Below are 111,978 nucleotides of genomic sequence, written 5' to 3'. Positions count from 1 at the left end.
ACCCAGGGTCAAGGAGCCACGGTCGGCGGGCATGTAGGTGGCGTTGCCCATGATCCGGCCACAGCTTTCCCGATTGTTGGCGACGTCATCGTCGAGTACTTCATAGCGGGTCACGAGGCGGATTCGTGAAACGCCGTTTGCATCCACATAGCGCTCGATACGCGTTGTGCTTGGGCCGTTTTTCTTCGCGCCGCCCATGTAATAGTTCTTCGAACAGAACTCGTTACTGCCGATCATGTGGGTGAAGCTCAGGTTGGCGTAGACGCGGCCCATGTCGTAGTTGAGCTGGTACTCAAGCCCACGGAAACGCGTGGGGTTGGTGTTGTTGACGTAGGCCATGGTCCCGAGAAAACCACCCGATGTGGTTTCCGGAAGGCTGACGCTGGTGTTGAGAAAGGAGAAGTTTTCGATCTTGGTATCAAAGTAGGCCACCTTGATGCCCAAGCGATCATCACCGAACAACAGCCCTTCCTTAAATACGTTCACGCCTACTTCCCAGTCCTTCGACTCCTCTGGCTTGAGATAGGGGTTGGGGAACACGCGCTCACCCGAGCCGCCGCCATGGGGGCGGCCGGTCATGAAGGTTTCGGTCACTGCCGGCGGGCGCCAGCCTTTGCCCCAGCGCGTATAAAGCTGCAGCCAGTCCAGGCCAGGTTTGACGGCGATGCCGAAGGTGGGGGAGAACTGCCCCTCCTCGCGATCGACATCGTAGACTTCCACGACCCGCTTGGCCCCCACCAGGCTGCTGTAGAAGCGATCACGGCGGTACAGCGTCATGCCCGTTTCGCCTTCGAGCCGATAACGGTCGTAACGCAAACCGCCATCCAGGGTCAGCCAATCGCCATACTCGTATTGCAGGTTATTAAACAGGCTCGCGATGGTGCGTTTGCCGCCCGGCGTTCCACCCTCGGCGTAGGGCAGCAAAGCGAGGTCGTTGGTGGCTTCGACCTTGTTGGTGCGTGGCTTGAACTCGTCCTGGTACAGCTCCCCACCGTAGTTCCAGCTCACATGGCCCAACTGACCGAAATCAAAGCGCGAGGTGTTGTCGCCTTGTAGTCCCCAGGTGTCCGTCTGGAAGTGGTCAGTGTAGGTCCCCACGTAGTTTCCGGTGCCTACCGTCGCGCCGTTCGGCGCATTGGTGCGATCAAGCTGGGTGGTGACGTAGTACGCCTTGGCCTTCAGATCGATCAGTGGGTTATCCGGGGTATAGCTGTAGTCCAACGCAAAATTCTTGGCGTTGAGGTTGTTTTTGCTGACTCGTTGGTAAAACACACTCTGGTTATCGTCACTGGTGTAAGCCCAGGCATCGTTGCTGTCGCTGTCACTTTCCAGATAGCTCAGTTGCACGCGCTGGTCATTGGGCAAGTTAAGGCCCAGCTTGACGATCTGTGATCGGGTCACGCTGCCCATGTCACCGACTTCGCTGTTCAACCAATCATCGAACGCACCCGGCATGGCCTTGCGGGCGCGCAGGTTGGTGCCCAATTTCTGATCATTGTGGTTACCCGAGCGGTAATCGCCGAAATGCCGTTCGCTGTACCCCACCAACACATCGCCGCGCTCATCACCAAAGGCAAACACACCGCTGCCATTAAAATTGGTGCCATTGCCCAGCTCACCAATGCCGTGGCCAGCGCGGATGCGTCCGCCGTATTCCTTGCCGTCTTTCAAGAACTCACTGGCATCCAACGTCTTGAACGAGGCAATCCCGCCCAACACTGCTGCGCCGCCCTGCCCCGACTGACTGCCTTTGTCGATCTCGATACTGGAGATGAACTCCGGGTCGATCAGCAGGGTGCCGTTGCGTTGCTGGTGGCCGTTGACGTTGAAGTTCTGGCGCATGCCGTCGATGTTCATGTTCACGCGGCCGTAGTCTTGCACCCCGCGAATGTTCACCGACAAACCAGGATCGCGCTGGTTGACGGCGGTGTAGACGCCTGCGGTTTCTTCGAGCATGTCGGCGGCGTGACGGGGCGGGCGTTTATCGATCATGTCACGGCTGATCACCGCCACGGACTTTGGGGTCTGGTACACCCAATCACTGGCCTGGCCATTGGTGTTGGCAGTGATGGTGGTGGTGCCTACGGTCATGGCGCCCGCGTGATCATCGCTGACGCGGTTGAGGGTCACTTGGCGTTCACTGGTGAAGCGATACTCCACCGGCGCAGCGCCGAGCAAACGGCCCAGGCCTTCCTGCACGCTGAAGCTGCCTTTGAGCGCGGTGCTGTTCAAGCCTTGCAGGCGCTGGCTGTCAAACAACACTTGCAAACCGGCCTGGTCGGCGAACGCCAACACGGCACTGCCCAAGGATTGCGCAGGGATATCGAACGTCAGCACGACGGGCTGGGCCGCTCCCGCTTGAGGCTGCGCCGCGTACACGGGAGCCGCTGCGGCGAACAGGCCCAAGTGAATGGCCAAGGCTAACCGGCTACCGGTGATACGCCCCTTGGTGAGTGCTGACATTTCTGGTTTTCCCTGCGCTGATCGTATTTTTGTTTATGCGAATGCTTCTCACCTAGCAAGACGTACGAGGCGCAGGAAGTCAGTAAGACTTTTTAAAAGTTTTTCGTGCGGGGGGTTTTAAGCGGGCGGGAGCAGACCTCCCGCCAGGTCATTAATAGATCAGGCTGAGGCCTGCCAGGTCCAAGCGTTGCACCTGGAGCTCCTGAGTCAGGGTGCCGAGGGCCGTGTCGAGCATGTCTAAGCGGAACACGCCGCTGACTTCACGTTCACCCAGGTCGGAATGGGTCAACACCACCTGACCGGGACGGTAGCGGTTGAGCTGCTCAATCACTTTGGCCAAGGGCTGACGATCAAAAATCAACACGCCACGCCGCCAACTGGTGGCACGCTCTATATCAAATTGATCCAAGGGCTCGATGCCCTGCGCGGGGCTGTAGCGGGCGGCCTGGCCTTCCTTGAGCACGTGGTCGCTCGGGCCTTTTTTCGGTGTAGCGTGCAGGGAGACTTCGACGCTGTGCTGCAACACGCCGACCCAGCCCTGGCGGTCGTCCTCACGCTGCACCACAAACCGCGTGCCCAGCGCCCGCGTCTGCCCGCCGGCGCTCTGCACCACGAATGGCCGGGTTTCCTTACCCACCATCGGCGCCACGTCAAAAATCGCCGAGCCCTGGATCAGGCTGATGCGCCGCTGCACGCCGTCGTAGTCCAGCCGGATGGCGCTGGCGGAATCCAGTTCTACCGTGCTGCCATCGGCCAAGTGCACGGTGCGCACTTCGCCCTTCTGGGTCACGTAATCGGCCTGCATGCGCAGCCAGGCATCCGGCCCGCGCACCCAACCCACGCCGGCGACCACCACCACCAGCGCCACCGCTGCAGCACGTTGCCACGGCCTGCGTCGCGGGGTTCGGCGCAGCGGCAGCGTCGCCGCCGCCGGACGCTGACGGTGCACTGGCTCGTCCTTATGCACCTCGCCCAACGCTGCCCAGGTCTGCTCTGCAAAGCGCAGCGCCGCTTCATGTCGGCTGTCGCAGGCAATCCATTGGCGCAGCTCGGCCTGCTCCTGGTCGGTCAGGGCAGCGGCGTGCAGGCGCACCGCCCAATCGGCGGCGGCCTCGGTAATGCTGTGCTGTTGCGGACCCTGGCTATTCACGTGTGAATCTCGAATTTTTTCGTTATGTAACGCTGTGACGTCTGAGCGGAGGTTTTTCCGTAACTCACTCGTCGGATGGCGCCACCTGACCGTCCTGCAAGCGCTGCATGACATACGCCAACGCCTTGGCCAGGTGCTTTTGTACGGAGCTGTCTGATATATCCAAGTGCCGCGCAACCTGGGCATAAGTCATGCCCTCTATCCGATTCAGACGGAAGATCTGCTGGGTTCGTTCCGGCAACTCCGCCAATGCCTGCTTCAATGCCTGCCGCTGTTGCTGCGCCATTGCCTGAGCCTCCAACCCGGCCACTTCATCTTCAATCTCGGCCAGCGCCTCATTAGGCACGGAATCGGTCTTGCGCCGTGCTTCCTGGCGGATATGGTCGATCAGCAGATTGCTCGCCGTTCGATAGAGATAGCCCTGGGAATTGTCGATGCGCTCGCCGGGTGGTTTTTCCGCCAGGCGCAGGAAGCTCTCCTGAACCAGGTCGGCCGCCAACTGCGGGTCCCGTACCTTGCGAGCCAGATACCCGCGCAGGGTATCGGCGTGCTTGAGAAACAGGCCCTTGAGATCCACGTCCGACAAACCGACTCCCTGGAATGAAAAGGAAACAGGCGGGCATATTAAGCGTTATCGAGAATGATTTTCAATTGATATCTAATCCGATTCAGCTAGGGGCACACCTGATTAAAAGTTCGGTAATCGAACACATCCGCCGCCATCAATTGACCAAATTAACTAACCAGTACATTTTATCTGCACAACGAACAAGAACTGTGGAGATACCCCCCAATGCCGCCTATCGTGCTGGTGCTCAACGGCCCCAACCTCAACCTGCTCGGCACCCGCGAGCCCGCCACCTACGGCCATGAAACCCTGGCCGACGTCGCCGCCCTGTGCGGGCGCAGTGCCGATAAGCTCGGGCTGAAAATCGAATTTCGCCAGACCAATAACGAAGGCGAACTGCTGGACTGGATCCACGGCGCCCGTGGCCGTTGCGCCGGTATCGTGATCAATCCTGCGGCCTGGACGCACACCTCGGTGGCGATTCGTGACGCTTTGGTGGCCAGTGAAGTGCCGGTGATCGAAGTGCATTTATCCAACGTGCATGCCCGCGAAGCATTTCGTCATCACTCCTTTGTGTCGCCCATCGCCAAAGCGGTGCTCGCCGGTTTTGGCAGCCACGGCTACCACCTGGCCCTGGAACACTTCAGCCAATTGTTGAAGGGATCGGCTCAATGAAACCGCGCATCCTCGCCGGCCTGATCGGCGCCGGTATCCAGGCTTCCCGTACCCCCGCTCTGCATGAACAGGAAGGCGACGCCCAAGGTTTGCGTTACCTGTATCGCCTGATTGATCTGGAGCCGCTGCACCTGGACACCAACGCCCTGCCCGACCTCCTGCGCGCAGCCGAGCAGATGCACTTCACCGGACTGAACATTACCTACCCGTGCAAACAGGCCATCCTACCGCTGCTCGATGAACTGTCCGATGAAGCACGGGGTATCGGCGCGGTGAATACGGTGGTGTTCAAGGACGGCAAACGCATCGGCCACAACACCGATTGCCTGGGATTCGCCGAAGGTTTCCGGCGCAACCTTAATGATGTGCCACGTCAGCGCGTGGTGCAGATGGGCGCCGGTGGTGCGGGCGCGGCGGTGGCCCATGCGCTGTTGGCTGAGGGTGTGGAGCACTTGAGCATTTTCGACGTGGACGCCAGCCGCGCCCGCGACCTTGTGGATAACCTCGCCCAGCGCTTCGGCAGCGGTCGTGCGCAAGTGGGTCTTGATTTAGACAACGCGATGGCCGAGGCCGATGGTCTGGTCAACACCACGCCAATGGGCATGGCCAAACTGCCGGGTATGCCGGTGCCGGCGACTCTGTTGCGGGCGCAATTGTGGGTCGCGGAAATCGTGTATTTCCCGCTGGAAACCGAACTGCTGCGCAACGCCCGCGCCTTGGGTTGCCGCACGTTGGATGGCGGCAATATGGCGGTGTTTCAGGCGGTAAAGGCGTTTGAGTTGTTCAGTGGTCAAGCGGCGGATGCGCAGCGGATGTTGGCGCACTTCAAGAGCATGAATGCCTGAAATGTGGAGGGGGCAAGCCCCCTCCCACATTGGGTTAGGCGCTGTATTCAGGCCTGCAGGTAACGCAACACCGACTCGCAGATCATCTCGCGATGCCGCTGTTTAACCACTTCATCCGACAGCTCGATCTGAAAAAGCTCACTGAACGTATGGCGGTTGGACACGCGGTAAAAGCTGAATGAGTTGATCAGCAAGTGCACATCCAGCGGCTCCAGCCCTTCACGGAACACCCCCATCTCGGCGCCCCGGCGCAATGTCGCGCCCAGCCCTTCAAGGATCTTGCTGTTCATCGCCTTGATCGTGTCGGTGCGTTTCACGTACTCGGCATTGTGGATATTTTCGATGCTGACGATCCGCACAAAATCCACGTTCTGATCGTGGTGATCAAAGGTGAATTCCACCAGCCGCCGAATCGCCTCACGCGGCTCCAGCGCCGTAAGGTTCATGCGTGCTTCGGTGTTGCGGATATCGCCGTAGAGTTTCTCCAAAACCTCAACGTACAACTGCTCTTTACTGCCGAAGTAGTAATAGATCATGCGTTTGGAGGTGTGGATGCGCTCGGCAATGGCGTCCACGCGAGCGCCGGACAGGCCTTGTTGGACAAACTCCACAATGGCTTCCTGGAGGATGTTCTCGCGGGTCTTTTCCGGATTGTTCTTACGACTCTTGCGCGGTGCGTCTGGCACCTCGGGGAGTTCGGGACTTGAGGTCATGGTGCGCTCACGGCCATTTTTATTTTGCAGGCCGCGATTATGGGGCCCGGTGCTCCCCGAAGGAAGCACCCGACACCCTCTTATAAACGTGCCTGACGCACTGCACCGCTGCGGGATTTGGCCATCGCCGCCAGACGCACCGCCACGTTGGCCGCGCCGTAGCCGGCGTAACCGTTCTTGCGCTGGATGATCTCGAAGAAGAACCGCCCTTCAAACGGTTCGGTGTACACATGAAACAACTCACCGCCCTGGGCGTCGCGGTCGTACAACACGTTGTAGTACGCCAACTCGCTGAGGAACTCATCGTCAAAATCAAAGCGTGCAGCCAGGTCGTCGTAATAGTTGAGCGGGATATCCAACAGCGGCACGCCGGCCTCTTTCGCGCGGCGCACCTCGGCGAAAATGTCCGCGCAATCGAAGGCAATGTGGTGCACGCCCGAACCGCGATAGCTCGATAGCGCGTGGGAAATGGCAGTGTTGCGGTTTTCGGAGATGTTCAGCGGCAGGCGAATCGAGCTGCAACGGCTGCGCAATGCGCGGCTTTTCACCAGGCCGTAGGGGTCGGGCAACACCACTTCGTCATCAGCTTCAAAGTCCAGCAGGCTCTTATAGAACAACACCCAACTGTCGAGGCTGTCGGCCGGCAAGGCCATGGCCATGTGGTCGATACGCAGCAAACCACCGGCGTCGGTCGCAGCGGATTGCAGATTGAAATCGGTGTCGTACAAACCACCCTCGCTCTGGTCCACCAGGTAAATCAAGCTGCCGTCCGGCGCGCGCACGGCCGCCAACTCCAGCTCGTTAGGCCCGACCAGTCCGCGATAGGGTGGGCCTTTATAGGCGACCGCTCGCTCCAGAGCCTTGGCGCTGTCCTTGACCCGGATCGCCGTGGCGCACAACGACGGTCCATGGGCTTCGAAAAAGTTATGGGCGAAGGAATAGGGTTCGCAGTTGAGGATCAGGTTGATATCGCCCTGGCGCAGCAGGCTCACGCTCTTGGAGCGGTGCTGCCCGGCCTTGACGAAACCCAGGCGTTCCAGCCAGTTCGTCAGCTTGGCACCGAGGTTTTCATCGACCGCAAACTCAAGGAATTCAATGCCGTCGTATTCGCTGGCCGCCGGGGTTTCAAACAGGATATCGACCGGCGTGGCAGGCGCCTCTTCGGCCAGGCGCTGGCGGGTTTTCTCCTCCAGGTACAGCAGAGAACGCAGGCCATCGGCGGCATTGGCCCGAGTCGGCGCCGCACGGAAACCATCGTTGAAAATTTCCAGGGACAACGGCCCGGTGTAGCCGCTCTTGATGATCGGCGCCAAAAAGCCCGCCAGATCGAATTCGCCCTGACCGGGGAAGCAGCGGAAATGGCGGCTCCACTCCAGCACATCCATCGCCAGGATCGGCGCGTCGGCCATTTGCACAAAGAAGATCTTGTCGCCTGGGATCTCGGCGATGGCAGTTGGGTCGCCCTTGAGCGACAGGGTATGGAAGCTGTCGAGCAGCACGCCGAGGCTTGGGTGATCAACCTGACGCACCAGATTCCACACCTGTTGCCAGGTGTTCACGTGCTTGCCCCAGGCCAGTGCTTCATAACCGATGCGCAAGCCACGGCGCCCGGCATGTTCGGCCAGCAGGCTCAAGTCATCGAGGAGAATACGTTCATCGCCGACGCAATCGGCCGAGGCGTTGCTGCACACCAGCACCAGGTCCGTGCCCAGTTCCTGCATCAGGTCGAATTTGCGCTCGGCCCGTTCCAGGTTGCGCGCCAGACGGTCGCGTCGGCAGCCTTCAAAGTCGCGAAATGGCTGGAACAAGGTAATGGCGATGCCGAGGTCGGCGCACATCTGCCTAACTTCCCGTGGGCTGCCGTCGTAATACAACAGGTCGTTCTCGAAGATCTCAACCCCGTCAAACCCGGCGGCGGCGATGGCTTCAAGCTTTTCCGGCAGGGTGCCGCTCAAGGAAACAGTGGCAATGGAACGTTGCATAGCGCGACTCCCGGCATTTAAGGCTCGTCTTATTTACGGCAAATTATTGGCCGCTAAACTACTCACAGCAATTAAAATGTACGAACCGGTTAGTTTTTGGTGCGATTATCGAACACTAAGCCTCTTTGGCGAATTGACGATTTTTTAGCCGCTGCGCACCATCGATCCCGCACCAACGTTTAGAAAAGACCCAGAACACACCATAAAAATTTCAAAAAACGGGTACAACCACATGCCTTCGCAAAACTCCGCCCTGGCTTCGCGCCCCGGCACCCCGCACGCCGGCATCGGCGACAAGATCCGCGGCGCCATGGCCGTCGGTAAAACTCGCTGGGGCATGTTGGCCCTGGTGTTCTTCGCCACCACCCTCAACTACATCGACCGCGCTGCCTTGGGCGTGATGCAACCGATCCTCGCCAAAGAGATGAGCTGGACGGCGATGGACTACGCCAACATCAACTTCTGGTTCCAGGTGGGCTACGCGATTGGCTTTGTGTTGCAAGGCCGATTGATCGACAAGGTCGGCGTGAAACGCGTGTTCTTCTGCGCGGTGCTGCTGTGGAGCCTGGCCACCGGCGCCCACGGCCTGGCCACCTCGGCCGTCGGCTTTATGGTCTGTCGCTTTATCCTTGGGCTGACCGAAGCCGCCAACTACCCGGCCTGCGTCAAGACCACGCGCCTGTGGTTCCCCGCCGGTGAGCGCGCCGTGGCAACCGGGATTTTCAACGCCGGTACCAACGTTGGCGCGATGATGACGCCAATGCTGCTGCCGCTGATCCTGCATGTGTGGGGCTGGCAGGCTGCCTTCCTGTGCATGGCATCGCTGGGCGCGATCTGGCTGGTGTTCTGGGGGTTGAAGTACTACAACCCGGAAGATCATCCGAACGTTAAACAATCAGAATTGGATTACGTGCAACGGGAAGTCGAGCCGGAACAGCCTGGCGTGCCGTTCAGCCGTATCCTGCGTATGCGCGGCACTTGGGCCTTTGCGATTGCCTACGCACTGACCGCGCCGGTGTTCTGGTTTTACCTGTATTGGCTGCCGCCGTTCCTGAACCAGCAATACAACCTGGGCATCAACGTGACCCAGATGGGCATCCCATTGATCATCATCTACCTGACCGCCGACTTCGGCAGCGTGGGTGGAGGCATCCTGTCGTCATTCCTGATCGGCCGTGGGATGAACTCGATCAAGGCGCGGCTGTTGTCGATGCTGCTGTTTGCCTGCTGCATCGTCGGCGTGATCATGGCGGCCGGTTCCAGCCAATTGTGGGTCGCGGTATTTGCCATCTCCCTGGCCATCGGCGCGCATCAGGCCTGGACCGCCAACATCTGGAGCCTGGTGATGGACTACACGCCCAAGCACATGATGAGCACCGTGTTCGGCTTCGGCGGCATGTGCGCAGCCATCGGCGGCATGTTCATGACCCAGATCGTCGGCCATATCCTCACCGTGACCAACAACAACTACACCGTGTTGTTCACCCTGATCCCGGCGATGTACTTCATAGCGCTGACGTGGATGTACTTCATGGCGCCGCGCAAGATTCCTACCGTCGACGCCTGATTTACCGACGCCGCTGCTGCCAGGCAGCGGCCAACCCGCTCATGCAGATCACCCCGATACCCACCACCGTGGTCATATCGGGGGTATGGCTGAACACCAGCCAACCCAACAACCCCGCGAACACAATCTGGCAATAGCCGAACGGCGCCAGCAAGGCCGGCGCCGCAAAGCGGAACGCCTGGGTCAGCATCAAGTGCGCGGTCATCCCGCACGTGCCCAGCGCCAGCATCATCACCCCATGCCACAGCGTGGGGATCTGCCAGAAGAACGGCACCATCGCGCTCATCACCAGGGTATTGCACAACCCGGCGAAGAAATTGCTGGTGGTAGGCGTGTCGTACTGGCTGAGGATGCGTGTGAGCAACTGGTAGAAGCAGAAGAACAGCGCCGAGCACAGCGGCAGCAACACCGCCGGGGTGAAGAGTTCACCGCCGGGATGGATGATCACCAGCACGCCGACAAACCCGCAGATCACCGCCAGCCATTGGCCACGCGTGACGTGCTCACCCAGCAGCGGCACCGACAGCGCGGTCACCAGGATCGGCGCCAGGAAGTTCACCGCCGTGGCTTCCGCCAGCGGGATGTAATGCAGGGCCGAGGTAAAAAACAGGCTGGTGCCCAACAGGCACAACGCCCGCACCACCTGCATGCCTGGCCGTTTGCTGCGCAGCACGCGCAAGCCTGATTGCGGCAGGAAAATACCGGCCATCAACAAGGTGTGCACCAGGTAGCGCGCCCATACCACCATCACAATCGGGTAAAAACCGGCCAAGTATTTGGACAAGGCGTCGTGGCTGGAGAACAGGAACGTCGCCGCCACAATCAGCAAAATGCCTTTGAAGGGATGGTTGATGCCGGACAACGGGGTACTAAGGGTCATTGAATTCTCTTGCGTGGCGAGCGGAACGCTGAGCGCTGAACGAAGAAGCACTCAACCCGGTAATCTAGCAGCCGGGCCGAAGTCTGCCCAAAGAGCATAACCAAACACCGGGCGAACAGCGCACTAAATCACGGGAACCGAGTCCAACCCTGCACGTTCGCCCCCGTGCTGCACACTTTTTAACCAAGGCCTGCTGCTATGAAAAAAACCCTCTTTGTTCTGTCTACCCTTGCCCTGCTCAGCGCCTGCAACCAGGAGGCCAAGGAAACGCCCAAACCCGCGCCCGCCTCTGTGCAGGCCACCCTGGTGCCCGAGACCCCACCCACCGATAAATGGGTCGGCAAGTGGACCGGCGTCGAAGGCCTGAACCTGACTATCGCCAAGGACGACACCATCGGCCGTGGCCACTACGTTCTCACCATGCAATACGGCCTTGATGCGGACGATTCCGGCACCTTCAAGGGCGAAGCAGCTGAAGACGGTATCGCCTTCACCCGCCCGGACGGCCCGCAATTGCTGCGTGCCGGCGACGGCGAAGCCACTGGGCTGAAATGGCTGGCCGATAAAAAAGACTGCCTGATCGTCGCCACCGGAGAAGGGTATTGCCGCTAATACCGGCCATACTCAAACCACATTTTTGTAGGACCGTTCATCAAGAGGATTGCCCCCATGCTATGGAAAAAAGGCCGACGCAGCGACAACGTGGTGGATGCCCGCGAGGACAGTGGCGGCGGCGGTGGCGGCATGCGTTTTGGCGGTGGCAAGGGTTTGAGCCTGACGGCGATTGTGCTGATCGTCGGTATTGGCTGGCTGACCGGCCAGGACCCGATGCAGATCCTCGGCCAATTGACCGGCCAAATGGAACAGGCGCCGTCCGTCAGCACGCAGTCGCGCCAGGCGCCGCCGGCAAATGATGAACACGCCGATTTCGTCCGCGCAGTGCTCGGCGATACCGAAGACACCTGGGCTCAGGTGTTTCAGGAAAACGGCCTGACGTACAAGAACCCGAAACTGATCCTGTTCCGTGGCCGGGTCAATTCCGCCTGTGGTGGCGCCACCTCGGCCAGCGGTCCGTTCTATTGCCCGGCTGACCAGCAGGTCTACCTGGACCTGGATTTCTTCCGAGAAATGTCCCAACGCTTCCAGGCCTCCGGCGATTTCGCCCAGGCCTACGTGATCGCCCACGAAGTTGGGCACCATGTGCAGACGTTGCTCGGTATTTCCTCGAAGATCCAGAATGCGCGCCAACAGGGTCGGCAGATGCAAGGCGACGGCGGTCTACTGGTACGCCAGGAGCTGCAAGCCGACTGTTTTGCCGGCGTGTGGGCCAACCGTGCGCAAAAACGCCTGAACTGGCTGGAAGCCGGCGACATTGAAGAAGCCCTGAACGCAGCCAACGCCATCGGCGATGATCGCTTGCAGCAACAGGGTCAAGGGCGCGTGGTGCCGGACTCGTTTACCCACGGCACCTCGGCACAGCGGGTTCGCTGGTTCAAGACCGGTTTCGCCCAGGGCCAGATCACCCAATGCGACACCTTCACGGCCAAGAGTCTTTAAATGAATAAGCGATGGGGCTTGCTGCTGACTTTATTAGTGTCGTGTTCAACCCTGGCGGCTGAACACGGCGTCAAAGTCGTCAGCCCCAATCGTTTTCACCTGGACGCCGGCGACCTCAGCCTCGGCGTGAGCCAGGACTGGCGCCAGCCGCTGCCTAACGTCACCCGCGCCTTGATTCTTGTGCATGGTCGCCTACGCAATGCGCAGACCTACCTGCAAAGCGGTATCGATGCCGCCGAGCACGCAGGCGTTAGCGCGAATACGCTAGTCATCGCGCCGCAGTTTCTGAATGCGTCCGACATCAAGCGCAACCATCTGGACGGCCAAGTACTGCGCTGGAACGGCAACGACTGGATGGCCGGCGAGCCTTCCACCGGCCCAGGCCAAATCAGCTCCTACGGCGCCCTTGACCAGATCATCAAGCACCTGGGCAACCGCACACTGTTTCCGGCTTTAAAGGAAATCGTCGTCGCCGGCCATTCCGGCGGTGGCCAGGTAGTGCAGCGCTTCGCCCTCACCGGCCATGATCACCCAACCCTGAAAAACGAAGGCATCCGCCTGCGCTATGTGGTGGCCAACCCGTCGTCCTATGCCTACTTCAGCCGACAGCGACCGGTGCAGTTCGATACCGCCAGTTGCCCAGGCTTCAACGATTGGAAGTACGGCCTGCAACACCTGCCGGCCTACGCCAAAGGCCAAAGCGTCGAACAGTTGGAGCAGGCCTACGTGTCACGGGACATCACCTACCTGCTGGGCCAGCAAGACACTGACCCGAACCATCCTGCGTTGGATAAAAGCTGTGAGGCAGAGACACAGGGCGCCTATCGGCTGATGCGTGGGCATAACTATTTTGACTACCTCAAACACCGGCATCCGCAGTTGAGCCAGACGCTGGTTGAGGTGCCAGGGGTGGGGCATAACGGGGATGAAATGTTTACTTCGCCCGAAGGGCAGAAGGTGCTGTTCACTCAGTAATACCTGAAGAAACAGTCTCAACATGTGGGAGGGGGCTTGCCCCCGATAGCAGTGTGTCAGTCAGCAATTTTTTAACTGACAGACCGCGATCGGGGGCAAGCCCCCTCCCACATTTGATCTCTATTGCTTGGGTTAAATCATCCGGCGCAACGCAGCACAATCTTCAGCATGCCAATCCGCCAGCTCCGGCCACGGATTCTCCGGCAGGTTGACCAACACCGTCCTGGCCCCCGCCGCCCGGCCGCAGTCCAGGTCAAAACGGTAATCGCCGACCATCACCATCTCGCTCGGCGATACATCCCACGCCGCCGCCAATTTCAACAACCCACCCGGATCGGGCTTGGGTGGCGCATCGTCGCGCCCCAGCACATCGTCCACGGCAAAGCAGTCCGCCAGGCCAATCGCCTCCAGGGTGATATGCGCCAGCTCCCGCGCATTGCGAGTCAGGATGCCCAGGCGATAACCGCGCCCGGCCAATTCGCGTACCAATTGCACCGCGCCTTCAGCCGCAACAGAACCGAGTGCCAACTCGCGCTCATGCTCCAACAACCAGGCATGCTTGGCCGCCGCGATGTCCGCCGGCAATGCGCTGAGGTGAGTGAGGATGTCGTCCTCGGGGGGAATGTCCAACGCCACGCGAATCGCCGCGAAGTCATGCACGGCCACCGTGAGGGTGCCGTCCATGTCGAACACCCAGTGCTTAACCTCCCTCAGGCTCATGCCCAATCCTTGCGATGGCGAATCAAGCCTTCCTGGGTGACCGAGGCCACCAGTTGCCCGGCGCGGTTGTACACGCTGCCACGGGAGAACCCACGGGAATTGCCGGCCCACGGACTGTCCATGGCGTAGAGCAACCAGTCATCGGCACGCAGATCCGCGTGGAACCACAACGCGTGGTCGAGGCTGGCGACCTGCATGTCTTTCTGCCAAACGGTCTTGCCGTGGGGCAGCAACGAGGTGGTCAGCAGGCCAAAGTCCGAAGCGTAGGCCAGCAGGTATTTATGCAGCGCCGGTGTGTCGGCCAACGCGCCGTCGGCACGAAACCACACGTACTTGACCGGGTCGGACGGCTGCGGGTTGAACGGGTCTTTTTCGGTGACCGGTCGCACTTCAATCGGCTTCGGGCACAGCAGCTTGTCACGCATGTGCTCGGGGATCAGGTGCGCGCGCTGCTGGGTCAATTCCAGCTCCGACGGCAGGTTTTCCGGGCCGACCACCACGGGCATGGTGGTCTGGTGCTCGAAGCCTTCTTCGTCGTACTGGAACGACGTGGTGCAGGTGAAGATCGGGTGGCCCTTCTGAATCGCGGTCACGCGGCGCGTGCTGAAACTGCCGCCATCACGCACACGGTCAACCGAATAAACCACCGGCAACGCGGCATCGCCGGGGCGCAGGAAATAACCGTGCAGGGAATGCACGTGGCGCGCTTCTTCAACGGTCTGGCTGGCCGCCGACAGCGACTGGCCGAGCACCTGACCGCCGAACAGTTGGCGAAAACCCAGGTCCTGGCTGCGGCCGCGAAAGAGGTTTTCCTCGATCGGCTCCAGGGTCAGCAGGTCCACCAGATCTTCCAATACTTGGCTCATAGAGCAACTCCTACAATCTATGGGGCATTCCGGGCTGCTATCCGTGCAGCGTGTCCAACCATTGGGCGCGGGTGATGCGGTACAAAACATGTGGGCGCAGCGGGTCATCGGCTGCGACCTTGGGGTGTTCAAAATCTGCCAGGGGATCGTAATGCATACCTATGGCCTGCATGACTTTTTGTGATGGCAGATTGGCTTCGGTGGTGAAAGCAACGATTTCATCCAGCTGCAAACGGTCGAAACCACAGCGCAGTGCAGTCCACGCCGCCTCGCTGGCATAGCCCAGCCCCCAATGCTCGCGGGCCAGGCGCCAGCCAATTTCTACTGCTGGGGTAAAGTCCGCGTCAAAGCTGACATGCTGCAACCCGGTCAGGCCGATGAACTCACCGCTGTCCTTGCGCTGCAGCGCCCAGAGGCCAAAGCCATATTCAGCGAAGTGGCCGCGTATCCGCCCGATCAGTGCGGCGCTTTCCAGGTGGCTCAGCTTGGCCGGGAAATAACGCATCACGTGTGGGTCGGCGCACATGCTTGCGAAGGCCGTCAGGTCGCTGTCGCGCCATTGGCGCAGCACCAGGCGAGCACTTTCCAATTCGAGTATCGACTCCACGGGTCCCCTCCCCTTGCCATGTGCGTGAGTGTACAGCGCTGGTAAGATCCTTCGCAGGTTCCCGTCAGAAAATCCCATGCCTTTGCCATTGATCTACCACGATGACTACAGCCCCGAGTTCCCGGCGGACCACCGATTCCCCATGGACAAGTTCCGCCTGTTGCGCGACCACTTGGTGGCCACCGGCCTGACCGAAGACAGCCAACTGCTGCGCCCGCAGCTGTGCCCTGCCGACATCCTGGCCCTGGCCCACGAGCCTGGGTATATCGAACGCTACATGAGCGGCGAGTTGTCCCGCGAAGACCAGCGCCGCCTTGGCCTGCCCTGGAGCGAAGCCCTGGCCCGGCGCACCGTGCGCGCGGTCGGCGGCTCGATCCTGGCGGCGGAGCAAGCGCTTGAGCACGGTCTGGCCTGTCACCTGGCGGGCGGCACGCATCACGCGCATTACGATTACCCGGCGGGCTTTTGCATCTTTAATGACCTGGCGGTGATCAGCCATTACCTGCTGGCCAGCGGCCGGGTCAGCCGCGTGTTGATCTTCGACTGCGACGTGCATCAGGGCGATGGCACCGCGCGCATCCTCCACGACACGCCGGATGCCATCACCGTGTCGCTGCACTGCGAAAAGAACTTCCCGGCGCGCAAGGCCCAAAGCGATTGGGACATCCCACTGCCCATGGGCATGGGCGATGCCGATTACCTGCGCGTGGTCGATGACGCCCTCAACTACCTGCTGCCGCTCTACCAACCCGACCTGGTGCTGTACGACGCAGGCGTGGATGTGCATAAAGACGACGCCCTCGGGTACCTCAAGCTGACAGACGAAGGCGTGGCCGCCCGCGATGAGAGCGTCATGCGCCACTGTCTGGGCCGCGACATTCCGGTGATGGGCGTGATTGGCGGCGGCTACAGCAAAGACCGTCCAGCCTTGGCCCGTCGCCACGGCATCCTGCACCACAGTGCGCAACGGGTGTGGACGTCATCAGGTTGTCATTGAGTTGTGCGCTTACCCACAATGGCTGTGGAACGGCCTGTGGATAACTTGAGCGTAAGCGGCTGAAAGCCAGCAGGCATAGGACCTGTAGGAAAGTGTACGTTTTTTGATCAGGCAGCCTGGCTGACGTCGGGTAGAATGCTCGGCCTATTCACGCCACCGTAGCCCTACCCATGCCTCAGACCGCACCTCACCACGTCACTATTATCGGCGGCGGCCCTACAGGGCTGATGGCCGCCGAAGTCTTGAGCCAGGCCGGGGTGCGCGTAGATCTGTATGACGGCATGCCATCAGTGGGGCGAAAATTCCTGCTGGCGGGTGTGGGCGGCATGAACATCACCCACTCCGAGGCTTACCCGGCCTTCCTCTCGCGCTACGCCGAGCGCGCGCCGCAGATGGCGCCGTTGCTGCGTGGGTTTGGTGCCGAAGCGTTGTGCGAATGGATACATGGGTTGGGTATCGAGACCTTTGTCGGCACCTCCGGCCGAGTGTTTCCTACGGACATGAAAGCCGCCCCGCTGCTGCGCGCCTGGCTCAAGCGCCTGCGTGACCAAGGCGTGGTTATCCACACCCGGCATCGTTGGACCGGCTGGAATGCCGAGGGTGATTTACTTATCCACAGCCCTGAAGGCGAGAAAGCCGTGCGCAGCGATGCCGTGCTGCTGGCACTGGGCGGCGGCAGTTGGTCACGGCTGGGCTCAGATGGTGCGTGGCTCAAGCTGCTGGAGGACAAAGGCGTGCCTTACGTGGCACTGCAACCGAGCAACTGCGGCTTCGAAGTGTCGGCCTGGAGCGAATTGATGGTGAGCAAATTCGCCGGCGCTCCGTTGAAAAATGTCGCCATCGGTTTGGGTGACGACAAACCTCGGCTCGGCGAATGTGTGGTCACCGCCACCGGTATCGAGGGCAGCCTGATCTATGCGCTGTCGGCACCGATTCGTGAGGCGATCAACCGCGACGGCGCGGCCACCGTGCATATCGACTTGCTGCCGAGCAAGCCGCTGGACAAGGTGCAAGCTGCGCTGGCCAAACCGCGCGGTTCACGCTCGATGAGCAAGCATCTGCACAGTCAGTTGGGGCTGGACGGGGTCAAGGCGGCGTTGTTGCGTGAGTTGGCGCCAGCCGATCACTTCAATGATCCGGCGCAACTGGCGGTGGATATCAAGGCCCTGCCGTTGACGCTGGTGAAGACGCGGCCAATAGACGAGGCGATCAGTACGGCAGGCGGCGTGCCGTTTGAAGCGTTGGATGAGCGCTTGATGCTCAAGCAATTGCCTGGGGTGTTTTGTGCGGGGGAGATGCTGGACTGGGAAGCGCCGACCGGCGGGTATTTGCTGACGGGGTGTTTTGCCAGTGGCAGAGCGGCTGGGCGGGGGGTGTTGGAGTGGTTGAACGCTTGAGATTGCGGTGAGCTCAAGTCCGCTATCGGGAGCAAGCCCCCTCCCACATTTGAATTGTGAACACCTTCAAATGTGGGAGGGGGCTTGCTCCCGATGAGGCCATCAGCCACAGCGCAAAATCACTTCTTCTTACGCGGTCCGGTGTTGAAAACAGGCACCTTACGCACCGGCTTAATCGACGGTTCCGACGGCGCCACTTCACCACTGTCCACCCACTTACCCAGGTTGCGCTTACCACCGCCACCACCGGACGCCTTAGGCTTCTTCGGCTTTTTCGGCTTCTTCACCACTTGCCCACTGGCATCGGTGTCCGGCACGCGGTGCTCCGGCTCGAAGTCCTGCTCCATTTTGCGGGTCAAGGTCTGACGGGTCAGCATCTCGATGGCCGACAGCATGTTCACTTCATCGGCGCACACCAGGGAAATCGCCTCACCGGTGTTGCCCGCACGCCCGGTACGGCCGATACGGTGAATGTAATCTTCGGCCACGATCGGCAGGTCGAAGTTGACGACCATCGGCAGGTCTTCGATATCCAGGCCACGGGCCGCCACGTCGGTGGCCACCAGGATCTGCACTTCGCTGCTCTTGAAGCGATCCAGCGCACGCTGGCGCGTGGCTTGCGGTTTGTCGCCATGGATGCCATCGGCATTGATGCCCAGGCCCTGCAACTTATCCACCAGCGCATCCACGCCGTTACGGGTCTTGGCGAACACCAGCACCTGTTTCCAGCGGCCTTTGCGCATCAGGTGCACAAACAGCTCCGCCTTGCGCTTCTTGTCCACCGGCACCACCCATTGCTTAACGGTGTTGGCGGCGACGTTGCGCGGGCTGACTTCGATGCTCAGCGGGTCGTTGAGCATCTGCCCGGCCAGCGTGCGAATCTCATCGGAGAAGGTCGCGGAGAACAGCAGGGTCTGGCGCTTTTTCGGCAGCATGCGATAGATATTCGCCAGTTCCTCGGAGAAGCCCAAGTCGAGCATGCGGTCGGCTTCGTCCAGCACCAGGGTCTGCAGCTGATTAAGCTTCAGCGCGTTCTGGCGGAACAGGTCAATCAGGCGGCCAGGGGTGGCAACCAGGATGTCGACGCCCTTGCGCAGCTTCATCATCTGCGGGTTGATGCTCACGCCGCCATAGACCGCGTAGGTGGTCAGCGGCAGGTTTTGGGCATATTCGGCAACGCTGGTATGAACTTGCTCGGCCAGTTCGCGGGTCGGGCACAGAATCAGCGCGCGCGCCGAGTTGGCGGCGACTTTCGGCCCTTCCATGGTCAGCAGTTGCAGCAACGGCAAGGCAAAACCTGCGGTCTTGCCAGTGCCAGTCTGGGCCGCAGCCATGAGGTCACGACCGGCCAGCACCGCCGGAATGGCTTGCGCCTGCACCGGCGTCGGGGTCTGGTAGCCAAGCGTCTCAAGGGCGCGCAGCAAGGGTTCGATCAGGCCAAGTGTGGCGAAAGTCATGTAGTTACCGTAGGAAAATTCAGCGCAAGGTCGCAATTGCGCGGCAGTTTACCTTATTTCCGGCTTGGGCTTTCGCCACTGGGGCAGACTGATCAACAGCACGGCGCTGATAATCACCAGCATGGCCAAGCCCTCTTCCAGGCCGATGGATTCACCCACGAACACAATCCCCAGCAACACCGCCACCGCCGGGTTCACATAGGCATAGCTGGTGGCCGCCGCCGGGCGTACGTGCTTGAGCAGGTACATATAGGCGTTGAAGGCGATGATTGAGCCGAACACCGTCAGGTAGGCCAACGCCAGCCAACCCTCCAGCGGCGGCATGGCCTGCAGGTGCTCACCGGACAGCGCGCTGCCGATCAACAATGCCACGCCCGCCACCAGCATCTCCGCAGCGCTGGCCATGGCGCCCTGGGGCAGCGACAACTGCCGACTCCACACGGACCCGAATGCCCACGATGCCGCCGCGAACAACAACAAGGCGGCGCCCACCGGGCTCGATTGCAGAGTGCTGCCCATGTTGAGCATGGCGATGCCGACAATTCCCAGGATCACCCCGGCCCATTCCAGCCGCGTATTGCGCGCGCCCCAGAAATACCCGCACAGCAAGGTGAACAGCGGCACGGTCGCTACCGCCAGGGCAGCGACGCCAGACGACACGCCCGCATGTTCGGCCAACGTGACGCCGCCATTACCGAAGGTGAGCAGCAAAATGCCGATCATCCCGGCGGCCTTCCATTGTGGCCACGTCGGCGCTGGCACGCCGCGCCATCTGAGGTAGCCATACATCAGCGCCCCCGCCGTGCAGAATCGAATCCCCGCCAGCAACAACGGCGGCCAGTAGTCCACGCCGATACGGATCACCAAGTAGGTAGACCCCCAAATCACATACAAAGCAAAAAAAGCGGCGATCAACGGTAAGGGAAAGCGACGTGTGCCAGGCATTGGGCGGCTCGAAGGCAGATATAAGAGAGGCTTATTCTAAAAAAGCAGGTCGTTAAACATAAGTTACAAAACCTGTTTAAACCGCCCATACACTTTTCAAATCATGGTTATGAAGGCTATAACCCGTGCTTTCGAAAGCCACGTGCAATTGGAGCCTTATCATGGACAAATACGACCGCATGCTCCTCAGCGCCCTGCTCGAAGACGGCCGCGCCTCCTACGCGCAACTGGCCCGCAAGGTAAACCTTTCCGCCCCCGCCGTAGCCGAGCGCGTGGCCAAGCTGGAGGCCAGCGGGGTGATCACCGGATACCAGGCCAAGGTGGATTTTTCAAAGGTGGGCTTGCCGATTCAGTGCGTGATCGAACTGCGGCTGACTAACCATGGCAACCAGAAGGTTTATGACGCACTCGCCGAAATCCCCGAACTGACCGAATGCCATCGGGTGACAGGGGATCCGTGCGTGATCATGCAAGCGGCGGTAGGGTCGATGCCGGAGTTGGAGCGTTTGATCAATCGGCTGGCGAAGTTCGGGTTCAGCAAGACCTCAATCATCTTGTCGAGCGCGATAGAGCGGCGGGTGCCGTTGGGGCAGTTGGAAACCAATGGCAAAAATGGTGGCTGATCTACCGCCATCGGCAGCAAGCCCCCTCCCACAGTTTGATTTGTGAATACATTCAAAATGTGGGAGGGGGCTTGCTCCCGATGGCGTCAGTGGCCGCACTGCAAATTCGAGCGTTCAACAATCAAATCGACTATCTGCTGGATGGTAGTGATGTGATCCCAATCTTCCTGGGTCGCTTGCAAGTTGAATTGCCACTTGTTCTGCATGAAAAAGCAGGTCAAATCATCATCAATAATCGTGAAGTCATGGATGAAGTCCGTTTGCTCCGTGACCTGGCTTCGGTCGATGAAACCGATGATGTCGACGAAGAGCTGAATCACCTTTTCGCTGATCTCGGTTCTGGTCGCGCTACCTTCCGTTGCTTGTTTCATAGGCGCACTTACCGGCACTGACCAGATTAAAGACAGCCAACCCCCCAGCGACGAAAGGAATACCCCGTCCAATAATGCCAAACACCCGGACGGTGCCAAAATTTGCCTTTGCCACTCTGGCCGAGGTGGGTTGCCTGATCAATGTACGAGGGAAAAAGCACATCCCGGTGAGACTCAGCGGGCTAGTCGTTTTGCTGGCGCCGACACGGCCCCAGGTGCCCACGGCAATTTTGCTGACAGCTATGCCCTCAGCACCGGCCAGAACCGTCGCATCGGTCAAGCCGTGGTGTTGCTGTGCAGGTGTCCAGAGCTCGTCAAACGGGGTGCTCGGCACTGAGGAGTCAGCCTGAATGGGCTTGAGTAACTGGTACCTGGCGCCATGGGTCCAGCCTGGTGAATGAGGCAACACTATGACTGCCGGGCAGCTTGTCATCGCATTACCCAAATGAAACGCCATGCTTGAAGTTGAGCCGAAATCGATGCCGTCCCGTTGGAGTTCAAGCTGGCTTCGCATGATTGCTGTGTGAAGATCGCTTTCCTGCATAACGTAGTCCTTTTACGTAAATGACAGGCGGGATGTTAGGTTGCGGCGAAGAGCGATAGGTGGGAGAAGGAAAATCCAGAACGGTCTGACGAAACACTAGGGCTGAGCCTACTGACCATTCAGAAAGCAGATAAACGCCCTCAAGATGCCTCTCCCTTCATCCTGAACGACAACATGAGCCTCGAAGATGCCCTCGCCCAGGCGGCGGATTTGCTGCATTGCGCGGTGGGCACTGCGCACTCGTCGGGTGAGGCGATGGATGTGCAGCAGCGGGCGGTGATGCATTTGGTGCAGATGGCGAAGGGGTGGTGGATCGGGCGTTGGAGTGTGTGCAGCCTCGATGAACGACCGATAACCAATGTGGGAGGGGCGGTGCGACGGTTCGACTTGCTCCCGATAGCAGTGAATCAGTCAGCTTATGTGTGGCTGACCCGCCGCAATCGGGAGCAAGGCCCCTCCCTCATGTTGAACGGCGTTGTTCTGTCAGAACCCGCGATGCTTCTTCAAATGCTCATTGATCTTCGCCGCCGGCACTTTCTGCAAAGTGCACAGCAGGTCGTGGGACAGTTCGCGCAAGCCGTGGGTACGCCGCAGTTCCTGGGCCAGGTGCGCCGTGAGGTTGGCCGCCATTTCCGCATCCGCCAGCGCTCGGTGAGCCTGGCCGGTGTGGGGCAGTTTCGCGTAGGTGTTGAGGGTGCCGAGCTTGTGGTTTGGTGCCGATGGCATCAGACGACGTGCCAGCAACAGCGAGCAGGCGAATTTCTGCAAACGCGTCCGGCGAATCAACCCCAGCTCGTAATCCCAGAACTTCTGGTCGAACGCGGCGTTATGCGCCATCAAGGGCGTGGTTCCGACGAATTCGTTGACCTCATTCATCACCCGCTCGGCCGGCGGGGCGCTGCGCAGCATGGCGTTGCTGATGCCGGTGAGTTGTTCGATAAAGCCCGGTACGCGCACACCTGCGTTCATCAGGCTCTGGTAGCGGTCCACGATCTGGCCACGTTCGAGGATAACCACCGCGATTTCCGTGGCCCGGCAGTGGCTGCTCGGGGTGATGCCGGTGGTTTCAAAGTCGATGACCGCTATACGTTCCAAACCTGTTCCAACTCCGTCTAACAATTGATTGAGCCGCAGCGCTTATTTGAGCAGCAGCGCGCCTTCGATCGGCACATAGCGGCTGGCGGCGCGTATCAGTGAGTTGGCCGTCAGCCCTGGCACGCCATAGGCCACGGCTTCAACCCCATGCTTTTGAATGATGCGTTCGAGCAGCATGTCGAAGTCCCCGTCACCGGAGGCCAGTACCACTTCGTCGACGTGGTCGGCGGCGTCCATGATGTCGAGGGTGATGCCCACGTCCCAGTCGCCCTTGGCCGAGCCGTCACTGCGTTGGATGTACGGTTTGAGTTTTACCGTAAAACCCAGGTTGCGCAGGATCTGCTGGAATTGCTGCTGCTTGCTGTCGCCACGGTCGATGGCATAGGCGTACGCCTCGACGATCTGCCCGCGGGAGCTGATGTCTGCCCACAGGGCGGCGTAGTTGAAGTGGCAGCCATACGCCTGGCGGACGGTGTAGTAGAGGTTTTGTACATCGGCGAACACTGCAATTTTCTTCACCGCACTTCCTCATGACAGCCAGGCGCCTGGGCCCGGAAAGGGTGCCAGTATGCCAGCCGCGAGAAAGTTTCCGGAAAAAATCAGACCGGGACGCCGCAGCGCCCCGGACCGGGAGTGTCAGACGAAGGAGTCGTCGTCGCCAAAGGAGGAGGAATCGTCGGAATAATCGCTGTCGGCGAAGCTGTCCGAGTTATTGCCGCCCCAGTTGTCATTGCCGGCGAACTTCTGGTCGTCATTGCCCCAGTTGCCGTTGTCACTGGCGGGCGCTGGCTCTTCACGGATTATTTCTTCCACGACCTGCGGCTGTTGCGAGTTGTGGTTGAACAGGCTGCTGATGCCTTCTGCCAGCAACACACCACCGGCCACGCCAGCGGCGGTTTTCATCGCGCCACCGAGAAAGCCGCCGCCCCTCGGCGCGGCGGCGGGTGGTTGTTGTGGTTGTTGATAGTTTTGCTGCGGCGCGGACTGGCCGCCGAACGAAGGCCGCGCTGGCTCGCGCCAGCCACCGCCCGAATTGCCCGGAGCGCTCGACACCGGTTGCGCGTCACGGGAACCGCCGCCGCCAAAGATGCTCGACAGGAAACCACCGCTGCTCGCCGGGGCTGGTTGCGCAGACTTGGCCCGCTGCAACTCATCCTGCAATTGCTGGATCTGCTGCGCCTGTTGCTTATTCTGCGCGTCGAGACTCTTGAGCGCGTGTTCCTGCACCAGGATCGACTGCGTCATGTAGTACCCGGCGGCCGGTTGGCGAGTCATGTGCTCCTTGATCCGCGCTTCGGCCTGGGCGTCGCGGGGGGCTGAGTCCGTTTCGGCTTGCTGCAACCGTGAAAACAGTCCATCGATCAGGGTTTGCTCTTCGCTGTTCATGGCGACCTCGTTAGATTGCCGGTAGAAATTCTGGTCCCGCCTGTGATCAGGTCAGGTGCCTTCCAGTTATGGGGGTGTTACGAGTTGTTTCAATGGTCTTTACTCAAGGTTTACGTTTGTGACCCTCTGACCGTGATCGGTTAAAGTGTCGCCCTTGTTTCCAGGCCTGCGATGAACCTGATGAATCCGTTAGACGTATTGCGCGACTCCCTCCGTTTTACCCGCAGCAACCTGGGCGCGATCGTCCAGTTATGCCTGCCGCTGGTGATTCTCGAAGCCTTGCTGCAACAGATACTGGACCACACGCTGGGCGCGGATGCGTTTCCCGGTTACAGCGTAGTGGTGGGCTTATTGGTGTACCCGCTGTACACCGGCGCCTTGATTCTGTTCCTCGACGCGCGCACCCGTGGTGAGTCCCCGCGCACCAAAGATGTCTGGGCCATGTCGCTGGCTCTGTGGCCGCGCTTCGCCCTGCTGACGGCCATGAGCACCCTGTTGATCCTGCTGGGCCTGTCGCTGTATTTCCTGCCTGGCCTGTGGCTGATGGTGGTGCTGGCGTTTGCCGAGTACCTGCTGGTGCTGCGCGGCATGCCGGCGCTGGAGGCGATGAAGGAAAGTTTCCGTCTGACCCGTGGGCATTTCTGGCGGATCCTGGTGTGCCTGCTGTGCGTCATGACCCCGCTGTGGCTGCTTAAAGGCGCCAGCCTCGCGGCGTATCCCAACCCGGCGCCGCTGCTGGGGCTGTTGATGGACAGTGCCCACAGCTTCCTGCAGTTGTTCACCAGCGTGGTGCTGTTCCGTTTATTCATGCTGATCGGTGGCGATGCCGACGCGCGGTGATATGCTCCGTGCCATTCCTGAAACGCTATAAGCCGAGCCGATGACCCGTTTATTGCGCATCACCTTGCTGGGCCTGCTGATCATCGCAGGCGTGCTCACCGCCCTGATCTACAGCCTGACCTGGCGCCCCGCGCCTAAGGAAACCTTGCCGGTGAGCTGCGTTGCGCCCCGCGCGCCGACGCTGCTGCCAGGGCAGGCGCTCAAGGTTATGACGTGGAACGTGCAATACCTGGCCGGCAAGAACTACGTGTTCTGGTACGACACCCCCGACGGCAGCGGCCCGGACGACCGCCCCACCGTGGAAGACATGGCTGTGAGCCTGGATGAAGTGGCACGGGTGATTCGCGACGAACAGCCCGACATCCTGCTGTTGCAGGAACTCGACGAAAACGCCAAGCCCTCCCATTACCAGGACCAACTTGCCTTGTTGCAGGAGCGCCTGGTCGACCTCTATCCATGCAGCGCCCAGGCCTTCGACTGGAAGGCCGACTTTGTGCCTGACCTGCATATCTTCGGCAGCGTCGGCCGAAAACTCGCGACCCTCAGCCGCTACCAGATCGAACACGCCGAGCGCCTGCAATTGCCGGTGCCGGACGCCAACTTCATCAGTCGCCAATTCCAGCCCAAGCCAGCGTTGCTGTTGACCTACCTGCCACTGAGCGACGGCGGCCAACTGGCCGTCCTCAACACCCGCCTGGACGGCGACGCGCCGGGGCGCAGTGCCGTACAGGAGCAAGTGCAAGCCACCGTAAAGTTACTGGATAAATTCGAAGGCCGTGGCACGCCCTGGCTGATCGGCGGTGATTTCAACCTGCTGCCACTGGGGCAATTCCTGCGTTTGGATGCGGGTAAGCGCGGGCAGTATTCGCCGGACAGTGAGCTGCATCTGTTGTGGGATAAGTACCCGATGATCCCGAGCAACAGCCAATCCAGCGGGATTGATCGTGAGAAATGGCTGACGCATTTTCCCAATGACCCGAGCATCGATGGCCCGGATCGCACCCTGGATTACCTGTTCTACAGCCCGAGGATCAAGCGAGTGGAGGCCAAGGTGCGGCAGGAGGATACGTTGCGTATTTCCAACCATTTGCCGGTGATTGCGCGCTTCCTGCTGCCCGCTGCGCAATAACTGACACACAAAACTAATGTGGGAGGGGGCTTGCCCCCGATAGCGGTGCGTCAGTCAACTTATCGGTAACTGGCCCACAGTCATCGAGGGCAAGCCCCCTCCCACATTTGGATCTCTATCACGCTTACTTTCGGGGTTTGATCCGCGCGGTCGGCTCTGCGATCAACGGATCATCCGGCCAATAGTGCTTGGGATACCTGCCTTTCAAATTCTTCTTCACCTCAGCGTACGTACTGCGCCAGAAGTTCGCCAGATCCTGCGTCACCTGCACCGGCCGCCGCGCCGGGGACAATAGGTGCAACTTCACCACCTGACGCCCGCCCGCAATCCTTGGCGTATCCGCCAGCCCGAACAATTCCTGCAAGCGCACCGCCAGGATCGGCGGTTGTTCGCTGTAATCCAACCGCACCGATGACCCAGATGGCACCTTCACATGCTGCGGCGCCAGCTCGTCCAGGCGCTGGGGCAGCGGCCAGGGTAAGAGGTTGTGCAGGTAGCTGGAGATATCCAGGTTGGCGAAATGGCTCAGGCGCGAGACCTTGCCCAGGTAGGGCATCAGCCAGTGCTCCAGGTCGGCGAGCAAGGCGCTGTCGCTGATGTCGGGCCATTCGCTGGTTTTGCCGACGTCCAGTTGGCGCAGCAGCATGACGCGGGACTGCCATTGGCGCAGCTCGGGCGTCCACGGCAACAACTCCAGGCCTTTGCGCCGCACCAGATTGACCAGCGCCTGGCTGCGTGCGTTTTCGTCGAGACCGGTGAGAGGTTCGCGGCTGAGCACCAGTTCGCCGACTTTGCGCTGGCGCTCGGCACGCAGCACGCCTTCGCGTTCGTCCCAATCCAGCTGGTCGACGTTGCGCACTTGCTCGGCGAGTACCGAGTCGAACAGTGCCGGATCAAAATCCGCCGCCAAGTAGATGCGTTCTTCGCGCTGGCCCTGGCGGCTGCCAAGGTCGGCGATGACCAGCCAGGGTTGTTTCATCAGGCTGTCGGCTTCGGCGAACAGCGCCGCGCGGCCGTTGGCCAGGCGGTATTCGGCACCGCCGGGGCGACGTTGCTGGGCGACACGGTCCGGGTAGGCCAGCGCCAGCAACGCACCGAGCCAGCGCGGGTGATCGGGGTCGGGCACCGGTTGGGTCGCCTGGCCTCTTAAATAGCTGCGATATTGCCGCGCCAATTGCTTGGCCCGCTGCACACCGCCTTGGGTTCCGCGCGCCCGCTCTTCGCCGGACAGCAGGGCCAGACGACTGTGCAAATCCGCGCCGCCACCGCGCAAGATATCGCGCTCACCCAGCAAGGCGGCGACATCACAGGCAGTGGCCGCCAACCCCAGGTCCTGCCCGCGCAACAGCAAGTGGGCAATGCGCGGATGGGCCGGTAGCTCGGCCATTTTCTGGCCGTGGGCGGTGAGCGTGTCTTCGTTCAATGCACCGAGGCGTTGCAACAAATCCTGGGCCTGGGCATACGCGGCGGTCGGCGGTAGATCCAGCCACACCAGTTGCGTGGGCGTGACGCCCCAGCGCGCCAGCTGCAAGGCGAGGCCGGCGAGGTCGGCTGCAAGGATTTCCGCACTGCCATACGCGGCCAGCCCTTCATGCTGGTCTTCGGACCACAACCGATAACACACCCCCGGTTCCAAGCGCCCTGCCCGACCGGCGCGCTGGGTGGCGCTGGCGCGGGAGATACGCTGGGTGTCGAGGCGGGTCATGCCGCTGCCGGGGTCGAAACGCGGCACGCGCGCCAACCCGGCGTCGATCACCACGCGTACGCCGTTGATAGTCAGGCTGGTCTCGGCGATGTTGGTGGCCAGTACGACTTTGCGTTTACCAGCGGGTGCCGGGTCGATGGCGGCGCGTTGGGCATTCAGGTCCAGCTCACCATGCAGGGGGCACAACAGCACATCAGGGCGATCACCCAGCGCGTCGGCCAGTTGCTGGTGGACCCGCCGAATCTCGGCTTGCCCCGGCAGAAACACCAACACGCTGCCGGTCTCGTCATGCACGGCTTCGAGGATAGTTTGCACCACACGCGGCTCGATAAATTCACCGGCCTGGTACGGCCGGCCCCAGCGCATCTGCACCGGGAACATGCGTCCTTCACTGCGCAGTATCGGCGCGTCATCCAGCAGGCTGGCCAGGCGCTCGCCTTCAAGGGTCGCAGACATCAGCAGGATTTTCAGCGGTTGCTCGTCGCGAAACAACTCGCGGCCGTTGAGGCTCAAGGCCAGCGCCAGGTCGGCGTCGAGGCTGCGTTCGTGAAACTCGTCAAAGATCAGCAGGCCCACGCCGTCCAGCGCCGGGTCGTCCTGCAAGCGGCGCGTGAGGATGCCTTCGGTGACGACTTCGATGCGGGTGTTGGGGCCGACTTTGCTGTCGAGGCGGATGCGGTAGCCGACGGTTTCACCGACCTTTTCGCCTAGCTCGCTGGCCAGACGTTCGGCGGCGGCGCGAGCGGCCAAACGCCGGGGTTCGAGCATCAGGATGGTCTGCCCGGCCAGCCAGGGTTCATTCAATAGGGCCAAGGGCACACGGGTGGTTTTACCGGCGCCGGGTGGCGCTTCCAGCACGGCTTCATGGCGATTCGCCAAGGCGTCACGCAGGGCGGGTAAAACATCATCGATCGGCAACGAATTCATACTGGCTCCAAAGCAGAGCGGCGAGTATAACGGCGAACTGCCGGATGCCGACGATGGTCTCAATGGCAGTGCTATATAGTCCCCTATCAACCGTGTTCAGGAGAGTCTTCATGCGTATCGCTTCCCGTGTCATCGGCGGTGTCCTCGCCGTCACCCTGCTGAGCCAACTGACGGCCTGCGGTTCGATTTTCTACCCGGACCGTCGTGGCCAGATCGACGGCAAGATCGACCCGGCCATTGCCGTACTCGATGCCGTAGGCCTGTTGTTCTACGTGATCCCTGGCTTGATCGCGTTCGGCGTCGACTTCGCCACGGGCGCGATCTATTTCGAACCCGGCAAGACGGCCCAGGTCGCCCCGGAAAAACTCCAGGAAGCTATCGGCGCCGACGGCAAGGTCGACAACGCCAAGCTGCAAAGCATCATCCAGAAGGAAACCGGCCGCACCCTGCCGCTGGACGACCCACGCATGATCCAGTTCAAGGGCAGCGTGCAACAACTTGCGTCCCTGGGCCTGCAACCCGCCGCCTAAGGAACGTTTATGACCAGCAGTCCCGAACACGCCCGGCTGTTACGCCTGGCCACCCGCGCCTCGGTGGGCGTGGCCTGTGCGCTGATCGTCACAAAAGCCATCGCCTGGTGGCTCAGCGGCTCGGTGAGCATGCTCGCCGGGTTGACTGACTCACTGCTCGATGGCGTGACCTCGCTGCTGAACCTGCTGGCGGTCCATTACGCCCTGCGCCCAGCCGATGACGATCACCGTTACGGCCACGGCAAGGCGGAGTCGCTGGCGGGCATGGCCCAGGCGTTGTTTATCGGTGGCAGTGCGGTGCTGATCGCCTTGCAGGCCTACGAGCGTTTGCAGCATCCGGAACCGGTCGGCGCGCCGTGGCTGAGCATTGGGGTGATCGTGTTTTCCCTGGCGCTGACCGTGGCACTGCTGATGCTGCAACACCGAGTTGTGCGCGAAACCGGCTCCAATGCCGTGCGGGCGGACTCGTTGCACTATCGCTCGGACTTGCTGCTCAACGGCAGCATCCTCGTGGCGCTGGTGCTGGCGGGCATGGGTTTTCATCAGTTCGACGCTTGGTTCGGCCTGGGCATCGCCGCCTACATTTTGTGGAGCGCGATCCAGATCGCCAAGGAAAGCTTTGCGGTGTTGATGGACGAGGAACTGCCGCCGGACGTCAGCCAGCACATGCTGGAACTGGCGCGCGGCGTGCCGGGGGTGCTGGGTGCCCATGACTTGCGCACGCGCATCTCCGGCAACCATTGGTTTGTGCAGTTGCACCTGGAGCTGCCAGGGGAGTTGACGCTGTCAGTGGCCCACGGCATCAGCGACCAGGCCGCCGATGCCATTCACGCTGCCTACCCGCGCGCCGAAGTGCTGGTGCACGCCGACCCACGAGAAGTGGTCACGGGCGCCAAGGCCTAGTACTGCACCTGATACCCGCGACTGCTCAGGCAGTTGCCCTGGGCCTGGCGGTAGGTTTGCACCACCGCCGGGTCAGGGGCGTAGGTGGCCGCCTGCGGGTCGAAGCCGCTTTGTTGCACCGCCCAGCGATAACAGTCGTAACCGTCCTGCTGGACTTGCGCCGGTGACTGCCCGTTGGCGGGATAGGCCACCACGTCATAGCCATTGCCTTGCGGTGCTGGCTGTGGCGCTGGCACTTGCGCCGGCGGTTGCACCACCACGTATTGCTGGGTGCTTTGTTCGTAGGCGTAGTAAGCGCCAGCGGCAAGGAACAACAGCGAGCCACCGACCCAGACTTCGCGCGCATAGTCCGGCAAGTAATGCACCCGAATGCCATACGGCGGCGCCACGACTACATAGCGCGGGCCTTGAGGGCGGTACCAGTAGCCGCCGGAGAAGAAGTAATCCTGGCCACGGTACGGCACGCGGTAATTGCGGTCGGGGAAGCGGTCGACGATATAACCGGGACGATATTGCGGGCCAGGGCCCCAGCCGTTGCCATGCCCATCGGGACGGCCTGGCCAACGGTTATCGCCGGGATGGCCGTTGTTGTAACCGCCGCCGTTGTTGCCTGGACGTGAACCGGGACCACCGGCCTCCCAATGCTGGTTGCCGTCGTTACGACGCGGGATGTCACGGTAGTAACCCTGGCGTGGCTCCTGGGTCTGGCGCACGGTATCGGGGCGGCTCTGGATCGGCAGGCTATTCGCAGGCTGCGGTGCTGGCCGAGGCTGTTCGGCACCTTGCGGGCGACCTTGTCCCTGTCCGCCACCGTGCTGTTGTTGCTCGGCGCGATCAAAATGCGGGTTCTGTGGACGCGGCTGATTGTTTTCGGGCCGTGGTTGATTGTTCTGAGGCTGCGGGCGCGGCTGGTTATTTTGCGGGCGCGGCTGTTCGTTACCCTGCCGACCACGCTCCGCTCCTCTTTCATGCTGGCCGCCCGCTTCAGGGCGTTGCTCTTCAGCCATCACTTGCGTGCCGACGGTGACCACCAGCAAACCAACACCTGCCATACGCCAGATGCGCTTCATGCTATTCCTCACTGCGGATTAGGGCTTGAACATGAGACTGGAAAAGCCTCGCCCGGTTCTGAGACAGGTTATCAGTCACGAGAACAATTTTCTTAAGGCAAAAGAAAAGGGGTGACCCGTCGGCCACCCCTTGAGAACTTCGTCCATGCTCAACGCTTTTGACGTTGGCTCACCTCACGCCGTCTTGTGGACAGTGTGCAGCCTGGAGGCCGGCTCAACCCTGCTGGGGTGGCGGCCGCAGCAAGCCTGATTGGGCGAGCTGCTGTGGACTGTTGTCCAGGCGGTGATTCTGTTGATAAAGATACCCGCCAGCGCCCGACAGATGATTGCGAAGATTGCGTCAATAAACAGTGCTTGCGCAATTTTTAACCCTTCATGGATAATTCGCCGCAATAGTTACGACAAAGGCCAACCCAATGAGCAAGCTTGACCGATACGACCTGAGTATTTTGGCGGAATTGCAGCGCGACGCGAGGATCTCCAACCAGGAGTTGGCCGAGCGCATCGGCTTGTCGCCGTCGCCGTGCTCGCGCCGGGTCAAGCAGTTGGAGGACGACGGCTACATCTCCCGCCAGGTCGCTCTGCTCGACCGCAAGATGCTCGGCCTGAGCCTCACCGCCTATGTACTGATCGGTATGGACCGGCATACACCGGAGCGCTTCGAGAATTTCGAAGCAGCCATCCGCACCTTGCCCCAGGTGCTGGAGTGCAGTTTGGTGACGGGGATGGATGCTGACTATCAGTTGAAAGTGGTGGTGCCGGACATGGATCACTACCAGAAGCTGCTGCTGGGCCACCTCACTCGCATTGAAGGCGTGACCAGCGTCCGGTCGAGCTTTGTGCTGAACCAGGTGCTCAACAGCACCGAATTGCCGCTGACCCACCTGCGTACTTAAGATCGGTGAAGGTCAACTGTGGGAGGGGGCTTGCTCCCGATGACGGTGTGTCAGCCACAGATTAGCTGACTGACACACCGCCATCGGGAGCAAGCCCCCTCCCACATTTGGAACGCACTTCGATCCAAGTCAATGTCGCACCTGTGACGCTGCCGTATACTTGCCGCCTGCCCCGTCGGAAGCCCCCATGAATAACATCGACCCCGCACTCTTCGAAGAATGGATGATGACCGGCCTGGTCACTGTCCTGATCATTTTCATGGGCTTTATCGTCTGGGACCTGGCGAAGAAATCCAAGGCCGGGCGCTTTGGTTCGTTCATCCTGTTTTTCGTGCTGGGCCTGGGCGTGGCCGCGTTCATCATCAAGAGCGTGGTGATCGGCCTCATCGAGTCCGGCGCTTTATAAACGCGCGGGTACTTCCTTCCATTGGCCTTGGTCCAGGCCGTCGATGGTCCAATCGCCAATACGCACCCGTACCAGACGCAAGGTCGGCAGGCCCACGGCGGCGGTCATGCGTCGCACCTGGCGGTTACGCCCCTCTCGAATCACCAGTTCAAGCCAGTAAGTCGGTAGGTTTTTGCGAAAGCGTACCGGCGGGTTGCGTGGCCATAACTCAGGCTCATCCAAACGCCGGGCCTCGGCGGGCAAGGTTTTGCCGTCGTTGAGTTCTACTCCGTCGCGCAGGCGTTGCAGCAATGCTTCGGTGGGTTCGCCTTCCACCTGCACCCAGTACGTTTTCGCCAGTTTGTGCTTGGGATCGGCAATACGCGCCTGCAACTGACCATCGTTGGTCAGCAGCAACAGGCCTTCGCTGTCACGGTCCAGGCGGCCTGCCGGGTAAATGCCGGGGATGTCGATAAAGTCCTTGAGCGTCGCGCGCCCGCCTTCGTCGCTGAACTGGGTCAGCACATCGAAGGGTTTATTGAACAGGACCAACTTCGGCTCGGCAGGCGGCGCCTTGGCAACACAGCGCGCAGCAGAATACGGAGGTTTCACGCCAGGGCGGCGCGAATCGGGGCGAGTAGGACGGGACATGGCAAAAGGAACATCTAACGGTCAGGACCGACAATGCTAGTGGCCTGACCGCTAAATGACCATCCCAACCGCTTAGCGGAACGGCGGCTCGTCGAAGCTGCGCAGCTTGCGCGAGTGCAGCGAGTTGAGTTCGGTGCGCAACAGGTCCACCGCCTCGATGCCAATCTTCAAGTGCTGGCTGACCGCACGTTCGTAGAACGCGTTGGCCGAACCCGGCAATTTGATCTCACTGTGCAGCGGCTTGTCCGACACACACAACAACGTGCCGTACGGTACGCGCAAGCGGTAGCCCTGGGCGGCGATGGTGCCGCTTTCCATGTCCACCGCCACGGCGCGGGACAAGTTGATCAATGGCCGTTCCTGGGCCCAGCGCAGTTCCCAGTTGCGATCGTCGTAGGTCAGCACGGTGCCCGTGCGCAGACGCTTTTTCAGCTCTTCGCCTTTTTCGCCGGTGACGTTGGCGGCGGCTTGCTGCAAGGCCATCTGCACTTCGGCCAGGGCCGGGATTGGAATGTTCGGCGGCACCACGCGGTCGAGAATCCCGTCGCGGCGCATATAGGCGTGGGCCAGTACGTAGTCGCCAATGGTCTGGGATTGGCGCAGGCCGCCGCAGTGGCCAATCATCAGCCAGCAATGCGGACGCAGCACGGCCAGGTGGTCAGTGATGTTCTTGGCGTTGGACGGGCCGACGCCGATGTTCACCAGCGTTACGCCGTGACCATCGCTGGCCTGCAGGTGATAGGCCGGCATCTGATAGCGATGCCAGACCACGCCCGCGGCAATGGCCGATGCTTCGCCGTGGTCCATGCTCTTATCGATCACCACGTTGCCCGGCAGCACCATGCGGATAAAGCGCGGGTCGCTGCGCAGTTGCTCCAGGCCATGCAGGATGAACTGGTCGACATAACGGTGGTAGTTGGTGAGCAGGATCCATGGCTGCACATGGCGCCAGTCGCTGCCGGTGTAATGCACCAGGCGGCGCAGGGAGAAGTCCACACGCGCTGCATCGAACAGTGCCAGGGGCAGCGGGTCGGTGTTTTCCCAGTCGTAGAGGCCGTCGGCGATGCCATCGGTGGCGGCCGACAGATCGGTGCTGGGGAACACACGGGCCAGGGTGGCCGCGGTTACGCCGGAGCCGGCCAGTTCGTCGCCCTGCTCTACCACGTACGGGTACGGAATGTTCTGCTGGCTGACGCCCACTTCCACCGTCACGGTGAAGTCGTGCATCAGCGGCACCAATTGTTCCAGCAAATACTTACGAAACGCCGCCGGATGGGTGACGGTGACGCTGTAGGTCCCTGGTAGCTGGACCTTGGCATACGCCCGGGTAGTCTGTGGGACTTCGCCGTGGCAATGGTAGGTCAGGCGCAACTCTGGATAACGAAACAACGCGCGTTGTGCGGCGTCGGGTTCGACGCGGTCCTTGAGGTATTGCTTGAGGGCTTGATTGAGCGCGCCGGTAGCCCGCTCATGCAGGGCCGCCAGCCGATCCACGGCCTCTTCGGCGGTTTGAACGACAACAAAAGCTTCGGTCACGGTAAGCATCCTGTGTTCTGACTTGCAGGCCTTTATCTTGCCTGTATCCCTGTCAGACGCAAACCTTGAATTGGAGTGCCCTCCCAAGATGGCTGCAATCCCTGTGGGAGGGGGCTTGCTCCCGATAGCGGTGGGTCAGTTTATAGATAGGCTGACGGACACTCAGCCATCGGAAGCAAGCCCCCTCCCCCATTTGGACCGTGTCTATTCAGAGACATTGGGGCTTGAGCGCGCGACGATGGCCCCGACATCGACGCCACGCGGCAAGGTGCCGTAGACGCGGCCAGACGACTGGCCCAAACGGCTGGCGATAAACCCATCGCTGACCGCACCATGACCGGCCTCCAGCAATAACTTGGCCTGCAGTGCCACGGCGATGTCCTCAGTCAACTGCCGCGCGCGATACTGAATGTCCTGGGTGTCCATGAACGCCGACTTCAGTAGTTCGATGTGCCGCGCCAGCTGCTTATCGCCATGCCCGTCACCGAGTTCGACAAACAGCGCTTCCAGCACGCCGGGCTCTTTGGACAGAGCGCGCAGCACGTCCAGGCACTGCACATTGCCGGAACCTTCCCACGTCGAATTTACCGGTGCCTCACGGTACAAGCGCGGCAGGATGCTGTCCTCGACATACCCCGCGCCGCCCATGCACTCGGCGGCTTCATTGATCATCGCCGGGGCGCGCTTGCAGATCCAATATTTGCCCACCGCTGTCACCAGCCGGGCGAATTTGGCCTCCCGCTCATCACCCAGATTATCCAGGGCGCAGCCCATGCGCATGCTCAAGGCCAGCGAGGCTTCGCTTTCCAGTGCCAGGTCGGCCAGCACGTTTTGCATCAGCGGTTGCTCACTGAGTACACGGCCACCTACCAAGCGATGGGCGCAATGATGACTGGCCTGGGTCAACGCCTGGCGCATCAAGGCGCTGGAGCCGACCATGCAGTCAAAGCGGGTCATGGCGACCATCTCGATGATGGTCGGCACGCCACGGCCTTCTTCGCCGATCATCCAGGCCAGGGCACCGCGAAACTCCACTTCGCTGGAGGCGTTGGAGCAGTTACCGAGCTTGTTTTTAAGGCGCTGGATATAGAACTCGTTGCGCGTGTCATCCGGGCGGTGCCGAGGCAGTAGGAAACAGGTCAGGCCCTTGTCAGTCTGAGCCAGCGTCAGGAACGCATCGCACATCGGCGCCGAGCAGAACCACTTATGCCCCACCAGCTCATAAGCTTGCCCTGGACCGCCGGCCCCTACCGGATACGCGCGAGTGGTATTGGCCCGCACATCGGTGCCGCCCTGTTTTTCGGTCATGGCCATGCCGATGGTGGCGCCGGTCTTATGGGCGATACCGACATTGCGCGGGTCATATTCGGTGCTGAGGATTTTCGGCAACCACGTCTTCGCCAGGTCCGATTGCAGGCGCAGGGCAGGGACGCAGGCGAAGGTCATGGTCAGCGGGCAGCCAGTGCCGGCTTCGGCCTGGCTGTGGAGATAAGTCATCGCGGCCCGCGCCACATGAGCGCCGGACTGCGGGTGTGCCCACGGCAACGACGGCAGGCCGTGTTCGACGGCGATACGCATCAGTTCGTGGTAAGCAGGATGAAATTCCACCAGGTCGATGCGATGACCATAACGGTCATGGCTGTTGAACACGGGCTTGTTCTGGTTCGCCAGGAAACCGGCCGCCATCAACGGCCCACCGGCCAGCGCGCCATAGGCATCGAGGCGCGCTTGCGCCCAGCCGGCACCAAAGCGGCGCGACCACTCTTGCAACGGCAGATCGATGCGGAAAAGGTTGGTGCCATCCAGGGATGGGGGCTGGTTAGTGACGTCGTGGGTTTCGGCGAACGGGTGCAGGTTCATGACGGGGCCTCATGGAAAAAGCCCCGTTGAGTTGAGGCCTGAATTTCAGTTAAGCACCGTCACCCGCCTTAAAAAAGTGACATACCCGCCGAATGCCCGGCGCTTTCACCCTCTTGCGGACACAGCACCCGGCGCTCCAACACGGCCCGCAAGGCCTCAAAGCGCACAGGCTTGGCGAGGCGGTCGGACACACCGATGCCATGACAGTGCTCGCGCTCAGACACATTCAGCGACGTGCTCAAGGCAATCACCGGCAACTCTGCACAGCCCGGCAGTGCACGGATCTGACAGCACAATGAGAAGCCGCCCTCAGGTATATCCAACACCACCGCGTCGAAATTGCCCCTCTGCAAGGCCGCTAATGCGCTCGGGCCGCTGTCCACGTTTTTCACTCGGTAACCGAGTTTGAGCAACATGCCGCGCACCACCAGTTGGCCGATGCTGTTGTCATCCACCAGCAGCACCGCGCAATCCTGAGGCGCGCGCTGCCGATCCGCCGCCGGTTTTGCTTCAGGCGCCACCGGGCTGACTTCCACTTCCAGTTGAAAACGACTGCCCTTGCTTGGCTCGGAATGGTGCGTGAGGCGCCCGCCCAACAGCTCGATCAATTGCCGGCAGATAGCCAGGCCGATACCCATGCCGCCGTATTCACGAGTCATGGAGCCATCCAGCTGGAAAAACCGCTGGTACAGGGTGGCCTCGTCGAGGAAGGCGAAGCCAATACCGGTGTCGGTCACAATAAAGCTCAGGCGCAAGCCACCGTCGCTGTGGGGCACGCCCACCACCCGCAGGCGCACGGCGCCTTCGTGGGTGAATTTGAATGCGTTGTCCAGCAGGCAATCCAGGCACTGGACAAGTTTGTCCGCGTCGCCCACCACGCGGTCCGGCAGTTCATCGGCCACATCGATGGAAAACGCCAAGCCTTTGGCTTGGGCGCTGGCGCTGAATTGCTGGCGCAAGGTGTCGAGCACGCCGCGCAGGCTGAACACCTGAAGCTGTGCACTGAGGCGCCCGGCCTGCAGTTCGGTGAGGGTCAGAATGCCGTTGACCATGCGCATCATGTCCCGCGCCGAGCCGGCGGCGGTTTGCTGGTATTGCGCGAGGTCGTCGTCCAGTGGCACGGTTTGCATCAACTCAAGGGAGCCGATCACGCCGTTCATAGGGGTGCGCAGTTCGTGGGTCAGGGTGGCGAGGAACTCATCCTTGAGCCGGTTGCTGCGGGCGAGTTGCTGGTTGAGCACTTCGAGCTTCTGGCTGGCGTCGAGCAGAATCTGCGCCTGTTGCTCACGCATGGCATTGATGCGATCAGCCAACGCCAGGGACAACAGCGCCACTTCAATCGCCGAGCCGATCTGGCTGGCGTACATCGTAAGGAACACATTGGGCAGGTAGCCCAGCACCATCAGCGTATTCACCACTCCGCCCAGCAGGAAGGCCGACCAAGCAATGATGAAATAGCGCGCCACCCGCTGCCCGCAGTACCAGGCCTTGATGGCGGCGACAAAGATAGTCACGGTAAACACCAACGCCAAGCCGGTAGCCAGGCGCAGCGCCAGGGCGTAGCTGGTCATCAACGATAACAACATCACCACGGCACCGCAGGCCACCAACGCCAGCAGTAAGCGGTTGATCCAGCGACTGTGCTGCGCCGTATGCAGGAAGCTGCGCGCGAACAAGCTGCCAAACAACGCAGCCGCACCTATCAGGAACGGCGTCGCGGCATTCGCCCACCAGGGGTTGTTCGGCCAGAAATACTCCACTGCCGCGCCGTTGACCGACAACTGGTACATGCCGAACGAGGCGATATAGAAGATGTAATAGAGGTAGCTGGTGTCGCGCACGCTGAGGTAGATAAACAGGTTGTACACCAGCATCCCCAACAACACGCCGTAGATCAGGCCCAATACATACAAGCGCAGCGGCTGCTGTTCCAGGTAGGCGGTGCTGGACCAAAGGGTCAGCGGGGCCTGGATCGAGCCTTCGCTTTGCAGGCGCAGGTACACGGTTTTCGCCTCACCGGGGGTGAAATCGATCTTGAACAGGTAGTTGTTCTGGCGAATCTCACGGGCGGAAAACGGCAACGCATCCCCGGTGCGCCCGGCCAGGCGATAGTTGCCGGTGCTATCGGGCAGGTACAGGTCAAGGTGGTCCAGTGGCGGGTAGGCCAACTCCAGCAACCAAGTGCGTTGGGCCTCGGGGCTGTGGGGCAGGTAATGCAGGTTGACCTTGAGCCAGAACACCGAGCGTGAATAGCCGGCATTGAGGGTGTCTTTATCGTGGGGTTTGAATTGTCGGGCGGCGGAAGGCGCGCTGACATCGGCAATCGTGAGGGCATCGGTCGGGTCTTCGAGCACTTGCATGGCTCGGCCCAGTGCCAGGCTGCGGGTGTCCTGGTTGAACTCGATGGCGTTGGCGAGCATCGGCAGCCCGCACAACAATAAGATCAGCAAATAGCGCATAGAGCCCCAGCGTGGCCTGTCCGGTTATGTCAAAAGCCCCCATTCCTTTTGAGAAGACGTACACCGGCGATACAGTTAAGTTGTTTGGATCCACTTTAGCATAGCCGCTAAAGGCCATTGGACACCATTGAAATAATTTTCCTGAAGGCTCTAGGACAAGGCTTTCAGCACACTTTTGCGAGAAGAAAAGTGCCAAAAAAGCGTCGCCTCCTGGACAAAATTCAACCATCGGGCGACGGCCACGCCAAAAGCGTTTGGTGGTAAGCTCGCGCACCATGAATATCTACAGCTCTCGCCCTGTTGTCCTCTGTCTCTCCGGCCATGATCCCAGTGGTGGCGCCGGCTTGCAGGCAGATATCGAAGCCCTGCTCGCCCAAGGCTGCCATGCGGCTCCGGCCGTTACTGCCCTGACCGTGCAGAACACCGTCAATGTCAGCGATTTTCGCGTACTCGACCGCGAGTGGGTACTGGCCCAGGCCAATGCCGTGCTCGGCGATTCCGAAGTAGCGGCGGTCAAGTTGGGCATGCTCGGTTCCACCGCAATGGTCGACACCGTGGTCGAACTGCTGCAGGCGCATCCGCACCTGCCGGTGGTGTGCGACCCGGTGCTGCGTGCCGGCGGCGGCGGGAGCCTGGGCAAGGACGAAGTGGGCTACGCCATGCGCGAGCGGCTGCTGCCGTTGTCGCTGATTGCCACACCGAACCTGCCCGAAGCGCGCATTCTCGCCGAACTGCCCGAAGGCACCGCGGACGAATGCGCCGAAAAACTGCTGCCATTTATAAAGCATCTGTTGATCACCGGCGGACATGGCGACGAGCATGAAGTGCACAACCGCCTCTACAGCCGCGACGGCACGCACCAGACCTTTACCTGCCAGCGCCTGCCCGGCAGCTATCACGGTTCGGGCTGCACCCTGGCCAGCGCACTGGCCGGGCGGATCGCTCAGGGCGAAGGTCTGGTGAGCGCGGTGCAATCGGCGCTCAACTACACCTGGCGCACCCTGCGTGACGCTGAACAGCTCGGCCAGGGCCAGTTTGTACCGCGCCGGCTGCCGCTGGATTTCTGCTCGTAACTTTCTGCTCGAACATCAAGAGGCCTGCCCGATGAAACTACGTGGCCTTTACGCCATCACCGACAGCCAACTGTTGGCCGGCAAATTCCTCGCCTATGTGGAAGCGGCGTTGGACGGTGGCGTGACCCTGTTGCAGTACCGCGACAAAAGCAGCGACGAAGCCCGGCGCCTGCGTGAAGCCGAAAAGCTGCGTGAACTGTGCTCGCGCTACAAGACCCAACTGATCATCAACGATGACGCCGAGTTGGCCGCGCGCCTGGGCGTCGGCGTGCACCTGGGCCAGACCGACGGCCCACTGACACCGGCCCGTGCGCTGCTGGGCTCCAAAGCCATCATCGGCGCCACCTGCCACAGCCAGATTGAACTGGCCGAACAGGCCGCGCGCGAAGGCGCCAGTTACGTCGCCTTCGGTCGCTTCTTCAATTCCAATACCAAGCCTGGTGCGCCTGCCGCCACCCTTGAAATGCTGGCTGAGGCCCGCAAGCGCCTGCACCTGCCGATCTGCGTGATCGGGGGCGTCACCCTGGAAAACGCCGAGCCCTTGGTGGCCCACGGTGCCGACTTACTGGCCGTGGTCCACGGCCTGTTCGGTGCCGACAGCACCCAGGAAGTCACGCGCCGCGCCCGCGCTTTCAACGCCTTAATCAAATCCTGAATTCAGAGAGCCCCCACCATGTCTCGTTCCGAAACCCTGTTTGCCAATGCCCAGAAACACATCCCCGGCGGTGTGAACTCCCCCGTGCGTGCGTTCAAGAGCGTGGGCGGCACGCCGTTGTTCTTCAAGCATGCCGAAGGTGCCTACGTCACCGACGAAGATGATAAACGCTATGTAGATTACGTCGGTTCCTGGGGCCCGATGATCCTGGGCCACAGCCACCCGGACGTGCTGGATGCAGTGCGTAAACAGCTGGAGCACGGCTTGTCCTACGGCGCCCCTACCGCCATGGAAACCGAGATGGCTGACCTGGTGTGCTCAATCGTGCCGTCAATGGAAATGGTGCGCATGGTCAGCTCCGGCACCGAAGCCACTATGAGCGCGATTCGTCTGGCCCGTGGTTTCACCGGCCGCGACAGCATCATCAAGTTCGAAGGCTGCTACCACGGCCACTCCGACAGCCTGCTGGTAAAAGCCGGCTCCGGCCTTTTGACCCAAGGCGTGCCCAGCTCGGCCGGTGTGCCAGCGGCATTTGCAAAGCACACTCTGACGCTGCCGTTCAACGACATAGCCGCCGTCGAGCAGATGCTCAACGAAGTCGGCCAAGACGTGGCGTGCATCATTGTTGAGCCGGTGGCCGGCAACATGAACTGCGTACCACCTGCACCGGGTTTCCTCGAAGGCCTGCGCGAGCAGTGCGACAAGCATGGCGTGGTATTGATTTTCGATGAAGTGATGACCGGCTTCCGTGTCGCCCTTGGTGGTGCCCAGGCGCACTATGGCGTCACGCCTGACCTGAGCACCTTCGGCAAGATCATCGGCGGTGGCATGCCGGTAGGCTGCTTCGGCGGCAAACGCGAAATCATGCAGCACATCGCGCCACTGGGTCCGGTCTACCAGGCAGGCACGCTGTCGGGTAACCCGCTGGCTATGGCTGCCGGCCTGACCACGCTGCGTTTGATCAGCCGCCCGGGCTTTCACGCTGAGCTGACCGACTACACCACTCGCCTGCTGGACGGCCTGCAACAGCGCGCCGATGCGGCCGGCATCCCGTTTGTCACCACGCAGGCGGGGGGTATGTTCGGCCTGTACTTCAGCGGTGCGGACGATATCGTCACCTTTGATGACGTGATGGGCAGCGACGCCGACCTGTTCAAACGCTTCTTCCACTTGATGCTGGAAGGCGGCGTGTACCTGGCGCCGAGTGCCTTTGAAGCGGGCTTCACATCGATTGCCCATGGCGAAACCGAGTTGCAACTGACCCTGGACGCCGCTGAACGCGCATTCGCTGCCCTGAAATAAACGGTCGCAACATCTGGCGTCGCTGTGGGTGGCGCCAGATTTGCTACTTTGCTTACAGAGATTTCCTTATTTTTTCGAGAATTCACCTGCAATCCGGCAGATAACTTGCCCAAGCAGCAGAAAAACGAGTAAAGACTTTGTAAGCAGAGGCCTGCTTATTTCATAATGCGCGCTTATTGGATCCCGTGAGGGTCCGCGCGCCCCGTCAGAGGTAAGTCGATTCCCATGAAACGCACCGGCCGCACCCTGGTACTGGGCTGCCTGTTGCTCCTTCAGCCGCTGCTGGCAAATGCCCAAGCAGGCGGCAACTCGTTGTTAATCCCAGCGATGGGTCGTTGCACCCTCAATACCCAGCCAGACAGCCAGGCCGAATCCCTGAGCGCGTGCCAGAAACAGGCCGACGAAGGTGATGCGCAGGCGCAATATGAGTTGGGCGAGTACTACCACGACAGCAAAAATCCCGCCCTCGACCTCAACAAAGCCTTGAGCTACTTCGAGAAAGCCTCGTTGCAGGGCCACGCGCAGGCACAATTCCAGCTAGGCACCATGTTCTTCAAAGGCGAAGGCGTGCCGGCCAATAACGTTCAGGCGTATATCGTGCTGAAAATGGCCGCCGTCAACGGCGCCGAAGACGCGCTGGACACGGCCGACGAAGTCGCCGAGCACATGCAGCGCGATGAACTGGAAGTGGCTACCCAGGTGTTGGGCCAGATTTTCCGCAACTACTTGCAGGAACTGCAGAGTGCTGATGGGCGTTCGCCCTTCTCACCCCTGCCCTGACAGCCGCCTTACTTCTCAGGCATTGGCATCGGAAACGGCATGACATTGCTCACGCCCCGTGCCTCGCTGATCTTCGGCGTGCCCAGCCGCTCGACTTCATCGATACGCACAATTGAATGCATCGGCACAAAACTGCGCACCACGCCTTCGAACTGCGCCTTGAGCTTTTCTTCGCCCGGGTCGACGACCAATTGGGTGCGCTCGCCAAAGACGAACTCTTCCACTTCCAGGAAGCCCCACAGATCACTTTGATAGATCTGCTTGGCGTACATTTCGAACACCTGGCCCTGGTTGAGGAAAATCACCTTGTAGATTGGAGCTTCGCGTTTGGTCATGGTGGGCGGATAACACATCGGGGATATAAAAGAGGGCGCGAACTATAGCATGGCACCCGATGCACAACGCTAGGAACCAATGGGCATGCCCCCTATAATGCGCGGTTCTTTACCACCAGTTGACGATTCCCATGGCCAAGAAGCTTTATATCGAAACCCACGGTTGCCAGATGAACGAGTACGACAGCTCGCGCATGGTCGATCTGCTGGGCGAACACCAGGCCCTGGAAGTCACCGCCCGCGCCGAAGATGCCGACGTGATCCTGCTCAATACCTGCTCGATCCGCGAGCGTGCCCAGGACCGTGTGTACTCGCAGTTGGGCCGCTGGCGTGAATTGAAACTGGCCAATCCAGAGATGGTGATCGCCGTCGGCGGTTGCGTGGCCAGCCAGGAAGGCGCCGCGATCCGCGACCGCGCACCCTATGTCGACGTGGTCTTCGGCCCGCAAACCCTGCACCGCTTGCCGGAAATGATCGACGCGGCCCGTATCACCAAGCTGCCTCAGGTAGACGTCTCGTTCCCGGAAATCGAAAAATTCGACCATTTGCCTGAACCGCGTATCGACGGGCCAAGCGCCTATGTATCGGTGATGGAAGGCTGCAGCAAGTACTGCACCTTCTGCGTGGTGCCCTACACCCGTGGCGAAGAGGTCAGCCGGCCCTTTGACGACGTGCTGGCAGAGATCATCCACCTGGCCGAAAATGGCGTGCGCGAAGTGACCCTGTTGGGCCAAAACGTCAACGGCTATCGCGGCTTGACCGAGGACGGTCGCCTGGCGGACTTGGCAGAGTTGATCCGCGTAGTGGCAGCAGTGGACGGTATCGAGCGCATCCGTTACACCACTTCGCACCCGCTGGAGTTCTCCGACAGCCTGATCCAGGCCCACGCCGACGTGCCTGAGCTGGTTAAACACCTGCACTTGCCGGTGCAGTCGGGTTCGGATCGCATCTTGTCGGCAATGAAGCGCAACCACACCGCCCTGGAATACAAATCCAAATTGCGCAAATTGCGTGCAGCAGTGCCGGGCATCTGCATCAGCTCAGACTTTATCGTCGGCTTCCCAGGCGAGACCGAAAAAGACTTCCAGCAGACCATGAAGCTGATTGAAGACGTCGGTTTCGACTTCTCCTATTCGTTCGTCTACAGCCAACGCCCCGGCACACCCGCCGCCGATCTGGTGGACGAAACCCCGGAAGCGCTGAAAAAAGAGCGCTTGAACGCGCTACAACACCGACTTAACCAGCAGGGCTTCGAGATCAGCCGACAAATGGTCGGTTCAGTCCAGCGCATCCTGGTCACCGACTACTCGAAGAAAGATCCCGGCGAATTGCAGGGCCGCACCGAGAACAATCGGATCGTCAACTTCCGTTGCGACAATCCAACCCTGATCGGCCAATTTGCCGATGTGCACATCGATGCGGCGCAACCACACTCGCTGCGCGGCTCTCTGGTGCAATAAATTTGGGAGGGGGCTTGCCCCCTCCCACATAGGAGCCGTGCAACATTCCAATGACGTAAGTGCTTTCGTACCCGCGTCACTGGCGTTATCCTCTCTTTCACCTAAACAGCCAAAGGGCGGCTAAAAGCGACCTTGAACGCACCCACAGTAGAACCCCATCGTTTTATCCTTGAGCCCTTTGAGGCTCGCCGTTTCGCCAATCTGTGCGGACAGTTCGACGAGCACCTGCGCCTGATCGAACAACGCCTGGGCATCGAGATCCGCAATCGCGGCAATCAGTTCGAGCTTATTGGTGAAGCCCAGCCCACTAAATCTGCAGAAAATCTGCTGCGCCGTCTCTACCGCGAAACCAAGGGTAGCGAGCTGTCGCCAGAAACCGTGCACCTGTATTTGCAGGAGTCGGCTGTGGAAGACTTGGCCAACAACCCCGTCGCTGAAGCCAGCGTGGCATTGCGTACCAAAAAAGGCATGATTCGCCCAAAGGGCTTGAATCAGCAGAAGTACGTTAAGGCAATCCTCGGCAACGATATCAATTTCGGCATCGGCCCCGCCGGTACCGGCAAGACCTACCTCGCCGTGGCCTGTGCAGTGGATGCCCTTGAGCGCGAGCAAGTGCGCCGCATCCTGCTGGTGCGCCCGGCGGTCGAAGCGGGCGAAAAGCTCGGCTTCCTGCCCGGCGACCTCGCACAGAAGATCGACCCGTACCTGCGCCCACTCTACGACGCGCTGTACGAGATGCTTGGCTTTGAATACGTGGCCAAGCTGATCGAACGCCAGGTGATTGAAATTGCCCCGCTGGCCTACATGCGCGGCCGCACCTTGAGCAACAGTTTCATCATCCTCGACGAAAGCCAGAACACTACGGTCGAGCAGATGAAGATGTTCCTGACCCGCATCGGGTTCGGCTCGACGGCCATCATCACCGGCGACATTACCCAGGTTGACCTGCCCAAGGGCACCAAGTCGGGCTTGAGCCATGTGATTGAAGTGCTCAAGGACGTGCCGGGTATCAGTTTCACGCATTTCTCACCCAAGGACGTAGTGCGCCACCCGCTGGTGCAACGCATCGTCGAAGCCTACGAGCGCTTCGAACACCGCGACGACGGACTGTCAAAGGACGTTCGCCGCGATGCTTGAGCTTGACCTGCAACTGGCCACCGAGGCGCCCGCCCCCAGCGAAGAACAATTCCGCCAATGGTGCGCACTGGCCCTGCGCCAGCGCACTGCCGACTCGGAATTGACCATCCGTCTGGTGGACGAGCCCGAAGGCCGCGAGTTGAACCACACCTGGCGCCAGAAAGACTACGCGACCAACGTGCTGTCGTTCCCCGCCGACGTACCCGATGAGCTGCTGGATATCCCGTTGCTGGGCGATCTGGTGATCTGCGTCGAAGTGGTGGAGCGCGAGGCGAAGGAACAAGGTAAGACGCTGGAAGCCCATTGGGCTCATCTAGTCATCCACGGCTGCTTGCATCTCTTGGGTTACGACCATATAGACGATGACGAAGCCGAGGAAATGGAAACACTGGAACAAACGTTGCTTGCCGAACTGGGTCACCCTGATCCGTATGCAGACGACGAAACATAACTGACACAACAAAGGATTTAGAGTAATCGCTATGAGCGAAGACCGATCGAGCAACGGGCAAAAGTCATGGCTGGGTAAACTGACCCAGGCTTTTGCCCACGAGCCGAAAAACCGCCAGGAGCTGCTGGAGCTGCTGCGCGAGGCCCACCAGAACAAGTTGCTGGACAGCGAAGCGCTGGCCATCGTCGAAGGCGCCATCCAGGTCGCTGACCTGCAAGTACGGGACATCATGGTCCCGCGCTCGCAGATGATCAGCATCAAGGCGACCCAGACCCCGCGGGAATTCCTCCCGGCCGTGATCGACTCCGCGCACTCGCGCTACCCGGTGATCGGTGAAAGCCATGACGACGTCATGGGCGTCCTGCTGGCCAAGGACCTGCTGCCGCTGATCCTCAAGGAGAACGGCGACAGCTTCAACATCAAGGACCTGCTGCGTCCCGCCACCTTCGTACCCGAATCCAAGCGCCTGAATGTGCTGCTGCGCGAATTCCGCGCCAACCACAATCACATGGCCATTGTGATCGACGAATACGGCGGCGTGGCCGGCCTCGTGACCATCGAAGACGTGCTGGAACAGATCGTCGGCGACATCGAAGATGAGCACGACGTCGAAGAAGACAGCTACATCAAGCCGCTGCCGAGCGGTGACTTCCTGGTCAAGGCGCTGACGCCGATCGAGAATTTCAACGAGTTTTTCGACAGCGAATTCTCCGACGACGAGTTCGACACCGTTGGCGGCCTGGTAATGAGTGCGTTCGGGCATCTGCCCAAGCGTAACGAAACCACCGAGATCGGCGCGTATCGCTTCCGCATCCTGAATGCCGATAGCCGTCGTATCCACTTGATCCGCTTGACCCCTATTGCCCGTTAAGGACTGAAATGCGCCGCATGATCGCACCCGGCTGGCCCGGTAACTTGCTGGCCGTGGTGGCCGGCGCCATCACTACCCTGGCGCTGGCGCCGTTCGATCTGTGGCCGTTTGCACTGATCGCGGTCGGAGTGTTCTATGTCGGCCTGCGAGAGCTGACACCGCGTCAGGCCCTGGGCCGTGGTTGGTGTTTCGGTTTCGGCCTGTTTGGTGCTGGCACCAGCTGGATTTACTACAGCATCCACCACTTCGGCGGCGCTTCGGTGCTGCTGGCGGGGTTCCTGATGCTGTTGTTCACCGCCGCCATTGCCTGGTTCTTCGCCCTGCCAGCCTGGCTGTGGGCGCGCTGGTTGCGTCGCAATGAAGCACCGCTGGCAGATGCGCTGACGTTTGCCGCATTGTGGGTCGGCCAGGAAGCCTTTCGCGGCTGGTTCCTCACCGGATTCCCGTGGCTGTACTCCGGTTATAGCCAGCTCGACGGCCCCCTCACCGGCCTGGCGCCAGTGGGTGGCATGTGGCTGATTTCCTTTGCCCTGGCACTGACGGCGGCCCTGCTGTGCAACCTGCCGCGCCTGCTGGCCAGTAAACGCAATGGGTTTATCGGCGCAGGTCTGGTGTTGCTGGTCGCACCCTGGGCCATCGGCCTGGCGCTCAAGCATCACGCTTGGACGTCCCCGTCCGGCGCTCCGCTGACCGTAGCGGCCATCCAGGGTAACGTCGAACAAAGCATGAAGTGGGACCCCGAGCAGCTCAATGCGCAGCTCGCGCTGTACCGCGACATGAGTTTCAGCTCCAAGCCTGTCGACCTGCTGGTGTGGCCGGAAACGGCGGTGCCGGTGCTCAAGGAGTCCGTCGAGGGCTACCTGGGGATGATGGGCAAGTTTGCCGCCGACCGACACACCGCGCTGATCACCGGCGTGCCAATACGCCAGGAAGTGCACCACCAGAAGCGCTACTTCAATGGCATCACCGTGGTAGGCGAAGGCGACGGCACTTACCTGAAGCAGAAGCTCGTGCCGTTTGGCGAATACGTGCCGCTGCAGGACATGCTGCGCGGACTGATTGCCTTCTTCGACCTGCCGATGTCGGACTTCGCCCGCGGCCCCGCCGACCAGGCGATGTTGCAGGCGAAGGGCTATCAGATCGCGCCCTTCATTTGCTACGAAGTGGTCTACCCGGAATTCGCCGCCGGACTGTCGGCCCAGAGCGACCTGCTGCTGACCATCAGCAATGACACCTGGTTCGGCCGCTCCATCGGCCCGCTGCAGCACCTGCAAATGGCGCAGATGCGTGCGTTGGAGGCTGGGCGCTGGATGATCCGTGCGACCAATAATGGCGTGACTGGGTTGATCAACCCGTTTGGCCAGATCACTGCGCAGATCCCGCAATTCGAGCGCGGAATCCTCTATGGCGAAGTGGTGCCGATGCATAACCTGACGCCATACCTGCAATGGCGCTCGTGGCCGCTGATCATCGTGTGCCTGGGGTTGTTTGGTTGGGCGCTGCTGGCAGGCCGGATGTCAAAAACCGTCTAACAGCCAACGCGAATCAAAATGTGGGAGAGGACTTGCCCCCTCCTACATCTTGATCTGCATTTTAACCAGCAGGGTTATCGATAGAACAACCGATACCCCACCTGCCCTACCGCCTCGTTGATCAACTGCCCGCTCTGCCACACCGACTTGAACTCGGGCATCCATCCACCCAGCGGCCGGGCATTGTCCACGCCCAGAAACCCCACCGGCGCCGGCACCACGGTGAAGCCGGCCTTTTCAAAACTCCACACCGAACGCGGCATGTGCCAGGCCTGTGTCACGACCACCACACGCTTGATGCCCTCGGGCAATAGAATCTCGGCACTCATCTGTGCGTTTTCCCAGGTGGTACGGCTGCGCTCTTCCTTCCAGCGCACCGTAACGCCGAAATCATCCTGCATCGATACCGCCATCAGCTCAGCTTCGCTGGGCGGCGTGCCGTAGTGCAATCCCCCGGTGGTAAGCACCGGCAGGCCGGACGCCTTGGCCAGTCGGGCGGCATACCGCTGGCGCTCCAGGCCAATACCGGTAGGCTGATCAAAACCCCATGCCGGGTCGCCGCGCTCGCGCCCCGAACCCAGCACCACAATGGCGTCGGCGCGCTGGGCCAGGGTCGACCAGTCTTCACGCGCCAACGGAGGCTCGGTCTCCAGGGCCCGCGCGCCCCACTCCACGGCCACCGGCAAGCTGATCAACCACATGCCGCCAAACCCCAGGGCAAAGCAGCAGCCGGCCAAACGTGGGCGAGTGCGTCTAAACCACCAGGCAAGGGCCAGCAGCAGCAAGAGAATGCCGGGCGGCAGGAGCAGTTGTTTAATGAAATAACGAATAGGCATCGGGCATCTCCAAAGATGCCCGAAGCCTAAGGTGTAACGGGGTTTAGCGACAATCTCTACAGTGAAATAGCGCAATGGTGTTGTTCAGCGGGGGTCAACTACTTGTAGCGGGCGGACCGGAATGTTTCCGGGCCACGACCGGCCGGCAAGTCCTTGAGCCACACCACCTTGGCAGAGTGCGTAGGCTCTTGGACTGGCGGGGTTGCCACCCAAGGGGGCGCACTGCGTTTGTTGCGTTCCAGGTAAGCCTTGATCAGTTCCAACTCCGCGCGACTCAATCCACGCAGTTCCAACTCGACAGGCCGTTCATCACGCAATCGGCCCGCTGTCCTCGCTGCATCCAATGCACGACCCAATCGGTCGATCAGTCCCTCGTAGACGTCCGGTTTAGTTGCGATTCGCTGCGATTCAACCATCCCCTCACCTCATTGAAGAAAGACTTGCTCCCCACTGAACAGCGTAGCCCTCGTTGCTGCGCCTGCCCGGCGCCGCGACAGACGGCCTCGGCTACGCAATCAGGGTTTCCCTCGATAGAGTGGGGTCATGTATGCTACGGCGCTTCCTGTAACTCCACTTCCCGCAGGGTTTGGGCACGGACGCGCCGCTTTTTGGTGTCGAACAACCTGAACGTTGCACCGAAGAGGATTAGGCCACCCCTATCCAGTTCAAAAGTAGCCATGCACGAACAATATCAGCCCCGTGAAATAGAAAATGCCGCCCAAACCTTCTGGGACGAGCAAAAGTCCTTTGAAGTCAGTGAACAGCCAGGCAAGGAGACTTTCTATTGCCTATCGATGTTCCCTTACCCCAGCGGCAAGCTACACATGGGGCACGTGCGTAACTACACCATCGGCGACGTGATTTCCCGCTACCAGCGCATGCAAGGCAAGAACGTCCTGCAACCCATGGGTTGGGACGCCTTCGGCATGCCGGCGGAAAACGCTGCGATGAAAAACAACGTGGCTCCCGCCAAGTGGACCTACGAAAACATCGCCTACATGAAGACCCAGCTGCGCAGCCTGGGCCTGGCGGTGGACTGGTCCCGCGAAGTGACCACCTGCAAGCCGGATTACTACCGCTGGGAACAATGGCTGTTCACTCGCCTGTTCGAAAAAGGCGTGATCTACAAAAAAAGCGGCACCGTGAACTGGGACCCGATCGACCAGACCGTGCTGGCCAACGAGCAGGTGATCGACGGGCGCGGCTGGCGTTCCGGCGCGCTGATCGAAAAGCGCGAAATCCCGATGTACTACTTCAAGATCACCGCCTACGCGGATGAACTCTTGTCGAGCCTCGACGATTTGCCGGGCTGGCCTGAACAGGTCAAGACCATGCAGCGCAACTGGATCGGCAAGTCCAAGGGCATGGAAGTGCAGTTCCCATACAACGTCGACTCCATCGGCGAAGCAGGCGCACTCAAAGTCTTCACCACCCGTCCCGACACCCTGATGGGCGCGACCTACGTCGCCGTGGCCGCCGAGCACCCGCTGGCCACCCAGGCCGCACAGAACAACCCGGAGCTGCAGGCGTTCATCGCCGAATGCAAAGGCGGCAGCGTGGCTGAAGCCGACGTCGCCACCCAAGAGAAAAAAGGCCTGCCGACCGGCCTGTTCGTCGAGCACCCACTGACCGGCGAGAAGTTGCCGGTTTGGGTCGCCAATTACGTGTTGATGCACTACGGCGATGGCGCAGTAATGGCTGTACCGGCCCACGACGAGCGTGATTTCGAATTCGCCACCAAATACAACCTGCCGATCAAGTCGGTGGTACGTACCAGTTCGGGCGACACCAACCCGGCCCCATGGCAAGACGCCTACGGCGAGCACGGCACCCTGATCAACTCCGGAGAGTTCGACGGTCTGGACTTCGCCGGCGCCTTCGACGCCATCGAAGTCGCACTGATCAAGAAGAACCTCGGCGCCTCGCGCACCCAGTTCCGCCTGCGCGACTGGGGCATCAGCCGCCAGCGCTACTGGGGCTGCCCGATCCCGATTATCCACTGCGATACCTGCGGTGACGTGCCGGTGCCGGAAGACCAGTTGCCAGTCGTGCTGCCGGAAGACGTGGTGCCGGACGGCGCCGGTTCGCCATTGGCACGCATGCCTGAGTTCTACGAGTGCAGTTGCCCTAAATGCGGCCAGCCTGCCAAGCGTGAAACCGACACCATGGACACCTTCGTAGAGTCCTCGTGGTACTACGCCCGCTACGCCTCGCCTCACTACGAGGGTGGCCTGGTGGAAAAATCCGCGGCTGACCATTGGTTGCCGGTGGATCAGTACATTGGTGGCATCGAACACGCCATTCTTCACCTGCTGTACGCGCGTTTCTTCCATAAGCTGATGCGCGACGAAGGCCTGGTGAGTTCCAACGAGCCGTTCAAGAACCTGCTGACCCAAGGCATGGTGATCGCCGAGACCTACTATCGCCGCGAAGCCAATGGCGCCTACACCTGGTTCAACCCGGCGGACGTCGAACTTGAGCGCGACAGCAAAGCCAAGGTCATCAGCGCCAAGCTGATCGCCGACGGCCTGCCGGTGGAGATCGGCGGTACCGAGAAAATGGCCAAGTCGAAGAACAATGGCGTCGACCCACAGTCGATGATCGACCAGTTCGGTGCCGACACCTGCCGTCTGTTCATGATGTTCGCCTCGCCACCTGACATGAGCGCCGAATGGTCCGACTCCGGCGTCGAAGGCTCGCACCGCTTCCTCAAGCGCGTCTGGCGCCTGGCTCACGCCCATGTCAGCCAGGGCCTGCCGGCCAAGCTGGACGTGGCGTCCCTGAGCGACGAGCAGAAACTTATTCGCCGCAGCACCCACCTGGCAATCAAGCAAGCCAGCCAGGATGTAGGCCAAAACCACAAGTTCAACACCGCCATCGCCCAGGTGATGACATTGATGAACGTGCTGGAAAAAGCCCCGCAAGCGACCGAACAGGACCGCGCACTGGTACAGGAAGGCCTGGAAACGGTCACCCTGCTGCTGGCACCGATTACGCCGCACATCAGCCACGACCTGTGGAGCCGTCTGGGCCATAGCGACGCAGTCATCGATGCGCGCTGGCCGGTGCAGGATGACAGCGCCCTGGTACAGGACACGCTGCAACTGGTGATCCAGGTCAACGGTAAGCTGCGTGGCCAGATCGACATGCCGGCCAGTGCCAGCCGTGAAGAAGTCGAAGCGGCCGCACGCGTCAACGAGAACGTGCTGCGCTTTACCGAAGGCCTGACGATCCGCAAAGTGATCGTGGTGCCTGGCAAACTGGTCAATATCGTCGCTAGCTAATCGCATCGGGCGCAGGGCTTGAGCCCTGCGCCGAACAAAGCCTTCAAGGCCTCGATAAGGCCCACATGGTTTCAAGGGGAGCAACAAAATGATCAAACGCAATCTGCTGGTTATGGGCCTTGCCGTGCTACTGAGCGCTTGCGGCTTCCAGCTGCGCGGCACCGGCACCAATGACCTGACGATCAAGGAGCTGGATGTCAGCGCGCGCGACGCCTACAGCGAAACCGTGACCCAGTTGCGCCAGGTCCTGGAAAACAACGGGGTACACGTCTACACCGGCGCAACCTACAAGCTGTTCCTGGCGAACGAAAAAGAAACCCAGCGCAACCTGAGTTACGCCAGCGCAGGGCGCGCCTCGGATATCGAACTGAGCACTGTGCTCAGCTTTGAAATCCAGGGCCGCGACCACCTGCCATTGATGGGTGACAACATCCAGGTGCAGAAAATCGTCAGCCACGATGGCAACAACCTGGTGGGCTCGGATGCCGAAATCATCCAGGTCCGCAAGGAAATGCGTCGTGATCTGGTGCAACGCGTAGTCTTGCGCCTGTCGATGCTAACCCCGGAGAAGCTGGAAACCTTGCAGCAAGCCGCTGACAACAAGGCCAAGGCTGACGCCGATGCGCTGAAAGCTGCGAAAGAGTACGAAGACAACACGCCGAAACAATCGCCTGTTGAAGTACCTGTCGAGTAAGCCAGACGGGGCGCCCCAGGCGCCCCGCTCTACCTGCCTATGAAACTCGCCCCCGCCCAACTCGCCAAACACCTGCAAGGTGGCCTCGCGCCTGTCTACATCGTCAGCGGTGATGACCCGCTGCTGTGCCAGGAAGCCGCCGACGCCATCCGTACCGCCGCACGCCAGCAGGGCTTCGATGAACGCCAGGTATTCAGCGCCGACGCCAGTTTCGACTGGGGCACGCTGCTGCAAGCCGGCGCGAGCATGTCGCTATTCGCCGAAAAACGCCTGCTTGAGCTGCGTCTGCCATCGGGCAAGCCTGGTGATAAAGGCGCGGCAGCACTGATGGAATACTGCTCACGTCCCGCTGAAGATACGGTCTTGCTGATCAGCCTGCCCAAACTCGACGGCAGCGCGCAGAAGACCAAGTGGGGCAAGGCCTTGGTAGAAGGGTCGCAGACCCAGTTCATCCAGATATGGCCGGTGGACAGCAATCAGCTGCCGCAGTGGATTCGCCAGCGCCTCTCACAATCGGGGCTGGCCGCAACGCAAGACGCGGTTGAGCTGATCGCCGCCCGGGTCGAGGGCAACTTGCTTGCCGCTGCTCAGGAGATCGAAAAGCTCAAGCTGATGGCCGAAGACGGGCAGATTACCGTCGAAACGGTACAAGGCGCCGTGGCGGACAGTGCACGTTTTGACGTATTCGGGCTGGTGGATGCAATCCTCAACGGCGAACCCGCCCACGCCCTGCGCATGCTCGAAGGCCTGCGTGGCGAAGGGGTCGAGCCACCAGTGATTCTCTGGGCCCTGGCCCGAGAGCTTCGGGTATTGGCCAATATTGCCCTGCAGTACAGCCAAGGCACGCCGCTGGACAAGTGCTTCAGCCAGGCTCGGCCACCGGTGTGGGACAAGCGCAAACCCCTGATGAGCAAAGCCCTTCAACGGCACTCGGCGCAACGCTGGGCACAACTGTTGCTGGAGGCGCAGCGCATTGATGCGCAGATCAAGGGCCAGGCGGCGGGTTCACCGTGGATGAGCCTCAGCCGTTTGTCGTTGTTGATGGCCGGTCAGCGCCTGACACTTCCAGCCGAGTAATCCTAGTTTCCAAACACCACAGAACCAATGTGGGAGGGGGCTTGCTCCCGATGGCGGCGCTGAAGTCGACACATGTATTGACTGAAACACCACCATCGAGGGCAAGCCCCCTCCCACATGTCCTATCGCGTACGCAATGAAATCTCCTACCCGCCGCCGGGCTTTACAGCTGTCCAACTTCGGCAGATGATTTGCACCGCTGCATCACATCTGAGGAGAGCATCGACCATGAGCAAAAAGCCATCCAAGCATGGCCCCAACAAGGCCAAATCCATCATCGCCCAGCCACTGTTCCGCAGCCGTCAGGAACGCGCCGGCAAGGGCAAGGGCAGCTACCGCCGCGAAGCCTTCCAGTCTAATAGCTGGGAGGCTTCTTACTTTCTGGCTGCCTGAAGGCAAGCGCCCCTCTGGCATGATAAGGTCAGCGTCTGATTTGTAATCCCTGGACCTGTGCATGCCCTCTCGTCTTTCCCGTCATTGGCACCTTCGCCAACTGATCGCTGCCTCCAGCCTCATTCTGCTTGTCGCCTGTGCGGAAAAACCTACCGCCGCCGACGCCCAACCGTTGCCAAAGCTCCAAACCGCACCCGTTGTAGCGCCCGCCGTCGTGGCCCCGCTGGCCGTGGACAATCTCGATATCCAACCGACCCAAACCTTCGCCGAATGGCAGGCGGGGTTCCGCGCGCAAGCCCTGCAGGCCGGCATTACCGCCGCCGTGTTCGACAATGCCTTCGCCAATGTCACCCCCGACATGGCGGTGATCCGCGCCGACCGCAGCCAGCCGGAGTTTTCCCGCCCGGTGTGGGAATACCTCGACGGTGCCCTATCGCCGTTGCGTGTGCGTAATGGCCAGGCACTGCTAATCAAATATGCCGACATCCTGCAAAGCATCGAGCAACGTTATGGCGTCGACCGCCAAGCGTTGGTGTCGGTGTGGGGCATGGAGAGTAACTTCGGCCAGTTCCAGGGCAACAATTCGGTAATCCGCTCCCTGGCAACCCTGGCCTATGAAGGCCGACGCCCAGCCTTTGCACAGGCGCAATTGCTGGCGGCACTGCAGATCATCCAACACGGCGATATCCAGGCCGACCAGATGAAAGGCTCCTGGGCAGGCGCTATGGGCCAGACCCAATTTATCCCGACCACCTACAACACCCACGCAGTGGACTTCGACGGCGACGGTCGCCGCGATATCTGGAATAGCCCGGCCGACGCCCTCGCCTCCACTGCGCACTACCTGCAAAGCTCCGGCTGGCAGAAAGGCCAGCCGTGGGGGTTCGAGGTGAAACAACTGCCAGCGAACTTCGATTACGCCCTGGCCGATGGCGGCACCCGCAAAACCGTCGCTGAGTGGCTGAAACTGGGCGTGCAGCTGCCGCCGGGCGCCAGCATGCCAAGCAATGTCGACCAACTCTCCGCCGCCCTGCTGCTGCCTGCGGGCTATCGCGGCCCGGCGTTTTTGGTGCTGGATAACTTCCGCGCCATCCTCAAGTACAACAACTCATCGTCCTACGCGCTGGCGGTTGGCCTGTTGTCGGAGCGGTTTGGTGGCGGTGGCGTGATTCGTGGCGAGTGGCCGAAAGATGAGCTGCCGCTGAGCCGATCCCAGCGCATGGATTTGCAGACGGCGTTGAGTGCCAATGGCTATGACGCGGGCAACCCGGATGGGATTATCGGCGCCAACACCCGTAAGGCGATTCGTGCGGCGCAGCAGGCGCTGGGCTGGCCGGCGGATGGGTATCCGACGGTGAAATTGCTGGAGTCGCTGCAGAACCGTTAGATCTGCTTATGGCGACTATCGCTATCGGGGGCAAGCCCCCTCCCACATTTTGATTTGTGAATACATTCAAGTGTGGGAGGGGGCTTGCCCCCGATGGCGGTTTGGCAGGCACCAACAGATTCAGGGTTTGAACACCACATCCTGCTCCAACACCACCCGCTTCTCCCCTGCATCCAAACGCACCAACGCGCCCATTGGCAGCGTCAGGTTCGGATCGCAATGCCCACTGCGCCAGCCGGCCAACACCGGTATGCACAAAGGCTCGAACGTCTGCTTCAGCAGGCGCTCCAGCGCAGCGTTATCCACCCCCGCCACATCCCCCACCAGCACACCCGCAACCTGGGCCAATTTACCGGCCAGGCGCAAGTGCGTCAGCAACCGGTCAATGCGGTAGATCGGCTCGTTGACGTCTTCGATAAACAGGATGATGCCTTCAGCGTCGATTTCGTAAGGCGTCCCCATGACCGCCGCAATCATCGACAGGTTACCTCCCAGCAAGCGCCCACAGGCAATGCCAGGCTCGATCGTGGTCAACGGGTACGCCACCGGGTGCGACAGCACACTGCCGGCGCCCATTTGTCCGCGCAGAAGGCTGAACAGTGAGGACTCGGTAGGCTGCTGCTTGTCGCCCAGCAGATCGGCATTGAGCATCGGCCCGTGGAAGGTCACGAAGCCGGCGTAGCGGCTGATCGCCAAGTGCAGGGCGGTGATGTCGCTGTAGCCCACGAATGGCTTGGGGTTGGCGCGTAGCAGTTCGAAATCCAGGCTATCGAGCAGACGCGGTGTTCCATAGCCGCCGCGCAGGCAAAAGATAGCGTCGATGTCCGGATCGGCGAAGGCGGCGTGCAGGTCACGCAGGCGCACTGCATCGCTGCCGGCGAGGTAGCCGTCGCGTTCATAGACGCCGGGGGAAATTCGCAGATCGTAGCCGCGCGTGCGCATCCATTGGCCAGCCCTTTCAACGTCCAGCACGGCGGGGCCGGCAGGTGCGATCAGGGCGATGGTGCCTTCAGAACGAAGGGCTGGAACGGCTGCCGTCATACACAACTCTCCCTAACTAGCGCGGAACGAAATGTGGGAGGGGGCTTGCCCCCGATAGCGGTGGATCAGCCAGCACATGTAGCCACTGACATACCGCAATCGAGGGCAAGCCCCCTCCCACACTGGATCTAAACCCCTATCAGGAAACCAGGCTTGCCTTGACCAACTTGGCTTGTTCGTCAGCGTGGTACGAAGAGCGTACCAACGGGCCCGAGGCGACGTTCTTGAAGCCCATCTTGTAGCCTTCCTCGGCGAACCAGGCGAAGGTGTCCGGGTGCACGAAACGCTGCACCGGCAAGTGGCTGCGCGACGGTTGCAGGTACTGGCCCAGGGTCAGCATGTCGATGTCGTGTTCGCGCATGCGTTTCATGACTTCGATGACTTCTTCGTCGGTTTCGCCCAGGCCCAGCATCAGGCCGGATTTGGTCGGAATGTGCGGCATCATCTGCTTGAATTTCTGCAGCAGGGTCAGCGACCACTGGTAGTCCGAACCCGGACGCGCAGCCTTGTACAGGCGTGGCACGGTTTCCAGGTTGTGGTTGAACACATCCGGTGGCTCGGCGGCGGTGATTTCCAGCGCCACGTCCATACGGCCACGGTAGTCCGGGACCAGGGTTTCGAGCATCACGTTCGGCGACAGTTTGCGGATTTCGCGGATGCAGTCGGCAAAGTGCTGTGCACCGCCGTCACGCAAGTCGTCGCGGTCCACCGAAGTGATCACTACATATTTGAGTTTCAGATCGGCGATGGCGATGGCCAGGCTTTCCGGCTCGTTCACGTCCAGTGGCTTCGGCCGGCCATGGCCAACGTCGCAGAACGGGCAACGACGGGTGCAGATGTCACCCATGATCATGAACGTGGCGGTGCCGCCGGAGAAGCATTCGCCCAGGTTCGGGCAAGAGGCCTCTTCGCATACGCTGTGCAGCTTGTGTTTGCGCAGCAGGGCCTTGATACGGTCGACTTCCGGCGAAACCGGGATACGCACGCGAATCCAGTCAGGTTTCTTCGGAAGTTCGGTGGTCGGAATGATCTTCACCGGGATGCGTGCAACCTTCTCGGCGCCGCGCAGCTTGACGCCGGCTTCCACCTTGGCACGCGGGGCCGGGGCCGGACGCTCGGTAACGTCCAGCGTCGGGATCATGGTTTGCACTGCATCAGTAGTCATAATCAGTCGATTCCGCCCGTTAGGGTCGTCTGCTCAGCATAGTCGAGGTGTTTGACGAGCTGCGCGCGCAGCCGGGCACTTACCTCGGCAAATTTAATCGGTGTAGCGTGTTCGCTCAGTTGGGTCATCGCCAACCCGGCATAGCCGCACGGGTTGATCCGCCGAAACGGGGCCAAGTCCATGTCCACGTTCAGGGCCAGGCCATGAAAGGAACATCCGTGACGAATCCGAAGCCCCAGGGAGGCGATTTTCGCGCCATCCACATACACACCGGGAGCATCAGGCTTGGCCGCGGCGGTCACGCCATAACTGGCCAGCAACTCGACCAGGCAAGCCTCTATCCGGCTGACCAGATCGCGCACGCCAAATCCCAGCTTGCGCACGTCCAGCAACAGATAAGCGACCAACTGGCCGGGGCCATGGTAAGTCACTTGGCCACCTCGGTCGACCTGCACCACCGGAATATCCCCCGGCAGCAGCAAATGCTCAGCCTTGCCAGCCTGGCCCTGGGTGAACACCGGCGGGTGTTCCACCAGCCAAATCTCATCGGGGGCCGAGGTGCCACGCTCGTTGGTGAACCGTTGCATGGCGTGCCAGACAGGCTCGTAGGCCATCTGGCCGAGCTCGCGAAAGCCCAGGACCTCTGGCATCACAGCACCATGTGCACGAAGCCGGTGGCCCGCAGTTCGCTGTTGATGTCGTAGAGCTGGTCCTGGCCGGTCGCAACGATGTGCAACTGGATAGTCGTGTATTTACCGGTGGTGCTGGATCGCTCATCCACTCGGTTATCGTTGATCGTCGCGTGTTTACGCACGATCTCAAGAATCGTGTCCTTGCGGCCAACACCCGTGTCGCTGATCACCTTGATCGGGTAATCGACCACCGGGAATTCGATCTTGGGTGCCTTTACTTCGGTATCGGTCATGGCGTAACGGCCTCGTAAGCGGTAAGCCGTGGCGACGGCAAAGCCCCGCGTCGGATCAACGCGGGGCTTTGCAGGTGCACACTATCAGTTGAACAAGCCGTAGAAGAATAGACGGATGCTATCCCACACGCGGCGGAAGATACCACCTTCGTCGACAGCGTCCAGCGCGATCAGGTCAGCGCTGTGCACCACCTTGTCGTCCAGTTTCACTTCGACTTTACCGATCACGTCACCCTTGGCGATTGGAGCAACCAATTGCGGGTTCATGGTCATGCTGGCAGCGAGCTTTTTCAGCTGGCCTTTAGGCATGGTCAGGGTCAGGTCTTCAGCCAGGCCGGCCTTGACTTGAGAGGTTGCGCCCTTCCATACCGGCGCGGTCGCCAGTTCAGCACCCTTCTGATAGAAGGTCTGGGTTTCGAAGAAGCGGAAACCATAGGTCAGCAGCTTTTGCGTTTCGGCCGCACGGGCCTGCTCGCTGTTTGTGCCGAATACCACTGCAATCAGGCGCTGGCCGTCACGAACAGCGGACGACACCATGCAATAGCCAGCCTCTTCGGTGTGGCCGGTTTTCAGACCATCAACGGTCTTGTCGCGCCACAACAACAGGTTGCGGTTAGGCTGCTTGATGTTGTTCCAGAAGAACTCCTTCTGGGAGTAAATCGCGTAGTGCACCGGGTCAACACGAATGATCGCGCGGGCCAGGATCGCCATGTCGTGAGCCGACGAGTAGTGCTCAGGGTTTGGCAAACCAGTCGGATTCATGAAGTGGCTGTTGGTCATGCCCAGGTCGGCGACGGTTTTGTTCATCATGTCGGCGAATGCATCTTCGCTGCCGGCGATGTGCTCGGCCAGCGCGACGCTGGCGTCGTTACCGGACTGGATGATGATGCCGTGCAGCAGGTCACTTACGGTGACTTGCGAGCCCACCTTGATGAACATGCGCGAACCGCCGGTACGCCAGGCGTTTTCGCTGACGGTCACCGGGTCGTTCTCGCCGATCTGGCCGCGACGGATTTCCAGGGTCGCGATGTAGGCGGTCATCAGCTTGGTCAGGCTGGCTGGCGGCAGGCGTTGGTCACCGTTGCTCTCTACCAGCACGTTGCCGCTGGCGGCGTCCATCAGGACCCACGCCTTAGCGGCCAGTTGCGGTGAAGCCGGCACCATTTCAACCGCCCAGGCGGCCGGGGTGATGATCAGCGAGATAAGCAGGCACGTGCGTTTGGCTAAGGTGGTGATGTTCATCCGTCTCTCGAAATTGCTTATGGAAACTTGCCCTCGCGGGCAAAACTTATTCAGACAGCCCGCTACCAGACTGTCACGTGTTCGGTTGCCCGCTCACCCCTTGCCCCTGGGTTTTTATTGTTCAACGAGCCAACAACCACAGCTCAAACCCGCGCACGGGCCTGAACCATCAATTCTTTGTTATTCGGCGGTGACCACGCTGGGTTGTCCCAGGTTGGCCATGCGCACGCTGTTCTGTACTTGCGCCACTTCGCTCGGCGAGCCGATCGGGCCCATGCGCACGCGGTGCAGGGTTTGCTGGTTACGCACGATGGAGCTGATAAAGACCGGCGCGTTGACCATGCCGCTGAGCTTGGACCTTAACAGTTCTGCCGCATCCGGGTTGGCGAAAGCGCCCACTTGCAGGTATTGCCCGCCAGCGACCGAAGCACCCGGCGCTGCGTGGGGCACGACCACCGTGTCCGGTGCGTGTTGCTGCGGTGGCGGTGTCCACTGTTCGATCTTGCCGGTGGATGCCGTCACTTGCGGCTGCGCACTCTGCGGTTCATTGAGCATCAGCGGGGCGGGCTTGCCACGCTGGGCCCAGTACTGCGCCGGGTCGATACCTTCGACCTTGACCCGTGCCGTACCGGTTTCGGCATAGCCGAGCTTCTTCGCGGCGGCGTAGGACAAATCGATGATCCGGTCCGAATAGAACGGCCCACGGTCGTTGACCCGGAGGATCACCGTGCGGTTATTGTCCAGGTTGGTCACCCGCACATAGCTGGGCAGCGGCAAGGTTTTATGCGCTGCGCTCATGCCATACAGGTCATAGACCTCGCCGTTGGCAGTGTTCTGACCATGGAACTTGGTGCCGTACCAGGACGCCGTGCCCGATTGCACGTAGGTCTTGGATTCCTGCAACGGAAAGTAGGATTTACCCAGCACGGTATAGGGGTTGGCCTTGTAAGGGCCGGTGTGCAAGGTGGGCGTGGCATCCGGGATTTTCGACACGTCGACATCCCACCACGGCGCGCCGTCTTTGTGCGCGCGGTTGATGTCCAGGCCTGGCTGGGAACGTACGGCGGTACCGCCGGACTTCTGTGGTGCCGGGCCACGGCTTGTGGAACAACTGACGACCAGCAGGGACAACGCGGCGAACGCCACCAGCTTGAGCGGTTGATTGAACGGCGATGCCCGCATTACTTGTTGCCCCGTGCTTGGACCAGCATGTCTGACAGCTGATGCACGGCCATGGCGTACATCACACTGCGGTTATAACGCGTGATTGCGTAGAAATTCTTCAGGCCCATCCAATATTCAGGGCCATTTTCGCCTTCCAGGCGGAACGCCGTGACCGGCATATCATCGCGTGGCGCATTCTGACTCGACCAGCCCAGCGCCCGCAACTCCCCGACCGTCTTGGCCGGCTCGATGCCCTGGGTCAGGCCTTCATCGGCACGTTCCCCGCTGACGTCGGCGCGAATCACTACGGGCTCGCCGCCCACCCAGCCATGGCGCTTGAAGTAGCTGGCCACGCTGCCAATGGCGTCGTCGGGATTACTCCAGATGTTGATGTGGCCGTCACCGTCAAAATCCACGGCATAGGCGCGAAAGCTGCTCGGCATGAATTGCGGCAAGCCCATCGCCCCGGCGTAGGAGCCCTTGAGGGTCAGCGGGTCGACCTGCTCTTCGCGGGCCAACAGCAGGAATTCGCGCAGCTCCTTGCGGAAGAAGTCGGCGCGAGGCGGGTAATCGAAGCCCAGGGTCGACAAGGCGTCGATCACCCGATAGCTGCCGGTATTGCGCCCGTAAAAGGTTTCAATGCCGATGATCGCAACAATTACCTGGGCCGGCACGCCGTATTCCTGCTCGGCGCGGGCCAGCACGGCTTCATGCTGGCGCCAGAAGTCCACACCGCGCGCCACGCGGGCGTCGGTGAGAAACATCGGGCGATATTCCTTCCACTGCTTCACGCGTTCGGCGGGGCGGGAGATGGCGTCGAGGATCGCCTGCTTTTTCTGGGCTTCGCGGAACACGCCCATCAGCTGCTCACCTGCGAAACCGTAGTCGCGGGTCATCTCACCGACAAATTCGGCGACTTGGGGTGAACCATCGTAGTCACCGGCCTGCGCCTCTTGCGTTGCGCCTAGTAGCCCAATCAGGCCCATCCAGGACGCATGCCGAGTGGCCCAGCCGCGCATTACTTGCATTGACATCTTCACCTTATTCAAACCTGTGCGATCCACTTGCGATGCGTATGAATCGACATCAAAACCCCAAACGCTGACAGCAATGTCACCAGCGAAGTTCCGCCGTAGCTAATGAACGGCAACGGCACCCCAACCACCGGCAACAGGCCACTGACCATACCGATGTTGACGAAAACGTAAACAAAAAAAGTCATGGTCAGGCTGCCTGCGAGCAATTTGCCGAACAGCGTCTGTGCCTGTGCGGTAATTACCAGGCCGCGCCCGATCAGCAGCAAATAGATCAGCAACAGTGCGCAGATGCCTACCAGGCCGAACTCTTCGCCCATCACCGCGATAATGAAGTCGGTGTGGCTCTCTGGCAAAAAGTCCAGGTGCGACTGGGTGCCCAGCAGCCAACCCTTACCAAACACGCCGCCGGAACCGATGGCTGCCTTGGACTGGATGATGTTCCAGCCGGTACCGAGCGGGTCGCTTTCCGGATCGAGAAACGTGAGGATCCGTTGCTTCTGGTAGTCGTGCATAAAGAAGAACCACATGGCCACGGCCACCGGTACGGCCGCAGCCAGCACACTGAGGATCCAGCGCCAGCGCAAGCCACCCATGAACAGCACGAACGCACCACCGGCGAGGATCAGCAGCGAGGTGCCGAGGTCCGGCTGACGAACGATCAGGATGAACGGTACGCCAATCAGAATCAGGCTGATGCCTACGTGTTTAAGCTGCGGCGGCAAGGTGCGCTTGGACAGGTACCAGGCAATGGTGGCCGGCATCAGGATCTTCATGAATTCCGACGGCTGGAAGCGAATCACCCCCGGAATGTTGATCCAGCGGGTTGCGCCCATGGCGTTGTGGCCCATCACGTCCACCACCACCAGCAGCAATACACCGGCGACGTAGCCAAGCGGCACCCACCGCGCCATGAAACGCGGCTCCAACTGGGCAATCACCACCATGGACAGCAGGCCCAGGCCAAAAGACGACGCTTGCTTGATCAGCAGGTCCCAGTTCTTGCCGCTGGCCGAATACAGCACAAACAGGCTCCCGGCGGCCAGGGTCAGCAACAGGATCAGTAACGGGCCATCAATGTGCATGCGCTGCAGCAACGTCGCGCGGCGACGCATCACATCCTCGCTGGAGAGGATGCGGTCAAAATTACTCTTCACTGGCCGTAACCTCGGGGTTTGAAGGGGGGCCGCCATATTCGGGCTTGAGCCTGCCGTCGTCGGCCAACAACCAGGCATCCATCACCTGGCGCACCACGGGGGCGGCAACACCGGAGCCGGACTCGCCGTTCTCCACCATGACGGCCACGACAATTTTCGGGTCGTCTGCCGGAGCAAAACCGACGAACAAGGCGTGGTCGCGGTGGCGCTCCTGGACCTTGGTGCGGTCGTATTTCTCGCCCTGCTTGATCGCGACCACCTGGGCCGTACCGCTCTTGCCGGCAATGCGGTACTGCGCACCGATTGCGGCTTTTCGCGCGGTGCCACGGGCACCGTGCATCACTTGCTGCATACCATGGTTGACCTTGGTCCAGTCGGACGAGTCGCGCAGCACGATGTCCGGGATCGGGTTGTCATCCACCGGTTTCTCGCCCTCGATGGTCTTGGCCAGGTGCGGGCGATTCCAGATACCTTTGTTGGCCACCAGCGCGGTAGCCTGGGCCAGCTGCAACGGGGTGGCCTGCATATAGCCCTGGCCGATGCCGAGGATCAGGGTTTCACCCGGGAACCACGCCTGACGACGGGTCGCACGCTTCCACTCCCGGGACGGCATCAGGCCAGGAGATTCTTCGAACATATCCAGGGAGACTTTCTGACCGAGGCCGAACTTGCCCATGTAGGCAGACAGCCGGTCGATCCCCAGCTTATGGGCCAGGTCATAGAAATAGGTGTCGTTGGACCGCATGATCGCGGTGTCCAAGTCGACGTAGCCGTCACCGGTGCGGTTCCAGTTACGGTATTTGTGATCGTAGTTGGGCAGCATGTAGTAGCCCGGGTCGTACACGCGACTGGAAGCAGTGACCACACCTGCATCCAGGCCAGCAATCGCCACCGCGGGCTTGATGGTCGAACCGGGCGGGTACAGGCCGCGCAGCACGCGATTGAACAGCGGTCGGTCGATGGAATCGCGCAACTCGGCGTAGGCCTTGAAGCTGATCCCGGTCACAAACAGGTTAGGGTCGAAACTTGGCTGGCTGACCATGGCCAGGACCTCACCTGTTTTCGGGTCCAGTGCCACCACCGCGCCACGCCGCCCACCCAAGGCCATCTCCGCCGCTTCCTGCAGCTTGATGTCTAGGCTCAGCACAATGTCCTTGCCGGGAATCGGGTCGGTGCGCTTGAGCACGCGCAATACGCGGCCACGGGCATTGGTCTCTACTTCTTCGTAACCCACCTGGCCGTGCAGTTCCGGCTCGTAGAAACGCTCGATGCCGGTCTTGCCGATATGGTGGGTACCGCTGTAATTGACCGGGTCGAGGCTCTTGAGCTCTTTTTCGTTGATCCGCCCCATGTAGCCGACCGAGTGCGCAAAGTGCGCGCCCTGCGGGTAATGACGTACCAACTGTGCCACCACTTCCACCCCCGGCAACCGGAACTGGTTTACCGCGATGCGGGCGATCTGCTCTTCGGTCAACTCAAACAGGATCGGCACCGGCTCAAAGGGCCGACGCCCCTGCTTCATGCGCTTTTCGAAGATCACTCGGTCTTCCGGCGTCAGTTGCAGCACCTCGACGATGACATCAAGGACTTGCTGCCAATCGCCGGAACGCTCGCGGGTCATGCTCAGGCTGAAGCTGGGCCGGTTATCCGCGACCACCACACCGTTGCGGTCGAAAATAAGCCCACGGGTCGGCGGAATCGGCTGCACATGCACCCGGTTGTTTTCCGACAGCGTGGAGTGGTACTCGTACTGGATCACCTGCAGGAAATACAGGCGGGCGATCAGCACACACATCAGCCCGACGACCAGAATCGCACCAAACACGACCCGAGCGCGTACAAGACGTGCGTCTTTCTCGTGGTCCTTGATGCGGATCGGCTGGGTCATCGGGAGGGGCGCAGACTATTTGTGGTAAGGGTGCCCGGACAGAACTGTCCAGGCGCGATACAGCTGTTCACCGATCAGAATCCTTACCAACGGGTGCGGCAACGTCAGTGCCGACAGCGACCAACGCTGGTCGGCTCGCGCGCAGACTTCCGGCGCCAGCCCTTCCGGGCCACCGACCATGAAGTTGACGGTGCGCGAGTCCAGGCGCCAGCGATCCAGTTCCACCGCCAGTTGCTCGGTGCTCCAGGGTTTGCCGTGCACTTCGAGGGTGACGATGCGCTCGTTGGGGCCGACCTTGGCCAACATGGCTTCGCCTTCCTGACGGATAAAGCGCGCTACGTCGGCATTCTTGCCCCGGGTGTTGAGCGGTATTTCCACCAGTTCCAGCGACAGCTCAGCGGGCAGACGCTTGGCATACTCGTGCCAGCCTTCTTCCACCCACTTGGGCATGCGTGAACCGACAGCGATCAGACGCAGGCGCACAGCCGTTCCTTATTCCTGGTCTTTGTTGAGCTTGTCGAAGTGCGCGTGGCCCACTTCCGGGCTGTGGTGCTTGCCATCAGCGGCACGGCTCTGCTCGGCGCCTTTCCACAGACGCTCCAGGTCGTAGAACTGACGGGCGTTGGAGGTCATCATGTGAACGATCACGTCGTCCATGTCCAGCAGCACCCAGTCGCTGTCGCCCTTACCTTCTTCACCCAGTGGCTTGACGCCTTGGGCTTTGACGGCTTCGCGGACCTTGTCCAGCATCGCGCCGATCTGGCGGTTGGAAGTACCAGTGGCGATGATCATGAAGTCGGTGATGCTCTGCTTGTCGCGTACGTCCAGAACCTGAATGTCCTGGGCCTTCACGTCTTCCAGGGCGGCAACGGCGACTTTTACCAGCTCTTCGCCAGCCAGTTCCGGACCAACGTGGGCTTCAACCGGCAGCGGGGCGCTTTTGAACGTGCCTTTGCGTTTTACTTTGCTTACGTCTTTGTTCGTCATAAAAAACTCGTTTTGCTCATATGTTCGGGCGCTCGCTGCACGACTGTTCGTGCGTTCAAGCGCGCCTTTTCAGTTCGACGCACGGTAAAGCCCGTGCGCATCGATGTAGGCCAGGACCGCGTCAGGCACCAGGAAACGTACCGACTTCCCGCTGGCCAGCAGTTGACGGATCTGGGTGGCAGACACCGCAAGCGGGGTCTGCCAGACGAATGCAATATTCCCGTTCGGCCCGGTCAGGGCCAAGGGGTCACTTACCGACCGCGCGGCCAGCAGGTTGCGCAAGGCATCCGGCGGTTCGCTGTCGGCATCCGGGCGTTGCAAAACCAGGATGTGGCAATGCTGGAGGAGTTCCTCCCAGCGATGCCAAGAGGGCAGGCCGCAAAATGCGTCCCAGCCCAAAAGCAGAAACAACTGGTCAGATACGGCCAACTCGGCGCGTATCAGCTCCAGGGTGTCGACAGTGTAGGACGGTTTATCGCGTTTGAGTTCGCGGTCGTCCACCACCAGCGGCGGTATGCCTTCTACGGCAAGGCGCACCATTTCCAGACGTTGTTGCGGTGACACCTGCGGCGTGTCGCGATGAGGCGGCCGCGCGTTGGGCATCACGCGCAACTCGTCCAGTGCAAGGGCATCTGCGACTTCGAGAGCGCTGCGCAAATGGCCAATGTGCACGGGGTCGAAAGTACCGCCGAGCAGCCCGATGCGTTTAGCCATCAAGTGCGCACATGACCGTCGCCGAACACCACGTACTTCTCGCTGGTCAGACCTTCCAGGCCAACCGGGCCGCGTGCGTGAAGCTTGTCGGTGGAGATGCCGATCTCGGCGCCCAGCCCGTATTCAAAGCCGTCGGCAAAGCGCGTCGAGGCGTTGACCATCACCGAAGCGGAATCCACTTCGTTGAGGAAGCGACGCGCATCGCTGAAGTGCTCGGAGACAATCGCGTCGGTGTGCTTGGAGCCGTATGTGTTGATGTGTTCGATGGCCTGATCCAGGTCATCAACGATGCGGATTGACAGGATCGGCGCCGTGTATTCGGTGTACCAGTCCTGTTCAGTCGCTTCGATCACGTCCGCGCCCAGCAGCGCGCGGGTGCGTTCGCAGCCGCGCAGTTCCACGCCCTTGTCGCGATAGATGGCAGCCAGCGGCGGCAGCACGCGATCGGCAATGCCGACGTGCACCAGCAGAGTCTCCATGGTGTTGCACGGGGCGTAGCGATGGGTCTTGGCGTTGTCGGCGATGCGGATGGCCTTGTCGATATCGGCGGCGATGTCGATGAACACATGGCATACGCCGTCCAGGTGCTTGATGACCGGAACCTTGGCATCACGGCTGACGCGTTCGATCAGGCTCTTGCCACCGCGCGGCACGATCACGTCGACGAATTCCGGCATGGTGATCAGCGCGCCAACGGCCGCGCGATCGGTGGTTTCCACCACTTGCACCACTTCGGCCGGCAGTTCGGCCACGGCCAGGCCTTGCTGGATGCAGGCGGCAATTGCGCGGTTGGAATTGATCGCCTCGGAACCGCCACGCAGGATGGTGGCATTGCCGGACTTGAGGCACAGGCTCGCGGCGTCAATGGTCACGTTAGGTCGCGACTCATAGATGATGCCGATCACGCCCAGGGGCACGCGCATCTTGCCGACCTGAATACCGGACGGCAGGTAACGCATATCGCGGATTTCACCGATGGGGTCAGGCAGCTTGGCCACCTGACGCAGGCCTTCGATCATGTCGTCGATACGTGCCGGGGTCAGCGCCAGACGGTCCAGCAGTGCCGGTTCCAGGCCATTGGCGCGGCCGTTGGCCAGGTCCAGTTCGTTGGCCGCGGCGAGTTCGGAGCGCGAAGCATCCAGAGCATCAGCGGCGGCCAGCAAGGCACGGTTCTTCTGCGCGGTGCTCGCACGGGCGATCAACCGCGAGGCCTGACGGGCAGCGCGACCCAGGCGGGTCATGTAGTCAAGAACGGACTCAGTCATGGTCAGGGAGTCTTGGCAAAGAGGAAAGCGGCAGATTATAGCTGTGACGCCGCCCGACTGACAGCGGTGAGGGGCGGATGGTCGAAATGAACTGTAAAAACCTGGGGTTCAGCGGTAATTAAGGTGGGAGTTGTTATGATTCCGTCACATTTAGCCGCATTTCCCCTGAACGCCATGCCCAGCTCATCGCCCCAACGCCCCGCCAGCGCCCTGCCCGACGGCTTCTTCGACCGTGACGCGCAAATTCTTGCGCGGGAACTGCTCGGCAAAGTTGTACGCCATCGCGTCGGCGAAATCTGGCTTTCGGCTCGAATTATTGAAACGGAAGCCTATTACGTGGCCGAAAAAGGTAGCCACGCTTCACTCGGCTACACAGAAAAGCGTAAGGCTTTGTTTCTGGATGGCGGCCATATCTACATGTACTACGCCCGTGGCGGCGACTCCCTGAACTTCAGCGCACATGGACCGGGCAATGCCGTATTGATCAAATCGGCCTATCCGTGGGTCGATGACCTTTCCGGCCAGGCGAGCCTCGCGCAGATGCAGTTGAACAACCCGAATGCCGATGGCAGCCCGCGCACCTCGCAGAAGCTGTGCGCCGGCCAAACGTTGTTGTGCAAAGCGCTGGGACTCAAAGTGCCGATGTGGGACGCCAAGCGCTTCGACCAGGAAAGGCTGTATGTGGAAGATGTCGGCCAGGTACCGACGCAAATCATCCAGACGACCCGCCTGGGCATCCCCAGTGGCCGCGATGAACACCTGATGTACCGTTTTGTCGATGCAAGCTATGCACCGTACTGCACACGGAACCCGCTGCGCCGAGGCCAGGTCGAAGGCCGCGACTATTTTCTGATTTGAATTTTGTGGTGATGGAGTGACGTTTATGGGCCAATGGCTCGATAGCATTACCGGCTGGCTGACCCTGAACCCACAATGGCTGGCGGTGGCGGTGTTTATCGTCGCGTGCGTGGAATGCCTGGCGATTGCCGGTTTAATCGTACCGGGCACGGTATTGCTGTTTGCCATTGCCGCATTGGCCGGCAGCGGCGCGCTGTCGTTGAGTGAAACACTGTTGCTGGGCTTTCTCGGCGGTTTGCTGGGCGATGGGGTTTCCTACTTTCTGGGCCGACATTTCCACCAGAACATCCGCCGCCTGCCCGGTCTGCGCCACCACCCCGAATGGATGAACGGTGCAGAGACCTACTTCCACAAGTACGGCATCGCCAGCCTGCTGGTCGGACGCTTCATCGGCCCCTTGCGCCCGATGCTGCCGATGGTGGCCGGCATGTGCGATATGCCGTTCCCACGCTTTGCGGCAGTGAGCGTCCTCGCCGCAGCCGGCTGGTCGGTGGCCTACTTGCTGCCGGGCTGGGCCACCGGCGCCGCGTTCCGCCTGCCATTACCGGAAGGCTTCTGGCCTGAGGCCGGCGTTGTCACGGCGTGCCTGGCGGTCCTGTTGGGGCTGGGTTTGAACAGCAGCCTGCGCGACCACCGGCGCACCACCTTGTGGATAGGTTGCGCCAGCCTGACGTTGTTGATCGCACTGTTTATCGGTTATCCACACCTGAATGATTTCGATCAGGGCCTTAGCGCACTGGTGCAGGAGCATCGCAGCGCCTGGCTGGATGAAGCCATGGTGATGGTCACCCAATTGGGTGAGTTCAAGAAGATGTTTGTCGCCAGCGCCGTCTTCACCGGGCTTTTGCTACTGGCTCGACAGTGGCGCCACGCCATCTTTGTGGGCGCCACACTGGCCGGATCGGCGGTAATCAACACCGGGAGCAAATTGTTTTTCGCCCGCGGCCGCCCAGAAATCCTTACCGACCCCCTGACCAGTTTCAGCATGCCCAGCGGCCATGCCTCCGGCGCCTTCGCGTTTTTCCTGGCGCTGGCGGTGCTGGCAGGTTGCGGCCAACCGACACGGCTGCGCCTGACGTGGATACTGCTGGGCTGCATTCCCGCCGCTTTTATCGCCTTGTCCCGGGTTTACCTGGGCGCCCACTGGCCCTCGGACATCCTGGCCGGCACGCTCCTGGCGATGACGGTGTGTGCCTTCAGCCTCACAGCCATCCAGCACCGCAGCCCACTGCCACCCTTGCGCAAAAAAACATGGTGGCTGCTGCTGCCTGCCATAGTGGCAGTCTTGAGCTTTATTGCACTCACCGGCACATCCCACGCACTGCTGCGCTACGCCTACTGAGTGAAAAGCTCTTCCTGTAGCTCATCAAGCAGCATCTGGATCGCATCCAGGCGCTGCTGCGGGTCGTCGAGTTGCAGCAGGTCGATCTTGTCGGCCTCGGTAAAGGGCAAGAGATAAGCAAGCTGATTGCCCAAGGCTTGCTGGCCCTCGGCGTGAGCGTCCATGTCCAGCGAAGAGACCATCGGATGCTCGGCCAGGGCCTGGAGCAATGCCAACAGATCAGCGTCCTCTTCGTCTAACGGCTGGTCCGGCTGCTCATCCAGCCATTGCACCTCGGCCACCAGCAACTGGTCTTTTCGCACGCCCGTATCGAGCACGCGAAAGCGCCGCCCGCCTTCAACACGAATCCCCAGCAGGCCATTGTCCTGCTGCTTGAAGTCGCGAATCAGCGCTTCACAGCCGATCAGCGCGTAGCCGTCAGGAGCAATGCCTACTTCCTTGCCGTCAAGGATGCACACCACGCCGAAGCTTTCGCCCTTTTTCATGCAACGGCTGATCATGTCCAGGTAGCGCGCCTCGAACAGTTGCAGGTCGAGGGTGCAGCCAGGGAACAGCACGGTATTGAGCGGGAACAGCGCCAGACTCATAAAGGTTTCCTTAAACCTGGTTTAAACAATCACTGACACAGCCAACGGCAGGAACACCGCCGTGGCCACGCCCATCAGACTCATGGCCAGCGCCGCAAAGGCGCCACACTCTTCGCTCTCCTGCAGGGCCACCGAGGTGCCGACCGCATGGGCGGTCATGCCCAACGCCATGCCACGCGCCTCGGGACTGTGCACACCCAGGCGCGAAAGTAACGCCGGCCCCACCATCGCCCCCACCACCCCAGTGATCAGCACAAACACCGCGGCCAGTGCCGCCACGCCGCCGATCTGCTCGGCCACCAGCATGGCGATCGGCGAGGTCACCGACTTGGGCGCCATGGTCATCAGCATCATGTGTTCAGCGCCGAACCACCAGCCGAGCAGCACACACAGGCCGGTAGCCAATACACCGCCTATCACCAGCGTAGTAAAAATTGGCCAAAATAATTGGCGAATGCGCCGCAGATTCAGATAAAGCGGCACCGCCAGCGCCACCGTGGCAGGCCCCAGCAGAATGCCCATGATCTCGGTGCTCTTGCGGTACTCGGCATAGCTCAGGCCGCAGGTGAGCAACACGCCGATCACCAGCAGCATGGAGACCAGTACAGGTTGCAGGAAGATCCAGCGGGTTTTCTCGAACCCCGCCAGCACCAGTTGATAGGCGCCCAGGGTAATACCGATACCGAACAGCGGGTGATGAATCACGGACGTCCACGCGCCATGCCAGTCGAAGATCATTGATCCTTCTCCTTGCGCTTGACCATCTGCTGCATCAGTACGCCAACGAATGCCATGGCGATCACCAGTGACAACACCAGCGCGCCGACGATGGCCCAAAAGTCAGCCGCGATGTCCTTGGCGTACACCATCACGCCGACTGCCGGCGGCACCAGCAGCAGTGGCAGATACCGCAACAGGCTGCCAGCTGCCAGGCTCAACGGCTCGCCCACCTCGCCACGCCAGATCAGGAAACCCAGCATCAGCAGCAGGCCAATGATTGGCCCCGGCAGTACCGGCAACAGCAAATGATTGATCGCCGTACCGATCAACTGAAACAACACCAGCCATGTCAGACCACGTAACAGCATCCGCTTTCTCCCCCCCTCTGAACTCGCCCGCATTATAAGCATGCCGGCCCTATGCATCGGCATTCGCCAAAAGCATGGTGGGTTGACCGGGCTGGTTGCCCGTGATGATCTACATTGGTTCTCTGTAATCCATAAAAACAGCATCGATGAACCAAGGAGAGACGCAATGCCCTATGTACCTGTAGCGCAGCTCAAAGATTATGTCGGCAAGGAACTGGGACGTTCCGAATGGCTCACCATCGACCAGGCACGTATCAACCTGTTCGCAGAAGCCACTGGCGACCATCAGTTCATCCACGTCGACCCGGTCAAGGCTGCGCAAACGCCGTTCGGCAGCACCATTGCCCACGGTTTCCTGTCGCTGTCGCTGATACCCAAGCTGATGGAAGACATCCTGATCATGCCCGAAGGCCTGAAGATGGCGGTCAACTATGGCTTGGACACCGTGCGCTTTATCCAGCCGGTCAAGGTCAACTCCAAGGTGCGCTTGAACGTGATCCTCACTGACGTCACCGAGAAAAAGCCCGGCCAGTGGCTGTTAAAGGCCACTGCCACACTGGAGATCGAAGGCCAGGAAAAACCGGCCTACATTGCCGAGTCGCTTTCACTCTGTTTCGTGTAAGGCTATCCCTGTGGTGAGAGGCTGAAACTCACCACGGGGTATGTAAATTTATGTATGAAACTCGCAGCTGCGGCATACTCGGCGCTCAAATATCCGGATCCCGCTATGCGCCCACTCGCCCCCCTTGCCCTTGCCCTGTTGCTCACCGCTTGCGGAGACGGCGAATCGCTGTTGCCGCCCGATGCGCGCCTGCCCGACGGCGGCCGCTATCGGGGCGATGTGGTCAACGGCCTGCTGCAAGGCCAGGGCCGTGTGGACTACCCCAACGGCAGTTGGTACGCCGGCGCGTTCGACAAAGGCCAGTGGCACGGCCAGGGCGAGTGGCATGGCAGCAACGGCGAAGTCTATAAAGGCCAGTTCCAGCAAGGTCTGTTCGATGGACAGGGCAGCCTGACCACCGCAGCCAGCCAGTATGTCGGCGGGTTCCGCAACGGTCGGCGCAACGGCGAAGGCACCCTCAAAGAGGGGCAAATGACCTATCGCGGCGAATTCAAAGACGATCAGTATTCCGGTCTCGGCCGCCTGGAGCTGGCCGACGGCAGCCAATACCAGGGCCAGTTCGCCCACGGCAAGCCGAACGGCGAAGGCCAGCGCAACGACGACAGCGGTAATCAGTTCAGTGGTCGCTTCGTCGATGGTCAGTTGGAGGGCAACGGCACCTTCAACAGCGCCGACGGCGACATCTATGTCGGTCAGTTCAAGCAGAACCAACTCAACGGCAAGGGCCGCTATGAAAACGCTGACGGCGACGTGTGGATCGGCCAGTTCAAGGAAGGCGCGCTCAGCGGCAAGGGCGAACTGATCGGCGTGGATGGCAGCCATTACGTCGGCTATTTCAGCGATTGGCGCTTTACCGGAGAAGGCCGCCTGAACCTGACCGACGGCAGCTTCTACATCGGTGGCTTCGACAGCGACAACTATCAGGGACGCGGCACGCTGGTCCTCACCGACGGCACGGTGCAGGCCGGTACCTGGGTCAACGGCATGCGCGTGCGTGACGCAGACGGCACATTGTTGCCTGACCCACTGGAGATCGGCGTGCTGGCCCAAGGGCATTTGCTCGATGCTGCCTTTGCCGCCGTGCCCGCCTCCACCCCTGCCGTGGAGTTATACACCCTGGCGGTGGCCGGCGACGGCAAACAAAGCGTGTTCCTGCGCGAAGCCGATTACGTCAGCAACATGCTCGCCACCCGCTTCGGCGCACGTGGGCAGATCCGTTTGGTTAACCACCGCGACCATATCGCCGACCGCCCCCTGGCCACCCGCGAAAGCTTGCGCCGTGCCGTGCAAACCCTGGCCGAGCGCACAGGCCCGGAAGACCTGGTGTTTATCTACATGACCAGCCACGGCACCCACGAACACGAACTGGTGCTGGATCAGCCGCGCATGGAGCTGGCCGATTTGCCCGCCGATGAGCTGGCCGCCGTGCTGACACCGCTGAAAAACCGCGACAAGATCATCGTAATTTCCGCCTGCTATTCCGGCGGCTTTATCCCGGCACTCAAAGACGACCGTACGCTGATCATGACCGCCTCCCGCGCCGACCGCGTGTCCTTCGGTTGCTCCGAAGAAGCCGACTTCACCTACTTCGGCGACGCCCTCTTCGCCCAAGCCTTCAACCAGACCGACGATTTGCAGCAAGCCTTCAAGCTGGCACAGCTGCATGTGAGCGAGCGCGAACAGGCCGACAATTTCGAAGCGTCCGAACCGCAGATCTGGGCCCCCAAAGGCGTGATTGCCCACTGGCAACTTTTACGTAAACAGCAGGCACGAAAGGCGCTCGAAAGCGTCTCAATGAATAGCAAGGAAGCCAAAGGCAACTAAGCTGCAACGTGTAACAAGGGGGAAACACTATGTACCTGACACCTCAGCATATCTTGCTCGCAGGGGCCTCCGGCCTCACTGGCGAACACCTGCTCGACCGCCTGCTCAACGAACCCACCGTGACCCGCGTGCTCGCGCCGAGCCGCAAGCCATTGGCCGAACATCCACACCTGGAAAACCCGGTGGGCGACCCAGCGGTGTTCCTGCCGCAACTGAGCGGCCGGGTGGATATCGCCTTCTGCTGCCTGGGCACCACAATCAAAAAAGCGGGCTCGGAAGAGGCCTTCCGTGCGGTTGACCTGGATATGGTCGTCGCCTTCGCCAAGCGCGCACGGGAAATGGGCGCACGGCACCTGATCGTGATCAGCGCGATTGGCGCCGATCCGAAATCTTCGATTTTCTACAACCGAGTCAAAGGGGAAATGGAGCAGGCACTCAAGGCCCAAGACTGGCCGCAACTGACCATCGTGCGACCGTCGCTGTTGTTGGGGGAGCGGCTGGAACCCCGATTGGCCGAACAACTGGCAGGGCCGCTGTCACGGCTGATTCCAGGCAAGTACCGAGGCATCGAAGTGTGTGAACTGGCCCGGGCCATGTGGCGCCTGGCGCTGGAAGAGCAGAATGGGGTGCGGATCGTAGAGTCGGACGAACTGCGCAAGCTCGGCAAATAAAGCCGAACACAAAGCAAAATGTGGGAGGGGGCTTGCTCCCGATGGCGGAGGGTCAGTCAACATATTGGGTGACTGATACACCGCTATCGGGGGCAAGCCCCCTCCCACATTGGTTTTGTATTGTCTTCGGGTCAGCGCTAGAGCCCGCCTGTGGCGTTAAATCCCACTCCTAGCACCGTCAACACCGACAGCGGCAACAGCAAAGTGTCGAGCAACGCACTGGCCGGCAGGTCGACACCGGGGTAGCTCGGCGCCTCAGCACCAAACCGGTCCTTGGCGCAGCAACCTCCGTTCATTGCGTACAAGTCCAACCGCGTGCCGGCATACACCACCGGCGCGCCGGGCTGCGCAGCGTCCAGCGTACGCGCGGTGGCGCAGCCGCCCAATTGCAACGCCAGTATCACCAACAGTGCCTTATTCATCGCTGCTCAAATGGTGTTCGCCCCAACGTGGCAGCATGTCCTGTGGAATATTCAGCAGGTTGAGAATCCGCGCCACCACAAAATCCACCAGGTCATCGATGGTCTGCGGCTGATGATAAAAGCCCGGCGACGCAGGCAGGATGGTCACGCCCATGTTCGACAACTTGAGCATATGCTCCAGATGAATGCTCGAATACGGCGCCTCGCGCGGCACCAGGATCAACTGGCGGCGCTCCTTCAATGTCACGTCTGCCGCGCGCTCGATCAGGTTATTGCAGGCCCCGGTGGCAATCGCCGACAAGGTGCCGGTGGAGCACGGCACAACAACCATTGCCGCCGGTGCACCGGAGCCCGAGGCCACTGGCGACATCCAATCTTCTTTGCCATAAACCTTGATCTGCCCCGGCGCCGCACCGGTGTACTCGGTGAGGAAGGCCTGCATCATCTGCACCTTGGGAGGCAGTGCCACGTCGGTCTCGGTCGCCATCACCAACTGCGCGGCCTTGGAGATCAGAAAGTGCACCTCGCGATCTTCACGCACCAGGCAGTCAAGCAGACGCAGGCCGTAGGGCGCGCCCGAGGCACCGGTCATCGCCAGGGTGACGCGTTCCGGCCCGCTCATTTCAGCGCCTCGGCCAGTTTGCCGTGCAAGCCGCCGAAGCCGCCGTTGCTCATGACCACCACATGGGTGCCAGGCTTGGCCTGCTGCTTGACGAACTCAATGATGCCCTCGATGGAATCACAGACTTTCGACGGCACCGTGCACTGGGCCGCAATCGCCGGTAAGTCCCAGCCAAGATTGGTCGGGGCGTACCACACCACCTGGTCGGCATCGTTGACGCTTTCCGGCAGGCCGTCGCGGTGTGCACCGAGCTTCATGGAGTTTGAGCGCGGCTCGACAATAGCAATGATCGGGGCATCGCCAACGCGCTTGCGCAGTCCGTCAAGGGTGGTGGCAATGGCGGTTGGGTGGTGGGCAAAGTCGTCGTAGATGGTAATCCCATTCACGTCGGCGACTTTTTCCATGCGGCGTTTTACGCTTTTGAATGCGCTCAGCGCAGCAATGCCCATGGAAGGCACCACGCCCACATGCCGTGCGGCAGCCAGGGTGACCAAGGCATTGGCAACATTGTGCTGACCAGTCATGTCCCACTCGACGATGCCTTGGGCCTCACCCTCAAACAGCACTTCAAACCTGGAACCGTCTTCACTGAGCAACTTGACCTGCCATTGCCCACCCGCACCGGTGGTTTGCACCGGTGTCCAACAGCCCATCTCGATCACGCGCTGCAAAGCCGGCTCGGTAGTCGGGTAGATGACCAGGCCTTCGCTTGGGATGGTGCGCACCAAATGGTGGAACTGCCGCTCGATAGCGGGCAGATCGGGGAAGATGTCCGCATGATCAAACTCAAGGTTATTGAGGATCGCCGTGCGCGGACGGTAATGGACAAACTTGGAGCGCTTGTCGAAGAAGGCGCTGTCGTACTCGTCAGCTTCGATCACAAAGAACGGCGTGTCGCCCAGGCGCGCGGAGACCGAGAAGTTTTGTGGCACGCCGCCGATCAGGAAGCCAGGACTCATGCCCGCATGCTCCAGCACCCACGCCAGCATGCTGCTGGTAGTGGTCTTGCCGTGGGTACCGGCAACGGCCAGTACCCAGCGGCCTTGCAGCACATGATCGGCCAGCCATTGCGGGCCGGAGACGTACGGTAAACCTTTGTTGAGCACGTACTCGACGGCCGGGTTGCCACGGGACATGGCATTGCCGATCACCACCAAGTCCGGCACCGGGTCGAATTGCGCCGGATCGTAACCCTGGGTCAGTTCAATGCCCTGCGCTTCGAGTTGCGTGCTCATGGGCGGGTAAACATTGGCATCGGAGCCTGTCACGTGATGGCCCAGTTCTTTAGCCAGAACCGCCATCGAACCCATGAAGGTGCCGCAAATACCAAGAATATGAATGTGCATAGTCGACCTCGTAAACATCGAGGCAGGTTAGCGCAGGGGGGCGAAAATCGCACTCTTTAGCTGTAGGACCAAACCACGATCACCCGGGCAGGGACGCGCGTGCGATGCCGTGCCGGCGCAGCTTTCTATACAACGTATTGCGGCTGACCCCCAGTTGCTCCGCCGTATGGGACATGTGCCAGCGCTGTTGTTCCAAGGCCGTTAGCAAGGCAAGTCGCTCGGCGTCTTCCAGGGGCGACTCGGCGGTCTTAGCCTCAACCACCGGTTGCGGCCGGGCCTGGCGGATCGACGCGGGCAAATCTTCAAGGCCCACGCGCCCGTCGTCACACAGCGCCGCCAACGTACGCAGCACCGTGCGCAGTTGTCGGACGTTACCGGGCCAGGCAAAGGTCAACAGCGCCGAACGCGCCGCCGGGTCGAGTTGTACAGTCTGCCCGCCCGCCTCTTCAGCCAGCAGAAAATCCAGCAACTGAGATTTATCGCTGCGCTCACGCAGCGGAGGCAACCCAACCTCCAGCCCGTTGAGCCGGTAATACAAGTCCTCACGGAAACTGCCGTCCTGGACACGCCCCAGCAAGTTGCGGTGCGTCGCGCTGATAATTCTGACGTTAACCGCCTGAGGCTCACCGCCGATAGGCACCACCATGCGGTCCTCCAGAACCCTTAATAAGCGGGTTTGCAGAGCCAGAGGCATATCACCGATTTCATCGAGGAACAGAGTGCCGCCGTCGGCCTGTTGCAACTTACCTTGCATGCCCTCCTTCCGCGCGCCAGTGAAACTGCCACCGCGATAGCCGAACAGCTCGCTTTCGATCAGGCTTTCCGGGATGGCGGCACAGTTGAGGGCGACGAAGGCTTTGTCGGCACGCTGGCTGGCATGGTGCACGGCCTTGGCAAAGGCCTCTTTGCCGGACCCAGTCTCACCGTTGATCAGCAAAGGAACATCTCGCTCGAATACCCGCAGCGCCTTGCGAAAATCATTTTGCAACGCCGGATCACCCAGGCAGATGCCAGCCAGGCGGGCGGGCTCAGCCTTCGCGCTGGGTAAAGACACACTGCGTGGCTGACCACGCAGTGCGGCAAACAAGCGCCGCCCATCGCGGGTGCGCAGTGGCCAACTGGCGGTCGCATTGGCACTGGCGCGACCGAGTAATTGATCCAGAGAACAGTCGAAGAACGCCTCCACCGGCTGACCCAGCAGGTTGCCTCGAACCTGCCCTAGCAGATTCAGCGCGCTCTGGTTCATCGCGCAAATGCGCCCTTCGCCATCGAACGCCAGCAACCCTTCGCTGAACAGGCCCACGGACTCGGCCTGCAGATGAAAGCGCAACAGCCAGTGTTGCTCGAAATGGCGCAGGAAGTAGCAGCTCTCGATCATCTTCGCTGACAGGTTCACCAGCGCCATGGTGTGAAACTGACTCTGGCGCGATACCGCTTCCCGGGCTGACGACACGTCCAGCACCGCCAGCAATTCACCATGGGGGTCGAACACCGGGCTCGCCGAGCAGGTCAGCCCGGTGTGGCGGCCACGGAAGTGTTCATCGCGATGAATGGTCAGGGACTGACGCTCCACCAGGCAGGTGCCGATGCCATTGGTCCCTTCGCAGGCTTCACTCCAATCGGCACCGAGCCACAGACCGGCGCGCTCGAAAATCTTGCGCTCGGACGGCGCGGTGACACAGTTGAGGATCACTCCGCGCGCATCGGTCAGCAGTACCGCGTGGCCGGCACCGGAGAGCTGCTGGTGCAGGCTATTCATCTCACTGCCGGCGATGTGCAGCACTTGCTGCAGACGCTCGCGGCTTTCCAACAGGCGCCCGTGTTCAAGCACGGTGGGTGCGATGGTCTGCGCGGGATCCAGGTGGTAATCCTCCAGGCACCGCAGCCAGGAACGGGCGATGGACGGATCGCTGGAGGGGTCACGGCCACGTGCCACGGTGAGGACTTGCTGGGCATGGCGACTGAAATGATCGTTGTGCATGTTCTTATTATTCTCCCTGCGTGAGAGCGTCCAGCATCCCCCAGCCCTGCAAGAGATGCAATCCCGTGCAGACCCACCGGTCACAGGCTGTACCGTTTATGGCACAAAGTGTCACCCAGGCTGTGCCAGGCGTGTGACAGCAATGCCTTGCAACACACCCCAACCCCTTGATTTACCTGGCCCTCAAGGCAGTGGCCCGACCTTTGCTCTACGCTTTATCAAGCGCTTGAGCGCTGCACTCCAATAAACATAAAAGCCAGGAGATACCCACCATGCGTTACGCACACCCCGGTACTGAAGGCGCGATCGTTTCGTTCAAGGCCAAGTACGGCAACTACATTGGTGGCGAATTCGTTGCGCCGGTCGACGGCAACTATTTCACCAACACCTCGCCGGTCAACGGCAAGCCCATCGCCGAATTCCCGCGCTCCACTGCCAAAGACATCGACAAGGCCCTCGACGCCGCCCACGCCGCCGCTGACGCCTGGGGCAAGACCTCGGCCCAGGACCGCTCGCTTGTGCTGCTGAAAATCGCCGACCGCATCGAACAGAACCTCGAACTGCTGGCCATTACCGAAACCTGGGACAACGGCAAAGCCGTGCGTGAAACCCTCAACGCCGATATCCCGCTGGCCGCCGACCACTTCCGCTACTTTGCCGGCTGCATCCGCGCCCAAGAAGGCACCAGCGCCGAGATCAACGAACACACCGCGTCCTATCACTTCCACGAGCCTCTGGGCGTGGTTGGTCAGATCATCCCGTGGAACTTCCCGCTGCTGATGGCCGCCTGGAAACTCGCCCCGGCCCTGGCGGCCGGTAACTGCGTGGTGCTCAAGCCCGCCGAACAAACCCCGCTGGGCATCAACGTGCTGATGGAAGTCATCGGCGACCTGCTGCCACCGGGCGTGCTGAACGTAGTCCACGGTTTCGGCAAAGAAGCCGGCGAAGCGTTGGCCACCAGCAAACGCATCGCCAAGATCGCCTTCACCGGCTCCACCCCGGTGGGTTCGCACATCATGCATGCGGCGGCGGAGAACATTATTCCGTCCACCGTTGAGCTGGGCGGCAAGTCGCCGAACATCTTCTTCGCCGACATCATGAAAGCCGAACCGTCCTTCATCGAGAAAGCCGCCGAAGGCCTGGTGCTGGCGTTCTTCAACCAGGGCGAGGTGTGCACCTGCCCATCCCGTGCGCTGGTGGAAGAGTCGATCTACGACGACTTCATGAAAGTGGTGATGAAGAAAATCGAGCAGATCAAACGCGGTGACCCGCTGGACACCGACACCATGGTCGGCGCCCAGGCGTCCGAGCAGCAGTTCGACAAGATCCTGTCCTACCTGGAAATCGCCAAGGGCGAAGGCGCGCAGTTGCTCACCGGCGGCAAGGTGGAGCAGCTCACCGGCGACATGGCCGGCGGTTATTACATCCAGCCGACGCTGCTCAAGGGCACCAACGAAATGCGTGTGTTCCAGGAGGAAATCTTCGGCCCAGTGGTGAGCATCACCACCTTTAAGGACGAAGCCGAAGCCCTGGCCATTGCCAACGACACCGAGTTCGGCCTGGGCGCCGGCGTGTGGACCCGCGACATCAACCGCGCCTACCGCATGGGCCGGGCAATCAAGGCGGGCCGAGTGTGGACCAACTGCTACCACCTGTACCCGGCGCATGCCGCGTTCGGTGGCTACAAGAAGTCCGGCGTGGGCCGCGAGACACACAAGATGATGTTGGACCATTACCAGCAAACCAAGAACTTGCTGGTGAGTTACGACATTAATCCGCTGGGCTTCTTCTAACTAACATCCCCTCCCACTTTTGAAACAAGGTCAATGATGGGAGGGGGTTTGCCCCCTCCCACACTTAGATCGTCACAAGTACTTGCGAATAGCATTCGGCACACAGAGGCCGAGTTAAAAACAATAACAACGAAAGGTACTTCTTCATGCCTAGCGAACCGACTGGATCTTCTGTCGACTTCGAAAAAGTCGACTCCCAATACTTCCAACAACGCGAACTTAAAAAAGGCGCCGCCGGCTGGGTGCTGTTAGTTGGGCTCGGCGTTGCCTACGTTATTTCCGGCGACTACGCCGGCTGGAACTTTGGCCTCGCCCAGGGTGGCTGGGGCGGTATGTTCCTCGCCACATTGCTGATGGCCACCATGTACCTGTGCATGTGTTTCTCCCTGGCCGAACTGTCTTCGATGATCCCTACCGCTGGCGGTGGCTACGGCTTTGCTCGAAGTGCCTTCGGGCCTTGGGGCGGTTTTCTCACGGGCACGGCCATTCTGATCGAATACGCCATCGCCCCCGCCGCCATCGCGGTGTTTATCGGCGCTTACTGCGAGTCGCTGTTCGGCATTGGCGGTTGGATGATCTACTTGGCGTTCTACATCATCTTTATCGGTATCCACATCTTTGGCGTTGGCGAAGCCTTGAAGCTGATGTTTGTCATCACTGCCATCGCCGCGGTTGCACTGGGCGTGTTCCTGGTGTCGATGGTGCCGCACTTCAACGTCGCCAACTTGCTGGATATTCCGGTGACCGAGGCCAAGGGCGCCAGCACCTTCCTGCCGTTTGGCTACGTCGGCGTGTGGGCGGCAATTCCCTACGCGATCTGGTTTTTCCTCGCCGTAGAAGGCGTGCCGCTGGCCGCCGAAGAAACCAAGAACCCCAAGCGCGACCTGCCTCGTGGCCTGATCGGCGCCATTGTGGTGCTGACCAGCTTTGCCTTGTTGATCCTGGTGATTGCACCGGGCGGCGCGGGCACTTACGCGTTGATCAAATCCGGGAACCCGCTGGTGGAAGCGCTGGCGTTGTCCTACGGCGGTTCGACCTGGATGGGCAGCTTCGTCAACCTGGTTGGCTTGGCCGGACTGATCGCCAGCTTTTTCTCGATTATCTATGCCTATTCGCGGCAGATCTTCGCCTTGTCCCGTGCCGGCTACCTGCCGCGCAAGCTGTCTGAGACCAACAAGAGTAAGGCACCGGTACTGGCGCTGGTGATCCCCGGCATTATCGGTTTCGGCCTGTCGCTGACCGGCCAGGGGGATTTGCTGATCCTGGTGGCGGTGTTTGGCGCGACCATTTCCTACGTACTGATGATGGCCGCGCACATCACCCTACGCATCCGTCGCCCCAAAATGGACCGTCCTTACCGCACGCCGGGTGGCATTTTCACTTCAGGGGTTGCCTTGGTACTCGCCTGCGTGGCCGTCGTTGCGGGCTTTCTGGTGGATCCACGGGTGGTGATTGGCGCCGCGATCATCTATGGAGTATTAATTGCTTACTTTGCTTTCTACAGCCGGCATCACTTGGTAGCAGGCACGCCCGAAGAGGAATTCGCGGCGATCCAGGCCGCAGAGGCCGCCTTGCACTAACTGCCGTAAACCTCGACGCGGGCTGCTGCCCGCGTCGTCAAGGAGACACTGTATGGCAAGCTTTTCCCACGCGGTGGGTGCACAAACCTACCGCTTCGACAGCCTCAAGGACGTGATGGCCAAGGCCAGTCCCGTGCGCTCCGGAGACTTTCTCGCCGGCGTCGCCGCGCAGAACGACGGTGAGCGGGTGGCGGCGCAAATGGCGCTGGCAAATATCCCGTTGAAACACTTCCTCGAAGAAGCGCTGATCCCCTATGAAAGCGATGAAGTCACCCGACTGATCATCGACACCCACGACAAGCAGGCTTTCGCCGTTGTCAGTCACCTGACCGTCGGTGGCCTGCGCGACTGGCTGCTCAGCGACGCTGCCGATGAGCATTCCCTACGCGCCTTGGCGCCGGGTCTGACACCGGAGATGGCTGCTGCCGTGTCCAAGATCATGCGCGTGCAGGACTTGGTACTCGTGGCGCAGAAGATCCGCGTCGTGACCCAGTTTCGCGGCACCATGGGCCTGCGCGGTCGCCTGTCGACCCGCCTGCAACCTAACCACCCGACCGACGAGCCGGCGGGCATCGCTGCGAGCATTCTCGACGGCCTGTTGTACGGTAACGGCGACGCCATGATCGGCATCAACCCGGCCACCGACAGCATCGCCTCGATCTGCGCGATGCTGGAGATGCTCGACGCCATTATCCAGCGCTACGAAATCCCCACCCAGGCCTGTGTGCTGACCCACGTCACCACCTCCATCGAAGCCATCAACCGCGGCGTGCCGCTGGATCTGGTGTTCCAGTCGATTGCCGGCACCGAAGCGGCCAACGCCAGTTTCGGCATCAACCTGAATGTGCTGCAGGAAGGCTACGACGCGGGCTTGAGCTTGAACCGAGGCACTCTGGGCCAAAACCTGATGTATTTCGAAACCGGCCAGGGCAGCGCCTTGTCGGCCAATGCGCATTTTGGCGTTGACCAGCAAACCTGCGAAACCCGCGCCTATGCCGTGGCACGGCATTTCAAACCGTTTCTGGTAAACACGGTGGTCGGGTTTATCGGCCCCGAGTACCTGTACAACGGCAAGCAGATCATCCGTGCCGGCCTGGAAGACCACTTCTGCGGCAAATTGCTGGGTGTACCGATGGGTTGCGACATCTGTTACACCAACCACGCCGAAGCCGACCAGGACGACATGGACACCCTGCTGACCCTGCTGGGCGTGGCCGGGATCAACTTCATCATGGGTATCCCCGGCTCCGACGACATCATGCTCAACTACCAGACCACCTCGTTCCACGACGCCTTGTACGCTCGCCAGACGTTGGGTTTAAAGCCGGCACCGGAGTTTGAACAGTGGCTGGCAAAAATGGGCATTTTTACGCAAGCCGACGGCAAGGTGCGCTTCGGCAACAGCCTGCCACCGGCGTTTCGCCACGCCCTGGCGCAATTGGGATGAAGGAGCCGCCTGTGCAACTCGACCTGCCTGAAAACCCGTGGTTGGAACTGCGGCGCCTGACCCCGGCGCGTATTGCCTTGGGCCGTACCGGTACCAGCATTCCTACCAACGCCCAGCTTGATTTCCAATTTGCCCACGCCCAGGCGCGAGACGCAGTGCACCTGCCTTTCGACCATGCAGGCCTGAGCAGTCAACTGGCCGAACGTGGGCGTGACAGCCTGTTGCTGCACAGCGCCGCAACCGACCGGCATAGCTACTTGCAACGTCCGGATTTGGGGCGGCGCTTGAGTGACGAATCGGCCCAGAGCCTGCGGGATTACGCGGCAGCGCATCCCGGCGGCGTGGACCTGGCGGTCGTGGTGGCTGATGGTCTGTCGGCGCTGGCGGTGCATAAACATACGTTGCCGTTTCTTACGCGCATGGAAGAACAAACCCACGCCGAAGGGTGGTCCTTGTCGCCGGTGATCCTGGTGGAACAGGGGCGCGTGGCGGTGGCCGACGAAATCGGGCAACTGCTCGGCGCCAAAATGGTGGTGATCCTCATCGGCGAACGGCCGGGGCTCAGTTCGCCGGACAGTCTGGGGCTGTATTTCACATACAACCCTAAGATCGGACTCACCGATGCCTATCGCAATTGCATCTCCAACGTGCGCTTGGAAGGCTTGAGTTACGGGATGGCGGCCCATCGTTTGCTGTATTTGATGAAAGAGGCGTGTCGCCGGCAGCTCTCGGGGGTAAACCTCAAGGATGAGGCGCAGCTGCAGACCATCGAGTCCGACGATCCGAACCTGATGAAAGGTAATTTCCTGCTCAGCCCACCGCAGGACTGATCCCGGCACGATTGCGCTTTTTGGCGTCTTTAGGCAGCATCAATTCACGGCCGCACGTGTGGTCATACCCATTTGGAAGTTGAGGCCTGGCATGCGGATTACTCAAGCGACCCTGGAACACCTGGACCTGTTGACCCCGCTGTTCGTCAAATACCGCGAGTTTTATGGGGCCCTGCCGTTCCCGGACTCATCGCGGGCTTTTTTGGAAAAGCGCCTTCGCCGCAAGGAGTCGGTGATTTACCTGGCCTTGGCCGATGATGACGACAAGAAGTTGCTTGGTTTTTGTCAGTTGTATCCGAGCTTTTCGTCGCTTTCGCTCAAGCGGGTGTGGATCCTCAATGACATCTATGTGGCCGAAGACGCGCGCCGGCAACTGGTGGCGGATAACTTGATGCGCACAGCGAAGAAGATGGCCAAGGAGACTCACGCGGTGCGGCTGCGGGTATCGACCAGCAGTGATAACCAAGTGGCGCAGAAGACGTACGAGTCAATCGGGTTTCGTGAAGACACCGAGTTCAAGAACTACACCTTGCCGATCAGCGAAGACTGACTCCCGGACACCGTGGACACCTTGTGGGAGGGGGCTTGCCCCCGATAGCGGTTTGTCAGTCAGACTATTTATAACTGACCCACCGCTTTCGCGAGCAAGCCCGCTCCCACATTGATTTCTGGCGATCTTCAGACCTCACGCCACGACATCCCCCGCTACAAAACCAACACGCTTTTCACCTCTCAATCCGTATAATGCGGACCTTTCAGGGTTGTAAGAAATGCGGCATACACTTGTAGCCTTATTACCCGAGCTTCCGCACAGGCCTGCTGAGCCGGGCCGTTCACACAGGTGCCATCCATGGATTTCAACCCGCTCGACCTTATCCTGCATCTCGACGTCTACCTCGACCTGCTGGTAACCAATTACGGTCCGTGGATCTACGCCATTCTGTTTCTGGTCATCTTTTGCGAAACCGGCCTGGTGGTCATGCCGTTCCTGCCAGGCGACTCCTTGCTGTTTATCGCCGGAGCCATCGCCGCAGGTGGCGGCATGGACCCGGTATTGCTGGGCGGCCTGTTGATGTTGGCGGCAATCCTCGGCGACAGCACCAACTACGTAATCGGACGAACAGCTGGAGAACGCCTGTTCAGTAACCCGAACTCGAAGATTTTCCGCCGCGACTATCTGCAAAAAACCCACGACTTCTACGACAAGCACGGCGGCAAAACCGTGACCCTGGCGCGCTTCCTGCCGATTCTGCGCACCTTTGCGCCGTTCGTGGCCGGCATCGCGAGAATGCCCTACCCACGGTTCTTCGGATTCAGCGTGCTGGGCACTATCCTCTGGGTCGGCGGCCTGGTGACCCTGGGCTACTTCTTCGGCAACGTGCCCTTTATCAAGAAAAACCTGTCGCTGCTGGTGGTGTTCATCATCCTGCTGTCCCTGGTGCCGATGATCATTGGTGTGTTCCGCAGCCGTTTTGGCCGCACTTCCTCCGAAGCCAAGCAGCAGTAACCTGCGATGTGGTCCCTCAGCGCCTGGCGTCGCCGGCGCCTGCTGGCCAAGCACCCGATTGCCGATGAAACCTGGCAACGGGTGCGCCACCACCTGACCTTCCTCGACGGTATCAGCGCCGAGCAGGACCAGTGGTTGCGCGAAGCCTGCGTGGTGTTTCTCGCCGAAAAACACCTCACCGCCCTGCCGGGCGTCGAGCTGCACCAGGAACAACGCCTGCTGCTCGCCGCTCAGGCGCAATTGCCACTGATGAACCTCGGCGACCTCGACTGGTATCAGGGCTTCCACGAAATCGTGTTGTACCCCGACGACTTCCTGAGCCCCCAGCGCCATCGAGACAGCAGCGGTATCGAACACGAGTGGGACGGCGAACACAGCGGTGAAGCCTGGCAGCAAGGCCCGGTGATCCTCGCCTGGCCGGGCGTACTCGCCAGCGGCCAGTGGGAGGGCTACAACCTGGTGATCCACGAACTGGCCCACAAACTCGACATGCTCAACGGCGACGCCAACGGCCTACCGCCGCTGCACCACGACATGCGCGTGCAGGAGTGGGCCAGCGTGATGCAAAGCGCTTATGACGATCTCAATCGCCAGTTGGACGCCAACCCGGACGCCGACACCGAGATCGACCCCTACGCCGCAGAAAACCCGGCGGAATTCTTCGCAGTCACCAGCGAATATTTTTTCAGCGCCCCGGATTTACTGGTCCGCACTTATCCACAGGTGTATGCCCAACTCAGTCGCTTTTATCGCCAAGACCCCTTGGCCCGCCTGACCCATCTGCAAGCCCACGACCCGCGTTATCAGCCACAAGACGAATGACCGTACGACGTCTGGCGCATGGCATCGCCGTCAGAATATGCCTATAATCGCCGCCACTTTTAGGCCAATCCGGTCATGTCATATGGCCAACTACGGGGGCAACGCCCAATGAGCTACAGCAAGATTCCGGCTGGCAAAGACCTGCCGAACGACATCTACGTCGCCATCGAGATTCCGGCCAACCACGCGCCGATCAAATACGAAATCGACAAAGACAGCGACTGCCTGTTCGTTGACCGTTTCATGGCCACCCCGATGTTCTATCCGGCCAACTACGGTTTCATCCCGAACACCCTGGCTGACGACGGTGATCCCCTCGACGTGCTGGTCGTAACGCCTTACCCGGTCACCCCTGGTTCGGTCATCCGCGCACGTCCAGTCGGCATCCTGAACATGACCGACGACGGCGGCGGCGATGCCAAAGTTATCGCAGTCCCACACGACAAGCTGTCCCAGCTGTATGTGGACGTGAAGGAATACACCGACCTGCCACCACTGCTGCTGGAACAGATCAAGCACTTCTTCGAGAACTACAAAGACCTCGAAAAAGGCAAGTGGGTGAAGATCGACGGTTGGGGCAACGCAGACGCCGCCCGCGCCGAGATCATGAAGTCGGTTGCAGCCTACAAAGGCTGATACCCGCTCTTCATTGCCCCGGCAATTAAAAAGCCCCGATTATTCGGGGCTTTTTTTTGGGAAAACTAAACAACAAGTTCAAAAATTAATACACGCCGTTCAACTAAGCGATACAACTGAAAGATCAAGCCACAACTAAGCAAAAACCTACAGGCGCAATTCAACGCATGGTTTATTTGATTGGTTTTCTTGGCCAGTAAACTCTGCGTTTATGAATACATCAGGTGATCGTTTAAAAGTGCTATTGCAGGAAGTTCATCTTTCCGCATCCGACTTCGCCAAAAACCGTGGTGTCACGCCTCAACACGTGAACAACTGGTTCAAACGCGGTGTACCCATGGGCCGACTCAACGAGTTTGCAGAACTTCTCTGCGTCTCCAGCCGTTGGCTGCGCACCGGCGAAGGCCCCAAACACCCACCGGCCAACTTCCTGCTGGAAGGCCCAGACGCCCGGAAAGGACTGCCCAGCACCCGAGAAGGAGGCGGAAAGTACCTCACAGGCCCAACCTGCCCTCCGGAACCACTCGACGTGGAGATTCCCCTCCACCCCACATTCACCTCAACCGAGCGCATCCGCGTCTCCCTGCATACCCTCGAAACCCTTACCGTCAACCCTGACCGCGCGGTAGGCGCCTACATGGTCGACAACAGCATGATCGACATCATTCAACAGGGCGCCACCCTCGCCATCGACAGAGGCCGCACCCAAATCATTGATGGCGAAATCTACGCCGTCGAACACGACGGCATGCTGCGCATCAAATATCTCTACAACCGTCCAGGGGGAGGGTTGCGCATGCGAAGCCACAACGCCAGCGAACACCCGGACGAATACCTCAACCATGAAGAACGCTTCGAGCAGAACTTCAAAATCGTCGGCTGGATATTCTGGTGGTCCACCCTCAACAACCGCCGCCCGCCCGTTCCGCTGGATGAGCACCTATTAGGCTGGGAAGGCTCTAAATCGGAACCGGAGGTGGGCATTTAAGGTGAATGTGGGTATCATGCGCCGCACATTTGGCAGGGGGTGGCTTAAGGCTAACCACCCTGCTCGGCGAAGCGGAGGAGTTCCCGCGGATGCCCCTACTATTCAGCCCGACGCAATGTGGGCTGAGCGATTTGAAGGCTGGTGAGGTTTGTCAAAAACAAGCTGAGGCAGTCCCCGAGAAGCCGGCCACAAGCCGGCTTTTTAATGCCTCTAATAATCTCCCCCCCTGCAAATCAAGCCAACGTGCACCCATCCTCTTTGTCTCCGCTCGCTCCCAACACCATGCCCAGCCTCCATCCTTTGTCCCTTTTTAGTTGACAGTAAGACTCCCCTCGCACGATTTATCCTCCAATCACGACCCCTTAATCTGTGCCCATGTTGAACGCAACGCCAAACCCACTTAAACAAAAAAGGATTCAACCATGAGCACTCCGACCTACAACCGCTTGAACAAAGACGACGCCGTAGTCCTGCTGGTCGACCACCAGACCGGCTTGATTTCCTTGGTGCAAGACTTCTCGCCCAACGAGTTCAAGAACAACGTGCTGGCACTGGCCGACCTGGCCAAATTTTTCAACCTGCCGACCATCCTCACCACCAGCTTTGAGCAAGGCCCCAACGGCCCTCTGGTGCCTGAGTTGAAGGAGATGTTCCCGGACGCGCCGTACATCGCTCGTCCTGGCCAGATCAATGCGTGGGACAACAAAGACTTCGTCAAGGCGATCAAGGCTACCGGCCGTAAGCAGATCATCATTGCCGGCGTAGTAACGGATGTGTGCGTAGCGTTCCCGACCTTGTCGGCGCTGGCAGAAGGGTTTGAGGTGTTTGTGGTGACCGATGCGTCCGGCACGTTCAATACCACCGTGCAACAAGCGGCATGGAGCCGGATGACGCAAGCCGGTGCACAGTTGATGAACTGGTTCTCGGTGGCGTGTGAGCTGCACCGCGACTGGCGCAACGATATCGAAGGCTTGGGCAATCTGTTGTCCCAGCGTATTCCCAACTATCGCAACTTGATGAATGGTTATGCGGCGCTGACAGCCCATCAGAAATAAGTCAGCCGAAATTCCCGATAAGCCTGCCTTGAAAAGCAGGCTTTCGGTGTTCACCTGAGCGTAACCCGCCCGTTCACGCTCAACTTGCTTGAAGCTTGGCAACTGTTTTGCAACTGCCGGCAACATCCCCATCCCGCGTGTTGCGGGACCACCTGTGTTCAATCGACGGTGCGATTTACCACCTCGTAATTCCCACCACTCATTTGCCCCACTCCCCCATGTCTGCTAGTGTCCCGCCGGTTTACCGTCTACCGGAATAGCCGCCATGGCCCGCAAAAAAGTTGCACTCGATTTCGAACAATCCCTCGCCGACCTGCAAACCCTGGTCGAGCGTCTGGAGAATGGCGAGTTGTCGCTGGAGGACTCGCTGACGGCGTTTGAGCAAGGCATCGGCCTGACTCGCGACTGCCAGAGCGCGCTGGCGCAGGCGGAGCAGAAGGTGCAGGTGTTGCTGGAGCGTGACGGGGAGTTGGCCGAAGAACCTTTCGATGCGGAACAGCCGGAATGATCGACGCGTATCAGGCCAGTAGCCAAGCCCGGGTGAATGCGGCGCTGGAGCCCTTGTTTGTTGCGCCCAGCCCAGAAATGAACCGTCTCTATGCAGCCATGCGCTATAGCGTGATGAATGGCGGCAAGCGTGTGCGCCCGTTGCTGGCGTATGCGGCGTGTGAAGCCCTCGGTGCGCCTGCCGAGCAGGCCAACGGCGCGGCGTGTGCGGTGGAGCTGATCCACGCTTATTCCCTGGTACACGACGATTTGCCGGCAATGGACGACGACGATCTGCGTCGCGGCCAGCCAACCACTCATAAAGCCTTTGATGAAGCCTATGCGATTCTGGCCGGTGACGGCCTTCAAAGCCTGGCGTTCAGCGCATTGCTGGACCCGGGCTTGAGCAGCGTCAACGCCGAGACTCGCCTGCGCATGGTCACCGCCCTCGCCCACGCTGCCGGCCCGGCCGGTATGGTCGGTGGGCAGGCGATCGACATGGGTTCGGTCAGTCTCAAGCTGGATCAAAAAGCTCTGGAACATATGCATCGCCACAAGACCGGCGCGCTCATAGAGGCTGCCGTGCACCTCGGTGCCCTGGCCAGTGGCCGTGCCGAAGCTGCACAGTTGGCGGCCTTGCAGACGTATTCCCGGGCCATCGGCCTGGCTTTCCAAGTGCAGGACGACATTCTCGACGTGGAAAGTGACACGGCCACCTTGGGCAAGCGCCAAGGTGCCGATATCGCACGGGACAAACCGACTTATCCTGCGCTACTTGGTCTCGACGCTGCCAAGGCATATGCCCTGGAACTGCGCGACCAGGCCCTGGACGCCCTGCGACCTTTCGACGCGGCAGCCGCGCCACTGCGTGACCTGGCGCGGTATATCGTCGAACGCCGCCACTGATAACAGCGGCCATTGCAGCCGCATATCGGCCAAGTTCGGCGCTCTGCGTGGGCAGTTTGCGATGCTTGAGGTAAACTGCCGCCTCTTCTTATACCTATAACGATTCGCCTGATGCCCACGACGTTTCAAGAGATTCCCCGCAAGCGCCCGTCCACGCCCCTGCTCGACCGTGCTGTCACGCCGGACGGCCTGCGTCGTCTGGGTGAAGCCGAGCTGGAAACCCTGGCCGATGAACTGCGCCTGGAATTGCTCTACACGGTCGGTCAGACCGGTGGGCATTTTGGTGCAGGCCTGGGCGTCATCGAGCTGACCATCGCGTTGCATTACGTGTTCGATACCCCGGACGACCGGCTGGTGTGGGACGTGGGCCATCAGGCGTATCCGCATAAAATCCTCACCGGCCGACGCGAGCGCATGAGTACCCTGCGCCAAAAGGACGGTGTTGCCGCCTTCCCGCGTCGCGCCGAGAGCGAGTACGACACCTTTGGCGTCGGTCACTCCAGCACCTCTATCAGTGCAGCGCTGGGCATGGCGATTGCCGCCCGCCTGCAAAACAGTGATCGCAAGGCGATTGCGGTGATCGGTGATGGCGCGTTGACCGCCGGCATGGCCTTCGAAGCGCTGAACCATGCGCCTGAAGTGAACGCCAACATGTTGGTGATCCTCAATGACAACGACATGTCGATCTCTCGCAATGTCGGTGGCCTGTCCAACTACCTGGCAAAAATCCTCTCCAGCCGTACCTACGCCAGCATGCGCGAAGGCAGCAAGAAGGTGCTCTCGCGTCTGCCCGGCGCGTGGGAAATTGCCCGACGCACCGAAGAATATGCCAAGGGCATGCTTGTCCCCGGCACCCTGTTCGAAGAGCTGGGCTGGAACTACATCGGCCCTATCGACGGCCACGACCTGCCCACTCTGATCGCCACGCTGCGTAACATGCGCGACCTCAAAGGCCCGCAGTTCCTGCATATCGTCACCAAGAAAGGTAAAGGCTTCGCCCCGGCGGAAGTCGACCCGATTGGTTACCACGCGATCACCAAGCTGGAACCTGTGGACGCCCCAGCCGCTGCGCCGAAAAAGGCCAGCGGGCCGAAGTATTCCGGTGTGTTTGGCGAATGGCTGTGCGACATGGCCGCTGCCGACTCGCGCCTGGTGGGCATTACCCCGGCGATGAAGGAAGGCTCCGACCTGGTGGCGTTCAGCGAGCGTTTCCCGCTGCGCTATTTCGACGTGGCGATTGCCGAGCAGCACGCGGTGACTTTCGCCGCCGGCATGGCCTGTGAAGGCGCCAAGCCAGTAGTAGCGATTTACTCCACTTTCCTGCAACGCGGTTATGACCAGCTCATTCACGATGTGGCGGTGCAGAACCTTGACGTGCTGTTCGCCATCGACCGCGCGGGTCTTGTAGGCGAAGACGGCCCAACTCACGCCGGCAGCTTCGACCTGTCGTACCTGCGTTGCATCCCCGGCATGCTGGTAATGACGCCGAGCGACGAGAACGAACTGCGCAAGATGCTCAGCACTGGCCACCTGTATAACGGCCCGGCCGCCGTGCGTTACCCGCGTGGTAATGGCCCGAATGCAGTGATCGACAAAGATCTGGAGCCGATCGAGATCGGCAAAGGCATCGTGCGTCGACAGGGCAGCCAGGTCGCGTTCCTGGTGTTCGGCGTGCAATTGGCCGAAGCACTGAAAGTCGCCGAAAAGATCGACGCGACCGTGGTGGATATGCGCTTCGTCAAACCGCTGGATGAAGCCTTGGTACGCGAGATCGCCGGTAGCCATGAGTTGCTGGTGACCGTTGAAGAGAACGCCATCATGGGCGGCGCCGGCGCGGCAGTCAGTGAGTTCCTGGCACGGGAGAATATCCTCAAGTCGGTGCTGCACCTGGGCTTGCCGGATGTGTACGTCGAACACGCCAAGCCAGCGCAGATGCTGGCGGAGTGCGGCTTGGACGAAGCAGGGATCGAGGCTTCGGTGCGCGCACGAATGGCGCTGCTGGACCTGTAGAAACCGGATCAACATGTGGGAGGGGGCTTGCCCCCGATAGCGGCAGTTCAGTCAACAACTTTGCTGACTGACAGGCCGCCATCGGGGGGCAAGCGCCCTCCCACATTTGATTTGTGTCACCTTCAAAAGCTGTGAACAGTCTATGAATCGCCTGTACCTTGCCCTGCTGCTTCTGCCCTCCCCTGAATTGCTCGCCGAAACCCGCGACGAGGCCCTGAAGCTCCCCGAAGTGGTCATCAGCGCAAACCGTCAGGTGCAGGCGCGCAACGACAGCAGCGCCGCCAACTCCGTCTTCACCCGCGACGACATCGACCGCCTGCAACCGACCAGCCTCACTGACCTGCTCAGCCGAGTGCCCGGCGCGCAAGTCGCGCGAACCGGCGGACGCGGCAGTTTGCCGGGGATCTACCTACGCGGCACTAAATCCGCCCAGAGCCTGGTGCTGGTGGACGGCCAGCGCATCGCCAACACCACGTCCGGCGACAGCGGCCTGCAATACCTGAATATCGACCAGATTGAGCGCGTGGAAGTCCTGCGCGGCTCGCGCTCGGTGATCTACGGTAGCGATGCCATTGGCGGCGTAATCCAAGTGTTCACCCGGCGCAACGCCGAGCAAGGCCTGCAACCGCGCGTGAAACTGGGTTTTGGCAGCAATAACACTTGGGAGCGCAGCCTCGGTCTCTCGGGTGGCGATGAACACACGCGCTTCAACCTCGGGGCGAGCCTGGATGAAACTGCCGGGATCAATTCGACCCACGAATCCTTCCCCAGCGACGGCGACCATGATGCCTATCGCAACCAATCGGTGAGCCTGAACCTCAGCCATTCGTTCAGCGATGCGCTGGAGGTGGGTTTCAACCTGCTGGATAACCGTGGCAAGTCGGAGTACGACAACAGCTTCGGCCGCTACGACATCGTCACCAAGCAGACTGTTGGGCAAAAACCCTACACCGACTACGCCGTGAGCAGCGCCAGCGGTTATATCGACGCCACGTTCAGTGAGCGCTGGCAATCGCGCGTGGAACTGGGCCACAGCGAGAACCGTGACACCAAACGCGACACCCTCAGTGATTATTTCAGCGCATTCAACACCTACCGCGACTCCGTCAACTGGCAGAACGACCTGACCCTGGATGAACAGAACAGCCTGATCTTGGGCGGTGACTGGTACGAAGACCGCTTCCACGGCTCCACCACTTTCACCGAAAACAGCCGCTGGAACCGCGCCGCCTTTGTGCAGCACCGCTTCCGCAGCGAACGGTTCTCCACAGAGCTGGGGCTGCGCCACGACGAGAACCAGCAGTTCGGCGGCCAGAACAGCTGGAGCGGTACGCTCACCGTGCCGGTCAATCCCGACAATGACCTGTTACTGAGTTACAGCGAAGGATTCCGTGCGCCGAGCTTCAACGACCTGTATTACCCGCAAACGCAATACAGCAACCCCAACCTGCAACCCGAAACCTCGAAAAGCTACGAACTGCAATGGCGCAGCCAACTGAGTGACAGCACGCGCCTGGAAGCCTCGGTGTACCGCACCGACCTGAGCAATGCGATCATCCTCGACCGTACCGGCAAGCCCCAGAATGTGGCATCGGCGCGCATCGATGGCTTTGAAGCGGCGCTGAAACAGGAACTGTTCGGCTGGCAGGGCAACCTCGGTGTTTCGATCATCGACCCGCGCGACCGGGACAGCGGCCACACCTTGGCCCGTCGTGCACGCCGCACATTGAGCCTGGATATGGATCGGCAATTCGATCAGGTGGGCGTGGGCGCCAGTTGGCAGGCCATCAGCAATAGCTACGACAATGAAGACAACACGCAGCGCCTGGGCGGCTACGGATTGCTCGGGTTGCGCAGCAGTTGGGCGGTTAGCCGAGAAGTAGCGCTGTCGCTGAAGGTTGATAACGTGCTGGATAAATCCTATTCGCGGGCACGTTATAGCTACAACGATCCGGCATTTCTGAACAATCAGGATTACCGTGAAGAGGGCCGGGCGTGGATGTTTGGTGTGACCTGGACACCTGAAATCTGATTGTCGCCTGGTACTGGCTTCATCGGCTCGGGGCAATTACCTGACACAGCCGCGCCAGCGCTTCCAGCATCTGCCCGCTGGGCCGTTCCAGGCCTTTGTCCGGAACCAACTGTACCCGCGCCGCCATGCTTGGCCAGGCCTTCCAGGCGTCCTTCTGAGCCTGATCGCCCACCAGAATCATCTCGGGATTACGTTGCAACACCGACTCGATGCTGACCTGCGGTGCGGGTAGCTTCAGGTCGTCAAACACGTTGCGCGCACCGCACACGCTCAGCGCGTCGCTGATGATCTGGCCACCGCCCACGGTGTACAGCGGCTGGTTCCACACCTGATAGAACACCCGCAACGGTTCGACACGTTGATAACGCTGGCGCAACCCGGCCAGGCGCTCGCGCAGTTGCGCGGCCAATTGCCGGCCGGCGTCGGCACGGCCTAATTGCTCGGCTATGGCCTGGACTTGGGCGGTCAACTGTTCGAGGCTATGAGGTTCGGCGACGTACACCGGAATATTCAGGCGTTGCAGCTGCTCGCGCTGGGCCGGGCCGACACTGCCGGGCCACAGCAGAATCAGGTCGGGATTGAGGCTGAGCAGGCGCTCCATGTCTAACTGGCCGTAATGCCCCACCGATGGCACCTTCACCAACTCGGCCGGCCGTTCGCCGCCATCAAGCACGCCTACCAGCAGATCGGCAGCACCCAATTCGACCACGATTTCAGACAGGGATGGCGCCAGGCTCACCACCCGCTCGGCGGCCAAGGCCTGTGCACTCAGTGTCAGCAGCAGAAGCGCCAGCCAGCGGTGCATCATCCGAGTTGACGGGGAATGCGGTAGAGGTAAAACAGCACCATCGTCGACAGCGCCAGCAGGAACAGCGGCACCGCTTCCAGGCCAACGAACACCGCCAGCGCGCCCACCCACGCGGGAATCGCCGCCACCAGCAAAGCCGTGCGCCGGCAAGCCGCGAGGGTGATCCAGGCAGCCGGTTCTTCGGGAGTATCGAGAGCTTTTGAGGTGGCGATCAGCGCGTGTTTATAGCCGTGGAAGTAACGCAGGCTTAGGAACATCGAGGCCACGCCAGCGATGAAGAACGGCATCGCCAGAACGGGCAGCAGCGCTACCTGGCCAAACACCAGGTTGAGCACGAACAACGGAAGCAGCGCCAGGGCCAGGTACTGCCACCAGTTGAAGGACAGTCGCCGCTTTACCTGGCCACGGGTCACGCGCGGTCGACCTCGCCCTGATGCTCGTTGCCCATCATATGGTCGAGCTTGCTGGCTTTGGTCGCCAGATAGAGCTTGTTGTGGGGGTTTTGCCCGGTATGCAGCGGCACACGCTCGGCCACGGTGATGCCCATCTCGGTCAAGGCTTTGACCTTGCGCGGGTTGTTGGTCATCAGACGCAGGGATTTCACGCCCAGGTGCTCAAGCATTGGCAGGCAGATCGCGTAGTCACGCTGGTCTGCAGCGAAACCCAGGCGCTCGTTGGCCTCAACGGTATCAGCGCCGCCGTCTTGCAGCTCGTAGGCGCGGATTTTGTTCAGCAGGCCAATACCGCGGCCTTCCTGGCGCAGATACAGCAGCACGCCACGGCCTTCACGGGCGATGGCGCGCATGGCCGCCTCCAGTTGCGAGCCGCAGTCACAGCGCTGGCTGAACAACGCATCGCCGGTCAGGCACTCGGAATGCACACGACCCAGTACTGGCGCGCCATCCGCGATATCGCCGAGGCTGAGCACAACGTGCTCACGCCCGGTGGCTTCTTCGAGAAAGCCGTTCATGGTGAACGTGGCAAAAGGGGTAGGCAGCTTGGAAGCGGCGACGAAAACGACGGGCACCGTGTGCTCCTGATTTCAGATTTTACAGAGGCGGGCATTGTAACAGCAGGTTCCTGCACACGCTTAAGCTGAATGATCGCTGATAAAGATCAATCGGTTCGATTGGCCTTCATCTCGGTTCTATGCAGTTAGAAGGGATACGGCAGGTTCCAGCGCTGGAAGATCGGCTTCAGCACGCCGCTTTTGACCAGCACGGCCATGCGCTGATCGTACACGGTGCGTAACGAACGGCCGCGCTCGGTATCGGCAAAGCCAACGTATAGCGGCAGGTCGATGATGTGGGTAAGCCTGAACGTGGAAGGGTCTCGCGCCTGTTTGAGGACGTATTGCGTTTCGCTGAGGGCATCGATGTAGAAATCGGCCCGACCATGCTGGAGCATCGGTAAAATCCCATCGCGCCGCTGGATCTGGTTGAAACGTCGCACATTGGGCAAGTACGCCTCGTACCGATAGCCGCGTACCCAGGCCAGGCGGTATTCGCCCAGCGTTGCGGCGCTCGGAGTCGGGGAGGTTGCCAGCCCAAGGGCGTAGATAGCGTCGGAGTCCAACTTCCAGTGCGGGTAAAGGACGCCCGTGACCTCGTCACGGTAAGAGCCGACCCAACCATCTACCTCACCGCGCTGGGCCAGGCCCACCGAGCGGGTATAGGGCTCGATGCGGGTGTGCAGAGTGATCCCGACCGGCTCGAAGACCTGCCGCAGCACATCCCAGGCCAGACCGCTGCCGTCCGCATTGGTGTAGCCGTCCCAAGCCTCACTGGCAAGCATGATCTTGCCTGGTACAACAGACTCATCCTGCGCCAGGACCCACGCCGGAATGACACACAGCAGTGTCAGCAGCCAGTGGCGCACATCCATGGGTACGACCTCCTGCAATGCCTTGCTTGTGTAATGACGTAGTAGAGGGTAGCGCAGCACGCCGACTCAGGGCGTCTCGCGAAAGTGCTGATAACCCCGGATGGCCGGAGTGATGTCCTGCCCGTTGGCGTCGAGGAGCGTCACACCCTGCCCCGCCTGGACACGACCAATAACGTGCACCGGCCAACCTGCGGCCAGCAGCGGTGCCAACTCGACGGACGGCAAGGTGAAGGCCAGCACGTAGTCGTCGCCACCGCTCAATGCAGCCACCCGCGCCTGGTCATCACCGACAAACGCCAGCAAGGCGCTGGACAGCGGAAGCTTCTGACGCTCGATCAACAGGCTGACGGCCGACGCCTTGGCGATATGCCCGCAATCGGCCAACAGCCCGTCGGAGATATCCATCGCAGCCGTCGCCTTGCCCCGCAGCGCCAGCCCTAAAGCCAACTGTGGCTGCGGTGACCAGTAATGGGCCAGCAGAGGATCAGCGATGGCCGCATCGGCGTTGCGCTGGCCCAGCACGAGTGGCAAGGCGCCAGCGGCATTGCCCAACTCACCGCCCACGCACAGCAGGTCCCCCGGCTGCGCACCGCTGCGCGTCAACGCTTGGCCCGCTGGCACACGGCCGAACACCGTCAGGGTCAAACTGAGCGGCCCCCGCGTGGTGTCGCCGCCCACCAAGCCCACGCCGCAGCTTAGCGCCATGGCGTTCAAACCCTGGGCATAGCGTTGCAACCAGTCGGCATCGACGGTGGGCGTAGTGAGTGCAAGGGTAAACGCGAGGGGGTTGGCGCCCATGGCAGCCAGATCGCTCACCGCCACCGCCAGCGAACGCTGACCGAGCAGGAACGGATCGCAAGGGTCGGCAAAGTGCACGCCGGCCACTAAGGTATCGGTGGAGATTGCCAGTTGCTCCCCGGCAGGGAGCGCCAGCAGTGCGCAGTCGTCGCCGATCCCCAAGGCAATGCCCTCGCCGCCCTGCGCACAGGGCGCGGCGGCAAAGTACTTGTGGATCAGCTCAAACTCGCCCATCGAGAACTCAAGCGCAACTTAGCGCTTGTGTTCCTTCACTTCGGCTTCACGCAGGCGCGGAGCCAGCTTGTCGAGCACGCCGTTGACGAACTTGTGACCGTCGGTCGAACCATAGACTTTCGCCAGCTCGATACCTTCGTTGATCACCACGCGGTACGGCACGTCGACGCGCTTGAGCAGTTCCCAGGTGGACAGGCGCAGTACTGCCAGTTCAACCGGGTCCAGCTCTTCAAGGGTCAGGTCCAGGCACGGCGTCAGTGCAGCGTCGATCTCGGTCAGGTTGGCCGGAACGCCGTGCAGGATGTCGTGGAAGTAGCTCTGGTCGGCAAAGGTGAAGTCGTTGTCGACGCGAAATTGCGCTTCGATTTCGTTCAGCGAAGTACCGGCCATATGGCGCTGGTACAACGCCTGGGTGGCGAGCTGACGGGCAGCACGGCGCTTTTCGCTCTTCGAAGGTTTGCCGGCGTCCGCTGGACGCTCGTCGCGCGGGTTGAAACGATCGCTCTCGTCGGAAATCACTTGGCCTCCAACTGCGACAGCAGGCTGACCATTTCCAGCGCGGACAGAGCAGCTTCAGCGCCTTTGTTGCCGGCCTTGGTGCCGGAGCGCTCGATGGCTTGCTCGATGGAATCAACGGTCAGTACGCCGAAAGCGACTGGCACGCCGAACTCCATGGACACCTGGGCCAGGCCCTTGGTGCATTCGCCGGCCACGTATTCGAAGTGCGGGGTACCGCCACGAATCACAGCGCCCAGGGCGATGATTGCTGCGTATTCACCCTGCTGAGCAACTTTTTGCGCAACCAGTGGAATTTCGAAGGCGCCAGGGGCACGGATAATCGTGATATCGCTTTCGCTCACACCGTGGCGAACCAGGGCATCCACGGCACCGCTTACCAGGCTTTCAACCACGAAGCTGTTGAAGCGGCCAACCACCAGGGCATAGCGGCCTTTGGGGGCGATGAAGGTACCTTCGATGGTCTTCAGGGTCATTCGACAAATCTCTTAAAGAGCCGGGACGCGAAAAGTGCGTCCCTCAGTGATGATTTAACCGCGAACAAGGGGCAAAAGACGCCAGCCTTTATTCGGAGGGCACGTATTCTACAACTTCCAGATCGAATCCGGATATCGCATTAAATTTCATCGGTGCGCTCATGAGGCGCATTTTGCGCACACCGAGGTCACGCAGGATCTGCGAACCGGCACCGACGATGCTGTAGGTGGTCGGTGTTTTAACCTGGGTCTGCTCGGCGGTCTCGCGGATATGGGCAAGCAATACATCGCCGTCCACCGGGTTACCCAGCAGCAGCACCACACCGCTGCCCGCCTCGGACACCGCAGCCATCGCGGCGCGCAGGCTCCAACGGCCCGGTTGCTTGACCATCAACAGGTCGCGCAGCGGGTCCATGTTGTGCACACGCACCAGGGTCGGTTCGTCTGCGCTGATGGTGCCCAGGGTCAGGGCCATGTGCACATCGCCCTCCACTGAATCGCGATAGGTCACCAAATTGAATTGGCCCAGTTCGCTGTCCAGTGGCTGCTCGGCAATCCGCTGAACGGTACGTTCGTGGATCATCCGGTAGTGAATCAAGTCGGCAATGGTGCCTATCTTGATGTTGTGCTCGGCGGCAAATGCTTCGAGTTCGGCGCGACGAGCCATGGTGCCGTCGTCGTTCATCACTTCGCAGATCACACCGCTCGGCTCGAAACCGGCCATGCGCGCCAGGTCGCAGGCTGCTTCTGTGTGGCCGGCACGGGCCAGGGTGCCACCCGGTTGAGCCATCAGCGGGAAGATGTGGCCTGGGCTGACGATGTCTTCGGCCTTGGCGTCTTTGGCGGCAGCGGCTTGAACGGTGCGGGCGCGGTCAGCGGCGGAAATGCCGGTGGTCACGCCTGTGGTCGCTTCAATCGACACGGTGAACTTGGTACCAAAACCCGAGCCGTTACGCGGCGCCATCAACGGCAGCTTGAGCAGCTCGCAGCGCTCGCGGCTCATGGGCATGCAGATCAGCCCGCGAGCGTGCTTGGCCATGAAGTTGATGTGCTCAGGCTTGCAGGCCTCGGCGGCCATGATGATGTCGCCTTCGTTTTCGCGGTCTTCGTCATCCATCAGGATGACCATCTTGCCTTGGCGGATGTCTTCAACCAGTTCTTCGATGTTATTGAGCGCCACGCGGCACCCCCTTGGTCAGGATTTCAGGTAGCCGTTAGCGGCCAAAAAACTCTCAGTGATGTTCCCAGTTGCAGGCTCTGCGGCCTTATCGCCCATCAGCAGGCGCTCCAGGTAACGGGCAAGCAAGTCGACTTCCAGGTTCACCCGGCGACCAGGCTGGTACGACGCCATGATGGTTTCGCTCAGGGTGTGGGGAATGATGGTCAGTTCAAATTCGGCGCCATTCACGGCGTTCACGGTCAGGCTGGTGCCGTCGACAGTGATCGAACCTTTGTGGGCAATGTATTTGGCCAGCTCTTTGGGCGCGCGGATGCGGAATTCCACGGCGCGGGCATTTTCGCTGCGGGCAACGACTTCGCCGACACCGTCGACGTGGCCGCTGACCAGGTGACCACCGAGACGGGTGGTGGGCGTCAGGGCTTTTTCGAGGTTGACCGGGCTGCCGGCCTTGAGGTCATTCATCGCGGTGCAGTCCAGGGTTTCCCGGCTGACGTCGGCGGCAAAGCCGTTGCCCGGCAGTTCGATGACGGTCAGGCACACGCCGCTGACGGCGATGCTGTCGCCCAGCTTGACGTCGCCGAGGTCGAGCTTGCCGGTTTCAACCAGCAGGCGCACGTCGCCGCCCTTGGGGGTCATGGCGCGAATGCTGCCGATGGATTCGATAATGCCGGTGAACATGGCCTTCTCCTGGAAAACGGGGCGGGCACTTGAGCGCCCGGTCAGAATTATACGCTCGCTGCTGGCACAGGGATGGCAGTGACTCGCCAGTCGTCGCCTACAGCGCGCATTTCAGTGATCTTGAGTTGGGGGGCATCGGCCAGTTTCTCAAGCGGCCAGTCCAGCAAAGGCCGGGCAGCGGAGCCGAGGAACTTGCCGGCGACGAAAATCACGTATTCGTCCACCAGACCTTGCTGGGCAAACGCCCCTGCCAGGCTTGGGCCAGCTTCCACCAAGACTTCGTTGACGCCACGGGCGGCCAGCGCCACCAGCGCCGAGCGCAGATCGACCTGGCCTTCTACGCCTGGCACCACCAGACACTCGGGGCCTCGGGGGAACTGGTTTTCCGGGGTGACACAGGTGATGACCAATGCCGGGCCCGCCTTAAAGAAGGGTGCGTTGAGCGGCACCCGCAGGCGGCCGTCGATCAACACACGCAACGGCGGGCGCGACATGGCCAGGGCGGTGGTTTCTTCATCCAGTCCCAGCTCGGCAGCACGGACGGTAAGCCGCGCACCGTCAGCCAACACCGTGTCGGCGCCAGTCAGCACCACGCTGGCCTCGGCGCGCAGGCGCTGCACGGCGGCGCGGGCGGCGGGACCGGTGATCCATTGGCTTTCGCCGCTGGCCATCGCGGTACGACCGTCCAGACTCATCGCCATTTTGATCCGCACGAACGGCAACCCGTGTTCCATGCGTTTGAGAAAGCCTTTGTTGAGCGCCCGCGCCTCACCTTCCAGTACGCCACTGCGCACCTCGATCCCGGCCTGGGCCAAGCGCTGCATACCGCGCCCGGCAACTTCCGGGTTAGGGTCCTGCATCGCCGCGACCACCCGCGCCAGCCCGGCGCTCACCAGCGCATCGGCGCACGGCGGGGTGTGACCATAGTGGCTGCACGGTTCGAGGGTGACGTATGCCGTGGCGCCTCGGGCCTTATCGCCGGCAGCCCGCAAGGCATGCACTTCCGCATGGGGCTCGCCCGTGCGCACATGCCAGCCTTCGCCGACAACCTGCCCATCGCGCACAATCACGCAGCCAACACGCGGATTAGGGTGGGTGGTGTACAGGCCGTTGCGCGCCAGTTCAAGGGCGCGGGCCATGTAATGGGCGTCGAGGACAGTTTGTTCAGCAGAAGGAGGAATCATGGTTTGACCGGCTCACGGGCCAGGCGGTCGATCTCTTCGCGGAACTCATTGAGGTCCTGGAAGCGTCGATACACCGAAGCGAAACGGATATAGGCGACTTCGTCGAGCTTTTGCAGCTCGCCCATCACCAACTCTCCCACCACCAGGCTCTTGACCTCGCGCTCGCCAGTCGCTCGCAGCTTGTGCTTGATATGCGCCAGCGCCGCCTCCAGCCGCTCGACACTCACCGGGCGTTTTTCCAGCGCGCGTTGCATACCGGCGCGCAGTTTTTCTTCGTCGAAAGGCTGGCGGCTGCCGTCGGACTTGATCAGACGTGGCAATACCAGTTCGGCGGTTTCGAAGGTGGTGAAACGTTCACCGCAGCCAGAGGCCAGGCATTCGCGCCGGCGACGTACTTGATCGCCCTCGGCGACCAGACGCGAGTCAATGACCTTGGTGTCGTTGGCACCGCAGAAGGGACAGTGCATGGTGGCAGGCAACAAAAAAAGGGAGGGCCATGGTAGCGCATCCCTGTGGCAAGACAAGCCATAGCCTTTACGGTATACAGGCGGGCTATTATGTTTCTTACATTTCAAGCCACGGATTTTGTCCTTTCTGGAGCCGTACATGCAGTTACGACCACTTGTTTTGCTCACCCTGTTCAGTGTCCTGGTCGCCTGCAGCAGCGAAGCCCCCAAGCCGTCTGCGCCCCAACCGGTGCCTGCGCAGGAGAAAAAAGTCCCTGGCATTGAAGACCTGGGCCCCCTACCCGCCTACCAACGTGAAATCAACGGCAGCCTGACCAACGTCCCCGCCGGCGCCGAAGTCGAGATGGCCCTGCTGGTGATCGACGACCGTTCGCGCCCGCAACAACTGCTCGCCAGCAGCGTACTGACCGGCAACGGCAAGCCCGTGGCCTTCCGCCTGCGTTTTAACCCAGAGGCTTTCCCGGCCGGTGCACGGGTTGAGCTGCGTGGCCGCGCCAGCCAGTCCGGTCAGTTGATCCTGCACCTGCCCGCCGTACGCATCACCCAGGCAATCACCCAGACCACCGGCCCCCTGGAACTCGTCAAGGCACCATGACGCCCCCGTTGGACTTGCAGCGCGCCCTGAGCGAGCTGATCGGCGACGCGCAACTGGTGCCCTGCCCGCTGCCGGGCACCGAACTCTCGTTGTGGCTGTTGGATGCGGACAACATGGACCGCGCCTTCAGTCCCGAAGAAACCCGGCGCATTCTGCATGAGCCGCCCTACTGGAGTTTTTGCTGGGCCAGCGGCCTGGCATTGGCGCGGTATTTGGCGGCGAACCCCGAGTGGGTCGCGGGCAAGCGCGTGCTGGACTTCGGCGCCGGTTCCGGCGTGGCCGCGATTGCGGCGGTTAAGGCGGGCGCGGTGGAAGTAGTTGCCTGCGACCTGGATCCGCTCGCGTTGGCATCTTGCCGCGCCAATGCCGAGCTCAATAACGTGGAATTAACCTATTCGCCGGACTTCTTCGCCGAAGCCGATCGCTTCGACCTGATCCTGGTAGCCGATGTGCTTTACGATCGCGCCAACCTGCCACTGCTGGATCATTTCCTCAGCCGTGGCCGCGAAGCACTGGTGGCGGACTCACGGGTGCGCGACTTCCAACACCCGGCTTATCAGCGCCTGGAAATCCTCGATGCGCTGACGTTGCCGGACTTGGCCGAGCCTTGGGAGTTTCGCAAGGTGAGCCTGTACCATTCGCGGCGCCAGCCCTTATAGTTGCCCCATTCCCGCTTTATTCGAGACGCCCCATGAGTGAGCCCACGCCGTACATCTTCGACGTCACCGCCGCCAACTTCGACCAGGCCGTGATTCAGAACTCCTTCGAAAAACCCGTATTGGTGGATTTCTGGGCCGAGTGGTGCGCGCCCTGCAAGGCCTTGATGCCGATGCTGGCGCAGATTGCCGAGAGTTATCAGGGCGAGTTGCTGTTGGCGAAGGTCGATTGCGAAGCCGAGCAAGACATCGTTGCGCGCTTTGGTATTCAAAGCCTGCCGACGGTGGTGCTGTTCAAGGATGGCCAGCCGGTAGACGGGTTCGCCGGAGCCCAGCCGGAGTCGGCTGTGCGAGCGCTGTTGGCGCCGCACGTGCAGATGCCCGCGCCGAAGGCGGCGGATCCATTGGTACAGGCACAAACGTTGTTTGCCGAAGGGCGCATCAGCGACGCCGAAGCCGTACTCGTCGCGCTGCTGGGCGAGGACAACACCAACGCCGCCGCGCTGATTCTGTACGCACGCTGCCTGGCCGAACGCGGTGAGCTGGGTGAAGCCCAAACCGTGCTCGACGCAGTGAAAAGCGACGACCACAAAGCCGCGCTCGCCGGGGCCAAGGCGCAAATCACTTTCCTGCGCCAAGCCGCCGACCTGCCGGACGCCGCCGACTTGAAAAGCCGTCTGGCGCAAAACCCGCAGGACGATGAAGCTGCGTATCAGTTGAGCATCCAGCAACTGGCGCGTCAGCAGTACGACGCCGCGCTGGAAGGCCTCCTCAAGTTGTTTATCCGCAACCGCGGCTACAGCGAAGGCCTGCCGCACAAGACCCTGTTGCAAGTGTTCGAACTGCTGGGCAATGACCACCCGCTGGTCACCGTGTACCGCCGCAAGTTGTTTGCCGCGCTGTACTAATCACCGATCCAACTGTACAGCGGCGTATCCCCGCCGCTGCTCACCTTGACCTTAGCGCTGTGGCGCAGGCGCACCAACAGTCGCTTGCCCGCCGCAGCATCCCCCGCCAAACCTTCCAATCGATCAAGCAACTCCAGGCCGCTGAGTTGTCCGGCGTTGCGCAACAAGTCCTGGGCGTTCTGCCACAGGTCATCATTGTGTTTGACCGGCGCTACCGGCGCGGCGGCGGCGCTGGCTGCCGGCGCCGCCTGCAATTGCGCGCCCAACTTTGCCCAATCGCCGTCGTCCAGTTCCAGGGTTAAGTCCACCGGCAGGTCGCCGATGGTTCCACGAATTCGCAACATCGTCCTGACTCCTGCAGTTTTTCTGACGGGCATGCTCCCATGCGGCTTGCGCAACGCCAAGCAGACGGTCAAACTCTCGGCCTTATTGTTATAAGATCACATAACATAACTTTCATGTTCTGGAGCCCTCTCATGCGCCGTCTGCTGCTCGCTTTGCCGTTTGCCCTGCTGCCACTGGCCATTGCCCATGCGGCTGAGGACCATGATCACGACCACGAACACGGCAGCCTCGGCGCGCACGAGCACGGCGTCGGACGTCTCAACGCCGTACTCGACGGCCAGACCCTGGAGCTTGAGCTGGACAGCCCGGCAATGAATCTGGTGGGTTTTGAGCACGTCGCCACCACGGCTGCCGATAAGGCCAAAGTCGCCGCTGCACGCAAACAGCTGGAAAACCCAGCGGCCCTGTTCAACCTGCCCAAGGCCGCCGGTTGCGTGATCAGCTCCCAGGAGCTCAACAGCCCGCTGTTCGGTGACAAGCCGGAAGCCGACCACGACGACGATGACCACGATCACGAGGCCAAAGACGGCGCCCACGAACATCATCACGACCACAGCGAAATCCACGCCCACTACCAATTCACCTGCGCCACGCCGACTGCGTTGAGCAATCTGGACCTGACCCAGGTATTCAAGACCTTCCCCGCCACTCAGAAAATTCAGGTACAACTGATCGGCCCGAGCGGCCAGCAAGGTGTTGATGCCACCGCCACAGCAGCCACCCTGAAGTTCTGAGTTCACATGACCCAAGCACTGATCGAACTGTCTGACCTGGGCTTCAACTGGCCCGGTCACCCACAGTTGCTGGACATCCCCGCCTTCCGCCTGGAAGCGGGTGAAACCCTGTTTCTCAAGGGCCCGAGCGGCAGCGGAAAAACTACGCTGCTTGGTCTATTGGGCGGCGTGCAGAAACCCAGCCGAGGTAGCATTCGCTTGCTCGGCCAGGAGCTGACCGAACTCTCGGCCGGCGCCCGTGATCGTTTCCGCGTCGACCATACGGGCTACGTCTTCCAACAGTTCAACCTGCTGCCGTTCCTGTCGGTGCGCGAAAACGTCGAGTTGCCTTGCCACTTTTCCAAACTGCGAGCGCAGCGGGCAAAGCAGCGCCACGGCAGTGTCGACCAGGCCGCCGCTACATTGCTCGCGCATTTGGGCTTGAAGGATAAACACCTGCTGGAGCGCCGCGCCGATTCGCTGTCCATCGGCCAGCAACAACGGGTGGCTGCCGCACGCGCGCTGATCGGCCAACCGGAATTGGTGATCGCCGACGAACCCACCTCAGCCCTGGACTACGACGCCCGCGAAGCTTTCCTTCAGTTGCTGTTCGCTGAATGCCGCGACGCCGGCGCCAGTCTGTTGTTTGTCAGCCATGATCAGAGCCTGGCACCGCTGTTCGACCGCAACCTGTCGCTGGCCGAACTCAATCGCGCCGCCACGCCCGCAGAGGTTTGAGATGTATTTGTTTCGTCTAGCCATGGCCAGCCTGGCTAACCGTCGCTTTACCGCGATCCTAACCGCGTTTGCCATCGCGCTTTCAGTCTGCTTGTTGCTCGCAGTGGAACGGGTTCGCGTTGAGGCGCGCAACAGTTTCGCCAGTACCATCAGCGGCACCGACCTGATCGTCGGCGCCCGCTCCGGTTCGGTCAACCTGCTGCTGTATTCGGTATTTCGCATCGGCAACGCCACCAACAACATCCGCTGGGACAGCTACGAGCATTTCGCCGCCAGCCCCCAGGTGAAATGGGCGATCCCGATTTCCCTCGGCGACTCCCATCGCGGCTACCGGGTGATGGGTACCAACGAGTCGTACTTCGAGCATTACCAGTACGGCCGCAAGCAAAACCTCGAACTGGCCAGCGGCCGTGCCTTTGCCACCGACCCGTTCGAAGTGGTGCTCGGTGCCGAGGTAGCTGATGCCCTGCACTACAAGCTCGGCGACAAGCTGGTACTGGCCCACGGCGTGGCGGTGGTCAGCCTGGTCAAGCACGATGACAAGCCGTTCACCGTGGTCGGTATCCTCAAGCGCACCGGCACGCCGGTGGATCGCACGTTGCACATCAGCCTGGGCGGCATGGAAGCTATCCATATCGACTGGCACAACGGTGTGCCGGCCCAGGGCAAAGGCCGCATCAGCGCCGATCAGGCGCGCAATATGGACCTGACCCCGCAGGCCATTACCGCCTTCATGCTCGGCCTGAACAACAAGATTTCCACCTTCGCCCTGCAGCGCGAGATCAATGAATTCCGTGGCGAGCCGATGCTGGCGATCCTGCCCGGCGTGGCGCTGCAAGAGCTGTGGAGCATGATGGGCACCGCCGAAAAAGCGCTGTTCGTGATCTCGCTGTTTGTGGTGCTGACCGGCTTGATCGGCATGCTCACCGCCATCCTTACCAGCCTCAACGAACGCCGCCGCGAAATGGCGATCCTGCGTTCGGTGGGTGCACGGCCGTGGCATATCGCAACGTTGCTGATCTTCGAAGCCTTCGCCCTGGCCCTGTCCGGCGTGATCGCAGGCGTGGGCTTGCTGTATGTGTGCATTGCCGCGTCGCGTGGGTATTTGCAGGCCAATTACGGGCTGGACCTGCCGATGTCCTGGCCGAGCGAATATGAATGGACCTTGCTCGCCGGTATCCTGGCTGCTGCGCTGTTGATGGGCAGCGTGCCGGCCTGGCGCGCCTACCGACAATCCTTGGCCGATGGCCTGTCCATACGTTTATGAGGAAGGACTCGATGCGTCGTGCCCTGTTTGCACTGTTGTTGCTGGTGGCGGTACCCGCCTGGGCCGATGAGCAGCCCAAGGATTTGTCCTGGCAGGAGATGATCCCACCGGACGCGCCGCCAGAAGTCCCGAATATGAAACCGCTGCACGACCTGTCGAACATGGCCGATGCCTTGTCCGTCGAAGCCGCGCCGGCGGCCAAGCAGGACCTGCCCAACGCGCCGGTGGTGCAGAGCCTCAATGGCCAGCACATCCGCCTGCCGGGTTATATCGTGCCGCTGGAAGTCAGCGAAGAAGGCCGTACCACCGAGTTCCTGCTGGTGCCGTATTTCGGCGCGTGCATCCACGTACCGCCGCCGCCGTCGAACCAGATCGTGCATGTGAAAAGTGAAGTCGGCGTGAAGCTCGATGAGCTGTACCAGCCGTATTGGATCGAAGGCGCGATGCAGGTCAAGCCGTCTACCAGCGAACTGGCGGACGCCGGTTACCAGATGGATGCCGAGAAGATTTACATGTACGAACTGCAGGAATAACGCTGATCGTCCTTTCATTGAGCTGAGTCAACAGACCGAACGGAACGATCTTTACCATTGGACGTACAACTTTTAAACGTCCTTTGGAGCTCCCATGAACAAGTCTCTGCTCGGCGCGTCCCTCTTCGCGCTCGCCCTCGTCGCCCCCATTGCCCATGCTCACGAAGCGGGCGACATTCTGGTTCGCGCCGGTGCTATCACCGTGAACCCGAAGGCCGACAGCAGCACCGTCAAGGTTGACCAGGGCCCGCTGGCCGGTACCAACCTGGGCGGCAAGGCGACCATGAGCAGCGACACCCAACTGGGCCTCAACTTCGCCTACATGCTGACCAACCACGTGGGTATCGAACTGCTGGCCGCCACGCCGTTCGAGCATGACGTGAAGATCAAGGGCACCGCCCTCGGCGGCGCCAACGGCAAGCTGGGTACGCTGAAACACCTGCCGCCAACCCTGAGCGTCGTCTACTACCCGCTGGACAACAAATCCTCGTTCCAACCGTACGTAGGCGCCGGTATCAACTACACCTGGATCTACGACGAACACGTCGGCAGCCGTGCCCAGGGCGCAGGCTTCAGCAACTTCAAAGCCGAGAACTCATGGGGTTGGGCTGCGCAGATCGGCGCGGACTACATGATCAACGACAAGTGGATGATCAACGCCCAGGCGCGTTACATCGACATCAGCACCAAGGCTACCGTGGAAAACAATGCCGTGGCGCCGGGCACCCGTGCCAAGGTCAATGTGGACGTGGACCCAATGGTTTACATGGTGGGTATCGGCTACAAGTTCTAAGCAAAACTGCATAAACAACTGTGGGAGGGGGCTTGCTCCCGATGACGGTGGATCAGTCAACAAACCAGTGACTGATACACCGCTATCGGGAGCAAGCCCCCTCCCACATTTGGTTGTGCGTTGGGTTCAGCTGTGGCGGTAAAACCGATCCAATAGCGCCGGAAGCCCCGCCCGCCAGGCCCGTGGCTTGATGCCAAAGGTATGCAGGATTTTCTTGCAGGCCAACACCGCGTGCTGCGGCTCGTCCGTCGCATCCGGCCGGGCCGCGTGGGCTTGGGCGGTGGGCGATTCGATGGCCAACGGATGGAAAGTGCGCGCTTCGGTTAGGATCGCCTGACCCAGCGCCAGCGGCGTAGTCGCCTCCTGGCCGGCGTAATGGTAAGTGCCCCACAGCGGCGCCGCGCAATCGAGTTGCTTGAGCACCGAAATGATCACCCGCGCCGCATCATCCACCGGCGTCGGGTTGCCGCGGCGGTCATCCGCCATCAGCAATTCATCCGGTTTCTCGGCCCGGGCCAGGAAGCGCCCGAGGGTGCCATCCACACTGTCATCCAGCAGCCAGCCAAAGCGCAGCAACACATGCTGCGGGCACGTGGCGCGCACACTCTGTTCGATACGCCACAACGC

At 60.9% G+C, this 111,978-nt stretch carries 114 protein-coding genes and 1 pseudogene (2 of these 115 running past the window's edge); 57 read left to right on the top strand and 58 right to left on the bottom strand.

The genetic code is table 11. The features are described 5' to 3' along the window. The 3 genes from BW43_RS23455 to BW43_RS23465 all read right to left on the bottom strand — a co-directional run. Positions 1–2,463: the 5' portion of a TonB-dependent receptor gene (locus tag BW43_RS23455; RefSeq protein ID WP_032884648.1), read on the bottom strand. 288 nt of this gene lie to the left of the window's left edge; the window shows 2,463 of its 2,751 coding nt (coding positions 1–2,463); the start codon lies at positions 2,461–2,463; the stop codon falls past the left edge of the window. A 151-nt stretch (positions 2,464–2,614) separates the two neighbouring features. Next, the gene (locus BW43_RS23460) at positions 2,615–3,613 is read right to left on the bottom strand and encodes a FecR family protein (protein WP_032884647.1); all 999 of its coding nucleotides are present in this window, start codon (positions 3,611–3,613) and stop codon (positions 2,615–2,617) included. A 64-nt stretch (positions 3,614–3,677) separates the two neighbouring features. Then, entirely contained in the window at positions 3,678–4,199 is a 522-nt protein-coding gene (locus BW43_RS23465) for an RNA polymerase sigma factor (protein WP_032884646.1), read from the bottom strand. 207 nt (positions 4,200–4,406) lie between these two features. Here BW43_RS23465 and aroQ point away from each other — a divergent pair, with 207 nt between their 5' ends. Both aroQ and BW43_RS23475 read left to right on the top strand, forming a co-directional pair. Then, positions 4,407–4,856, top strand: coding sequence for a type II 3-dehydroquinate dehydratase (aroQ, locus tag BW43_RS23470; RefSeq protein ID WP_032884645.1), 450 nt, complete (start codon positions 4,407–4,409; stop codon positions 4,854–4,856). Then, positions 4,853–5,701, top strand: coding sequence for a shikimate dehydrogenase (locus BW43_RS23475; protein ID WP_032884644.1), 849 nt, complete (start codon positions 4,853–4,855; stop codon positions 5,699–5,701). Before aroQ ends, BW43_RS23475 begins: the two co-directional genes overlap by 4 nt. A gap of 47 nt (positions 5,702–5,748) precedes the next feature. Here BW43_RS23475 and BW43_RS23480 read toward each other — a convergent pair whose 3' ends face one another. Both BW43_RS23480 and quiC read right to left on the bottom strand, forming a co-directional pair. Next, positions 5,749–6,414 carry a TetR/AcrR family transcriptional regulator gene (locus tag BW43_RS23480; protein WP_032884643.1) on the bottom strand — a complete coding sequence of 222 codons (666 nt, stop codon included), beginning with the start codon at positions 6,412–6,414 and terminating at the stop codon, positions 5,749–5,751. A gap of 80 nt (positions 6,415–6,494) precedes the next feature. After that, complete coding sequence (gene quiC / locus BW43_RS23485) at positions 6,495–8,396, bottom strand: 3-dehydroshikimate dehydratase QuiC (RefSeq protein ID WP_032884642.1); 1,902 nt, start codon at positions 8,394–8,396, stop codon at positions 6,495–6,497. A gap of 232 nt (positions 8,397–8,628) precedes the next feature. Here quiC and BW43_RS23490 point away from each other — a divergent pair, with 232 nt between their 5' ends. Further along, positions 8,629–9,963: an MFS transporter gene (locus BW43_RS23490; protein WP_032884641.1), complete on the top strand. Its 1,335-nt coding sequence runs from the start codon at positions 8,629–8,631 to the stop codon at positions 9,961–9,963. Between the two features lies 1 nt (position 9,964). Here the strand turns inward: BW43_RS23490 and BW43_RS23495 are convergent, their stop codons facing one another. Then, positions 9,965–10,843 carry a DMT family transporter gene (locus BW43_RS23495; protein ID WP_032884640.1) on the bottom strand — a complete coding sequence of 293 codons (879 nt, stop codon included), beginning with the start codon at positions 10,841–10,843 and terminating at the stop codon, positions 9,965–9,967. Between the two features lie 198 nt (positions 10,844–11,041). Here BW43_RS23495 and BW43_RS23500 point away from each other — a divergent pair, with 198 nt between their 5' ends. From BW43_RS23500 to BW43_RS23510, 3 genes are read left to right on the top strand one after another with little or no spacing between them, the layout of a single operon-like run. Then, the gene (locus tag BW43_RS23500; RefSeq protein ID WP_032884639.1) at positions 11,042–11,455 is read left to right on the top strand and encodes a membrane lipoprotein lipid attachment site-containing protein; all 414 of its coding nucleotides are present in this window, start codon (positions 11,042–11,044) and stop codon (positions 11,453–11,455) included. A 57-nt stretch (positions 11,456–11,512) separates the two neighbouring features. After that, positions 11,513–12,400 (top strand): neutral zinc metallopeptidase, encoded by an 888-nt coding sequence (locus BW43_RS23505; protein WP_032884638.1) that lies wholly within the window; start codon positions 11,513–11,515, stop codon positions 12,398–12,400. Beyond that, entirely contained in the window at positions 12,401–13,375 is a 975-nt protein-coding gene (locus tag BW43_RS23510) for an alpha/beta hydrolase (RefSeq protein WP_032884637.1), read from the top strand. A gap of 132 nt (positions 13,376–13,507) precedes the next feature. On the opposite strand, the gene BW43_RS23515 is transcribed toward BW43_RS23510, so the two are convergent. Genes BW43_RS23515 through BW43_RS23525 form a run of 3 tightly spaced genes read right to left on the bottom strand, consistent with a single transcriptional unit; the run spans position 13,508 to position 15,568 of the window. Further along, positions 13,508–14,095, bottom strand: coding sequence for an HAD family hydrolase (locus BW43_RS23515; protein ID WP_032884636.1), 588 nt, complete (start codon positions 14,093–14,095; stop codon positions 13,508–13,510). After that, positions 14,092–14,961: an acyl-CoA thioesterase II gene (tesB, locus tag BW43_RS23520; RefSeq protein WP_032884635.1), complete on the bottom strand. Its 870-nt coding sequence runs from the start codon at positions 14,959–14,961 to the stop codon at positions 14,092–14,094. Before tesB ends, BW43_RS23515 begins: the two co-directional genes overlap by 4 nt. 37 nt (positions 14,962–14,998) lie before the next feature. After that, positions 14,999–15,568: a GNAT family N-acetyltransferase gene (locus BW43_RS23525; protein ID WP_032884634.1), complete on the bottom strand. Its 570-nt coding sequence runs from the start codon at positions 15,566–15,568 to the stop codon at positions 14,999–15,001. A gap of 76 nt (positions 15,569–15,644) precedes the next feature. On the opposite strand from BW43_RS23525, the gene BW43_RS23530 reads away from it, so the two are divergent. After that, a complete protein-coding gene (locus BW43_RS23530; protein WP_032884633.1) occupies positions 15,645–16,565 on the top strand; it encodes a histone deacetylase in 921 nt (306 codons plus the stop codon). A gap of 170 nt (positions 16,566–16,735) precedes the next feature. Continuing rightward, entirely contained in the window at positions 16,736–17,962 is a 1,227-nt protein-coding gene (locus tag BW43_RS23535) for a TIGR03862 family flavoprotein (RefSeq protein WP_032884632.1), read from the top strand. Positions 17,963–18,081: 119 nt separating this feature from the next. Here the strand turns inward: BW43_RS23535 and BW43_RS23540 are convergent, their stop codons facing one another. Together BW43_RS23540 and yedA are read right to left on the bottom strand one after the other, a co-directional pair. Continuing rightward, entirely contained in the window at positions 18,082–19,419 is a 1,338-nt protein-coding gene (locus BW43_RS23540) for a DEAD/DEAH box helicase (RefSeq protein ID WP_032884631.1), read from the bottom strand. Positions 19,420–19,467: 48 nt separating this feature from the next. Next, positions 19,468–20,364: a drug/metabolite exporter YedA gene (gene yedA / locus BW43_RS23545; RefSeq protein WP_032884630.1), complete on the bottom strand. Its 897-nt coding sequence runs from the start codon at positions 20,362–20,364 to the stop codon at positions 19,468–19,470. Between the two features lie 161 nt (positions 20,365–20,525). On the opposite strand from yedA, the gene BW43_RS23550 reads away from it, so the two are divergent. Beyond that, the gene (locus BW43_RS23550) at positions 20,526–20,987 is read left to right on the top strand and encodes an Lrp/AsnC family transcriptional regulator (protein WP_032884629.1); all 462 of its coding nucleotides are present in this window, start codon (positions 20,526–20,528) and stop codon (positions 20,985–20,987) included. Positions 20,988–21,073: 86 nt separating this feature from the next. Here the strand turns inward: BW43_RS23550 and BW43_RS23555 are convergent, their stop codons facing one another. Further along, entirely contained in the window at positions 21,074–21,358 is a 285-nt protein-coding gene (locus tag BW43_RS23555) for an acyl carrier protein (protein ID WP_032884628.1), read from the bottom strand. Further along, positions 21,336–21,902, bottom strand: coding sequence for a hypothetical protein (locus BW43_RS23560; protein ID WP_032884627.1), 567 nt, complete (start codon positions 21,900–21,902; stop codon positions 21,336–21,338). The genes BW43_RS23555 and BW43_RS23560 overlap by 23 nt, the downstream gene beginning before the upstream one ends. A gap of 102 nt (positions 21,903–22,004) precedes the next feature. Between BW43_RS23560 and BW43_RS29190 the strand changes: the two are divergent. Further along, positions 22,005–22,246: pseudogene (locus tag BW43_RS29190) on the top strand (DUF6124 family protein). A 139-nt stretch (positions 22,247–22,385) separates the two neighbouring features. Here BW43_RS29190 and BW43_RS23565 read toward each other — a convergent pair. The 3 genes from BW43_RS23565 to BW43_RS23575 form a co-directional block, all read right to left on the bottom strand. Continuing rightward, positions 22,386–22,997, bottom strand: a complete 612-nt coding sequence (locus BW43_RS23565) for a PolC-type DNA polymerase III (RefSeq protein WP_032884626.1) — start codon at positions 22,995–22,997, stop codon at positions 22,386–22,388. 42 nt (positions 22,998–23,039) lie between these two features. Then, a complete protein-coding gene (locus tag BW43_RS23570; protein ID WP_032884625.1) occupies positions 23,040–23,516 on the bottom strand; it encodes an NYN domain-containing protein in 477 nt (158 codons plus the stop codon). Positions 23,517–23,633: 117 nt separating this feature from the next. After that, positions 23,634–24,383 carry a DUF2076 domain-containing protein gene (locus BW43_RS23575; RefSeq protein WP_032884624.1) on the bottom strand — a complete coding sequence of 250 codons (750 nt, stop codon included), beginning with the start codon at positions 24,381–24,383 and terminating at the stop codon, positions 23,634–23,636. A 180-nt stretch (positions 24,384–24,563) separates the two neighbouring features. Here BW43_RS23575 and BW43_RS23580 point away from each other — a divergent pair, with 180 nt between their 5' ends. Together BW43_RS23580 and BW43_RS23585 are read left to right on the top strand one after the other, a co-directional pair. Next, positions 24,564–25,223: a YciC family protein gene (locus BW43_RS23580; protein WP_032884770.1), complete on the top strand. Its 660-nt coding sequence runs from the start codon at positions 24,564–24,566 to the stop codon at positions 25,221–25,223. A gap of 40 nt (positions 25,224–25,263) precedes the next feature. Next, positions 25,264–26,352: an endonuclease/exonuclease/phosphatase family protein gene (locus tag BW43_RS23585; protein ID WP_032884623.1), complete on the top strand. Its 1,089-nt coding sequence runs from the start codon at positions 25,264–25,266 to the stop codon at positions 26,350–26,352. A gap of 124 nt (positions 26,353–26,476) precedes the next feature. Here BW43_RS23585 and hrpB read toward each other — a convergent pair whose 3' ends face one another. Then, the gene (hrpB, locus tag BW43_RS23590; protein WP_032884622.1) at positions 26,477–28,984 is read right to left on the bottom strand and encodes an ATP-dependent helicase HrpB; all 2,508 of its coding nucleotides are present in this window, start codon (positions 28,982–28,984) and stop codon (positions 26,477–26,479) included. Positions 28,985–29,094: 110 nt separating this feature from the next. Here hrpB and BW43_RS23595 point away from each other — a divergent pair, with 110 nt between their 5' ends. Further along, positions 29,095–29,514 carry a hypothetical protein gene (locus BW43_RS23595; RefSeq protein WP_032884621.1) on the top strand — a complete coding sequence of 140 codons (420 nt, stop codon included), beginning with the start codon at positions 29,095–29,097 and terminating at the stop codon, positions 29,512–29,514. A gap of 9 nt (positions 29,515–29,523) precedes the next feature. Next, positions 29,524–30,417 (top strand): cation diffusion facilitator family transporter, encoded by an 894-nt coding sequence (locus tag BW43_RS23600; RefSeq protein ID WP_032884620.1) that lies wholly within the window; start codon positions 29,524–29,526, stop codon positions 30,415–30,417. Here BW43_RS23600 and BW43_RS23605 read toward each other — a convergent pair. Continuing rightward, positions 30,414–31,487, bottom strand: coding sequence for a DUF6515 family protein (locus BW43_RS23605; protein ID WP_032884619.1), 1,074 nt, complete (start codon positions 31,485–31,487; stop codon positions 30,414–30,416). The two genes, BW43_RS23600 and BW43_RS23605, sit on opposite strands and share 4 nt — an antisense overlap. Positions 31,488–31,903: 416 nt before the next feature. On the opposite strand from BW43_RS23605, the gene BW43_RS23610 reads away from it, so the two are divergent. Together BW43_RS23610 and BW43_RS23615 are read left to right on the top strand one after the other, a co-directional pair. Next, positions 31,904–32,383 (top strand): Lrp/AsnC family transcriptional regulator, encoded by a 480-nt coding sequence (locus tag BW43_RS23610; RefSeq protein WP_003176264.1) that lies wholly within the window; start codon positions 31,904–31,906, stop codon positions 32,381–32,383. Between the two features lie 196 nt (positions 32,384–32,579). Beyond that, positions 32,580–32,789, top strand: a complete 210-nt coding sequence (locus BW43_RS23615) for a DUF2788 domain-containing protein (protein WP_032884769.1) — start codon at positions 32,580–32,582, stop codon at positions 32,787–32,789. Here BW43_RS23615 and BW43_RS23620 read toward each other — a convergent pair. From BW43_RS23620 to BW43_RS23635, 4 genes are all read right to left on the bottom strand, one after another. Next, positions 32,784–33,419 (bottom strand): pseudouridine synthase, encoded by a 636-nt coding sequence (locus BW43_RS23620; protein WP_032884618.1) that lies wholly within the window; start codon positions 33,417–33,419, stop codon positions 32,784–32,786. The genes BW43_RS23615 and BW43_RS23620 overlap by 6 nt on opposite strands. Before the next feature lie 72 nt (positions 33,420–33,491). Then, positions 33,492–34,964, bottom strand: a complete 1,473-nt coding sequence (gene amn, locus BW43_RS23625; RefSeq protein WP_163033266.1) for an AMP nucleosidase — start codon at positions 34,962–34,964, stop codon at positions 33,492–33,494. 195 nt (positions 34,965–35,159) lie between these two features. Next, positions 35,160–36,815, bottom strand: coding sequence for an acyl-CoA dehydrogenase family protein (locus tag BW43_RS23630; protein WP_032884616.1), 1,656 nt, complete (start codon positions 36,813–36,815; stop codon positions 35,160–35,162). A gap of 68 nt (positions 36,816–36,883) precedes the next feature. Continuing rightward, positions 36,884–39,274: a hybrid sensor histidine kinase/response regulator gene (locus BW43_RS23635; RefSeq protein WP_032884615.1), complete on the bottom strand. Its 2,391-nt coding sequence runs from the start codon at positions 39,272–39,274 to the stop codon at positions 36,884–36,886. 275 nt (positions 39,275–39,549) lie between these two features. Here BW43_RS23635 and BW43_RS23640 point away from each other — a divergent pair, with 275 nt between their 5' ends. The 4 genes from BW43_RS23640 (at position 39,550) to BW43_RS23655 (ending at position 43,084) form a co-directional block, all read left to right on the top strand. Then, positions 39,550–40,347: a hydroxymethylpyrimidine/phosphomethylpyrimidine kinase gene (locus BW43_RS23640; RefSeq protein WP_032884614.1), complete on the top strand. Its 798-nt coding sequence runs from the start codon at positions 39,550–39,552 to the stop codon at positions 40,345–40,347. Between the two features lie 31 nt (positions 40,348–40,378). Further along, a complete protein-coding gene (thiE, locus tag BW43_RS23645; RefSeq protein ID WP_032884613.1) occupies positions 40,379–41,002 on the top strand; it encodes a thiamine phosphate synthase in 624 nt (207 codons plus the stop codon). Positions 41,003–41,020: 18 nt separating this feature from the next. Continuing rightward, positions 41,021–42,304 (top strand): glutamate-1-semialdehyde 2,1-aminomutase, encoded by a 1,284-nt coding sequence (gene hemL, locus BW43_RS23650; protein ID WP_032884612.1) that lies wholly within the window; start codon positions 41,021–41,023, stop codon positions 42,302–42,304. Positions 42,305–42,529: 225 nt separating this feature from the next. Beyond that, on the top strand, positions 42,530–43,084 hold the full coding sequence (locus BW43_RS23655) for a tetratricopeptide repeat protein (protein WP_032884611.1): 555 nt from the start codon (positions 42,530–42,532) through the stop codon (positions 43,082–43,084). Between the two features lie 8 nt (positions 43,085–43,092). On the opposite strand, the gene BW43_RS23660 is transcribed toward BW43_RS23655, so the two are convergent. Continuing rightward, positions 43,093–43,419 carry a DUF1820 family protein gene (locus BW43_RS23660; protein ID WP_003236992.1) on the bottom strand — a complete coding sequence of 109 codons (327 nt, stop codon included), beginning with the start codon at positions 43,417–43,419 and terminating at the stop codon, positions 43,093–43,095. 131 nt (positions 43,420–43,550) lie between these two features. On the opposite strand from BW43_RS23660, the gene miaB reads away from it, so the two are divergent. The 5 genes from miaB (at position 43,551) to lnt (ending at position 48,870) form a co-directional block, all read left to right on the top strand. Then, positions 43,551–44,879: a tRNA (N6-isopentenyl adenosine(37)-C2)-methylthiotransferase MiaB gene (miaB, locus tag BW43_RS23665; protein ID WP_032884610.1), complete on the top strand. Its 1,329-nt coding sequence runs from the start codon at positions 43,551–43,553 to the stop codon at positions 44,877–44,879. A 132-nt stretch (positions 44,880–45,011) separates the two neighbouring features. Further along, positions 45,012–46,016, top strand: coding sequence for a PhoH family protein (locus BW43_RS23670; RefSeq protein ID WP_032884609.1), 1,005 nt, complete (start codon positions 45,012–45,014; stop codon positions 46,014–46,016). Then, complete coding sequence (gene ybeY, locus BW43_RS23675; RefSeq protein ID WP_032884608.1) at positions 46,009–46,467, top strand: rRNA maturation RNase YbeY; 459 nt, start codon at positions 46,009–46,011, stop codon at positions 46,465–46,467. Before BW43_RS23670 ends, ybeY begins: the two co-directional genes overlap by 8 nt. Positions 46,468–46,498: 31 nt before the next feature. Continuing rightward, the gene (locus BW43_RS23680) at positions 46,499–47,338 is read left to right on the top strand and encodes an HlyC/CorC family transporter (RefSeq protein WP_005791724.1); all 840 of its coding nucleotides are present in this window, start codon (positions 46,499–46,501) and stop codon (positions 47,336–47,338) included. An 8-nt stretch (positions 47,339–47,346) separates the two neighbouring features. Then, positions 47,347–48,870 (top strand): apolipoprotein N-acyltransferase, encoded by a 1,524-nt coding sequence (lnt, locus tag BW43_RS23685; RefSeq protein ID WP_032884607.1) that lies wholly within the window; start codon positions 47,347–47,349, stop codon positions 48,868–48,870. Between the two features lie 74 nt (positions 48,871–48,944). On the opposite strand, the gene BW43_RS23690 is transcribed toward lnt, so the two are convergent. Further along, entirely contained in the window at positions 48,945–49,706 is a 762-nt protein-coding gene (locus BW43_RS23690) for a YdcF family protein (RefSeq protein WP_032884606.1), read from the bottom strand. 98 nt (positions 49,707–49,804) lie between these two features. After that, positions 49,805–50,122, bottom strand: a complete 318-nt coding sequence (locus tag BW43_RS23695; protein WP_032884605.1) for a hypothetical protein — start codon at positions 50,120–50,122, stop codon at positions 49,805–49,807. Positions 50,123–50,383: 261 nt separating this feature from the next. Here BW43_RS23695 and leuS point away from each other — a divergent pair, with 261 nt between their 5' ends. The 5 genes from leuS to BW43_RS23720 all read left to right on the top strand — a co-directional run bounded on the left by leuS (position 50,384) and on the right by BW43_RS23720 (position 56,541). Beyond that, a complete protein-coding gene (gene leuS / locus BW43_RS23700; RefSeq protein WP_032884604.1) occupies positions 50,384–52,990 on the top strand; it encodes a leucine--tRNA ligase in 2,607 nt (868 codons plus the stop codon). 88 nt (positions 52,991–53,078) lie between these two features. Beyond that, the gene (gene lptE / locus BW43_RS23705; protein WP_032884603.1) at positions 53,079–53,684 is read left to right on the top strand and encodes an LPS assembly lipoprotein LptE; all 606 of its coding nucleotides are present in this window, start codon (positions 53,079–53,081) and stop codon (positions 53,682–53,684) included. A 39-nt stretch (positions 53,685–53,723) separates the two neighbouring features. Further along, on the top strand, positions 53,724–54,761 hold the full coding sequence (gene holA, locus BW43_RS23710; RefSeq protein WP_032884602.1) for a DNA polymerase III subunit delta: 1,038 nt from the start codon (positions 53,724–53,726) through the stop codon (positions 54,759–54,761). Positions 54,762–54,989: 228 nt separating this feature from the next. Next, positions 54,990–55,154, top strand: coding sequence for an alternative ribosome rescue factor ArfA (gene arfA, locus BW43_RS23715; protein WP_003176285.1), 165 nt, complete (start codon positions 54,990–54,992; stop codon positions 55,152–55,154). A 61-nt stretch (positions 55,155–55,215) separates the two neighbouring features. Then, positions 55,216–56,541, top strand: a complete 1,326-nt coding sequence (locus BW43_RS23720) for a lytic murein transglycosylase (protein ID WP_032884601.1) — start codon at positions 55,216–55,218, stop codon at positions 56,539–56,541. 120 nt (positions 56,542–56,661) lie between these two features. On the opposite strand, the gene BW43_RS23725 is transcribed toward BW43_RS23720, so the two are convergent. From BW43_RS23725 to BW43_RS23785, 13 genes are all read right to left on the bottom strand, one after another. Continuing rightward, entirely contained in the window at positions 56,662–57,582 is a 921-nt protein-coding gene (locus BW43_RS23725) for an LD-carboxypeptidase (protein ID WP_032884600.1), read from the bottom strand. A 139-nt stretch (positions 57,583–57,721) separates the two neighbouring features. Continuing rightward, positions 57,722–58,723: a lipoyl synthase gene (gene lipA / locus BW43_RS23730; RefSeq protein ID WP_162163623.1), complete on the bottom strand. Its 1,002-nt coding sequence runs from the start codon at positions 58,721–58,723 to the stop codon at positions 57,722–57,724. A gap of 26 nt (positions 58,724–58,749) precedes the next feature. After that, the gene (lipB, locus tag BW43_RS23735) at positions 58,750–59,397 is read right to left on the bottom strand and encodes a lipoyl(octanoyl) transferase LipB (RefSeq protein ID WP_032884599.1); all 648 of its coding nucleotides are present in this window, start codon (positions 59,395–59,397) and stop codon (positions 58,750–58,752) included. Further along, a complete protein-coding gene (locus BW43_RS23740; RefSeq protein WP_032884598.1) occupies positions 59,397–59,672 on the bottom strand; it encodes a DUF493 domain-containing protein in 276 nt (91 codons plus the stop codon). Before BW43_RS23740 ends, lipB begins: the two co-directional genes overlap by 1 nt. 84 nt (positions 59,673–59,756) lie before the next feature. Next, positions 59,757–60,914, bottom strand: a complete 1,158-nt coding sequence (locus tag BW43_RS23745) for a D-alanyl-D-alanine carboxypeptidase family protein (RefSeq protein ID WP_032884597.1) — start codon at positions 60,912–60,914, stop codon at positions 59,757–59,759. Between the two features lie 180 nt (positions 60,915–61,094). Then, the gene (locus BW43_RS23750; protein ID WP_032884596.1) at positions 61,095–62,096 is read right to left on the bottom strand and encodes a septal ring lytic transglycosylase RlpA family protein; all 1,002 of its coding nucleotides are present in this window, start codon (positions 62,094–62,096) and stop codon (positions 61,095–61,097) included. Next, positions 62,096–63,106 carry a lytic murein transglycosylase B gene (gene mltB, locus BW43_RS23755; protein WP_032884595.1) on the bottom strand — a complete coding sequence of 337 codons (1,011 nt, stop codon included), beginning with the start codon at positions 63,104–63,106 and terminating at the stop codon, positions 62,096–62,098. Before mltB ends, BW43_RS23750 begins: the two co-directional genes overlap by 1 nt. Positions 63,107–63,123: 17 nt before the next feature. Continuing rightward, positions 63,124–64,227, bottom strand: a complete 1,104-nt coding sequence (gene rodA / locus BW43_RS23760; protein WP_050442794.1) for a rod shape-determining protein RodA — start codon at positions 64,225–64,227, stop codon at positions 63,124–63,126. 31 nt (positions 64,228–64,258) lie between these two features. Further along, positions 64,259–66,157, bottom strand: coding sequence for a penicillin-binding protein 2 (gene mrdA, locus BW43_RS23765; protein WP_032884594.1), 1,899 nt, complete (start codon positions 66,155–66,157; stop codon positions 64,259–64,261). Positions 66,158–66,172: 15 nt separating this feature from the next. Beyond that, positions 66,173–66,640, bottom strand: coding sequence for a 23S rRNA (pseudouridine(1915)-N(3))-methyltransferase RlmH (rlmH, locus tag BW43_RS23770; protein ID WP_003176297.1), 468 nt, complete (start codon positions 66,638–66,640; stop codon positions 66,173–66,175). A gap of 9 nt (positions 66,641–66,649) precedes the next feature. After that, the gene (rsfS, locus tag BW43_RS23775; RefSeq protein WP_003176298.1) at positions 66,650–67,144 is read right to left on the bottom strand and encodes a ribosome silencing factor; all 495 of its coding nucleotides are present in this window, start codon (positions 67,142–67,144) and stop codon (positions 66,650–66,652) included. A gap of 69 nt (positions 67,145–67,213) precedes the next feature. Next, positions 67,214–67,858 (bottom strand): nicotinate-nucleotide adenylyltransferase, encoded by a 645-nt coding sequence (gene nadD / locus BW43_RS23780; protein ID WP_032884593.1) that lies wholly within the window; start codon positions 67,856–67,858, stop codon positions 67,214–67,216. Then, positions 67,858–69,123 (bottom strand): glutamate-5-semialdehyde dehydrogenase, encoded by a 1,266-nt coding sequence (locus BW43_RS23785; RefSeq protein ID WP_032884592.1) that lies wholly within the window; start codon positions 69,121–69,123, stop codon positions 67,858–67,860. The genes nadD and BW43_RS23785 overlap by 1 nt, the downstream gene beginning before the upstream one ends. 174 nt (positions 69,124–69,297) lie before the next feature. Here BW43_RS23785 and BW43_RS23790 point away from each other — a divergent pair, with 174 nt between their 5' ends. Further along, complete coding sequence (locus BW43_RS23790) at positions 69,298–69,981, top strand: DNA-3-methyladenine glycosylase (RefSeq protein ID WP_032884768.1); 684 nt, start codon at positions 69,298–69,300, stop codon at positions 69,979–69,981. Positions 69,982–70,006: 25 nt separating this feature from the next. Next, entirely contained in the window at positions 70,007–71,323 is a 1,317-nt protein-coding gene (locus BW43_RS23795) for a bifunctional DedA family/phosphatase PAP2 family protein (RefSeq protein ID WP_032884591.1), read from the top strand. Here BW43_RS23795 and BW43_RS23800 read toward each other — a convergent pair. The 3 genes from BW43_RS23800 to BW43_RS23810 are packed head-to-tail and all read right to left on the bottom strand — an operon-like array spanning position 71,317 to position 72,998. Then, positions 71,317–71,910 (bottom strand): LON peptidase substrate-binding domain-containing protein, encoded by a 594-nt coding sequence (locus BW43_RS23800; protein ID WP_032884590.1) that lies wholly within the window; start codon positions 71,908–71,910, stop codon positions 71,317–71,319. The genes BW43_RS23795 and BW43_RS23800 overlap by 7 nt on opposite strands. A 21-nt stretch (positions 71,911–71,931) precedes the next feature. Further along, complete coding sequence (locus BW43_RS23805) at positions 71,932–72,648, bottom strand: LrgB family protein (RefSeq protein WP_032884589.1); 717 nt, start codon at positions 72,646–72,648, stop codon at positions 71,932–71,934. After that, positions 72,645–72,998 carry a CidA/LrgA family protein gene (locus BW43_RS23810; RefSeq protein ID WP_032884588.1) on the bottom strand — a complete coding sequence of 118 codons (354 nt, stop codon included), beginning with the start codon at positions 72,996–72,998 and terminating at the stop codon, positions 72,645–72,647. Before BW43_RS23810 ends, BW43_RS23805 begins: the two co-directional genes overlap by 4 nt. 166 nt (positions 72,999–73,164) lie before the next feature. On the opposite strand from BW43_RS23810, the gene BW43_RS23815 reads away from it, so the two are divergent. From BW43_RS23815 to BW43_RS23825, 3 genes are all read left to right on the top strand, one after another. After that, a complete protein-coding gene (locus BW43_RS23815; RefSeq protein ID WP_032884587.1) occupies positions 73,165–73,620 on the top strand; it encodes a MaoC family dehydratase in 456 nt (151 codons plus the stop codon). Between the two features lie 105 nt (positions 73,621–73,725). Next, a complete protein-coding gene (locus BW43_RS23820; protein ID WP_032884586.1) occupies positions 73,726–75,444 on the top strand; it encodes a C13 family peptidase in 1,719 nt (572 codons plus the stop codon). 29 nt (positions 75,445–75,473) lie between these two features. After that, positions 75,474–76,115 carry an oxidoreductase gene (locus BW43_RS23825; protein WP_032884585.1) on the top strand — a complete coding sequence of 214 codons (642 nt, stop codon included), beginning with the start codon at positions 75,474–75,476 and terminating at the stop codon, positions 76,113–76,115. A 137-nt stretch (positions 76,116–76,252) separates the two neighbouring features. Here BW43_RS23825 and BW43_RS23830 read toward each other — a convergent pair whose 3' ends face one another. From BW43_RS23830 to BW43_RS23845, 4 genes are all read right to left on the bottom strand, one after another. After that, positions 76,253–76,537, bottom strand: a complete 285-nt coding sequence (locus BW43_RS23830) for a YceK/YidQ family lipoprotein (RefSeq protein ID WP_032884584.1) — start codon at positions 76,535–76,537, stop codon at positions 76,253–76,255. Further along, complete coding sequence (ubiX, locus tag BW43_RS23835) at positions 76,530–77,159, bottom strand: flavin prenyltransferase UbiX (protein WP_032884583.1); 630 nt, start codon at positions 77,157–77,159, stop codon at positions 76,530–76,532. The genes BW43_RS23830 and ubiX overlap by 8 nt, the downstream gene beginning before the upstream one ends. Continuing rightward, on the bottom strand, positions 77,156–78,505 hold the full coding sequence (gene mpl, locus BW43_RS23840) for a UDP-N-acetylmuramate:L-alanyl-gamma-D-glutamyl-meso-diaminopimelate ligase (RefSeq protein ID WP_032884582.1): 1,350 nt from the start codon (positions 78,503–78,505) through the stop codon (positions 77,156–77,158). Before mpl ends, ubiX begins: the two co-directional genes overlap by 4 nt. 79 nt (positions 78,506–78,584) lie before the next feature. Continuing rightward, a complete protein-coding gene (locus BW43_RS23845) occupies positions 78,585–80,486 on the bottom strand; it encodes a sigma-54-dependent Fis family transcriptional regulator (protein ID WP_032884581.1) in 1,902 nt (633 codons plus the stop codon). A 272-nt stretch (positions 80,487–80,758) separates the two neighbouring features. Here BW43_RS23845 and BW43_RS23850 point away from each other — a divergent pair, with 272 nt between their 5' ends. From BW43_RS23850 to BW43_RS23915, 14 genes are all read left to right on the top strand, one after another. Next, the gene (locus BW43_RS23850) at positions 80,759–82,279 is read left to right on the top strand and encodes an aldehyde dehydrogenase family protein (protein WP_032884580.1); all 1,521 of its coding nucleotides are present in this window, start codon (positions 80,759–80,761) and stop codon (positions 82,277–82,279) included. Positions 82,280–82,425: 146 nt separating this feature from the next. Further along, entirely contained in the window at positions 82,426–83,859 is a 1,434-nt protein-coding gene (eat, locus tag BW43_RS23855) for an ethanolamine permease (RefSeq protein ID WP_032884579.1), read from the top strand. Positions 83,860–83,911: 52 nt separating this feature from the next. Beyond that, on the top strand, positions 83,912–85,306 hold the full coding sequence (locus tag BW43_RS23860) for an ethanolamine ammonia-lyase subunit EutB (RefSeq protein WP_032884578.1): 1,395 nt from the start codon (positions 83,912–83,914) through the stop codon (positions 85,304–85,306). Further along, on the top strand, positions 85,303–86,136 hold the full coding sequence (eutC, locus tag BW43_RS23865; RefSeq protein ID WP_032884577.1) for an ethanolamine ammonia-lyase subunit EutC: 834 nt from the start codon (positions 85,303–85,305) through the stop codon (positions 86,134–86,136). Before BW43_RS23860 ends, eutC begins: the two co-directional genes overlap by 4 nt. A 91-nt stretch (positions 86,137–86,227) precedes the next feature. Beyond that, positions 86,228–86,686, top strand: coding sequence for an N-acetyltransferase (locus tag BW43_RS23870; RefSeq protein ID WP_032884576.1), 459 nt, complete (start codon positions 86,228–86,230; stop codon positions 86,684–86,686). 300 nt (positions 86,687–86,986) lie between these two features. Then, a complete protein-coding gene (locus BW43_RS23875) occupies positions 86,987–87,643 on the top strand; it encodes a DedA family protein (protein WP_032884575.1) in 657 nt (218 codons plus the stop codon). A gap of 6 nt (positions 87,644–87,649) precedes the next feature. Beyond that, positions 87,650–88,465: a zinc-dependent peptidase gene (locus BW43_RS23880; RefSeq protein WP_032884574.1), complete on the top strand. Its 816-nt coding sequence runs from the start codon at positions 87,650–87,652 to the stop codon at positions 88,463–88,465. Positions 88,466–88,573: 108 nt separating this feature from the next. Next, a complete protein-coding gene (gene ppa / locus BW43_RS23885; protein WP_003176323.1) occupies positions 88,574–89,101 on the top strand; it encodes an inorganic diphosphatase in 528 nt (175 codons plus the stop codon). Positions 89,102–89,312: 211 nt separating this feature from the next. Beyond that, positions 89,313–90,089, top strand: coding sequence for an XRE family transcriptional regulator (locus BW43_RS23890; protein ID WP_081797587.1), 777 nt, complete (start codon positions 89,313–89,315; stop codon positions 90,087–90,089). A gap of 422 nt (positions 90,090–90,511) precedes the next feature. Continuing rightward, positions 90,512–91,144 carry an isochorismate family cysteine hydrolase YcaC gene (gene ycaC / locus BW43_RS23895; protein ID WP_032884573.1) on the top strand — a complete coding sequence of 211 codons (633 nt, stop codon included), beginning with the start codon at positions 90,512–90,514 and terminating at the stop codon, positions 91,142–91,144. A 265-nt stretch (positions 91,145–91,409) separates the two neighbouring features. Continuing rightward, positions 91,410–91,652 carry an exodeoxyribonuclease VII small subunit gene (locus tag BW43_RS23900; RefSeq protein WP_003176346.1) on the top strand — a complete coding sequence of 81 codons (243 nt, stop codon included), beginning with the start codon at positions 91,410–91,412 and terminating at the stop codon, positions 91,650–91,652. Then, positions 91,649–92,536, top strand: coding sequence for a (2E,6E)-farnesyl diphosphate synthase (gene ispA, locus BW43_RS23905; protein ID WP_032884572.1), 888 nt, complete (start codon positions 91,649–91,651; stop codon positions 92,534–92,536). The genes BW43_RS23900 and ispA overlap by 4 nt, the downstream gene beginning before the upstream one ends. Positions 92,537–92,647: 111 nt before the next feature. After that, positions 92,648–94,546 (top strand): 1-deoxy-D-xylulose-5-phosphate synthase, encoded by a 1,899-nt coding sequence (gene dxs, locus BW43_RS23910; protein ID WP_032884571.1) that lies wholly within the window; start codon positions 92,648–92,650, stop codon positions 94,544–94,546. Positions 94,547–94,688: 142 nt separating this feature from the next. Beyond that, complete coding sequence (locus BW43_RS23915; RefSeq protein WP_032884570.1) at positions 94,689–96,578, top strand: TonB-dependent receptor domain-containing protein; 1,890 nt, start codon at positions 94,689–94,691, stop codon at positions 96,576–96,578. A 19-nt stretch (positions 96,579–96,597) separates the two neighbouring features. Here the strand turns inward: BW43_RS23915 and BW43_RS23920 are convergent, their stop codons facing one another. From BW43_RS23920 to nrdR, 11 genes are all read right to left on the bottom strand, one after another. Beyond that, the gene (locus BW43_RS23920) at positions 96,598–97,386 is read right to left on the bottom strand and encodes a cobalamin-binding protein (protein WP_032884569.1); all 789 of its coding nucleotides are present in this window, start codon (positions 97,384–97,386) and stop codon (positions 96,598–96,600) included. Then, entirely contained in the window at positions 97,383–97,799 is a 417-nt protein-coding gene (locus BW43_RS23925) for a nuclear FMR1 interacting 1 family protein (RefSeq protein WP_032884568.1), read from the bottom strand. The genes BW43_RS23920 and BW43_RS23925 overlap by 4 nt, the downstream gene beginning before the upstream one ends. After that, complete coding sequence (ribA, locus tag BW43_RS23930; protein ID WP_032884567.1) at positions 97,796–98,413, bottom strand: GTP cyclohydrolase II; 618 nt, start codon at positions 98,411–98,413, stop codon at positions 97,796–97,798. Before ribA ends, BW43_RS23925 begins: the two co-directional genes overlap by 4 nt. A gap of 128 nt (positions 98,414–98,541) precedes the next feature. Then, positions 98,542–99,270 carry an ABC transporter substrate-binding protein gene (locus BW43_RS23935; protein ID WP_032884566.1) on the bottom strand — a complete coding sequence of 243 codons (729 nt, stop codon included), beginning with the start codon at positions 99,268–99,270 and terminating at the stop codon, positions 98,542–98,544. Between the two features lie 66 nt (positions 99,271–99,336). After that, positions 99,337–100,302: a thiamine-phosphate kinase gene (gene thiL, locus BW43_RS23940; protein WP_032884565.1), complete on the bottom strand. Its 966-nt coding sequence runs from the start codon at positions 100,300–100,302 to the stop codon at positions 99,337–99,339. Between the two features lie 18 nt (positions 100,303–100,320). After that, positions 100,321–100,821, bottom strand: a complete 501-nt coding sequence (gene nusB / locus BW43_RS23945; RefSeq protein WP_032884564.1) for a transcription antitermination factor NusB — start codon at positions 100,819–100,821, stop codon at positions 100,321–100,323. Beyond that, positions 100,818–101,294 (bottom strand): 6,7-dimethyl-8-ribityllumazine synthase, encoded by a 477-nt coding sequence (ribE, locus tag BW43_RS23950; protein WP_003176356.1) that lies wholly within the window; start codon positions 101,292–101,294, stop codon positions 100,818–100,820. Before ribE ends, nusB begins: the two co-directional genes overlap by 4 nt. Before the next feature lie 88 nt (positions 101,295–101,382). Next, complete coding sequence (gene ribBA / locus BW43_RS23955) at positions 101,383–102,474, bottom strand: bifunctional 3,4-dihydroxy-2-butanone-4-phosphate synthase/GTP cyclohydrolase II (RefSeq protein WP_032884563.1); 1,092 nt, start codon at positions 102,472–102,474, stop codon at positions 101,383–101,385. Positions 102,475–102,489: 15 nt separating this feature from the next. Then, the gene (locus tag BW43_RS23960; RefSeq protein WP_032884562.1) at positions 102,490–103,152 is read right to left on the bottom strand and encodes a riboflavin synthase; all 663 of its coding nucleotides are present in this window, start codon (positions 103,150–103,152) and stop codon (positions 102,490–102,492) included. A gap of 47 nt (positions 103,153–103,199) precedes the next feature. Next, positions 103,200–104,336, bottom strand: coding sequence for a bifunctional diaminohydroxyphosphoribosylaminopyrimidine deaminase/5-amino-6-(5-phosphoribosylamino)uracil reductase RibD (gene ribD, locus BW43_RS23965; RefSeq protein WP_032884561.1), 1,137 nt, complete (start codon positions 104,334–104,336; stop codon positions 103,200–103,202). Then, positions 104,333–104,803 carry a transcriptional regulator NrdR gene (gene nrdR, locus BW43_RS23970; RefSeq protein WP_163033267.1) on the bottom strand — a complete coding sequence of 157 codons (471 nt, stop codon included), beginning with the start codon at positions 104,801–104,803 and terminating at the stop codon, positions 104,333–104,335. The genes ribD and nrdR overlap by 4 nt, the downstream gene beginning before the upstream one ends. Positions 104,804–104,942: 139 nt before the next feature. Between nrdR and BW43_RS23975 the strand changes: the two genes are divergently transcribed. The 3 genes from BW43_RS23975 to trxA are packed head-to-tail and all read left to right on the top strand — an operon-like array spanning position 104,943 to position 106,962. Next, positions 104,943–105,398: a YbaY family lipoprotein gene (locus tag BW43_RS23975; RefSeq protein WP_032884559.1), complete on the top strand. Its 456-nt coding sequence runs from the start codon at positions 104,943–104,945 to the stop codon at positions 105,396–105,398. Then, on the top strand, positions 105,395–106,057 hold the full coding sequence (locus tag BW43_RS23980; protein ID WP_032884558.1) for a methyltransferase: 663 nt from the start codon (positions 105,395–105,397) through the stop codon (positions 106,055–106,057). The genes BW43_RS23975 and BW43_RS23980 overlap by 4 nt, the downstream gene beginning before the upstream one ends. Positions 106,058–106,089: 32 nt before the next feature. Beyond that, entirely contained in the window at positions 106,090–106,962 is an 873-nt protein-coding gene (gene trxA, locus BW43_RS23985) for a thioredoxin (protein ID WP_032884557.1), read from the top strand. Here the strand turns inward: trxA and BW43_RS23990 are convergent. Beyond that, on the bottom strand, positions 106,959–107,306 hold the full coding sequence (locus tag BW43_RS23990) for a hypothetical protein (protein WP_032884556.1): 348 nt from the start codon (positions 107,304–107,306) through the stop codon (positions 106,959–106,961). The genes trxA and BW43_RS23990 overlap by 4 nt on opposite strands. 132 nt (positions 107,307–107,438) lie before the next feature. Between BW43_RS23990 and BW43_RS23995 the strand changes: the two genes are divergently transcribed. The 5 genes from BW43_RS23995 (at position 107,439) to BW43_RS24015 (ending at position 111,351) form a co-directional block, all read left to right on the top strand. Beyond that, positions 107,439–108,041, top strand: coding sequence for a DUF2796 domain-containing protein (locus BW43_RS23995; protein WP_032884555.1), 603 nt, complete (start codon positions 107,439–107,441; stop codon positions 108,039–108,041). Positions 108,042–108,047: 6 nt separating this feature from the next. Beyond that, positions 108,048–108,758 carry an ABC transporter ATP-binding protein gene (locus BW43_RS24000; protein WP_032884554.1) on the top strand — a complete coding sequence of 237 codons (711 nt, stop codon included), beginning with the start codon at positions 108,048–108,050 and terminating at the stop codon, positions 108,756–108,758. A gap of 1 nt (position 108,759) precedes the next feature. Then, positions 108,760–110,025, top strand: a complete 1,266-nt coding sequence (locus BW43_RS24005; protein WP_027605183.1) for an ABC transporter permease — start codon at positions 108,760–108,762, stop codon at positions 110,023–110,025. An 11-nt stretch (positions 110,026–110,036) separates the two neighbouring features. Beyond that, positions 110,037–110,558: a DUF3299 domain-containing protein gene (locus BW43_RS24010; RefSeq protein ID WP_032884553.1), complete on the top strand. Its 522-nt coding sequence runs from the start codon at positions 110,037–110,039 to the stop codon at positions 110,556–110,558. A 94-nt stretch (positions 110,559–110,652) separates the two neighbouring features. Further along, entirely contained in the window at positions 110,653–111,351 is a 699-nt protein-coding gene (locus tag BW43_RS24015) for an OmpW family protein (protein WP_032884552.1), read from the top strand. A 126-nt stretch (positions 111,352–111,477) separates the two neighbouring features. Here the strand turns inward: BW43_RS24015 and BW43_RS24020 are convergent, their stop codons facing one another. Further along, positions 111,478–111,978, bottom strand: the 3' portion of a protein-coding gene (locus BW43_RS24020; protein ID WP_032884551.1) for a sugar nucleotide-binding protein. The gene runs 384 nt beyond the window's last position; 501 of the gene's 885 nt are visible here — the last part of the coding sequence; its start codon lies beyond the right edge, outside the window; the stop codon is at positions 111,478–111,480.

This window comes from Pseudomonas sp. RIT357 (assembly GCF_000632245.1).
In the GTDB taxonomy this organism is placed as follows: domain Bacteria; phylum Pseudomonadota; class Gammaproteobacteria; order Pseudomonadales; family Pseudomonadaceae; genus Aquipseudomonas; species Aquipseudomonas sivasensis.
Note: the sequence above shows the minus strand (reverse complement) of the source record. Positions and strands in the feature narration are given on the sequence as shown.

Coding starts and splice junctions, on each gene's coding strand:
- BW43_RS23875 (WP_032884575.1), top strand. CDS start 86,987: ATGGATTTCAACCCGCTCGACCTTATCCTGCATCTCGACGTCTACCTC.
- BW43_RS23500 (WP_032884639.1), top strand. CDS start 11,042: ATGAAAAAAACCCTCTTTGTTCTGTCTACCCTTGCCCTGCTCAGCGCC.
- yedA (WP_032884630.1), bottom strand. CDS start 20,364: ATGCCTGGCACACGTCGCTTTCCCTTACCGTTGATCGCCGCTTTTTTT.
- BW43_RS23935 (WP_032884566.1), bottom strand. CDS start 99,270: ATGGATGTGCGCCACTGGCTGCTGACACTGCTGTGTGTCATTCCGGCG.
- BW43_RS23960 (WP_032884562.1), bottom strand. CDS start 103,152: ATGTTCACCGGCATTATCGAATCCATCGGCAGCATTCGCGCCATGACC.
- BW43_RS23600 (WP_032884620.1), top strand. CDS start 29,524: ATGACCAGCAGTCCCGAACACGCCCGGCTGTTACGCCTGGCCACCCGC.
- BW43_RS23535 (WP_032884632.1), top strand. CDS start 16,736: ATGCCTCAGACCGCACCTCACCACGTCACTATTATCGGCGGCGGCCCT.
- BW43_RS23990 (WP_032884556.1), bottom strand. CDS start 107,306: ATGTTGCGAATTCGTGGAACCATCGGCGACCTGCCGGTGGACTTAACC.
- lptE (WP_032884603.1), top strand. CDS start 53,079: ATGATCAAACGCAATCTGCTGGTTATGGGCCTTGCCGTGCTACTGAGC.
- tesB (WP_032884635.1), bottom strand. CDS start 14,961: ATGAGCCAAGTATTGGAAGATCTGGTGGACCTGCTGACCCTGGAGCCG.
- ppa (WP_003176323.1), top strand. CDS start 88,574: ATGAGCTACAGCAAGATTCCGGCTGGCAAAGACCTGCCGAACGACATC.
- lnt (WP_032884607.1), top strand. CDS start 47,347: ATGCGCCGCATGATCGCACCCGGCTGGCCCGGTAACTTGCTGGCCGTG.
- BW43_RS23850 (WP_032884580.1), top strand. CDS start 80,759: ATGCGTTACGCACACCCCGGTACTGAAGGCGCGATCGTTTCGTTCAAG.
- BW43_RS23825 (WP_032884585.1), top strand. CDS start 75,474: ATGTACCTGACACCTCAGCATATCTTGCTCGCAGGGGCCTCCGGCCTC.
- nrdR (WP_163033267.1), bottom strand. CDS start 104,803: ATGCACTGTCCCTTCTGCGGTGCCAACGACACCAAGGTCATTGACTCG.
- BW43_RS23740 (WP_032884598.1), bottom strand. CDS start 59,672: ATGACCGATACCGAAGTAAAGGCACCCAAGATCGAATTCCCGGTGGTC.
- BW43_RS23630 (WP_032884616.1), bottom strand. CDS start 36,815: ATGAACCTGCACCCGTTCGCCGAAACCCACGACGTCACTAACCAGCCC.
- BW43_RS23495 (WP_032884640.1), bottom strand. CDS start 10,843: ATGACCCTTAGTACCCCGTTGTCCGGCATCAACCATCCCTTCAAAGGC.
- BW43_RS23845 (WP_032884581.1), bottom strand. CDS start 80,486: ATGCACAACGATCATTTCAGTCGCCATGCCCAGCAAGTCCTCACCGTG.
- BW43_RS23605 (WP_032884619.1), bottom strand. CDS start 31,487: ATGAAGCGCATCTGGCGTATGGCAGGTGTTGGTTTGCTGGTGGTCACC.
- lipB (WP_032884599.1), bottom strand. CDS start 59,397: ATGCCAGAGGTCCTGGGCTTTCGCGAGCTCGGCCAGATGGCCTACGAG.
- BW43_RS23560 (WP_032884627.1), bottom strand. CDS start 21,902: ATGCAGGAAAGCGATCTTCACACAGCAATCATGCGAAGCCAGCTTGAA.
- BW43_RS23975 (WP_032884559.1), top strand. CDS start 104,943: ATGCAGTTACGACCACTTGTTTTGCTCACCCTGTTCAGTGTCCTGGTC.
- ribE (WP_003176356.1), bottom strand. CDS start 101,294: ATGACCCTGAAGACCATCGAAGGTACCTTCATCGCCCCCAAAGGCCGC.
- BW43_RS23830 (WP_032884584.1), bottom strand. CDS start 76,537: ATGAATAAGGCACTGTTGGTGATACTGGCGTTGCAATTGGGCGGCTGC.
- BW43_RS23995 (WP_032884555.1), top strand. CDS start 107,439: ATGCGCCGTCTGCTGCTCGCTTTGCCGTTTGCCCTGCTGCCACTGGCC.
- BW43_RS23790 (WP_032884768.1), top strand. CDS start 69,298: ATGCCCAGCTCATCGCCCCAACGCCCCGCCAGCGCCCTGCCCGACGGC.
- BW43_RS23785 (WP_032884592.1), bottom strand. CDS start 69,123: ATGACTGAGTCCGTTCTTGACTACATGACCCGCCTGGGTCGCGCTGCC.
- BW43_RS23920 (WP_032884569.1), bottom strand. CDS start 97,386: ATGATGCACCGCTGGCTGGCGCTTCTGCTGCTGACACTGAGTGCACAG.
- BW43_RS23475 (WP_032884644.1), top strand. CDS start 4,853: ATGAAACCGCGCATCCTCGCCGGCCTGATCGGCGCCGGTATCCAGGCT.
- BW43_RS23890 (WP_081797587.1), top strand. CDS start 89,313: ATGAATACATCAGGTGATCGTTTAAAAGTGCTATTGCAGGAAGTTCAT.
- ycaC (WP_032884573.1), top strand. CDS start 90,512: ATGAGCACTCCGACCTACAACCGCTTGAACAAAGACGACGCCGTAGTC.
- aroQ (WP_032884645.1), top strand. CDS start 4,407: ATGCCGCCTATCGTGCTGGTGCTCAACGGCCCCAACCTCAACCTGCTC.
- BW43_RS23720 (WP_032884601.1), top strand. CDS start 55,216: ATGCCCTCTCGTCTTTCCCGTCATTGGCACCTTCGCCAACTGATCGCT.
- BW43_RS23795 (WP_032884591.1), top strand. CDS start 70,007: ATGGGCCAATGGCTCGATAGCATTACCGGCTGGCTGACCCTGAACCCA.
- BW43_RS23530 (WP_032884633.1), top strand. CDS start 15,645: ATGCCTTTGCCATTGATCTACCACGATGACTACAGCCCCGAGTTCCCG.
- mpl (WP_032884582.1), bottom strand. CDS start 78,505: ATGCACATTCATATTCTTGGTATTTGCGGCACCTTCATGGGTTCGATG.
- dxs (WP_032884571.1), top strand. CDS start 92,648: ATGCCCACGACGTTTCAAGAGATTCCCCGCAAGCGCCCGTCCACGCCC.
- BW43_RS23815 (WP_032884587.1), top strand. CDS start 73,165: ATGCCCTATGTACCTGTAGCGCAGCTCAAAGATTATGTCGGCAAGGAA.
- BW43_RS23860 (WP_032884578.1), top strand. CDS start 83,912: ATGGCAAGCTTTTCCCACGCGGTGGGTGCACAAACCTACCGCTTCGAC.
- hrpB (WP_032884622.1), bottom strand. CDS start 28,984: ATGAATTCGTTGCCGATCGATGATGTTTTACCCGCCCTGCGTGACGCC.
- BW43_RS23980 (WP_032884558.1), top strand. CDS start 105,395: ATGACGCCCCCGTTGGACTTGCAGCGCGCCCTGAGCGAGCTGATCGGC.
- eat (WP_032884579.1), top strand. CDS start 82,426: ATGCCTAGCGAACCGACTGGATCTTCTGTCGACTTCGAAAAAGTCGAC.
- holA (WP_032884602.1), top strand. CDS start 53,724: ATGAAACTCGCCCCCGCCCAACTCGCCAAACACCTGCAAGGTGGCCTC.
- BW43_RS23540 (WP_032884631.1), bottom strand. CDS start 19,419: ATGACTTTCGCCACACTTGGCCTGATCGAACCCTTGCTGCGCGCCCTT.
- BW43_RS23480 (WP_032884643.1), bottom strand. CDS start 6,414: ATGACCTCAAGTCCCGAACTCCCCGAGGTGCCAGACGCACCGCGCAAG.
- BW43_RS23515 (WP_032884636.1), bottom strand. CDS start 14,095: ATGAGCCTGAGGGAGGTTAAGCACTGGGTGTTCGACATGGACGGCACC.
- BW43_RS23555 (WP_032884628.1), bottom strand. CDS start 21,358: ATGAAACAAGCAACGGAAGGTAGCGCGACCAGAACCGAGATCAGCGAA.
- BW43_RS23550 (WP_032884629.1), top strand. CDS start 20,526: ATGGACAAATACGACCGCATGCTCCTCAGCGCCCTGCTCGAAGACGGC.
- BW43_RS23900 (WP_003176346.1), top strand. CDS start 91,410: ATGGCCCGCAAAAAAGTTGCACTCGATTTCGAACAATCCCTCGCCGAC.
- BW43_RS23490 (WP_032884641.1), top strand. CDS start 8,629: ATGCCTTCGCAAAACTCCGCCCTGGCTTCGCGCCCCGGCACCCCGCAC.
- BW43_RS23655 (WP_032884611.1), top strand. CDS start 42,530: ATGAAACGCACCGGCCGCACCCTGGTACTGGGCTGCCTGTTGCTCCTT.
- BW43_RS24000 (WP_032884554.1), top strand. CDS start 108,048: ATGACCCAAGCACTGATCGAACTGTCTGACCTGGGCTTCAACTGGCCC.
- BW43_RS23635 (WP_032884615.1), bottom strand. CDS start 39,274: ATGCGCTATTTGCTGATCTTATTGTTGTGCGGGCTGCCGATGCTCGCC.
- BW43_RS23610 (WP_003176264.1), top strand. CDS start 31,904: ATGAGCAAGCTTGACCGATACGACCTGAGTATTTTGGCGGAATTGCAG.
- BW43_RS23810 (WP_032884588.1), bottom strand. CDS start 72,998: ATGCTGTTACGTGGTCTGACATGGCTGGTGTTGTTTCAGTTGATCGGT.
- BW43_RS23800 (WP_032884590.1), bottom strand. CDS start 71,910: ATGAGTCTGGCGCTGTTCCCGCTCAATACCGTGCTGTTCCCTGGCTGC.
- BW43_RS23820 (WP_032884586.1), top strand. CDS start 73,726: ATGCGCCCACTCGCCCCCCTTGCCCTTGCCCTGTTGCTCACCGCTTGC.
- BW43_RS23690 (WP_032884606.1), bottom strand. CDS start 49,706: ATGCCTATTCGTTATTTCATTAAACAACTGCTCCTGCCGCCCGGCATT.
- mltB (WP_032884595.1), bottom strand. CDS start 63,106: ATGCAAGTAATGCGCGGCTGGGCCACTCGGCATGCGTCCTGGATGGGC.
- thiL (WP_032884565.1), bottom strand. CDS start 100,302: ATGGGCGAGTTTGAGCTGATCCACAAGTACTTTGCCGCCGCGCCCTGT.
- ybeY (WP_032884608.1), top strand. CDS start 46,009: ATGCTTGAGCTTGACCTGCAACTGGCCACCGAGGCGCCCGCCCCCAGC.
- rsfS (WP_003176298.1), bottom strand. CDS start 67,144: ATGACGAACAAAGACGTAAGCAAAGTAAAACGCAAAGGCACGTTCAAA.
- rodA (WP_050442794.1), bottom strand. CDS start 64,227: ATGCGTCGCCGCGCGACGTTGCTGCAGCGCATGCACATTGATGGCCCG.
- BW43_RS23725 (WP_032884600.1), bottom strand. CDS start 57,582: ATGACGGCAGCCGTTCCAGCCCTTCGTTCTGAAGGCACCATCGCCCTG.
- BW43_RS23575 (WP_032884624.1), bottom strand. CDS start 24,383: ATGAACAGCGAAGAGCAAACCCTGATCGATGGACTGTTTTCACGGTTG.
- BW43_RS23750 (WP_032884596.1), bottom strand. CDS start 62,096: ATGCGGGCATCGCCGTTCAATCAACCGCTCAAGCTGGTGGCGTTCGCC.
- BW43_RS23880 (WP_032884574.1), top strand. CDS start 87,650: ATGTGGTCCCTCAGCGCCTGGCGTCGCCGGCGCCTGCTGGCCAAGCAC.
- BW43_RS23505 (WP_032884638.1), top strand. CDS start 11,513: ATGCTATGGAAAAAAGGCCGACGCAGCGACAACGTGGTGGATGCCCGC.
- arfA (WP_003176285.1), top strand. CDS start 54,990: ATGAGCAAAAAGCCATCCAAGCATGGCCCCAACAAGGCCAAATCCATC.
- quiC (WP_032884642.1), bottom strand. CDS start 8,396: ATGCAACGTTCCATTGCCACTGTTTCCTTGAGCGGCACCCTGCCGGAA.
- mrdA (WP_032884594.1), bottom strand. CDS start 66,157: ATGACCCAGCCGATCCGCATCAAGGACCACGAGAAAGACGCACGTCTT.
- leuS (WP_032884604.1), top strand. CDS start 50,384: ATGCACGAACAATATCAGCCCCGTGAAATAGAAAATGCCGCCCAAACC.
- ispA (WP_032884572.1), top strand. CDS start 91,649: ATGATCGACGCGTATCAGGCCAGTAGCCAAGCCCGGGTGAATGCGGCG.
- amn (WP_163033266.1), bottom strand. CDS start 34,964: ATGCTTACCGTGACCGAAGCTTTTGTTGTCGTTCAAACCGCCGAAGAG.
- BW43_RS23745 (WP_032884597.1), bottom strand. CDS start 60,914: ATGAACATCACCACCTTAGCCAAACGCACGTGCCTGCTTATCTCGCTG.
- lipA (WP_162163623.1), bottom strand. CDS start 58,723: ATGATCCCGACGCTGGACGTTACCGAGCGTCCGGCCCCGGCCCCGCGT.
- BW43_RS23595 (WP_032884621.1), top strand. CDS start 29,095: ATGCGTATCGCTTCCCGTGTCATCGGCGGTGTCCTCGCCGTCACCCTG.
- BW43_RS23660 (WP_003236992.1), bottom strand. CDS start 43,419: ATGACCAAACGCGAAGCTCCAATCTACAAGGTGATTTTCCTCAACCAG.
- ribD (WP_032884561.1), bottom strand. CDS start 104,336: ATGATTCCTCCTTCTGCTGAACAAACTGTCCTCGACGCCCATTACATG.
- BW43_RS23915 (WP_032884570.1), top strand. CDS start 94,689: ATGAATCGCCTGTACCTTGCCCTGCTGCTTCTGCCCTCCCCTGAATTG.
- BW43_RS23870 (WP_032884576.1), top strand. CDS start 86,228: ATGCGGATTACTCAAGCGACCCTGGAACACCTGGACCTGTTGACCCCG.
- BW43_RS23680 (WP_005791724.1), top strand. CDS start 46,499: ATGAGCGAAGACCGATCGAGCAACGGGCAAAAGTCATGGCTGGGTAAA.
- BW43_RS23580 (WP_032884770.1), top strand. CDS start 24,564: ATGAATCCGTTAGACGTATTGCGCGACTCCCTCCGTTTTACCCGCAGC.
- nadD (WP_032884593.1), bottom strand. CDS start 67,858: ATGGCTAAACGCATCGGGCTGCTCGGCGGTACTTTCGACCCCGTGCAC.
- BW43_RS23585 (WP_032884623.1), top strand. CDS start 25,264: ATGACCCGTTTATTGCGCATCACCTTGCTGGGCCTGCTGATCATCGCA.
- BW43_RS23640 (WP_032884614.1), top strand. CDS start 39,550: ATGAATATCTACAGCTCTCGCCCTGTTGTCCTCTGTCTCTCCGGCCAT.
- BW43_RS24005 (WP_027605183.1), top strand. CDS start 108,760: ATGTATTTGTTTCGTCTAGCCATGGCCAGCCTGGCTAACCGTCGCTTT.
- BW43_RS23695 (WP_032884605.1), bottom strand. CDS start 50,122: ATGGTTGAATCGCAGCGAATCGCAACTAAACCGGACGTCTACGAGGGA.
- eutC (WP_032884577.1), top strand. CDS start 85,303: ATGAAGGAGCCGCCTGTGCAACTCGACCTGCCTGAAAACCCGTGGTTG.
- trxA (WP_032884557.1), top strand. CDS start 106,090: ATGAGTGAGCCCACGCCGTACATCTTCGACGTCACCGCCGCCAACTTC.
- BW43_RS24010 (WP_032884553.1), top strand. CDS start 110,037: ATGCGTCGTGCCCTGTTTGCACTGTTGTTGCTGGTGGCGGTACCCGCC.
- BW43_RS24015 (WP_032884552.1), top strand. CDS start 110,653: ATGAACAAGTCTCTGCTCGGCGCGTCCCTCTTCGCGCTCGCCCTCGTC.
- thiE (WP_032884613.1), top strand. CDS start 40,379: ATGAAACTACGTGGCCTTTACGCCATCACCGACAGCCAACTGTTGGCC.
- hemL (WP_032884612.1), top strand. CDS start 41,021: ATGTCTCGTTCCGAAACCCTGTTTGCCAATGCCCAGAAACACATCCCC.
- miaB (WP_032884610.1), top strand. CDS start 43,551: ATGGCCAAGAAGCTTTATATCGAAACCCACGGTTGCCAGATGAACGAG.
- BW43_RS23510 (WP_032884637.1), top strand. CDS start 12,401: ATGAATAAGCGATGGGGCTTGCTGCTGACTTTATTAGTGTCGTGTTCA.
- ubiX (WP_032884583.1), bottom strand. CDS start 77,159: ATGAGCGGGCCGGAACGCGTCACCCTGGCGATGACCGGTGCCTCGGGC.
- BW43_RS23805 (WP_032884589.1), bottom strand. CDS start 72,648: ATGATCTTCGACTGGCATGGCGCGTGGACGTCCGTGATTCATCACCCG.
- BW43_RS23620 (WP_032884618.1), bottom strand. CDS start 33,419: ATGTCCCGTCCTACTCGCCCCGATTCGCGCCGCCCTGGCGTGAAACCT.